Origin of the sequence: Cupriavidus sp. TMH.W2, from assembly GCF_050847365.1 — a bacterium.
GTDB lineage: Bacteria > Pseudomonadota > Gammaproteobacteria > Burkholderiales > Burkholderiaceae > Cupriavidus.
On record NZ_CP193793.1, the window covers coordinates 453,122 to 564,367 of the forward strand.

Annotated in this window: 103 protein-coding genes and 1 pseudogene (2 of these 104 only partly in view); 50 read left to right on the forward strand and 54 right to left on the reverse strand. The window is 65.2% G+C overall.

The features are described from left to right. Positions 1-117: the 3' end of a TlpA disulfide reductase family protein gene (locus tag ACREYQ_RS19645; protein ID WP_432261854.1), read on the forward strand. The gene continues 423 nt to the left of window position 1, outside the view; 117 of the gene's 540 nt are visible here — the last part of the coding sequence; its start codon lies beyond the left edge, outside the window; it ends in the stop codon at positions 115-117. A 158-nt stretch (positions 118-275) separates the two neighbouring features. Here ACREYQ_RS19645 and ACREYQ_RS19650 read toward each other — a convergent pair whose 3' ends face one another. The 6 genes from ACREYQ_RS19650 to ACREYQ_RS19675 all read right to left on the reverse strand — a co-directional run bounded on the left by ACREYQ_RS19650 (position 276) and on the right by ACREYQ_RS19675 (position 6,329). Beyond that, the gene (locus ACREYQ_RS19650; protein WP_432261855.1) at positions 276-1,271 is read right to left on the reverse strand and encodes a Bug family tripartite tricarboxylate transporter substrate binding protein; all 996 of its coding nucleotides are present in this window, start codon (positions 1,269-1,271) and stop codon (positions 276-278) included. A gap of 34 nt (positions 1,272-1,305) precedes the next feature. Continuing rightward, positions 1,306-2,742 (reverse strand): MmgE/PrpD family protein, encoded by a 1,437-nt coding sequence (locus ACREYQ_RS19655; RefSeq protein ID WP_432261856.1) that lies wholly within the window; start codon positions 2,740-2,742, stop codon positions 1,306-1,308. A 35-nt stretch (positions 2,743-2,777) separates the two neighbouring features. After that, positions 2,778-3,260, reverse strand: coding sequence for a YbhB/YbcL family Raf kinase inhibitor-like protein (locus ACREYQ_RS19660; protein WP_432261857.1), 483 nt, complete (start codon positions 3,258-3,260; stop codon positions 2,778-2,780). A gap of 158 nt (positions 3,261-3,418) precedes the next feature. Further along, on the reverse strand, positions 3,419-4,045 hold the full coding sequence (gene leuD / locus ACREYQ_RS19665; protein ID WP_432261858.1) for a 3-isopropylmalate dehydratase small subunit: 627 nt from the start codon (positions 4,043-4,045) through the stop codon (positions 3,419-3,421). Positions 4,046-4,047: 2 nt separating this feature from the next. After that, the gene (gene leuC / locus ACREYQ_RS19670; protein WP_432262604.1) at positions 4,048-5,448 is read right to left on the reverse strand and encodes a 3-isopropylmalate dehydratase large subunit; all 1,401 of its coding nucleotides are present in this window, start codon (positions 5,446-5,448) and stop codon (positions 4,048-4,050) included. Further along, positions 5,448-6,329, reverse strand: coding sequence for an isocitrate lyase/PEP mutase family protein (locus ACREYQ_RS19675; RefSeq protein WP_432261859.1), 882 nt, complete (start codon positions 6,327-6,329; stop codon positions 5,448-5,450). The genes leuC and ACREYQ_RS19675 overlap by 1 nt, the downstream gene beginning before the upstream one ends. A 158-nt stretch (positions 6,330-6,487) precedes the next feature. Between ACREYQ_RS19675 and ACREYQ_RS19680 the strand changes: the two genes are divergently transcribed. Beyond that, positions 6,488-7,330, forward strand: coding sequence for a GntR family transcriptional regulator (locus tag ACREYQ_RS19680; RefSeq protein ID WP_432261860.1), 843 nt, complete (start codon positions 6,488-6,490; stop codon positions 7,328-7,330). Between the two features lie 126 nt (positions 7,331-7,456). Here the strand turns inward: ACREYQ_RS19680 and ACREYQ_RS19685 are convergent, their stop codons facing one another. From ACREYQ_RS19685 to ACREYQ_RS19710, 6 genes are all read right to left on the reverse strand, one after another. Then, the gene (locus ACREYQ_RS19685) at positions 7,457-8,779 is read right to left on the reverse strand and encodes an MFS transporter (protein WP_432261861.1); all 1,323 of its coding nucleotides are present in this window, start codon (positions 8,777-8,779) and stop codon (positions 7,457-7,459) included. Between the two features lie 155 nt (positions 8,780-8,934). Next, on the reverse strand, positions 8,935-12,501 hold the full coding sequence (locus ACREYQ_RS19690; RefSeq protein WP_432261862.1) for an indolepyruvate ferredoxin oxidoreductase family protein: 3,567 nt from the start codon (positions 12,499-12,501) through the stop codon (positions 8,935-8,937). 91 nt (positions 12,502-12,592) lie between these two features. Continuing rightward, positions 12,593-13,627: an Ldh family oxidoreductase gene (locus tag ACREYQ_RS19695; RefSeq protein WP_432261863.1), complete on the reverse strand. Its 1,035-nt coding sequence runs from the start codon at positions 13,625-13,627 to the stop codon at positions 12,593-12,595. Next, on the reverse strand, positions 13,624-14,328 hold the full coding sequence (locus tag ACREYQ_RS19700; RefSeq protein WP_432261864.1) for a GntR family transcriptional regulator: 705 nt from the start codon (positions 14,326-14,328) through the stop codon (positions 13,624-13,626). The genes ACREYQ_RS19695 and ACREYQ_RS19700 overlap by 4 nt, the downstream gene beginning before the upstream one ends. A 6-nt stretch (positions 14,329-14,334) precedes the next feature. Continuing rightward, positions 14,335-15,489, reverse strand: coding sequence for a UxaA family hydrolase (locus ACREYQ_RS19705; RefSeq protein WP_432261865.1), 1,155 nt, complete (start codon positions 15,487-15,489; stop codon positions 14,335-14,337). Positions 15,490-15,494: 5 nt separating this feature from the next. Continuing rightward, positions 15,495-15,785 (reverse strand): UxaA family hydrolase, encoded by a 291-nt coding sequence (locus ACREYQ_RS19710; protein WP_432261866.1) that lies wholly within the window; start codon positions 15,783-15,785, stop codon positions 15,495-15,497. Between the two features lie 217 nt (positions 15,786-16,002). Between ACREYQ_RS19710 and ACREYQ_RS19715 the strand changes: the two genes are divergently transcribed. The 7 genes from ACREYQ_RS19715 to ACREYQ_RS19745 all read left to right on the forward strand — a co-directional run bounded on the left by ACREYQ_RS19715 (position 16,003) and on the right by ACREYQ_RS19745 (position 21,742). Then, positions 16,003-16,464 (forward strand): hypothetical protein, encoded by a 462-nt coding sequence (locus ACREYQ_RS19715; RefSeq protein ID WP_432262605.1) that lies wholly within the window; start codon positions 16,003-16,005, stop codon positions 16,462-16,464. Next, the gene (locus ACREYQ_RS19720) at positions 16,454-16,819 is read left to right on the forward strand and encodes a hypothetical protein (RefSeq protein WP_432261867.1); all 366 of its coding nucleotides are present in this window, start codon (positions 16,454-16,456) and stop codon (positions 16,817-16,819) included. The genes ACREYQ_RS19715 and ACREYQ_RS19720 overlap by 11 nt, the downstream gene beginning before the upstream one ends. A gap of 61 nt (positions 16,820-16,880) precedes the next feature. After that, entirely contained in the window at positions 16,881-17,852 is a 972-nt protein-coding gene (locus ACREYQ_RS19725) for a zinc-binding dehydrogenase (RefSeq protein WP_432261868.1), read from the forward strand. Between the two features lie 34 nt (positions 17,853-17,886). After that, positions 17,887-18,681, forward strand: a complete 795-nt coding sequence (locus ACREYQ_RS19730) for a TauD/TfdA dioxygenase family protein (RefSeq protein ID WP_432262606.1) — start codon at positions 17,887-17,889, stop codon at positions 18,679-18,681. A gap of 103 nt (positions 18,682-18,784) precedes the next feature. After that, entirely contained in the window at positions 18,785-19,903 is a 1,119-nt protein-coding gene (locus ACREYQ_RS19735; protein WP_432261869.1) for a Re/Si-specific NAD(P)(+) transhydrogenase subunit alpha, read from the forward strand. 22 nt (positions 19,904-19,925) lie between these two features. Continuing rightward, entirely contained in the window at positions 19,926-20,273 is a 348-nt protein-coding gene (locus ACREYQ_RS19740; RefSeq protein WP_432261870.1) for an NAD(P) transhydrogenase subunit alpha, read from the forward strand. Continuing rightward, positions 20,273-21,742, forward strand: a complete 1,470-nt coding sequence (locus tag ACREYQ_RS19745) for an NAD(P)(+) transhydrogenase (Re/Si-specific) subunit beta (RefSeq protein WP_432261871.1) — start codon at positions 20,273-20,275, stop codon at positions 21,740-21,742. Before ACREYQ_RS19740 ends, ACREYQ_RS19745 begins: the two co-directional genes overlap by 1 nt. 186 nt (positions 21,743-21,928) lie before the next feature. Here ACREYQ_RS19745 and ACREYQ_RS19750 read toward each other — a convergent pair whose 3' ends face one another. The 3 genes from ACREYQ_RS19750 to ACREYQ_RS19760 all read right to left on the reverse strand — a co-directional run bounded on the left by ACREYQ_RS19750 (position 21,929) and on the right by ACREYQ_RS19760 (position 27,088). Continuing rightward, positions 21,929-22,651, reverse strand: a complete 723-nt coding sequence (locus ACREYQ_RS19750) for an MgtC/SapB family protein (protein WP_432261872.1) — start codon at positions 22,649-22,651, stop codon at positions 21,929-21,931. Between the two features lie 120 nt (positions 22,652-22,771). Then, a complete protein-coding gene (mgtA, locus tag ACREYQ_RS19755) occupies positions 22,772-25,534 on the reverse strand; it encodes a magnesium-translocating P-type ATPase (RefSeq protein ID WP_432261873.1) in 2,763 nt (920 codons plus the stop codon). A gap of 114 nt (positions 25,535-25,648) precedes the next feature. Then, complete coding sequence (locus ACREYQ_RS19760; RefSeq protein WP_432261874.1) at positions 25,649-27,088, reverse strand: carbohydrate porin; 1,440 nt, start codon at positions 27,086-27,088, stop codon at positions 25,649-25,651. Between the two features lie 1,409 nt (positions 27,089-28,497). On the opposite strand from ACREYQ_RS19760, the gene ACREYQ_RS19765 reads away from it, so the two are divergent. After that, complete coding sequence (locus tag ACREYQ_RS19765; protein WP_432261875.1) at positions 28,498-28,695, forward strand: hypothetical protein; 198 nt, start codon at positions 28,498-28,500, stop codon at positions 28,693-28,695. A 268-nt stretch (positions 28,696-28,963) separates the two neighbouring features. After that, entirely contained in the window at positions 28,964-30,274 is a 1,311-nt protein-coding gene (locus tag ACREYQ_RS19770; protein WP_432261876.1) for an MFS transporter, read from the forward strand. A 32-nt stretch (positions 30,275-30,306) separates the two neighbouring features. Here ACREYQ_RS19770 and ACREYQ_RS19775 read toward each other — a convergent pair whose 3' ends face one another. From ACREYQ_RS19775 to ACREYQ_RS19785, 3 genes are all read right to left on the reverse strand, one after another. Then, on the reverse strand, positions 30,307-30,885 hold the full coding sequence (locus tag ACREYQ_RS19775) for a DNA-binding response regulator (RefSeq protein WP_432261877.1): 579 nt from the start codon (positions 30,883-30,885) through the stop codon (positions 30,307-30,309). A 290-nt stretch (positions 30,886-31,175) separates the two neighbouring features. Further along, positions 31,176-31,952 carry a 4'-phosphopantetheinyl transferase family protein gene (locus tag ACREYQ_RS19780; RefSeq protein ID WP_432261878.1) on the reverse strand — a complete coding sequence of 259 codons (777 nt, stop codon included), beginning with the start codon at positions 31,950-31,952 and terminating at the stop codon, positions 31,176-31,178. Between the two features lie 54 nt (positions 31,953-32,006). Further along, positions 32,007-35,099, reverse strand: coding sequence for an acetoacetate--CoA ligase (locus tag ACREYQ_RS19785; RefSeq protein ID WP_432262607.1), 3,093 nt, complete (start codon positions 35,097-35,099; stop codon positions 32,007-32,009). Positions 35,100-35,356: 257 nt separating this feature from the next. Between ACREYQ_RS19785 and ACREYQ_RS19790 the strand changes: the two genes are divergently transcribed. From ACREYQ_RS19790 to ACREYQ_RS19810, 5 genes are all read left to right on the forward strand, one after another. Further along, positions 35,357-36,319 carry an alpha/beta hydrolase gene (locus ACREYQ_RS19790; protein ID WP_432261879.1) on the forward strand — a complete coding sequence of 321 codons (963 nt, stop codon included), beginning with the start codon at positions 35,357-35,359 and terminating at the stop codon, positions 36,317-36,319. Positions 36,320-37,426: 1,107 nt separating this feature from the next. Then, a complete protein-coding gene (locus ACREYQ_RS19795; RefSeq protein ID WP_432261880.1) occupies positions 37,427-38,980 on the forward strand; it encodes a sialidase family protein in 1,554 nt (517 codons plus the stop codon). Between the two features lie 296 nt (positions 38,981-39,276). Beyond that, positions 39,277-40,842, forward strand: coding sequence for an alpha/beta hydrolase family protein (locus ACREYQ_RS19800; RefSeq protein WP_432262608.1), 1,566 nt, complete (start codon positions 39,277-39,279; stop codon positions 40,840-40,842). 57 nt (positions 40,843-40,899) lie between these two features. Next, positions 40,900-41,892, forward strand: coding sequence for an MBL fold metallo-hydrolase (locus ACREYQ_RS19805; RefSeq protein WP_432261881.1), 993 nt, complete (start codon positions 40,900-40,902; stop codon positions 41,890-41,892). 442 nt (positions 41,893-42,334) lie between these two features. Further along, complete coding sequence (locus tag ACREYQ_RS19810; RefSeq protein WP_432261882.1) at positions 42,335-42,724, forward strand: cupin domain-containing protein; 390 nt, start codon at positions 42,335-42,337, stop codon at positions 42,722-42,724. A 38-nt stretch (positions 42,725-42,762) separates the two neighbouring features. Here ACREYQ_RS19810 and ACREYQ_RS19815 read toward each other — a convergent pair whose 3' ends face one another. After that, positions 42,763-43,881, reverse strand: a complete 1,119-nt coding sequence (locus ACREYQ_RS19815; RefSeq protein WP_432261883.1) for a helix-turn-helix transcriptional regulator — start codon at positions 43,879-43,881, stop codon at positions 42,763-42,765. Between the two features lie 204 nt (positions 43,882-44,085). Continuing rightward, the gene (locus ACREYQ_RS19820; protein WP_432261884.1) at positions 44,086-45,027 is read right to left on the reverse strand and encodes a helix-turn-helix transcriptional regulator; all 942 of its coding nucleotides are present in this window, start codon (positions 45,025-45,027) and stop codon (positions 44,086-44,088) included. A gap of 237 nt (positions 45,028-45,264) precedes the next feature. Here ACREYQ_RS19820 and ACREYQ_RS19825 point away from each other — a divergent pair, with 237 nt between their 5' ends. After that, positions 45,265-45,555 carry an excalibur calcium-binding domain-containing protein gene (locus ACREYQ_RS19825; RefSeq protein WP_432261885.1) on the forward strand — a complete coding sequence of 97 codons (291 nt, stop codon included), beginning with the start codon at positions 45,265-45,267 and terminating at the stop codon, positions 45,553-45,555. 83 nt (positions 45,556-45,638) lie between these two features. Here ACREYQ_RS19825 and ACREYQ_RS19830 read toward each other — a convergent pair whose 3' ends face one another. Next, complete coding sequence (locus ACREYQ_RS19830; RefSeq protein WP_432261886.1) at positions 45,639-46,607, reverse strand: bifunctional helix-turn-helix transcriptional regulator/GNAT family N-acetyltransferase; 969 nt, start codon at positions 46,605-46,607, stop codon at positions 45,639-45,641. Positions 46,608-46,918: 311 nt separating this feature from the next. Between ACREYQ_RS19830 and ACREYQ_RS19835 the strand changes: the two genes are divergently transcribed. From ACREYQ_RS19835 to ACREYQ_RS19850, 4 genes are all read left to right on the forward strand, one after another. Beyond that, entirely contained in the window at positions 46,919-47,902 is a 984-nt protein-coding gene (locus ACREYQ_RS19835; protein ID WP_432261887.1) for a 2-keto-3-deoxygluconate permease, read from the forward strand. Next, positions 47,899-49,155 carry a D-threonate kinase gene (gene dtnK / locus ACREYQ_RS19840; RefSeq protein WP_432261888.1) on the forward strand — a complete coding sequence of 419 codons (1,257 nt, stop codon included), beginning with the start codon at positions 47,899-47,901 and terminating at the stop codon, positions 49,153-49,155. Before ACREYQ_RS19835 ends, dtnK begins: the two co-directional genes overlap by 4 nt. A gap of 37 nt (positions 49,156-49,192) precedes the next feature. Continuing rightward, positions 49,193-50,194, forward strand: a complete 1,002-nt coding sequence (gene pdxA, locus ACREYQ_RS19845) for a 4-hydroxythreonine-4-phosphate dehydrogenase PdxA (RefSeq protein WP_432261889.1) — start codon at positions 49,193-49,195, stop codon at positions 50,192-50,194. A 79-nt stretch (positions 50,195-50,273) separates the two neighbouring features. Then, the gene (locus ACREYQ_RS19850) at positions 50,274-51,053 is read left to right on the forward strand and encodes a DeoR/GlpR family DNA-binding transcription regulator (RefSeq protein WP_432261890.1); all 780 of its coding nucleotides are present in this window, start codon (positions 50,274-50,276) and stop codon (positions 51,051-51,053) included. Between the two features lie 221 nt (positions 51,054-51,274). On the opposite strand, the pseudogene ACREYQ_RS19855 reads toward ACREYQ_RS19850, so the two are convergent. From ACREYQ_RS19855 to msrB, 7 genes and pseudogenes are all read right to left on the reverse strand, one after another. Beyond that, a pseudogene (locus ACREYQ_RS19855) lies at positions 51,275-51,790 on the reverse strand (cytochrome b/b6 domain-containing protein); the annotation flags it as partial. Positions 51,791-51,815: 25 nt separating this feature from the next. After that, complete coding sequence (locus ACREYQ_RS19860; protein ID WP_432261891.1) at positions 51,816-52,082, reverse strand: PepSY domain-containing protein; 267 nt, start codon at positions 52,080-52,082, stop codon at positions 51,816-51,818. A 68-nt stretch (positions 52,083-52,150) separates the two neighbouring features. Further along, positions 52,151-52,417, reverse strand: a complete 267-nt coding sequence (locus ACREYQ_RS19865) for a BBE domain-containing protein (protein ID WP_432261892.1) — start codon at positions 52,415-52,417, stop codon at positions 52,151-52,153. Beyond that, on the reverse strand, positions 52,308-53,006 hold the full coding sequence (locus ACREYQ_RS19870; RefSeq protein WP_432261893.1) for a hydrolase: 699 nt from the start codon (positions 53,004-53,006) through the stop codon (positions 52,308-52,310). Before ACREYQ_RS19870 ends, ACREYQ_RS19865 begins: the two co-directional genes overlap by 110 nt. 204 nt (positions 53,007-53,210) lie before the next feature. Continuing rightward, positions 53,211-54,011 carry a peptide-methionine (S)-S-oxide reductase MsrA gene (msrA, locus tag ACREYQ_RS19875; protein WP_432261894.1) on the reverse strand — a complete coding sequence of 267 codons (801 nt, stop codon included), beginning with the start codon at positions 54,009-54,011 and terminating at the stop codon, positions 53,211-53,213. A 26-nt stretch (positions 54,012-54,037) separates the two neighbouring features. Further along, positions 54,038-55,873, reverse strand: coding sequence for a cytochrome c biogenesis protein DipZ (locus tag ACREYQ_RS19880; protein ID WP_432261895.1), 1,836 nt, complete (start codon positions 55,871-55,873; stop codon positions 54,038-54,040). 27 nt (positions 55,874-55,900) lie between these two features. Continuing rightward, the gene (gene msrB / locus ACREYQ_RS19885; RefSeq protein WP_432261896.1) at positions 55,901-56,431 is read right to left on the reverse strand and encodes a peptide-methionine (R)-S-oxide reductase MsrB; all 531 of its coding nucleotides are present in this window, start codon (positions 56,429-56,431) and stop codon (positions 55,901-55,903) included. A 140-nt stretch (positions 56,432-56,571) separates the two neighbouring features. Between msrB and ACREYQ_RS19890 the strand changes: the two genes are divergently transcribed. Further along, on the forward strand, positions 56,572-57,315 hold the full coding sequence (locus ACREYQ_RS19890; RefSeq protein WP_432261897.1) for a response regulator transcription factor: 744 nt from the start codon (positions 56,572-56,574) through the stop codon (positions 57,313-57,315). Continuing rightward, positions 57,312-58,790 carry a HAMP domain-containing sensor histidine kinase gene (locus ACREYQ_RS19895; protein ID WP_432261898.1) on the forward strand — a complete coding sequence of 493 codons (1,479 nt, stop codon included), beginning with the start codon at positions 57,312-57,314 and terminating at the stop codon, positions 58,788-58,790. Before ACREYQ_RS19890 ends, ACREYQ_RS19895 begins: the two co-directional genes overlap by 4 nt. A gap of 118 nt (positions 58,791-58,908) precedes the next feature. Here ACREYQ_RS19895 and ACREYQ_RS19900 read toward each other — a convergent pair whose 3' ends face one another. The 4 genes from ACREYQ_RS19900 to nthA all read right to left on the reverse strand — a co-directional run bounded on the left by ACREYQ_RS19900 (position 58,909) and on the right by nthA (position 61,381). Further along, a complete protein-coding gene (locus ACREYQ_RS19900) occupies positions 58,909-59,487 on the reverse strand; it encodes an NnrU family protein (protein WP_432261899.1) in 579 nt (192 codons plus the stop codon). Between the two features lie 223 nt (positions 59,488-59,710). Next, positions 59,711-60,109 (reverse strand): nitrile hydratase accessory protein, encoded by a 399-nt coding sequence (locus tag ACREYQ_RS19905; RefSeq protein ID WP_432261900.1) that lies wholly within the window; start codon positions 60,107-60,109, stop codon positions 59,711-59,713. Between the two features lies 1 nt (position 60,110). After that, positions 60,111-60,767, reverse strand: coding sequence for a nitrile hydratase subunit beta (nthB, locus tag ACREYQ_RS19910; RefSeq protein ID WP_432261901.1), 657 nt, complete (start codon positions 60,765-60,767; stop codon positions 60,111-60,113). Further along, positions 60,764-61,381 (reverse strand): nitrile hydratase subunit alpha, encoded by a 618-nt coding sequence (gene nthA / locus ACREYQ_RS19915; RefSeq protein ID WP_432261902.1) that lies wholly within the window; start codon positions 61,379-61,381, stop codon positions 60,764-60,766. The genes nthB and nthA overlap by 4 nt, the downstream gene beginning before the upstream one ends. Before the next feature lie 277 nt (positions 61,382-61,658). Between nthA and ACREYQ_RS19920 the strand changes: the two genes are divergently transcribed. The 3 genes from ACREYQ_RS19920 to ACREYQ_RS19930 all read left to right on the forward strand — a co-directional run bounded on the left by ACREYQ_RS19920 (position 61,659) and on the right by ACREYQ_RS19930 (position 64,116). Beyond that, positions 61,659-62,255, forward strand: coding sequence for a TetR/AcrR family transcriptional regulator (locus ACREYQ_RS19920; RefSeq protein ID WP_432261903.1), 597 nt, complete (start codon positions 61,659-61,661; stop codon positions 62,253-62,255). Between the two features lie 30 nt (positions 62,256-62,285). Then, positions 62,286-63,605, forward strand: a complete 1,320-nt coding sequence (locus ACREYQ_RS19925) for a nucleotide disphospho-sugar-binding domain-containing protein (RefSeq protein ID WP_432261904.1) — start codon at positions 62,286-62,288, stop codon at positions 63,603-63,605. 160 nt (positions 63,606-63,765) lie between these two features. Then, positions 63,766-64,116, forward strand: a complete 351-nt coding sequence (locus ACREYQ_RS19930) for a hypothetical protein (protein WP_432261905.1) — start codon at positions 63,766-63,768, stop codon at positions 64,114-64,116. 346 nt (positions 64,117-64,462) lie between these two features. Here the strand turns inward: ACREYQ_RS19930 and ACREYQ_RS19935 are convergent, their stop codons facing one another. Next, positions 64,463-65,473, reverse strand: a complete 1,011-nt coding sequence (locus tag ACREYQ_RS19935) for a CAP domain-containing protein (RefSeq protein ID WP_432261906.1) — start codon at positions 65,471-65,473, stop codon at positions 64,463-64,465. Positions 65,474-65,667: 194 nt separating this feature from the next. Continuing rightward, complete coding sequence (locus tag ACREYQ_RS19940; RefSeq protein ID WP_432261907.1) at positions 65,668-66,408, reverse strand: Crp/Fnr family transcriptional regulator; 741 nt, start codon at positions 66,406-66,408, stop codon at positions 65,668-65,670. A 47-nt stretch (positions 66,409-66,455) separates the two neighbouring features. Between ACREYQ_RS19940 and ACREYQ_RS19945 the strand changes: the two genes are divergently transcribed. The 5 genes from ACREYQ_RS19945 (at position 66,456) to ACREYQ_RS19965 (ending at position 73,077) form a co-directional block, all read left to right on the forward strand. Next, a complete protein-coding gene (locus tag ACREYQ_RS19945) occupies positions 66,456-66,983 on the forward strand; it encodes a thiamine pyrophosphate-binding protein (RefSeq protein WP_432261908.1) in 528 nt (175 codons plus the stop codon). An 11-nt stretch (positions 66,984-66,994) separates the two neighbouring features. Continuing rightward, positions 66,995-67,588, forward strand: a complete 594-nt coding sequence (locus tag ACREYQ_RS19950) for a thiamine pyrophosphate-dependent enzyme (protein WP_432261909.1) — start codon at positions 66,995-66,997, stop codon at positions 67,586-67,588. Between the two features lie 12 nt (positions 67,589-67,600). Further along, positions 67,601-69,232 carry a GMC family oxidoreductase gene (locus ACREYQ_RS19955; RefSeq protein WP_432261910.1) on the forward strand — a complete coding sequence of 544 codons (1,632 nt, stop codon included), beginning with the start codon at positions 67,601-67,603 and terminating at the stop codon, positions 69,230-69,232. A gap of 120 nt (positions 69,233-69,352) precedes the next feature. Continuing rightward, positions 69,353-70,663 (forward strand): MFS transporter, encoded by a 1,311-nt coding sequence (locus ACREYQ_RS19960; RefSeq protein ID WP_432261911.1) that lies wholly within the window; start codon positions 69,353-69,355, stop codon positions 70,661-70,663. 599 nt (positions 70,664-71,262) lie between these two features. After that, complete coding sequence (locus tag ACREYQ_RS19965) at positions 71,263-73,077, forward strand: methyl-accepting chemotaxis protein (RefSeq protein WP_432261912.1); 1,815 nt, start codon at positions 71,263-71,265, stop codon at positions 73,075-73,077. A gap of 38 nt (positions 73,078-73,115) precedes the next feature. Here the strand turns inward: ACREYQ_RS19965 and mdcH are convergent, their stop codons facing one another. Genes mdcH through mdcA form a run of 7 tightly spaced genes read right to left on the reverse strand, consistent with a single transcriptional unit; the run spans position 73,116 to position 79,204 of the window. Then, positions 73,116-74,033, reverse strand: coding sequence for a malonate decarboxylase subunit epsilon (gene mdcH / locus ACREYQ_RS19970; protein WP_432261913.1), 918 nt, complete (start codon positions 74,031-74,033; stop codon positions 73,116-73,118). Continuing rightward, positions 74,018-74,662, reverse strand: coding sequence for a malonate decarboxylase holo-ACP synthase (locus tag ACREYQ_RS19975; RefSeq protein ID WP_432261914.1), 645 nt, complete (start codon positions 74,660-74,662; stop codon positions 74,018-74,020). The genes mdcH and ACREYQ_RS19975 overlap by 16 nt, the downstream gene beginning before the upstream one ends. 4 nt (positions 74,663-74,666) lie before the next feature. After that, positions 74,667-75,488: a biotin-independent malonate decarboxylase subunit gamma gene (mdcE, locus tag ACREYQ_RS19980; protein WP_432261915.1), complete on the reverse strand. Its 822-nt coding sequence runs from the start codon at positions 75,486-75,488 to the stop codon at positions 74,667-74,669. After that, complete coding sequence (locus ACREYQ_RS19985) at positions 75,485-76,333, reverse strand: biotin-independent malonate decarboxylase subunit beta (RefSeq protein ID WP_432261916.1); 849 nt, start codon at positions 76,331-76,333, stop codon at positions 75,485-75,487. The genes mdcE and ACREYQ_RS19985 overlap by 4 nt, the downstream gene beginning before the upstream one ends. Next, positions 76,330-76,650: a malonate decarboxylase subunit delta gene (locus ACREYQ_RS19990; protein ID WP_432262609.1), complete on the reverse strand. Its 321-nt coding sequence runs from the start codon at positions 76,648-76,650 to the stop codon at positions 76,330-76,332. The genes ACREYQ_RS19985 and ACREYQ_RS19990 overlap by 4 nt, the downstream gene beginning before the upstream one ends. Then, entirely contained in the window at positions 76,650-77,546 is an 897-nt protein-coding gene (locus tag ACREYQ_RS19995; protein WP_432261917.1) for a triphosphoribosyl-dephospho-CoA synthase, read from the reverse strand. Before ACREYQ_RS19995 ends, ACREYQ_RS19990 begins: the two co-directional genes overlap by 1 nt. Beyond that, a complete protein-coding gene (gene mdcA, locus ACREYQ_RS20000) occupies positions 77,546-79,204 on the reverse strand; it encodes a malonate decarboxylase subunit alpha (RefSeq protein WP_432261918.1) in 1,659 nt (552 codons plus the stop codon). The genes ACREYQ_RS19995 and mdcA overlap by 1 nt, the downstream gene beginning before the upstream one ends. 281 nt (positions 79,205-79,485) lie before the next feature. Here mdcA and madL point away from each other — a divergent pair, with 281 nt between their 5' ends. Both madL and madM read left to right on the forward strand, forming a co-directional pair. Beyond that, positions 79,486-79,911: a malonate transporter subunit MadL gene (gene madL / locus ACREYQ_RS20005; RefSeq protein WP_432261919.1), complete on the forward strand. Its 426-nt coding sequence runs from the start codon at positions 79,486-79,488 to the stop codon at positions 79,909-79,911. Positions 79,912-79,921: 10 nt separating this feature from the next. Next, complete coding sequence (gene madM / locus ACREYQ_RS20010) at positions 79,922-80,698, forward strand: malonate transporter subunit MadM (protein WP_432261920.1); 777 nt, start codon at positions 79,922-79,924, stop codon at positions 80,696-80,698. Positions 80,699-80,861: 163 nt separating this feature from the next. Here the strand turns inward: madM and ACREYQ_RS20015 are convergent, their stop codons facing one another. The 3 genes from ACREYQ_RS20015 to ACREYQ_RS20025 all read right to left on the reverse strand — a co-directional run bounded on the left by ACREYQ_RS20015 (position 80,862) and on the right by ACREYQ_RS20025 (position 83,742). Further along, entirely contained in the window at positions 80,862-81,788 is a 927-nt protein-coding gene (locus tag ACREYQ_RS20015) for a LysR family transcriptional regulator (protein ID WP_432261921.1), read from the reverse strand. Positions 81,789-81,920: 132 nt separating this feature from the next. Continuing rightward, a complete protein-coding gene (locus ACREYQ_RS20020) occupies positions 81,921-82,589 on the reverse strand; it encodes a DUF2076 domain-containing protein (RefSeq protein WP_432261922.1) in 669 nt (222 codons plus the stop codon). 289 nt (positions 82,590-82,878) lie between these two features. Further along, positions 82,879-83,742, reverse strand: a complete 864-nt coding sequence (locus tag ACREYQ_RS20025; RefSeq protein ID WP_432261923.1) for a LysR family transcriptional regulator — start codon at positions 83,740-83,742, stop codon at positions 82,879-82,881. A 197-nt stretch (positions 83,743-83,939) separates the two neighbouring features. Between ACREYQ_RS20025 and ACREYQ_RS20030 the strand changes: the two genes are divergently transcribed. Both ACREYQ_RS20030 and ACREYQ_RS20035 read left to right on the forward strand, forming a co-directional pair. After that, positions 83,940-85,424, forward strand: coding sequence for an amidase (locus ACREYQ_RS20030; protein WP_432261924.1), 1,485 nt, complete (start codon positions 83,940-83,942; stop codon positions 85,422-85,424). 18 nt (positions 85,425-85,442) lie between these two features. Continuing rightward, complete coding sequence (locus tag ACREYQ_RS20035) at positions 85,443-86,912, forward strand: short-chain fatty acid transporter (RefSeq protein WP_432261925.1); 1,470 nt, start codon at positions 85,443-85,445, stop codon at positions 86,910-86,912. Positions 86,913-87,051: 139 nt separating this feature from the next. Here ACREYQ_RS20035 and ACREYQ_RS20040 read toward each other — a convergent pair whose 3' ends face one another. Together ACREYQ_RS20040 and ACREYQ_RS20045 are read right to left on the reverse strand one after the other, a co-directional pair. Continuing rightward, on the reverse strand, positions 87,052-88,158 hold the full coding sequence (locus tag ACREYQ_RS20040; RefSeq protein ID WP_432261926.1) for a porin: 1,107 nt from the start codon (positions 88,156-88,158) through the stop codon (positions 87,052-87,054). A 212-nt stretch (positions 88,159-88,370) separates the two neighbouring features. Then, positions 88,371-89,009: an MFS transporter gene (locus ACREYQ_RS20045; protein WP_432261927.1), complete on the reverse strand. Its 639-nt coding sequence runs from the start codon at positions 89,007-89,009 to the stop codon at positions 88,371-88,373. 467 nt (positions 89,010-89,476) lie between these two features. On the opposite strand from ACREYQ_RS20045, the gene ACREYQ_RS20050 reads away from it, so the two are divergent. After that, entirely contained in the window at positions 89,477-89,686 is a 210-nt protein-coding gene (locus ACREYQ_RS20050; protein ID WP_432262610.1) for a DUF6988 family protein, read from the forward strand. Between the two features lie 188 nt (positions 89,687-89,874). Here the strand turns inward: ACREYQ_RS20050 and ACREYQ_RS20055 are convergent, their stop codons facing one another. The 5 genes from ACREYQ_RS20055 to ACREYQ_RS20075 all read right to left on the reverse strand — a co-directional run bounded on the left by ACREYQ_RS20055 (position 89,875) and on the right by ACREYQ_RS20075 (position 94,538). Then, positions 89,875-90,096 carry a hypothetical protein gene (locus ACREYQ_RS20055; RefSeq protein ID WP_432261928.1) on the reverse strand — a complete coding sequence of 74 codons (222 nt, stop codon included), beginning with the start codon at positions 90,094-90,096 and terminating at the stop codon, positions 89,875-89,877. A gap of 316 nt (positions 90,097-90,412) precedes the next feature. After that, a complete protein-coding gene (locus ACREYQ_RS20060) occupies positions 90,413-90,910 on the reverse strand; it encodes a hypothetical protein (protein ID WP_432261929.1) in 498 nt (165 codons plus the stop codon). Between the two features lie 450 nt (positions 90,911-91,360). Then, a complete protein-coding gene (locus ACREYQ_RS20065) occupies positions 91,361-92,539 on the reverse strand; it encodes an acyl-CoA dehydrogenase family protein (protein WP_432261930.1) in 1,179 nt (392 codons plus the stop codon). A 47-nt stretch (positions 92,540-92,586) separates the two neighbouring features. Next, complete coding sequence (locus ACREYQ_RS20070; protein ID WP_432261931.1) at positions 92,587-93,588, reverse strand: Bug family tripartite tricarboxylate transporter substrate binding protein; 1,002 nt, start codon at positions 93,586-93,588, stop codon at positions 92,587-92,589. Positions 93,589-93,692: 104 nt separating this feature from the next. Continuing rightward, positions 93,693-94,538 carry an IclR family transcriptional regulator gene (locus ACREYQ_RS20075; RefSeq protein ID WP_432261932.1) on the reverse strand — a complete coding sequence of 282 codons (846 nt, stop codon included), beginning with the start codon at positions 94,536-94,538 and terminating at the stop codon, positions 93,693-93,695. Between the two features lie 128 nt (positions 94,539-94,666). On the opposite strand from ACREYQ_RS20075, the gene ACREYQ_RS20080 reads away from it, so the two are divergent. Then, on the forward strand, positions 94,667-95,902 hold the full coding sequence (locus ACREYQ_RS20080) for a CaiB/BaiF CoA transferase family protein (protein ID WP_432261933.1): 1,236 nt from the start codon (positions 94,667-94,669) through the stop codon (positions 95,900-95,902). A gap of 13 nt (positions 95,903-95,915) precedes the next feature. Here the strand turns inward: ACREYQ_RS20080 and ACREYQ_RS20085 are convergent, their stop codons facing one another. After that, a complete protein-coding gene (locus tag ACREYQ_RS20085; RefSeq protein ID WP_432261934.1) occupies positions 95,916-96,836 on the reverse strand; it encodes a LysR family transcriptional regulator in 921 nt (306 codons plus the stop codon). Between the two features lie 186 nt (positions 96,837-97,022). Between ACREYQ_RS20085 and ACREYQ_RS20090 the strand changes: the two genes are divergently transcribed. After that, positions 97,023-98,369 carry a DUF3100 domain-containing protein gene (locus ACREYQ_RS20090; RefSeq protein ID WP_432261935.1) on the forward strand — a complete coding sequence of 449 codons (1,347 nt, stop codon included), beginning with the start codon at positions 97,023-97,025 and terminating at the stop codon, positions 98,367-98,369. Positions 98,370-98,394: 25 nt separating this feature from the next. Continuing rightward, positions 98,395-99,567, forward strand: coding sequence for a M20 aminoacylase family protein (locus ACREYQ_RS20095; protein ID WP_432261936.1), 1,173 nt, complete (start codon positions 98,395-98,397; stop codon positions 99,565-99,567). 10 nt (positions 99,568-99,577) lie between these two features. Here ACREYQ_RS20095 and ACREYQ_RS20100 read toward each other — a convergent pair whose 3' ends face one another. Next, the gene (locus ACREYQ_RS20100) at positions 99,578-100,159 is read right to left on the reverse strand and encodes a hypothetical protein (protein WP_432261937.1); all 582 of its coding nucleotides are present in this window, start codon (positions 100,157-100,159) and stop codon (positions 99,578-99,580) included. 101 nt (positions 100,160-100,260) lie between these two features. On the opposite strand from ACREYQ_RS20100, the gene ACREYQ_RS20105 reads away from it, so the two are divergent. After that, positions 100,261-100,803, forward strand: coding sequence for a MarR family winged helix-turn-helix transcriptional regulator (locus ACREYQ_RS20105; protein ID WP_039009266.1), 543 nt, complete (start codon positions 100,261-100,263; stop codon positions 100,801-100,803). Here ACREYQ_RS20105 and ACREYQ_RS20110 read toward each other — a convergent pair. Next, positions 100,800-102,020, reverse strand: a complete 1,221-nt coding sequence (locus tag ACREYQ_RS20110) for an IscS subfamily cysteine desulfurase (RefSeq protein ID WP_432261938.1) — start codon at positions 102,018-102,020, stop codon at positions 100,800-100,802. The two genes, ACREYQ_RS20105 and ACREYQ_RS20110, sit on opposite strands and share 4 nt — an antisense overlap. 369 nt (positions 102,021-102,389) lie before the next feature. Here ACREYQ_RS20110 and ACREYQ_RS20115 point away from each other — a divergent pair, with 369 nt between their 5' ends. From ACREYQ_RS20115 to ACREYQ_RS20160, 10 genes are all read left to right on the forward strand, one after another. Beyond that, positions 102,390-102,923, forward strand: coding sequence for a flavin reductase family protein (locus ACREYQ_RS20115; RefSeq protein ID WP_432261939.1), 534 nt, complete (start codon positions 102,390-102,392; stop codon positions 102,921-102,923). 36 nt (positions 102,924-102,959) lie between these two features. After that, the gene (locus ACREYQ_RS20120) at positions 102,960-104,444 is read left to right on the forward strand and encodes a 4-hydroxyphenylacetate 3-hydroxylase family protein (RefSeq protein WP_432261940.1); all 1,485 of its coding nucleotides are present in this window, start codon (positions 102,960-102,962) and stop codon (positions 104,442-104,444) included. Between the two features lie 45 nt (positions 104,445-104,489). Beyond that, positions 104,490-104,870 (forward strand): cupin domain-containing protein, encoded by a 381-nt coding sequence (locus ACREYQ_RS20125; protein WP_115213343.1) that lies wholly within the window; start codon positions 104,490-104,492, stop codon positions 104,868-104,870. 2 nt (positions 104,871-104,872) lie between these two features. Further along, a complete protein-coding gene (locus ACREYQ_RS20130) occupies positions 104,873-106,216 on the forward strand; it encodes an amidase (protein WP_432261941.1) in 1,344 nt (447 codons plus the stop codon). Between the two features lie 47 nt (positions 106,217-106,263). Next, entirely contained in the window at positions 106,264-107,502 is a 1,239-nt protein-coding gene (locus ACREYQ_RS20135) for an ABC transporter substrate-binding protein (protein WP_432261942.1), read from the forward strand. 69 nt (positions 107,503-107,571) lie between these two features. Beyond that, complete coding sequence (locus ACREYQ_RS20140) at positions 107,572-108,261, forward strand: DUF2848 domain-containing protein (RefSeq protein ID WP_432261943.1); 690 nt, start codon at positions 107,572-107,574, stop codon at positions 108,259-108,261. A 49-nt stretch (positions 108,262-108,310) separates the two neighbouring features. Continuing rightward, positions 108,311-109,084, forward strand: coding sequence for an ABC transporter ATP-binding protein (locus ACREYQ_RS20145; protein ID WP_432261944.1), 774 nt, complete (start codon positions 108,311-108,313; stop codon positions 109,082-109,084). 17 nt (positions 109,085-109,101) lie between these two features. Further along, the gene (locus ACREYQ_RS20150) at positions 109,102-109,827 is read left to right on the forward strand and encodes an ABC transporter ATP-binding protein (RefSeq protein WP_432261945.1); all 726 of its coding nucleotides are present in this window, start codon (positions 109,102-109,104) and stop codon (positions 109,825-109,827) included. A gap of 9 nt (positions 109,828-109,836) precedes the next feature. Beyond that, the gene (locus ACREYQ_RS20155) at positions 109,837-110,721 is read left to right on the forward strand and encodes a branched-chain amino acid ABC transporter permease (RefSeq protein WP_432261946.1); all 885 of its coding nucleotides are present in this window, start codon (positions 109,837-109,839) and stop codon (positions 110,719-110,721) included. Further along, positions 110,721-111,246 carry the 5' portion of a branched-chain amino acid ABC transporter permease gene (locus ACREYQ_RS20160; RefSeq protein WP_432261947.1) on the forward strand. 491 nt of this gene lie beyond the right edge of the window, so the window shows 526 of its 1,017 coding nt (coding positions 1-526); the start codon lies at positions 110,721-110,723; the stop codon falls past the right edge of the window. The genes ACREYQ_RS20155 and ACREYQ_RS20160 overlap by 1 nt, the downstream gene beginning before the upstream one ends.

Here is a 111,246-nt window from a genome sequence, read left to right on the forward strand (position 1 = left end):
GTGAACTTCACCATCGATCGCGCGGGGATGCTTGCCGAAAACGGCTGGGACGATGCCAGTCCGGCGTGGACAGCGCAGAGGCTGGAGCAGGTCGTCACGCCCTTGCTCAAGCGGTAGTTGGAGATCCTCACTCGAATAGCCCGGACATCCGCGAGCCGCAACAGCCACAGCCAGCGCTCCAGGATGTGCTGCGGCCTCTGCCTGGAAGCTGATGCGCTGCCGAAGTCGGCTCCGAGGTGCCGTCAGGACGGGCGCCGGCCCGCCGGTAACCGCCCCTAGTCGAGGGTCATGTGCGAATCACGAACGATCTTGCCGAGGCGATTCTTCTCGGTCTCGATAAACCGCGTGAAATCTGCCCGGGTTCCGGTTTCCGGGCGATAGCCATATTTCTCCAACTGTGCCCGGAGGTCGCTATCGCCCTGGAACGCCGCAAGCATCGCCTGGGCGACGCGATCCATGATCGGTGCAGGCGTTCCCTTCGGGGCGTAGATCCCGCCCCAGTGCAGCATACGAATGGCGGGAAACCCCTGCTCGGCGGACGTGGGGGCATCCGGAATGGCCAGAGCGCGTTGGTCGTCCGTTACGGCAATCGGCTTCAGCTTTCCGCTGCGTACGAAGCCCACAACGCCGACGGGCGACTCCGAGGCAAGATCGATCTGACCCCCGATCACGGCGTTCAGTGCTTCCGCGCCGCTCTTGTAGTGAATCAACGTCACCGGTATGCCGAGCGCGGATTCGACCATTTCCGCGACGAAATGCCCGGTGCTTCCAGGGCCGGCCGTGCCGAACGTGATGCCGCCCTTCGCCTTGCCATAGGCTTGCAGGGACTTCAGATCCCTGAACGGTACGACCGATCCGGCAACCATGACAGACGGCGCGGAGTTGGTACTGACAACCGGTATCAGATCCCCTTCTGCGTAGGGCATCCTGACCCGCAGCAGCCCGTTGGCAACGGCCCCGTTGCCCGCAACCAGCAGGGTGTAGCCGTCCGGCGGGCTCTTTGCGACATACGCCGAACCGATGACGCCGCCTGCCCCTGGCTTGTTGTCGACAATCACGGTCTGACCGAGCTGCTTTCCAAGCGCGTGCGCGATGAATCTCGTGGTGATGTCACCCGGGCCTCCGGCGGAGAACGGCAACACAAGGCGCATCGGCTTATCGGGCCATTGGGATTGTGCGGCAATCAAATGCCCTGGCAGCAGGGCTGTCGACGCCAACGCAAGCATCCCCAGCCCGGCCAGAACTTTTCTTCGAACCGGTCTACAAATCATCTCTGTCTCCGATAGTTCTTTTGGTAGTCGGCCCTTATGCGAACGGGCTCTTGACCGGCGGCGCCAGCAGGGCCAGCAGGTCGCGCACGTCATCGAGCGTTTCAAGATTGCGCACCATGTACTCGATTGACGCTTGCCGTTCGGGCTCGATCAGGTCATGCGTCAATGCACGATATTTCTCGGCAACCTCATCGTTGGTTTGCGGACTCTCGACGGCACGAGACATCTGGCGATTGACTTCGATCCGTTCGCCGTCCGTGAAGGTGACCACGAGCCGTACGCGCCCGCGGCCGCGCTGGCCACCTGCGTCGAACGACGGCTCGTGCCTGACATCGATACGCGGCAGGAGCGCCCACACGTCGTCGCTGTCGATGCGGGAGGGCGAGAACTGAGGAACAAGCGCGGCGCGGTCCAGCACCGCGACGGCGAGGGCGTAGCCGATATTCATTTGCGCGCCGATTGGCGTCAGCGGCCGCTCGGGTACCCACCAGCCATGGTGATAGACGGCATGGGTAACGTCAGCTTCGATACGGCTGATCTCCTCGGCACGAAGCCTCCGCCTGGCGTCGACATCGAACAACGCGTCCAGCGGTGCATGAATGCCGCCCATGGCTGCATATGGCTTGATCACGATCCGCTCAACCTCCCAGCGCTCGCCGAGTGCGTCGGTGATCTGGCTGGCATCGGGGTCATGCCCTTCTCCGAAGGTCGAAAGGAAGCCGCCGTACTCCCGCTCGAAGACCCGTTTGATGCCGGTGTAGCCGCCGGCGGCCAGGATCGCCGCATACATGCCGTTGCGCGCTGAGAAGCCGTGGTGCATCCGCTTGCACATGGCTTCGTACTGGGCGGCCATCAGACCTGCGGACTGCGTACCCGCCAGTCCCAGCGCATCCTCAAACCGCGCTGCGTCGAGGCCTAACAGCTTGCCCACGGCGGCGGCAGCCGCGTGCGTGCCGAAGACTGAACCGGAGTGCCAGCCTCGGGACAGCATCTGGCCACCATGCAACGCCATTCCCACGCGCGGCCCGACTTCGTAGCCGGCCATCGCGGCCTCAAGGAACTGCCGGCCACTGATACGTTGCTCGCCCTCGGCGGCAGCCCAGAGCGCGGGCAGGACGAGCGAGGCACTGTGCAGGGGCCCGAGCGGGTGGTAGTCGTCCAGCTCAAAGCCCTGGATGAAGGTGCCATTGAGCAGGGCCGCGCCAGGGGCACTGGTCTTTGCCCCCCAGCCAACGATCGTGCGATCGCCGTTGCCTTCGGTCTTCGTGACGATCTCTACCGCCGTCTGTGACCAGGGCAGTTGTGCGCCGACAATCGCGCAGCCAATGCCGTCAAGCGTCAGCGCCTTGGCCCGCTCACGCGCGGCTGCTGGCGCGTGCTCAAGGCGCAAGCCTGCAAGCCAGGAAGCCAGCTTGCCAGTGGGGCCATCGGGATCGGTGGGAGGAAGAATTTTGCCGATTGCATCAGACATGATTGATGAGTGCCGGGGTTGAGACTGAATCAGGTTTATAGGGCCGACTGTGCGGATTGCTTACGGGCCTCGGCAGGCGGATTGATCGCGCGGCCGCGCCAGTCGCGCTGGAATACGCCGATGAGACACCCTGTTGCTATGGCGTTACCATCCAGCCAACGGAGCAACCGGTCGTTGTCCGCTGCTGGCGGCGCTGCGTTCAGTGCGAACAACTGGAACACATAGCGATGCGGACCATGCCCGGGAAGTGGCCGGGGCCCGTCGTACTGCGCGTTTCCTAGTCCGTTCACGCCGAGCGTGACGCCAGCCGGGCAGGTTGCCGGCGTCAGGCATCCCTCCGGCAGTCGCCGGATGGCAGCCGCGCCCCAGCACAGGGCATGAACGATGGGCCGCGCCAGCGGCACGTCCGGATCCTCGACCAGCAGCAGCCAGTGGGTCGCCGCGGGCGGCACGTCTTCCCATATCAGTGCAGGGGATCGGTTCTCGCCCACCCCTGCTCCCGCAGCTGAGCGCGGCATGACCTCACCGTTGGCATATCCCGGGCTGCGCAACGCGATTGTCGCGGGCAGCGCTGCCAGCGCCGGCCTCCTGCTGGCCAGCGTCTGCTCACCGGCACGCCGTCCGCGCATTAGCAGGCCCGCCCAGCGGAGCACCCAGGGGTGCTTCGTCCACGCTCTCATGACACCGCCTCGCCGGACGCAGGCCACGCCCACGGCCGGCGTGCGCGGTCTTCCGCTTGCCATGCCCTGATCAAGGCGTCGTCCTGCAGTGTCAGTCCGATGTCGTCCAGCCCGTTCAGCAAGCCTTCACGCCGCAGCGGATCGATGGTGAACCGGATCGCTGACCCATCGGGGGCGGTCAGTGTTGTGGTGGTGAGGTCCACTCGTACCGGCGCCCCTTGCTCACACTGCACCGCCAGTGCCTCGATCGCGGCCGCTGGCAACACAATTGGCAGAAGCCCGTTCTGGAAGCAATTGTTGTAGAAGATGTCGCCATAGCTCGGGGCGATGACGCAACGCACGCCCATGCCCATCAGGGCAGCCACTGCACCCTCGCGCGATGATCCGCAGCCAAAATTGCTTCCCGCAAGAAGCACCGGCGCCTGACGGAACATCGGCCGGTTCAGGATGCAAGCCGGCTCTTCGCCGCCGTCCGGCCGCAAGCGCAAAGCCTCCATGGCGTACTTCCCGAGTTCGTCGCGCGACAGGCTGGTGAGGCGCTCGATCCGGATGATGATGTCGGTGTCGACATTGGCGCGCATCAATGGGGCGGCCGCGCCCACTACTACGGTAAATGGTTGCATGGCTATTTCAGGCTCCGCACGTCAGTGATTCGACCAGTCACGGCCGCTGCTGCAGCCATGGCTGGACTGGCAAGATGCGTACGGGCGCCTGGCCCCTGTCGCCCGACGAAGTTTCTGTTCGAGGTCGACACGGAACGCCCTCCCGACGGAACTTGCTCGCCATTGGCAGCCACGCACATGCTGCAGCCTGGCTCCCGCCAGACGAAGCCTGCCGCTTCGAAGACCTCGTGCAATCCTTCGGCCTCGGCGGCACGCTTGACGTTCTCGGAGCCTGGCACAACCCAGGCTGTCACGCCCGGGGCCACACGTCTTCCCCTCGCAACCGCGGCCGCGTCCCGCAGGTCGGACAGGCGTGAATTGGCGCAGGAGCCTATGAAGACCCAGTCAACCGGTGTGCCGACGATAGGCGCGTGCGGCTGGAGCCCCATGTAGTCGAGCGCTGAAGCGATCTCGTCGCGCCTGGCGGGGTCCGATATGTCAGCCAGGCTCGGCGTCATCCCGTCAATACGAATCGCGTGCTCCGGGCTCGTTCCCCACGTGATCGTGGGCACCACGGCGCAGGCATCGATCCATTCTTCCCTGTCGAATGTCGCATCCTCGTCCGTCGCAAGGGTGCGCCAGTAGGCGGCGGCTTGCTCAAACGAGGCGCCGGTCGGCGCGTAGGTGCGCCCGCGCACCCAGTCGACGGTCTTCTGGTCCGGCGCCACCATGCCAAAACGCGCGCCAAGCTCCACGGTGAGATTGCAGAGCGTCAGCCGGCCTTCCACATCGAGCTTGCGGATCGCCGTTCCATCGAACTCGATCGCGTACCCGACACCGGCTGCGGCTCCGAGTTGACCGATGATATGCAGGATCAGATCCTTGGCCGTCACGCCGGGGGGCAGTTCGCCTTCGCAATGGATGCGCATGCGCTTTGGTTTCTGCTGGCGCAACGTCTGCGTCACAAGGGCATGGGTGCTCTCGGACGATCCGACACCGAAGGCCATCGCTCCGAGGCCGCCGTTGGTGCAGGTATGGCTGTCACCACAGATCACCGTCAGCCCCGGCAACACGATCGCCAGTTCGGGCCCCATGACGTGAACAATGCCCTGGCCTGCCTGGCCAAGATCGAACATCCTGATGCCAGCTGCCTGCGACGCTTTTCGCAACACTTCCCACAGCCTTCCGCCTGGCGCATAGGTGTTGCCGTCGCGGCCCGGCTGGCTGGATACCGCATGATCGGGTGTGGAGAACACCAGTGCAGGGTCGTGGAGCGATAGCCCGCGAGATGCCACCTCCATCAGAGCCGGCGGACCGGACAAGTCGTGCAGCAGGTGGCGATCGATATGCAGCAGTGCCCAGCCATCGCCAAGTTCGCGCACCACGTGCGCGTCCCATAGCTTGTCGAAGAGGGTGCGCGGCATCATTTGCTCTCGGGATGCGTGGCGCGTGCACCCGCGTTAAAGCGCTGGCGCAGGTTGTCCCATTCATCGGCGCCGAAGCGGCGAAAGCTCTGGGCAACGCTGGCCGACACGGCCGGCGCAGTGTGCGTGGCCGCCAGCGCTGCAAGCGCGGCATCGCCAGCTTCGATGGTGGCCTTGAGCAAGAGCCCTGGCAGGATCGCCAGCTTGTAGCCCATCTGCTCTGCCTCGCGCAGATCGAAAACAGGTGTGCGGCCCCCAGGAACAACGTTAAGCAGGCAGGGGCCACCAACAACCCTGGGGACAAGGGCGGCTTCCTCAATGGTCTGGGTCGCTTCCACGAACGCCACGTCCGCACCCGCTTCGAGCGCCGCATTTGCTCGCCAGATGGCTTCATCGATACCAAGCATCGCACGCGCATCCGTACGGGCGATGATGACGAACCCGGGGGTCCGCCGGGCTTCGACCGCTGCACGGATCCTGGAGACAAACGCCTCCCGCGAGATGACTTCCTTGCCGTCAAGGTGGCCGCAACGCTTGGGCGCCACCTGATCTTCGATATGGATCGCGGCCACCCCCCGCGACTCGTACTCGCGCACGGTGCGGGTCACATTCAGCTCGTCGCCGTAGCCGGTATCGGCATCCGCGATCAGCGGGATCGCGATGGCCCTGGCCATGATCGCAGCGTTGTCGACCATTTCAGTCATGGTCAGCAAGCCGAAATCCGGGAACCCCCTCGCGGCCGCAGTGCCGGCACCGGTCATGTAGCAGGCCGGGAACCCAGCCTGTTCTATCAGTCGTACCCCAATTGCATCGTAGGCGCCAGGGGCAATAATCATGCCGGGCGCGTTCAGGCGCTGGCGTAGAGCTTGTACGGGGGTCATCCGTGAGTCCTGTGAAAGGGTATCTCGGCTGCGTCCGATCCGGCGTGGTCGGCACAGTGTTTATGTGTTTATATTCTAGATACAACTAGATTCGGCGGTCAATGGATTTCTTTGAATGCGGTGACTTTGCCCGCGCCCCTGTGCTATGTCCGTGTGCTATGCTCATCACGCTCCTGGATCATCACGTTATGCCGCGCTCGTCTCCTGTCACCCCACCTCGCGCCCGCGTCCCTGGCACTGCGCTCAATCGACAACTCTTCATCGTTTTACGCGACGAGATCACACGCGGTGTGTATGCCGAGTCGGGGGCATTGCCAAAGGAAGAGACGCTGTGCGAGCGCTTTGGCGTCTCGCGTATCACCGTGCGGCGTGCGCTTGCGGACCTGGCTGCACTGGGCCTGGTAGAACGCCGACATGGGCTGGGTACGTTCGTCAAAGCGAGCACCCTTGCGAGCCGGAGCGGCCCGACGCTGAGTGTCATTGACGGATTGCGCCAGACTGCGCGCGAGACGGAAGTCGAAGTACTAAATGTCGAACGAGTCCCGGCGCCGCCAGATGTTGCCGCGGTACTGCAACTGGAGCCCGGAGAAGCAGCGGTGCATGCCCTGCGGCTGCGCAAGATGGAGGGTATGCCAGTGATGCTGACGGACGCCTGGGTACCCGCAGCGCTTGGCAAACGCGTATCCGCGGCGGCGCTGCGCAAGCACGCCTTGTTTGAAATCCTGATGGCCCAGGGAGTGAAATTCGGCCGCGTTGTGCAGGAGATAACCGCGCAACTTGCCGACCCAACCTATGCAGGCTGGCTGCAGACCGAAGTCGGAGCTCCGCTGCTGAAGCTTGTACGTCTGCTCCACGATCCGGAAGGGCACCCGATCCAGTATCTGACTGTCTATCTGAGTCCGGAGCGAAGCCGTATCCTCATGGACATTCCCGCCGATCGGATAAACACGTTGAGCGCCGGCCAGGTCGTTCACGATATTTTGACCAACGGTGATCTCTGAGGGGCGCCCGGGCTTCGCCACTACGTAGCCGCTCCATATCTCGTTCGCCGATGCCGGGCGTGATGTCGCTCACCTTGGCCGCCTCATGAAACACCCGCCCCACCTGCCTCAGCAACGGCGTTGCGCCTAGGACAGCTTGCGGCCGAGCGTCTCCGGCACCATGGTCAACCCGAGCAGCGAGACCAGACCGCAGCCGATCAGGTAGAACGCCGGCGCATTGGGATTGCCCGTCAGGTGGATCAGCACAGTCGAGAACAGCTGGGCAAAGCCGCCGAATATCGCGATGGCCACATAGTAGGTCACGGACATGCCGGTGGCCCGCAGGCGCTGTGGCAGTACCTCGCTCACCAGCACCAGCGTGGCGGGTGAAGTCATTGCCATGGGTATGGCCAGGCAACCAACCACCACCAACAGGCAAGTCAGTGACGGAAAGGCATTGAGCAGGAAAAAGGCCGGATAGGCCATCAGCAGCAGCACCACACGCGACCACCACACCATGGTGCGGCGCCCGACGCGGTCGCACATCCAGCCCGCGACCGGACCGAACACCACCATCATGGCGGCGGCCACGAAGCCGGCCCAGACGGCGTCGCCGCGCGGGATATGCAGCTGGAAGGTGGCGTAGTTCGGCAGGTAGTAGGCGATCAGGTGCACGGCCGCGGCGAGGCCCGTCATCAGGAGCACGCTGGCTAACAGCTCACGCCAGTGCTGGCGCATCAGCTGCCATCCGCCGGCAGCCGCCTTCTTGCGCGGCGGCGGCACCAGCGTTTCCTCGAGGCGCCGGCGGATCAGCTGGCCGATGGGGATCACCAGGATGCCGAGCAGGAAGGCGGCGCGCCAGCCCCAATGCTCGAGGGCATCGGCGCTGAGCGTATGGCTGAGCGCAAGCGCCACCAGCGCGGCGAAGACGGCGGCAATGCCCTGGCTGGCCGTCTGCCAGCTGGTGTAGAAGCCACGCGAGCGTTCGTCCGCATACTCCAGCAGCATGGCGCTGGCAGAGCCCATTTCACCGCCGATGGCAAAGCCCTGGATCAGGCGTGCCAGGATCATCAGGACCGGGGCAATGTAGCCGATCTGCGCATGGGTCGGCGTTACCACGAGGATCAGGGCGCTGAACGCCATCAGCCACATCGACAGCAGCACCGCGGGCTTGCGGCCGCGGCGGTCGGCGTACGCGCCGATCACCAGTCCACCCAGGGGGCGCATCAGGTAGCCCGCGCCGAAGGTGCCGAAGGACAGCAGCAACTGGCCGAGCGGATTGCCAATGGGAAAGTAGAGGGGAATGATCAGGGTGGCGAAGAAGTTGTACACCCCCGAGTCATACAGCTCCAGGGCGCCGCCGATGGTGATGGCGGTGATGGCGGACACCCTGGACATGGCTCTGGGGTTGTCCTCGGCCGGAGTGGGCGTGGCTACTGGGGAAGCCATGGTGGTGGGATCGAGGGGCAAGGCTGTCTCCTGGTGCCGCGGCATGATGCCGCCGCGCGCTGTTGTTGGTCGGAAGCGCTGGCTGGCGTGGGGCGGCCCGGCTGGCTGGCTTAGCCAGGGCGGTGCTGCCTTAATCCAGCCGGAATCCGGTCTGCTTGATGGCTGCAGTCTCTGGTTTATGCCGCTTCAGTAGCCCTGCCTTGTCCCGGCACGACGTCCCCCTGCTGCCATTGCGCCATCAGCCGCTCCCAGCGCGTGCGGGCGGCCGCCAGGTTGCGCGCCTTGACGTGGCCGTAGCCGCGGATCTCCTGCGGCAGCCGGGCAATCTCCAGCGCCAGGTCGAGATTGTGCGCGGCAAGTGCCGGCAGCATGGCTTCCACGCTGCGCCGGTATGCACCGATCAGGGCCCGCTCCTCCTTGCGCTCCTGGGTGTAGCCGAAGGGATCGAATGCCGTGCCGCGCAGGCCCTTGAAACGGGCCAGTACGCCGAACGCAGTGCGCATCCACGGGCCATAGGTGCCCTTGACCAGTTCGCCGGCCTGGTTCTTCCGCGCAAACAGGGGCGGGGCCAGGTGATGGACCAGCCGGACCTTGCCTTCGAACATCGATGCGATCTGCTGGCGGAATGCGGCCCCGCTATGCAGGCGAGCCACCTCATATTCGTCTTTATAGGCCATCAGCCTGAACAGCGAGCGGGCCACGGCTTCGGTCAGGCGGGTCCCGCCGAGGACCGATTCCGCTGCCTTCACGCGACCGACAAAGGCCTCGTATTGCGCCGCGTAGGCCCGGTTCTGGTAACCGGTCAGGAACTCGGCATGCTTTGCCACCAGTTCCTCGACCGGCACCTTGCGCACGAACTGGATCACCTGCGAGCCAGCCGGCTGCGCGGGCAGCTTCGACATATCGTGCGCGCACAGCCGGCCCCATTCGAAGGCCGCCTTGTTGCTGTCGACCTGCACGCCGTTGAGCTCGATGGCGCGCATCAGGGCCGCATGCGACAGCGGCACCTTGCCTTTCTGCCAGGCATAGCCGAGCAGCAGCAGATTGGCGTAGATAGACTGGCCGAGCACCTGCTTCGCCACCTGTTCGGCGTCGAAGCTGGCGAGCTGGCCTTCGCCGACGGACTGCGCGATCCGCGCCACGGCCTCGCCGGTCTGCGGATCCCAGTCCGGGTTGCGGACAAAGGCCGCAGTCGGGGTGAGATGGCTGTTCAGCACCACATAGGTGAGCGCCGGCGACATCGCGGCCAGCGAGGCCTTGCTGGCCGCGACCACGGTATCGCAGGCGATCACCAGGTCGGCCATGGCCATGTCGACGCGGCTCGCATGCAGGGCGTCCGGGCTGGCGGCGATCTGGATATGGCTCCAGGTAGCCCCGCCCATCTGCGCCATGCCAGTCGCATCCTGGGTGATCACGCCCTTGCCTTCAAGGTGGGCGGCCATGCCCAGCACGCCGCCGATGGTGACAATGCCGGTGCCGCCGATGCCCGCCACCACGATGCGTTGCGGCTTGCCGGCGTCCGGCAGCCTGGGCATCGGAATGGCCGGCGGCGCGGCGCGGCCGCCCGTCGTGGGGGCGGGGGTCTTCAGCTTGCCGCCCTCGACCGTGACAAAGCTCGGGCAGAAGCCCTTGGTGCAGGAGAAGTCCTTGTTGCAGGTGTCCTGGTTGATCTTGCGCTTGCGCCCGAAGTCGGTTTCCACCGGCTGCACCGCCAGGCAGTTGCTCTGCACGGAGCAGTCGCCGCAGCCTTCGCACACCAGCTCGTTGATGACCACGCGCTTCGCCGGATCGACCATGGTGCCGCGCTTGCGCTCGCGGCGCTTCTTGGTGGCGCAGGCCTGGTCGTAGATGATCACGGTCACCCCGGACACTTCGCGCAGCTCGCGCTGCACGGTATCGAGCTCGTCGCGGTGGCGCACGGTGACCCCGGCGGCGAGATTGCCGGCGCCCTTGTACTTCCCGGGTTCGTCGGTCACCACCACGATCTGCCGCGCACCTTCGGCGGCCAGTTCGCGCGTCATTGCCGGGACGTCGAGCTGGCCGTCCACCGGCTGGCCGCCGGTCATGGCCACGGCGCTGTTGAACAGGATCTTGTAGGTCAGGTTGACGCCGGCATGGATCGACTGGCGCACCGCCAGCAGGCCGGAGTGGTTGTAGGTGCCGTCGCCCAGGTTGGCGAACATGTGGGTGCGCTTGCTGAAGGGGGCCTGGCCCATCCAGTGCACGCCTTCGCCGCCCATCTGCGACCATGAGGTGGTCGAGCGGTCCATCCACACCACCATGCCGTGGCAGCCGATGCCGGCGGTCGCGACCGAGCCTTCCGGCACGCGCGTGCTGGTGTTGTGCGGGCAGCCCGGGCAGAACCAGGGCAGGCGGTCGGTGGCGCGCGCATCGCCCTGGCTGGTGGCGCGTTCCCTGGCGTCGATCTCCCGCAGGCGCACATCCATGCGCGCCGCCACGTCGGCCGGCACGCCCAGCGCCTGGAGCCGCTGCGCGATGGCCTTGGCCACCAGCGCGGGCGACAGGTCGGCCTTGGCGCGCAGCAGCCAGTCCTCGGCGGGCTTGCGGTGACTCCATTCGCCGCCGGCGCCGTCGGCGTGGTGGTACTTGCCGAAGACGGCCGGGCGGGTATCGGGCGGGTAGTGGTACAGCTCGTCCTTGAGCTGCTGCTCGATCACGGGACGCTTTTCCTCGACCACCAGGATCTCGCGCAGCCCGCGCGCAAAGTCGCGCACGCTGTCGGGCTCCAGCGGCCATACCACGCTGACCTTGTGCAGCCGGATGCCGAGCGCGCGGCAGGTGGCGTCATCCAGCCCGAGGTCGAGCAGGGCCTGGCGCGTGTCGCTGTAGGCCTTGCCGCTGGCGATGATGCCGAAGCGGTCGCCGGATCCCTCGATCACGTTGCGGTTCAGGCGGTTGGCGCGCACGTAGGCGAGCGCGGCCGGCCACTTGAACTCCATCATGCGCGCTTCGGCCCCGAGCGGATCGTCGGGCCAGCGGATATGCAGGCCCCCGTCGGGCATGGCGAAGTCGTCCGGCAGCACGATCCGCACGCGATCCGAGTCGGTGATCACCGAAGCGCCCGATTCCACCACCTCCTGCACGGTCTTCATGCCGGCCCACAGCCCGCTGAAGCGGCTCATGGCCAGGGCATGCACGCCGAGGTCGAGGATGTCCTGCACGTTGGCCGGAAAGAACACCGGCAGCCCGCAAGCCATGAAGGTGTGGTCGCTCTGGTGGGCCAGCGTGCTGCTCTTGGAGACGTGGTCATCGCCGGCAAGCGCGATCACGCCGCCCAGTGGCGAGGTGCCCGCGAGGTTGGCATGCTTGAGCGCGTCGCCGCTGCGGTCGACGCCCGGGCCCTTGCCGTACCAGATGCCGAACACGCCGTCGTAGCGCCTGCTGGCGGCATCGAACTCCAGTTGCTGCGAGCCCCAGACCGCGGTGACGCCGAGTTCCTCATTGACGCCGGGTTTGAAGACCACGTGGTTCTCGGCAAGATGCTTCTTTGCCTGCCACAGTGCCTGGTCATAGCTGCCAAGCGGCGAGCCGCGGTAGCCGGAAATAAAGGCGGCGGTGTTGTGGCCGGCAGCGGCGTCGCGCCTGCGCTGCAGCAGCGGCAGGCGCACCAGCGCCTGCACACCGCTCATGTAGGCACGGCCGGAGTCCAGCGCGTACTTGTCGTCGATCGACACGGCTTGCAAGGCCTGCCGGGCCGCTTCGGGGAGTGTGGGAGCGTTCATCGTGGCGGTTTTCAGGCAAACAGGGTTGAACGGGGCCTGCCGGCGTGCGTCTGCACCCGGATCTCTGGCAATACTGGTGACGAAAGCGGCGCTAGCCGGGGAGGGGGATGCCGAGTTCCCGGCCTAGCGTATCCAGCGCCCGCACGACGGCGTCGGGCAGGGTGATGCCTTGCGTGCGGCCTTCGCGCTCGAGCGTATCGCCGCGGTGTCCCGGAAGCCGGGCGTTGGCGCCGCCGGCAGCAAGATAGTTGCCGGTCCACTGCGCCATGTATTCGGCGAACAGCTCCTTGCCGGCAAAGGCGTCCGGCTTGACCAGCCAGACAAAACCGCCCTGGCGGCCGACCGCGCCGCTGCCGGCGACGGTGTTGCGCGCGGGAGCGAGCGAGTCGGCGGTGGCGGCCATGGCGCCGGCCAGGCACTCCACCATCATGGCGATGCCAATGCCCTTGTGCCCGCCGGTGGGCAGCAGCGAGCCTTCCAGCGCGCGTTGCGCATCGGTGGTCGGGTGGCCGTCGGCGTCGAGCGCCCAGCCTTCGGGAATCGGCTTGCCTTCACGGGCGGCCAGCAGGATATGGCCGCGCGCGGCGACACTGCAGGCCACGTCGAAGACGATGGGCGCCGCGCCCGGCAGCGGGCAGCCGAAGGCGATGGGGTTGTGCCCGATGGCGGCGCGGGCAAAGCCTTCCATGCCGAGTACGGGTGGCGTGCGCTGGCCGACCATGCAGAAGGCGCCGGCCTCGGCGGCCAGCAACGCCGGGATGCCGAGCGCGCCGAGATGGCCGCACGATTGCACGGCAACCAGCACGGATGCGCTCGACCGCAGCGCCTCCAGCCCGAGCTGCACGGCGCGCGGGGCCGCGATCTGGCCCATGGCGCCGTCGGCATCCAGCACGATGCCGCCCGGGAAGGCCTTGTGCGACATCTCGGGGCGCGGGTTGAAATCGCCCGCACGCAGGCGTTCGACGTAGGACGGAACCCGCGTCAGGCCATGCGTCTTGTAGCCGCGCAGTTCGCTGCGCACCAGCGCGGCGGCGGCTTCGGTCGCCTGGTCCGGCGCCACGCCGCACGACTCGAACACGGCGGCGGCCCAGCGCGCGAGCTGGTCGGTGTTCCAGCGGTTACTCATGTCGATTTCTCCCGCACGATCATCAGGCGCTCCGCGAACGGGGCGGCATAGACCGACTGGTAGTAGAGCGGCTGGTCGCGCAGCGTGTAGCCACGCAACTCCATGATGAATGCCGGCGCTTCGGGATCCAGGCCAAGTTCCTGCGCGGCCGCGGCCGGGGCCTGGCCGAAGCGGATCCACTGGTCCACGCGCAACGTCGGCAGCGACAGGCGCTGGCCGATCAGCTCGCGCAGGTTCTTCTCCAGCGCATCACGGTCCAGCCCGCCGAGCTGCGCGAAGTCTTCCTCGCGCAGCCAGAACTCGCTGTACAGGTCGAAGCGGCCGCCGACGCTGATCACGCGCTCGATGCGGACATAGCCTTCACCGGCAAGGAACTCCGACCACGGTCCCTTGCGCTTGATCCGCTTCACCGAGCGCGCGTGGACGTAGGATGGCAGCTCGTTGCCCTGTTCGTCGCGGAAACGCAGATAGCGGACGTCGGCCGGCGCCACGCGTGTCCCGGAGACAAAGGTGCCCCGTCCCTGTTCGCGTGTGATCAGTCCGGAGTGCGTGAGCCGTGCCAATGCCTTCTGGACCGTGCCGACGCTGACCCCATGGAAGCTGGCGAGCTCGCCTTCGGAGGGCAGACGGTCGCCCTCGCGCAGTGCGCCGGATTCAATGGAGCGGATGATCGCGTCGGAGACGCTGCTAAGTTTGGTCATGGTTGTTCAGAGGCTCAGTGCGAATCGACTGACCGCGGTCTCCCGGATATCGAGCACCTCGCTGGTCAGCCGCGTGCCGGATGCGACGTCCATCGCATAGCCAAACAGCTGCTCGCCGAGGTCGGAGATCTTGTCCCCGTTCTGCAGGACTCCGCTGACGTCGAAGTCAATGTTGTCGGCCATGGTGTGCAGGGTATTGACGTTGCCACACACCTTGACGGTCGGTGCCACCATGCTGCCGATCGGATTGCCCACCCCCGTGCCGAAAAAGGTGAGCTGGCATCCGCCGGCAGCCAGCGCAGTGAGATTTTCCACTGCCGCGGCCGGCGCGTCCATGAAATGCAGCCCCTTCTTCTGCGGCGCCTCGCCGTAGCGCAATACGCCCACCAGCGGGCTGGTGCCGGCCTTGGCCATGGCGCCCAGCGCCTTTTCCTCGACCGTGGTCAGGCCGCCGCGCTTGTTGTCGGGCGAAGGCTGGTCATCGCGCATGTCGACGCCGCGCGAGATCGCCAGGTTTTCCATATTGCGCACCGCCGTGACGAAGGCCTCGCGCACCCGGCCATCGACCGCGCGCTCGGCGAACAGGTGCTCGGCGCCGATGAATTCCGAGGTCTCGGAAATGATCACGGTGCCGCCGCCGGCGACCACCATGTCCGCCATGCGGCCGATCACCGGGTTGCAGCTGAGCCCGGAGGTGGTGTCCGAACCGCCGCACTCGACGCCGATCACCAGCGACGACACCGGGCACGGCACGCGGCGCGCCTTCGACGCGGCCAGCGACAGCCGGCTGGCCTTGCGCGTGCCTTCGGCAATGCACGCGACCGTGCCGTCGGGCTGCAGGTGCACGCGTTCGACCGGCTTGCCGGTGGCGCGGATGCGGCGTGCGACCTCTTCCGTCGACGATTCTTCCAGGCCTACCAGCAGCACCGCGGCGATATTGGGATTGCGGCCCAGGCCGGCCAGCGACTCGAACGCGAAATCCAGGTCGGCGCCGAACTGTCCGCGCACGAACAGCGTCGTGACCGGAATGCAGCCGCCCACGGTGCGGGCAATGGTGCGGGTGACCGGATTGCAGTTGTCCATCACGGAAACCACCGCGACCCAGTTGCGTACACCGACCGCGCCGTTCTCGCGCGGGTATCCGAGGAAGGTTGTTGTCATCTGCATTACCCCTTTTTCAGGTCGCCGCGGGCACGCGCCGACTCGATGTTGTGAACGTGCATGTGTTCGCCGGCCCGGACCGCACGGCTGGCGCGGCCGATGACCTGGCCGTACTTCAGGATGGTTTCTCCCTCGATCGTGTCGGCGATGCAGATCTTGTGGCCGAACGGCACGTCTTGCAGCAGCACCAGGCGGCCTTGTCGCTCGCCTTCCAGCGCGCAGGCGTCGCCAGCCTGGCCGGCGTCCAGCAGGGTGGCCACGTTGTCGGCCGGGTTCAGTACGATGGCTCGGGGCATTGGCAAACTCCTGTATAGGTATTGGGATCCAATGTAGAGAGTCGGCCGCCATATAGTCAAGGATAAATGGGTTGACTCAGCGAAAACCACTACTCATGCGGTGGAAGTCCTATATAGAAGTTTATTGACATCGGCCCGGCCGCTGTCTATCGTCATGACAACGGCGATGTTGTCCGCGCCGGAGCATCGACGCAGTGAATCAACGGAGAAGGCAGACATGAACGTCATGTCACACAAGGAAAAAATCACGAAGCTGCAGGCCCTGCGCGCACGCCTGGATCCGCTCGAGGATTTCGGCCTGTGGTTCTGGGCAGGCATGACCGCCGGCACCCATGCCGTCAATGCAGCACTGCACATGGCGGGCGTCACGCTTGATGACGACCGGTTCCCGACGCAGCCAGGCGTCTACCTGGTGCCGCAGCCCGATGGCGGCCTGAGGCCGGCGTTCCGGCCGCTGGGCGACGTATTGCATGTGGGCCGCCCGAAAGTGGAGGGGCCGGTGCCTGCCGATATCGCCGAGATGATGGAAGCGATGGAGCACATCGAGCATTACCGCGATCCCTGCCTGCGCGAGGGGCTGGCACCAACGGCCGAGATTGCGCGGGGGTGCGACGCCGCGCTGCGTCGCTGCCTGGACTTGCTGGAAGCCCGCCTGGAGGGAGACCGGCATGGACATTGAACAGCACATGGCGATGGCGCGCAGCATCGAGGCCTCGGTGCGCAAGTGCACCGGGGCTGACTATGAGATGACCATCGAAGGCGCGATGCTGGCAGGCACGCACTGGCTGAACGCGCTGCTGCACAAGCACGGCGCGACGTCGCCGCAGGCTGACGTGTTCCACACCTACCTGCTGACGGTCAATGAATTCCGGCGGCTGGCGGTGGCGGCGGAGCAGCCACTGCACGCGCTGGCCGCCATCGAGGACACGCGGGCGCCATTTGTACGCGGCAACCATCCGGGTGGGGAAGCTGCCGCCGAACGGGCGCTGGAGCTGCTGTCGCTGATCCGTGCGACGGCGCTGGGCAGCGCGTAGACCAGGTATTTGCAACAGACACGGCAAGAGACACGTCGAGAGACAGGAAAAGGAGACAGCAGTGAAGGCAGTCCGCGTAGTGCCGGGCCCCGAGGGCGGCAAGGTCGAAGTGCAGGATATTCCCGTGCCGGCGGCGGCAGCGGGGCAGGTGCTGGTGAGGGTGCGCGCTGCCGGCCTGAACCGTGGCGAGATCAACCAGGCCGCCGAACTGCGCTCGGGCAACACGATCACCACCGGCGTCGAATTTGCCGGCGAGATCGCGGAAGTCGGCGAGGGCGTAAGCGGCTGGCGCAAGGGCGACCGCGTGATGGGCCATGGCCGCGGCTGCCAGGCCGAGTACGTGGTGGCCGACCCGATGGCGCTGATCCCGGTGCCGGACGGCCTGTCGTGGATCGATGCCGCGGCGTTCCCCAATGTCTTTATCACCGCGCATGACGCACTGGTCACCAACGGCCGGCTGGCGGCGGGCGAGTCGGTGCTGGTCAATGGCGCTTCGGGCGGCGTGGCGATGGCGGCGATCCAGATCGCCTCGCTGATGGGCGCCCGGCCCGTGATCGCGTCGTCGCGCTCGGCGGCCAAGCTGGACAAGGTCAGCCAGTTCGGCGTGGATGTCGGCATCGACGCCTCGCGGGACGACCAGGTCGAGGCGGTCATGCGTGCCACCGACAACAAGGGTGTCGACATCATCATCGATACCGTCGGCGGCCCGGTGTTCGAGGCCAATATGAAAAGCCTGGCAATCAAGGGCCGCCTGGTGAACATCGCGCGGCTGGGTTCGGCGACCGCCCAGATCGACCTGGCGCAGCTCTGGCTCAAGCGCCTGCAGCTCATCGGCGTGACCTTCCGCACCCGCACGGAACAGGAGCGGCTGGAGTGCATCCAGGCCTGCGCGCGCGACATGCTGCCGTTCCTGCGCGCGGGTCGCGTGCGCCTGCCGATCGACCGGACCTTTGCCATGACCGACATCGGCGCCGCGCATGCGTACATGAAGCAAGACCAGCACGTCGGCAAGATCGTGTTGCTGGTCGACTGAATGCATGGATAAGGCATAGAAAAGAGGAGACATGATGACAATCCAGATCAAGCCGCTGACCGGCTCCGTGGCTGCAGCCGTGACCGGTGTCGACCTGAACCAGCCGCTCGACGACGCCAGCTTCGAGATCCTGCACCGGGCCTTCCTGGCGCATGGCGTGCTGGTGTTCCGCGGCCAGCATCTGCAGCCGGCCGCGCAGGTTGCGTTTGCCCGGCGCTGGGGCAAGCCGGTGCAGGGCAACCCGCTGCTCAAAGGCCTGACCGAGTTCCCGGAACTGGCGCAGGTCACCAGGATCCCCAAGGAAACCGCCTCGACCGAGGCCTGGCATTCGGACTCGATCTATACCGAGGTGCCACCGAAGATCTCAATCCTCTCGGCGGTCACCGTCCCCATCGGCGGCGACACCATGTGGTGCAACCAGTACGTCTCTTACGACCGCCTGTCGCCGGCGATGCAGCGCATGATCGAGGGGCTGCGGGCGCGTTTCTCGGGCGCGCGGCTGGCCAGGATGACCGGTTCGGACAAGGTGCCGACGGCCGTGCATCCGATCGTGCGCACTCACCCTGAGACCGGACGCAAGGCGCTTTATGTCGGCCACCCCGACACCGCACAGTGCATCGAAGGCATGACCGAAGCTGAGAGCCGCCCGCTGCTCGACTTCCTGTATGCGCACTCGGTGTCGCCGGACAACGTCTACCGCCATATGTGGCAGGAGGGCGATGTGGTGATGTGGGATAACCGCTGCACCATGCACTACGCCGTGCACGATTACGGCAATGCCCAGCGGGTACTGAACCGCGTCACGCTGGAAGGGGAAGTACCCCGCTGAGTGGTACCGCCACTACCGGTGCCCCTTGCCGTTGATCCGGCATGGGGCGCCCGGCACCAAGGATGCCCGTCCGGATTGCGCACGGGACCAAACGGAGATTGCAATGCAGATAGGGATCCCGACTGAGACGCGGGCGGGGGAGGCGCGCGTCGCCGCAACGCCGGAGACCGTGAAGAAATACGTGGCCCAAGGCCACCAGGTCATATTGCAGAGTGGCGCCGGCCTGCGTGCCAGCCAGACCGACAGCGCTTATGAGGCCGCGGGCGCGCGCATCGGCGGCGCTGCCGAGGCACTGGGCGCGCAACTGGTGCTGAAGGTGCGCGCACCGGACGCCGCCGAACTCGCGCAGATGAAGCCAGGCACCGTACTGGTCGGCATGCTCAATCCCTTCGATGCCGAGAACAACGCGCGCATGTCCGCCGCGAACATCACCGCCTTCGCGCTCGAAGCCGCGCCGCGCACCACGCGCGCGCAGAGCATGGACGTGCTGTCGTCGCAGGCCAACATCGCCGGCTACAAGGCCGTGCTGGTGGCCGCGCACCACTACCAGCGCTTCATGCCGATGCTGATGACCGCCGCCGGCACCGTCAAGGCCGCGCGCGTGCTGATCCTGGGCGCGGGCGTGGCAGGCCTGCAGGCCATCGCCACGGCCAAGCGGCTGGGCGCGGTGATCGAGGCCTCCGACGTGCGCCCCGCGGTCAAGGAGCAGATCGAATCGCTGGGCGGCAAGTTCCTCGACGTGCCGTTCCTCACCGACGAAGAGCGCGAGATCGCCCAGGGCGTGGGCGGCTATGCCCGCCCGATGCCGCCGGACTGGATGAAGCGCCAGGCCGAGCTGGTGCACCAGCGCGCGACCCAGGCCGACATCGTCATCACGACCGCGCTGATCCCGGGCCGCAAGGCGCCGGTGCTGCTGCAGGAAGCGACCGTGGCGCAGATGAAGCCGGGCTCGGTGGTGGTGGACCTGGCCGCCGCGCAGGGCGGCAACTGCCCGCTGACGGTGGCCGACGAAGTGGTCGAGCGCCACGGCGTCGTGCTGGTCGGACACACCAACCTCGCCAGCATGGTCGCCGCGGATGCCTCGGCGCTGTATGCGCGCAACGTGCTGGATTTCCTCAAGCTGCTGATCGACAAGGACGGCAAGCTCGCGATCAACACCGACGACGACATCGTCGCGGCCTGCCTGATGACGCGGCGCGAAGAACTGGCGTTGGCAAGCTGAACCGGCAATCAAGGAGATATCGATGGAAATGGTTAGCCACACGGTGATCAACCTGATCATCTTCGTCCTGGCGATCTACGTGGGCTACCACGTGGTCTGGACGGTCACCCCCGCGCTGCATACGCCGCTGATGGCAGTGACCAATGCGATCTCGGCCATCATCATCGTCGGCGCCATGCTCGCCGCGGGCCTGACCGAAGGCGGCGTCGGGCGCGTGATGGGCACGCTGGCGGTGGCGCTGGCCGCGGTCAATGTGTTCGGCGGCTTCCTGGTCACGCAGCGCATGCTGGAAATGTTCAGGAAGAAGGCGCCCAAGGCGCAGCCCGAAGCCAAGGGGCAGCCCGGCGGCAAACTGGCGGAGGTGGCGTAATGAACGGCCTGTCCATGAATATGGTGACGCTGTCCTACCTGGGCGCGTCGGTGTGCTTTATCCAGGCGCTCAAGGGGCTGTCACACCCGACTACGGCGCGGCGCGGCAACACCTTCGGCATGGCCGGCATGTTGGTGGCGGCGCTCACCACGGTGGCGCTGATCTTCAAGCTGAAGAGCGAACTGCTTTCCGGCGGGGCGAACTCCTCCGCGCCGGGCACCGGCGTGGCGCTGATCCTGGCCGCACTGGTGGTGGGTGGCGGCATCGGCGCCTACGTCGCAAAGAAGGTGCAGATGACCAAGATGCCCGAGCTGGTCGCGGCAATGCACTCGCTGATCGGTCTCGCGGCGGTGTTCATCGCGGTGGCGGCCGTGGCGGAGCCCGCTGCCTTTGGCATCACGGCTGCCGGTTCGCACGACCTTCCGCCGGGCAACCGCATCGAGCTCTTTATCGGCTGCTTTGTCGGCGCCATCACGTTCTCGGGCTCGGTGATCGCTTTCGGCAAACTGGCCGGGCGCTACAAGTTCCGCCTGTTCCAGGGCGCGCCGGTGGTGTTCGCCGGCCAGCACTGGCTGAACCTGCTGCTGGCGGTGGCGATGGTCGGCTTCGGTATCGCGTTCTTCCTGACGCAGGCGTGGATGCCGTTCCTGGTCATGCTGGCGATCGCCTTCGTGCTCGGCGTGCTGATCATCATCCCGATCGGCGGCGCCGACATGCCGGTGGTGGTGTCGATGCTGAACTCGTACTCGGGCTGGGCGGCGGCGGGCATCGGCTTCTCGCTGAACAACCCGATGCTGATCATCGCGGGCTCGCTGGTGGGTTCGTCCGGTGCCATCCTCTCGTACATCATGTGCCGCGCGATGAACCGCTCGTTCTTCAACGTGATCCTGGGCGGCTTCGGCAGCGACGCCGCGGCCGCGGCCGGGCCGGCAGGGCAGGCGCAGCGCAATGTGAAAGCGGGCTCGGCGGACGATGCCGCCTTCCTGATGGGCAATGCCGAGACCGTGATCATCGTCCCGGGCTACGGCCTGGCGGTGGCGCGCGCCCAACACGCACTCAAGGAACTGACCGAAGCGCTCACGGAAAAGGGCGTGACCGTGAAATACGCGATCCACCCGGTGGCGGGCCGCATGCCCGGCCATATGAACGTGCTGCTGGCCGAGGCCGAGGTGCCGTACGACCAGGTCTTCGAGATGGAAGACATCAACAGCGAGTTCGGCCAGGCGGACGTGGTGCTGGTGCTGGGCGCCAACGACGTGGTCAACCCGGCGGCCAAGACCGACCCCAAGTCGCCGATCGCCGGCATGCCGATCCTGGAGGCGTACAAGGCCAAGACCATCATCGTCAACAAGCGCTCGATGGCCGCCGGCTACGCCGGGCTGGACAACGAGCTGTTCTACCTGGACAAGACCATGATGGTGTTCGGCGACGCCAAGAAGGTGGTCGAAGACATGCTCAAGGCCGCCTGAGCCGCACCGTCCGCAGCACGCGGCCAGTTCGCTATAAGAACCTGCAATCGAGGGGGAGCGATCCAATGCAACCCGCCTGTGCCGTCCCCGCCGCCAATGGCGGTCCGGATTTGTCGGCGCACGATCCGGCATCAGCCGGCACTGCGGACGGCAACAGGCACTCATGCGTGCGGCCGGGCAGCTGACTTACTCCGTCGTGCTCGGGCTCCAGAAGGCCTGGCCGATGGCGTCGGATGCGGCCAGTTGCGCCACGATGGCGTCGAGCTGATCGCCATCGACGGACGTCGACATCAGCACCGCCTCGATTTCAACGTCCTGATCGCCGAAGGCATGGACGACCAGATCGCGGGTCGGATGCTTGCCCGCCTCCAGCGCATCCTCCAGCAGCCGCAACGCCTCCTTCTGGCGTAGCCGCGGTGCAATGACGTAGACGGTATTGGTGACTTCCACCGCGGGTGTGTCCATGGGCTGCTGGTTGATGCGGTTGACCAGCGGACGCAGCAACGTGTTCGACGCCAGCACAAACAGGCAGCCGAGCGCAGCCTCCAGGATCAGGTCTGCGCCGGCGCTGGCGCCTACCGCGGCCGAGCCCCACAGCGTGGCCGCGGTGTTGAGCCCCCGCACGTTGCCTTCTTCCCGCATGATCACACCGGCGCCGAGAAACCCGATCCCCGAAACCACGTAGGCCACCACGCGCACGGCGCCATCGTGGCCCGCCAGCCGGTTGGCCATGTCCACGAAGATGGCCGCGCCCACCGCCACCAGGACGTTGGTCCGCAGGCCAGCGGTGCGCTGCCGGTACTGCCGCTCGTAACCGATCACCGCACCGAGCACGAATGCCGTGGTCAGGCTGATGCCGGTATCGAGCAACGATTCGAGATTGATGTTCTGGATGGCTTCAAGAGTCATGGCTGATATCGGGCGGAGCCAGAACGGCCCTTCTACCCGCCAAGAATGTCACGATTGTGTCACGCCGCCGTCATGCGGCATGGCGGCGTGACCGAGGGTCGGTCCAGGCGAGGATGCGGCTTACTGCCAGCCGAAACGGCGGATGTAGACGCGCTTCATCGCCGTGGTCAGCAACGCATAGCCCAGCACGATGCCGACCATCCAGGGGAAGTACGTCAGCGGCAAGGCTTGCAGCTTGAAGTACCCGGCCAGCGCTCCCATCGGCAGGAACACCCCGATGGCCATGACCACGCCGGTCATCACCAGCAGCGGCGCAGCCGCGCGGCTTTCGACAAAGGGCAGCTTGGGGGTGCGGATCATATGCACGATCAGCGTCTGCGTCAGCAAGCCCACCACGAACCAGCCGGACTGGAACAAGGACTGCTTGCCCACGGTATCGGCGCCGAATGCGAACCACATGACCAGAAATGTGGTGATATCGAAGATCGAGCTGATCGGGCCGAAGAAGACCATGAAGCGCCCGATATCGCCGGGATTCCACTTGAGCGGCTTCGCCACCAGTTCATCGTCGACGCTGTCGAAGGGAATTGCGATCTGCGAGATGTCATACAGCAGGTTCTGCACCAGCAGTTGCAGCGGCAGCATCGGCAGGAACGGCAGGAAGGCGCTCGCCACCAGCACGGAGAAGACGTTGCCGAAGTTGGAGCTGGCCGTCATGCGGATGTACTTGAGCATGTTGCAGAAGGTGCGACGCCCTTCGATCACGCCTTGCTCCAGCACCATCAGGCTCTTTTCCAGCAGGATGATGTCGGCCGCTTCCTTGGCGATATCCACCGCACTGTCCACCGAAATGCCGATGTCGGCCGCGCGCAGCGCGGGGGCGTCGTTGATGCCGTCGCCCATGAAGCCGACAATGTGGCCGTTGGCGCGCAGGGCGTGCACCAGGCGCTCCTTGTGCAGCGGCGACAGGCGGGCGAACACGTTGTGCGTCTCGACCGCCTGCGCAAGCGCGGCGGCATCCATCTTCTCGACCTCCGGCCCCAGCAGCACGCCGTCGATCGGCAGCCCGACCTCCCGGCAGATCTTCGCGGTCACCAGTTCATTGTCCCCGGTGAGGACCTTGACCGTGACGCCGTGCGTCGCCAGCGCCTGCAAGGCGGGGGCGGTGGATTCCTTGGGCGGATCGAGAAAGGCGATGTAGCCGACCAGGGTCAGGTCGCGCTCGTCGGCCACGCCGTAGGTGGCCAGTCCCGGCGGCGTTTCCTTCATGGCCACGGCCACCACGCGCAGGCCCTCCTCATTGAGGTCGTGCGTCACCTGCCGCACCTGCGCCAGCAGCGCATCGTCGAGCGGCAACACCTCGCCCTTGACCTGCACGCGCGTGCAGACACTCAGGATTTCCTCGACGGCGCCCTTGCAGATCAGCTCGTTATGGTCGTCCCGTTCGGACACCACCACCGACATGCGGCGGCGCTGGAAGTCGAACGGGATCTCGTCCACCTTGCGGTAGTCCCGCACCGGCATCAGCTCTTTCTGCAGCTCGGCATGCTCCAGCACCGCGCGGTCCAGCAGGTTCTTGAGGCCGGTCTGGAAATAGCTGTTCAGGTAGGCATGCTTGAGCACGTCGTCGGAGCCATGGCCAAGCACATCGGTGTGGCGCTCCAGCACGATCTTGTCCTGCGTCAGCGTGCCAGTCTTGTCAGTGCACAGCACGTTCATGGCGCCGAAGTTCTGGATCGCGTCCAGCCGCTTGACGATGACCTTGCGCCGCGACAGCAGCACCGCGCCCTTGGCCAGTGTCGAGGTGACGATCATCGGCAGCATTTCCGGGGTCAGGCCCACCGCCACGGATAAGGCAAAGAGGAAGGCCTCCATCCAGTCGTGCTTGGTGAAGCCGTTGACCAGCAGTACGATCGGCACCATCACCAGGGCGAAGCGGATCAGCAGCCAGCTCACCTGGTTCACGCCGGCCTGAAACGCGGTGACCGCGGGCCCGGCGGCCGTCACCCGGGCCGCCAGCGTGCCGAAATACGTCCGGTTGCCGGTCTCCAGCACCACCGCGGTGGCTGCGCCCGACACCACGTTGGTGCCCATGAAGGCGATATTGGTGAGATCCAGCGGGCTTTCGGTATGGCCGCGCCGCTCGGCGAACTTCTCCACCGGCAGCGATTCACCGGTCATGGCCGCCTGGCTGACGAACAGATCCTTGGCGGAGAGGATGCGGCAATCGGCGGGGATCATGTCGCCGGCCGACAGCGCCACGATTTCGCCTGGCACCAGGTCGCGCAGCGGCACTTCCATCTTGGCCGGTGGCCTGGAGTGCAACTGCACATTGAAGTATTGGGCGCTGGTTTCCGAAACCGCGGCCGCCAGGTCGCGCCGCACCACGGTGGCAGTGGTGCTGACCATGGCCTTCAGGGCGTCGGCGGCCTGGTTCGAGCGGCGCTCCTGCACGAAGCGGATCAGGGTCGACAGGATTACCATCGTGCCGATGACGAGGGTAGCCTTGATGTCTTCCGTGAGGTAGGAAATCACGGCCAGAACCGTCAGCAGCAGATTGAACGGGTTCCGGTACGAATGCCACAGGTGCAGCCACGCCGGCAGCGGCTTTTCGTGATCGACCTCGTTGGGGCCAAAGCGTTTCAGGCGCTCTTCCGCCTCGGGGCTGGTCAGGCCGTCTTCATGCGAATGCAGCCGCACCAGCACGGCGGCCACGTCGTCCCTGGCCGCCCGCTTCAGGTCGTGCGTCAGGTGCTCCGGCATGGCCCGCGACGGGCCCGGCTCGCCCAGCGATTCGAACAGCGCCAGGCGGCGGAAATGGTGGGCGACCCGGCGCGAGCGCAGGAACCCGCCAAAAAAGGTCGTCAGGAATTGAAAGTTCATGACGGAATCTCCGAGATCGGTTCAGGTGTTGCCGCTGCGCACGAGTGTACGGCAGCGAGAGAATGCATTCATTGGGGCGCCTTGAAAGGCGGGGCAGGTTTTTCGTGCCGCGGCTTAGAATTCCGCGTGAAAACGTACGCCGTAGAACTTCACCGGTCCGCGATCGCGGTTGTAGCCTGGGTTCTGTATGTATTGGAAGTCGGGGCTGATCCACAGGTGCCTGACCGGCTGAAAGCTGTAAAACACTTCCAGGATGCGCTCCTGCCCGTAGTTCAGCGCGCCGTCGCCCAGGAAAGCACCGAGGCCGCCGGCGGCGAGATAATCCCGGTGCGCGCTGCCCAGCATATTGACCGCGACACCGACGCCCAGTGCATCCTGGGGGCGGCCCCAGCGCTGACCGCTCAGGATGCCACCGAGCGAAAAGCTCCGGCCGACCTCCGTGAAGGCATAGGTCTCGGTCTTGTCGTCCGCCCAGTCCGCGCGGACGAACAGGCCAAGATCCTCGCCAACCTTCTGTTCAAAGCTCAGGCCGACGCCGACCTTGGCGTGCTCGCGGCGTACATCGGCGACGTCCGGTGTGGTGCCATTGACGTTGCCAGACGCGATGGCATCGCGGAAGGCGCCCATCCTGGCCTTGTTGCGCCAGAACAGCAGCCGGGCCTTGCCCTCCTGCCCGGCCAGTTGATAACGCCTTTCCAGCTCGATCATGTCACCGTAGTGCTGCAGGAAGCGGGTGTCGAGCGCCAGGCCGTTCGATTCGATCGGCTGCAGGAACCGGCCGGCGCGCACTGCCCAGTCGTCGTAGTAGTACTCCAGCGCGATCCCCCAGTTGTAGCCGCGGGCGTCGGCCGGGTAGTCGAATGAGCCGTGCGTCATGAACGACCAGTTGAGGAATTGCGTGCGCGGATCGTGCGCGTATCCGACTGCGTTGAAGATGTCGAGCACCGGCACGTTACCTGCGGTCAGCACCACCCGGCGCTTGTCGACGGTGGTGGCGAACTGGTTGAAGTCCGCCTCCACCTGCTCCTCGCCACCGCCGAGGCCCCAGGTCTGGCGCAGGAAGGCGCGGGCGCGAAAAACGGTGGGATTGGGGCCCGATACTTTGGCCAGTTCGCCGTTGGACAGGCCGCCAAGGCCGTGCAGGCCGGAAAACGGAACGCCCTGGACCCCTTCCGGATTGAAATGGAACTCGGCGCCTTGCCACAGCCGCACCCCCAGGTCCAGCGTGGCCGTCCACGAATAGCTCTTGTCGCGCTGCGGGCCCAGGCTGTTGTCGCCCGAGTAGGCGGCGCCAAATGCCGGCTTGCGCTGCCAGACGTAGGTGGTCTGGCCGTGGATCGCGAAGCGGTCCGGTTCGCCCGCCAGGGCCTGGCCGGCATCAGCGGTTGGCGCGGTGGCGGGGAGATTGCTGCTGGCGTCCTGCGCACGTGCCGGCCCGAAGCCGAGGGTGAGGAACAGGGCAAGCAGCGATGCCAACGCGCGGCGCGACCCCAGCGTGCCCTTCAGGAGGGGCAGCATCGAAACAAAAAACGAAAAGCACGAAACGAACGTCATGGGACCTCCCTCGCGCGCTTCTATGGCGCGCGTAGGCACGGACGACCGGCGGTAAAGGGTCTGAGCGCGGACGAAAGCCGTCCACCGCTACCCTCGCGGCGCAGGTCGCAAACAAAAACCGGGAGATGGGCACGCGGAGAACCCGCGCGGATGCCACTACCCGCCGCTATCGGCTAGGCAGTGGCGAGACGTCGCCTTGACTGACTAGCCGTTCAGAGTTCGGCCCGGGGCCGATCAGAACAACTGTCCATGGGAAAAACCCGTAGTGATGACGGGGCGAAGCATAGCAAAAGGCCACAGCGTCGAGCAAATGATTTTCGCGGCGAACGGAGCCCGCGCGGCGCTTTTTTTCCACACCTCACGTCTTCCGGTGCGTCCCGCCGCGCAATCGCGCTAGGGGCCAGCCGTTTTTCCCTCCTGTTGCCCAGCTTCCGGGTGCGCCTGCCCCTGCTTGCGCTGCTCGGCCCGCTCTTTTCTCCGCTCACGCTTGCGGCCTTGATACGGTTCGGCGGGCCTGGGGCTTTGCGCGCGGGGTGCCTCGGCGTCGGAAGCAGCAGCGTTCACAGCGGCCGGCCAGATGAGTGTGGCGAGTGCCGCCAGGGCAAGGCCTCTTGAGAAAATGTGCATTTCAAGGACTCTCCCAAAGGAAGGCGCCTGCCGGGGTGAACTCCCGCCAGTCCGAGAATGGGGTCATGCCTGATGGGCTGCTGAAGCCTGCGCGGCTGCCATATCCGTTGCGTCCGACCCGCTTCGACGGGCTTGAGACGACGTTGGCTTGCTGTCGCGTTGGCGTCGGGGATATGTGCCGCCACGGGCGTATAAGGTTGCATTGGGATCGTCACTGCCTCGCAAACTCTGGACGACGCGGTCGGACCGGATTGCTGATCGGTCCGGCCCGATCGATGTAGCCTTCATGAGCCCGGCAACGCCGGCGGTGGCCAGCAACACGGCAAGGAGGGGATGGCGCAGATTCATGGTGCCTCCACAGGAAAGAGCGCAGCAACGCTGATGGCGCGCCGGGGCGAGGCCACGAGCGGCCCTTTCTCAATGCACATTAGCAGGTCCGCGCCAGGCTGGTGTAACGGAACGCCTGGCGCGCCGGCCACCAGGCGGAGGACAGCGGCAAACACTATATCGACCCAAGCGGATCAGAACGATCAGTCACCACTCCCTGCGCCGTTTCAGGTCTGAATCAATCCCTTTATTGAGCTATCCGCGATGCAGTCCGTCGTTTGGTCGGTACCTTTTCGGCTTCGGCTTGTACAGAATCCAGTTACGGCGCCAGGGCTCAGTCCAACCACACCCTGGAATTGCCAGGGGCGACCCAGGGTCGTGGCTGACCAGCGTACTCCCGGGTCGCCAGCGCATTGCGCGCGGTTCCTGAACGCTCACTTGTCTCGGAGCCTTCGATGCAACTTGTCATGAAATTCCTGCGCCGCGAAATCGACGCCGAACCGCGCGGCCCGAGCCAGGTTGCCCCGCGCCAGCAGGGGCAGATCACCCACGCCCTCGACGGCCGCTCGGTGCCCTTCGCGTTATTCCTCGGCGTGCTTTGCGCGGTGCCGGCTATATTGGTTGGCCTTCTGCTGATCGTGAGCCGAGTGTGAATCCACCGCCCGCACAGCATTGAATGTGCGGCATCGACTGGTTGATTCCACAGCCGGCTTCGGCCGGCAAGCGCCGGTCTCGGAACATCAAGTCCCGTTTTTTCGTCTACGCTAGCAGTAGCGTCTGCTTACAGGCGGCCGCCTGGGCGGTTCTCGGGGAGGCCGGCTGCCGCGCAACCCGCGGAACCCCTCGCGGGCAAGGACTTCATGCCATATCCGGTATTTTTGTCGCAGGTCGACATCCCAGTTTCGCCGTTAAGCCACGAAAATGCTGGCCGCTTCTGTTCGTAACGGTTCCGAGGGCAGTGACCGAACCCTGCTGTATTTCGGTTTGCTGACCCTGCTCATCGCTCTGGCAACGCCGGCCGGCTATCTGGTTGATATCCAGACGTCGTACATACTCAAGAACCAGTTGCATGCGACGGCGACGCAGATCTCGACATTCCGGCTGATCACGGGCATACCCGTCTACGTTGCGTTCGCTTTTGGCCTGGCGCGCGACCAATGGAACCCGCTGGGATTGCGCGATCGCGGCTTCTTCCTGATTTTCGCTCCGGCGACCGCGGTGGCAATCATCTGGATGGCGTTCTCGGGTTTCTCATACGCGGGACTGCTCATCGGGTTGCTGCTGGCAATGCTGTCGTCCCGGTTTATCGCCGCAGCCTATCAGGGGCTGATCGCCCTGGTGGGCCAGGAGAAGCTCATGTCAGGGCGCCTGAGCGCTCTGCTGAACGTGGTCGGTGCCGTCCCCGTCGTTGCGGGAGCGTTCGCCTCCGGATACATCTCCGATCATCTTGCCGCGAAGGAAGCTTTCCTCCTGGTGGCGGCGGCCGCTTTATCGATTGCCGTGCTGGCGCTCTGGAAGCCAGTTTCCGTCTTCGGCCACATCTACGAGAAGCCGCAAGCCAGGGGCGCGGATCTCATTGGGAATGTCAGGCGGCTGGTGAAGCATAAGGCCGTCTATCCGGCGGTTCTCATCTGCTTTCTGTGGAACTTTGCGCCAGGATCGGCCACTCCGCTGCAGTTCTACCTGACCGATGCGCTGCATGCATCGGATGCCGTTTATTCGTACTACAACGGAATCTTTGCCGCTGCGTTCATCCCGACATTCCTGCTCTATGGCTTCCTGTGCAAGAAAGTAGCGCTGAACAAGTTGCTGTGGTGGGGGACAATCATCGCGGTGCCGCAGATGATTCCGCTGGCATTCATTCACTCAGCCAATCTCGCGCTTGTCCTGGCGGTACCCATCGGGCTGATGGGCGGCGTAGCCACGGCAGCCTACTTCGATCTCGCGATGCGGGCCTGTCCGCCAGGCCTGCAAGGAACCCTGATGATGCTGGTGGATGGCGTTCTGGCGCTTTCGGCGCGTGCCGGCGATCTCCTCGGCTCATGGATCTATAACAGCAGCCCGACGCATGGCTTCACATACTGTGTGATCGCGACGACTGCGGTGTACGCACTGATCCTGCCATTAATCCCGCTGACGCCGAAAGCATTGATTGCTACCAGGGATGGCGAACCCAATCCGGAGGTCGAGGCCGAAGTGCTGGACCAGATCCGGGGAACTGAGCGCACATAGTCCCTCCTGACCTGGGCGCAAGCCTGCGCGGCTTACGCGAGCACGTGGAACGGGCGGCGGAAGGCTGCGGGCCCGGCGTGTTGCCCGGGCGGAGCTTCCGCAGGGAGCGGAAGCTCCAGCAGCGCGCACACGTCCCGTTCGACCGTTGAGAGCGATGCGGACCTGTGCAGGGAGCGGGCAAAGCGGCCGTCGAGGCCTGGCGGCAGGCGCTGCCACATATTTTCCGAGACCAGCAGCAGGCGCCTTGGCTTCAGCATCAGGCTGGCCAGGCGCAGCAGGTGCCAGCCGTCAGCAAGATCCGGCGGCATGCCGAACACGAGCAACGCCGGCGCCGGCAGGCTCGCATTGCGCGCCGCCAGGGCGCCCGGCTCCACCAGTTCCACCCGGCCAATGCCGGGAATTCTGCCGAGCAGGTGCATGACGCCGTGCCGGTAAACCGGCATGTCGTCGATCACCACGGCATGTGCCTCGCGGCTGCGCCCCAGAGCCTGCTCCCAGGCGGCCGTTCCACGGTTCGTCCAGTTCAACCTCGTTTCTCCCGGTTTGCCGGCGTTGGCTTCGTGGCCAGCGCCTCGCACCAGAACCAGCAAGGGGAATGCCAGCTCTGGCAAGGCCGTTTCGTGCCCTCGCGCGCAAGCGCGGGAGCCAGGCCTGCCGTGGGTTTCCGGGAGGTTGACGCAAACCTGCCGCGGCTTTGCAGGCGACTGGCGGCCGCGGGCAGGTGTTACGTGTAACGTAACGTGTTCCGCGACCGACCCGGGCCGGCAGTTTGGCGGCCATCGCGCAACCCGGCCTTTGGGATCGGGAAAGGTGATTCATGCCGCGCAATCGGACGACTATTCCGCAATCTGGACGCAATCTCTCCGGGTGCAACACTTGCGGGTTGCCCCGGTGACGCTCTTCACAGGTGTCTCGCCCGGTGGAGGGTGACGCGTGCGCCATCGCGCGACACGGCCAGCGCTGCGCGGACATCCGCCCCGAAGGCGAGGTCGAGACACGTCCAGCCGGAAATCGTCTTGCCACGATGCGAAGCACGCCAGCGGCCCGCGCCGAGCAGCAAATCGTCTTCCGTCGTATAGGCGCTCGGCTCGCCGGAGAGCCCCGTGCCGAGCGCCTTCAGCAGAGCTTCCTTTCGGGTCCAGATACTGAGCAGGGTCGCCGCCGCATCGGGTCGCATCCGGTCAAGCGCCGCCTCCTCGATCAGAGAGAATATCCCGCGTCCAAGGCCGCCAACGTCCAGGCCGTCAATCCGCCGCTCCACGTCCACGCCGATGCGGCAACTCCATGCGAAAGCGAGCAGCGTCATCCCGTCAGTGTGGGAAACGCTGAATGCAATCCTTGCCGCGCGCGGCCACTGCACGACCGGCTTGCCGAACGGCGTAACGCTAAAGCGCAGGGATTCGGGTTTGCAGGTCAGATAGCAGCCGATCAGCCAGCGCAGCAGGCTCCGCCGGGCAATGAAGTCATTGCGGTGCCATTCGTGGAGGTAGGCTTGGGCACGCTGCCGCTCATCCGGGGAAAGCGTGTGGGCGAGTGCCGAACATACGGGTTCGACCAGAGCGTCATTCAGTACCCACACATGCACGGCGCTTTGCGGCAACGAGAGGCGGTTCGGTTCAGGCAGAACCAGCGACGCGGCATGTCCTGCGTTCCGTGTGGTGACAAAGTCGGGCTGCATGCCGTTCGATCTCCGCTCACGCTGTGCGGTGCCTCATGAATCATGACCGTCGCGTCACGCGTTTGCCAACCTCTCGTCCAGTAGCGCCGCGACGGCCTGCAAGTTCGGTTCGAGTAGCATATCGATATGGCTGCTGGGCACTTCGGCAATCATCAGGCCGCCGCGCGAAACACGCTGCCACAGCGATATCGGATCGCCGCGATGCTCCTGCCGAATTGCCGCGCGCACATAGACAATCGGGCCCGCGTGATACGGTCGCGGCCGATAGGCCGTCATGGCCAGTCCCATTGTTTCCCGCACGCGCCGAAGCGCGGGCGGCAATGATTCGGTGAAGGCGTCAGGCCGGCGCGTCATGCGCCCGAAGCTTATCCCCACGCGGCCAGCCGTCTTCCCAAGCATGTCCGCCTGGTAAGCAAGAAGCTGCGACGCCGGCAGCGCGCGCAGCTTGCGCCACTGCCATCCCGAATAGCTGCAGCAATACCGCATCCAGGCACGCCAAGGCAGGAAATGCTCGCACACATAGGTATCGAGCAGGCACAGGAATTCGATGCGCTCGCCGGCGCGCGTCAGCTGTTGCGCCATCTCGAACGCAACCAGTCCGCCGAACGAGTAGCCGGCCAGCGCGTACGGTCCGCGCGGCTGCACGGCGCGCATCTGTTCGATGTAGCTGGCCGCCATATCCTCGACGCGCAGCTGTGTCGGCTGCTCGCCGTCAAGGCCTTGTGCCTGCAGGCCATAGACCGGGCGGGGACTGCGCAGCGCGTAGACCATGCCCCAACATTCCATCACCGAGCCGCTCGCGCCATGCACAATGAACAGCGGCTTCCCGGTGCCGGCGCGCACGGGCACGAGGATCGGCGACGGCGGCGGTGCGGCATCGTCTATCGCCGCGGCTAGGCGCGCGATCGTCGGCGCGATCAGCAGCGTCGCGAGTGGAATCGCGCGCCCGGTCGACCGATGCACGTCGGCGAGCAACCGCGCTGCCAGCAGCGAGTGCCCACCCAGCTCGAAGAAGTTGTCGTCGCGACCGATCGGCGCGAAGTCGAACAGCTTCTCCCATAGCCCCTGCAAATGACGTTCCAGTTGTTCGCGCGATTCGCCGGCGGATGGCAATTCGCGCACCGCCAGGTTCAGTGCCGGATGGTTGCGGATCGAGTCGATGCAGCCGGGATTGCGTAACGCCGCGGCATTGCCGACCGGCAGGCCGTTGACCGCATTGCGCGCGGCCGCTTCGGACAGCTTGCCGTTATGCGTGACCGGCAACGCATCGACGGCGATGATCCGGTCTGGCACGTGCGTTGGCGACGCGCGACGCGCGAGCTCGCGGCGCACCCGGGCGGCCAGCGCGCCAGTCAGTGCGACGCCATCCTGCAAGACCAGCAGCAGAACGATGCGCTGGTCGTACCTTTGCGCGTGCGTGCTGCCGGGCGGCGCGGCGCGTGAGCGCTGCTCGACCACCAGCGCTTCGCGAATGTCCGGGATATCGCGCAGCACGCGATAGATTTCGCCGGGACCAATGTTGACGCCGCGCACATTGAGCACGCCATCGGAACGGCCATGCAGCCGCGCAGTGCCTTGCGGCGAGAACTCGATGCGATCGCCGTGCGTCCAGACACCTGCGTTGCTGCTGAAATAGGCAGCGTGAAACGCCTTGCCGTCGGTGTCGCCAAAGAAGCCGAGCGGACGTGATGGAAACGGGTTGGCGCAGACCAGTTCGCCGATTCCGCTGGTGCGGGCACCCTGTTCCCACGCCTGGACATCGAGCGCAAGGCTCTTGCATTGGGCTTCTCCCGCATAGACCGGCAGGTTCGGGTTCCCCAACACAAAGCAGCCGAGAATGTCCGTGCCGCCAGAGATCGACTGCAGGGGCAGCGGCTTCACGTGATCGCGCACCCATTCGAACTGCGCGTCGAACAGCACCGCACCGGTCGACATCATCGCGCGTAGTGCGCCGAGATCGAACTGCTGCCCTGGCACCAGGCCCGCGTCCTCGCACATCTTCAGGTAAGCGGGACTGGTGCCGAACACGGTGACGCGCTCGTCGGCAACCAGGCGCCACAACGCATCGACCGTCGAGACCGGGCCGTCATAGGTCACGATCTCGACCCCGGACGCGAGCGCCGACAACTGCCAGTTCCACATCATCCACGCACAGGTGGTGTGAAAGTACAAGCGATCGCCGGGGCGCAGGTCGCAGTGCAGCCGATGCTCCTTCAGATGCTCGAGCAGGCTGCCGCCGGCCCCGTGGACGATGCACTTCGGCTTGCCGGTAGTGCCCGACGAGAACATGATGAAGAGCGGATGGTTGAACGGGAGATGCCGCCAAACGAAGCTCCCGGCATCGCCACTGTCTATCAGCTCGCCAAGCGCATAGACCCGCTGCCCGACGGTGTCCGGCAAGGTCCCGTCGTCGAGGCGGACGACGCCCTGCAGCGACGGCAATGCAGCAACCAGAGCGGCGACGTTATCCGCCAGCGCCACGCCATTGTCGAACGCCCGCTGCGCGGTGTGTGCGAACAGCAGCCGCGGCGCCAGCGGCACGAAGCGATCGAGGATCGTCTCGACGCTCATCTCGGCCGCGGCAGTTGCGAGCGTCGCGCCGAGCGCGGTGACGGCCAGCGCGGCAACGACCGCATCCGCGTCGTTGCGCATCACGCCCACCACGTGGTCGCCTTCACGCAGCCCCAAGGCCGCAAGCGCATGTGCGAGACGCGCTACCCGATTGCGCAGTTCGCCGCGGGTCAGGCGCACACGGCGGCCATCCGCGTAACAGGCGGTCAGCGCGGGTGTGTCGGGCGCCGCTACCGCCAGGCCAAGCAGGTTGTCCGCGTAGTTCAGCCGGACCTGCGGGAAGAAGCATGCATGCTCGCATTCGTTGCCGACGCAGACCGGCGCGGTGCTGCCGGACCATGCGAGCCCCCGCGACCACTGCAAAAAGCATTGCCAGAACGTCCGGTACTCCCGCACCGAGAAATCGTGCAGCGCAGCGTAGTTTTGGAAGGATTGGCCGGTGTATGCCTGCAGGGCCGCGGTGAATGCGGTCATTTGCGACGCAGCGGCGCGCTCGGGCGTGCTGCTGTCGATGGGAACGCGTCCCATGGTCACGCTTGGGCAGAACGACGCGTCAAACAGGGAAAAACGATCCATCCGATCCTCCACGCAGACCGGTACGCCCGCCCGAAGCAGCGGCGCGTTCTGATGCACCAGACTAGTGGCCCGTCATTTTTTGCTCTGTGCGAAATCGCACGAATTATTACAAGACTGTCAGCAACCCAGACAGCTGGCGTAGACAGGGTTGGGGCTTCTGGTGTTCCGCTTTTCCTGTTGTCTGCTCCTGCCAGTCCGGTATCCTTGCTCTGCAGCAGTCGTGCACAGTCTGGCGAGGCCGCCAGGGAAGGGCGCAAATGACGACCTATGCTCAACAAGCCAACTGGCGGGAGATTCAGCGTTTCCTCCCTATCCAGTACCAGTTGACTCAGGAAGAAGAGCCGCAAGAAGAATGGTGGGCATGGCGGCAGCATCGCATCCACCTTGATTGCTATCGCAATGCAGCAGCGCCGTTGAAGGTCATTCTCATCCATGGCCTGGGAACCAACGGCCGGCAGATGTCAACGATTGCCGGTGCGCCACTTGCGCGTTACGGTGTTGAAGCCATTGCCATCGACATGCCGGAGTACGGTCTGACGGAGGTCGGCCCCGGCAAGCTGATCCGGTACGACGACTGGGTTCAGGCTGGCAGCGACCTGGTTGATGCGGAGTCGGCGAAGGACGACCGTCCCATCGTGCTTTACGGCTTCAGCGCGGGAGGCCTGGAGTCCTACCACATTGCCGCGAAGAACCGGAAGGTGAAAGGCATCGTGGGGATGACGTTCTTCGATCCGCGTGTTCAGCAGGTGCGGGACGAGACTGCGATCAACTGGTTCATGAGCCGCGTGGGAAGTGGGTTTGCGAAACTGGCCGCGCGCACGCCGTTCGGTGGTATTCGGCTCCCCATCGCGGGAATCAGCAAGATGCAGGCGCTGGTCAACGACAAGGCGGCATTGAAGGTCTGCCTGGCTGACAAGACCTCAGCCGGCAAGTGGGTGACGATGGGGTTCATGGCCAGCTACATCAACTATGTGCCGGCGGCGGAGCCCGAGGATTTCGATGTCTGCCCTATCCTGCTGACGCAGCCGGAGCAGGACCACTGGACGCCCTTGCATCTGAGCGAACTGTTTCTCGGGCGGATTCGACATGTACCCGTGCAAATCGTGATGCTGCAAAACGCGGGACACTATCCGCTGGAGCAACCTGGATTGAACCAGATGGTCAGCGCGATTCATGAGTTTTGCCTTCGTGTTGTTGCCAATGCGCATGTTCGCGTATAGCAACCACCTGCTTTTTGCGTCCACTCGAAGTGATGATGCAGGATATGGCGGCAGGAAACGCAGGTAAGTGGAAAATTTCAAGTTTAAATATCATTTAAACTGATATGCATAACTCTTGTCGCATGTGTGCAACCGACTGCTCGACAAAGCAAATGGCTCTTCGCATTTCACAGTGCACGGCCCCCATTACGGGGTAATCGGGATGGCGGATTTTCCGGGCGTTTCCATCACGACGGAAAGCAAGACATCCTTTCGCTGAGTTCTCTTTCTTGCCTTGTTCCATACTAACGGGTACCAAGGTTGAAACAGACCGGCGAGTTCGCGGTGCGGCGGCGTGCGCACAGCGCCTGCGCCATCGCCATCTCGAATCGGCAAAACCATTGCTGCATCAGGTGGATACGCAGCATCGCTTCGACAGGGAATGGCCGACGGCCCATTGGGTTCGGCGGCGCGTGCGGCACAGTCAGGGCGCTAAATTCAAGCCAGGGAAGCGCAATGAGCGCATGCAATAAAATGACCCTGGCCTGGGCGTGAGGAGTCGGTCACGCGCAAACGCGTATTACTCGACGAGACCGCTCCATTCCTGGCTGCTGCCATCTCGAGAATGAAACATTTTTCGACACCGGTGCCACGCTCGCCGCATCTATATCGTTAAATCTATCCATCGACGGGTTCAGTAACGGTCGTATTTTTTTCTGGATGTTTTTCTTTTCTTTACTATGCTGACAGGCGTGCAGTGATGATGCATTGCACGCGGAATCATGAAGCAGGATCTAGATACGGTATCAGATGCTCGGCTCATGAATTATTCCGATCATGAACGTATATAGATACGAAACAACAATAACAATTTTTCTATTCCATTTCTGGTTACTAATTCAGATTTCTAGCCTTTTTCTTTGCCGAGAGCAGAGCATGGCTACATTTTTTCTGAGCCAGTCTGGCCTGTATTTATTCTCCGCTTTGGAAGCCTGGGTAATCGCTGCGTGACGATGCGCATGCTTGTCACGTGATATTTGAGGAGAGCTGACACCAGCTGTGCGTTGACGCTTCCATCGTATGAATCCGACTGAACAACAGTGTCCAGACGGAAGAGGAGTTTTAGATATGTCCAGAATCTTAAAATTTCTGGTGCCGGCATTCTTCGTCCTGTCAGCAGCCCACGCCGGTGCACAAGAAAAATTGCCAGACTCGGTGGCAGAGAAACTTGAAGCGCTAAGTGGATTGCCTTCGAATCTTGCCGCGCTGCAGCTTGGAATCACTAACATACAGGGTAAGCCTACAGACCCGAGCCCTTCCGGTCCTCCGGGCAATGCACAGTCGCCCAAGCTGAGAGATGTTGCCATCGCAGATACGGCTGCCAATGAGAACGAGACTAACGTGGTTGCCAACCCGGTAGACAAAAAATATCTGGTGGCTTCCTCGCATCGGTATCCGACCTTCCCGATACGGTGCGTCGCCTATGCTAGTTCGGATGGCGGAAAGAGCTGGAGCGCGGGTGTTCCCATGCAACAACTGAGTCCAAGCCATGATTGCTCGGACCCGGTGCTCGCCTATGCTCCGGACGGCAGCCGGGTTTATATGGCGTACATGGATATCTTCGGGGGGACCTGGGATATTCTGGTGAGCCACTCCGACGACAACGGCGTTACCTGGAGCGCACCGGTGATTGCCTTGCAAGGCAATCCAGCGGCGTTTATCTATGATAAACCCTGGATTGCAACGCACTCGTTTGACGCCAGCCAGAGTGCGCTCGTGTACGTTACCGCGACCCGGTTCAGCGTAGTGTCCAGCCCAGACCACATCGCATTTTCGCGCTCCACGGATGGTGGCCTCACCTTCAACAGTGCCTCGCCAACACTGTTCGACAGTGCGAGCGCTCCAGTCGTGGTACAAGGGTCACACCCAGCAGCCGGCCCGGGCTCCGATGTGGTGGTCGCCTGGTACAACTCGGGTGCCGACGGCTGGCTGAACGGCGGGTTTCAGATTAAGGTGGCACATTCTTCTGATAATGGCGCCACCTTTGATCCGCCGGTTATCGCAGCTGCCGAATCATGTTGTGAACTACCGTTCTGGCTGGGGCCTTCGGCGTTCTATCATAGATGGTGGGGCGGGATGTTCCCCGCTGCCGCAATTGACGGGAAAGGCGGCGCCCACATCGCGTACGCGTTTACGCCTGTGAATCAAAACACCGCCGCAGGCCGCAGTTCCACGGAGTCCGGGGACATCCGATATATCACCAGCTCGAGTGCACCCTACACGGTTTGGTCCGCACCTCTGACGGTGAATGATGACGGGTTGTTAAGAGCTCAAGGGTTTCCCGCCATTGCTGCCAGGGAGGATGGCACCGTATGGCTCAGTTGGGAAGACCATCGGCTGTCGCCCGCTGTGGCGACCGCATTCCCCAACTCGTCGAATCTCTTCTATGACAACTTCGTGGCGAGGAAGGCGCCGGGACAAAACACATTCTTCACCAATTTGCGCGCGTCGGATAGGTCTTCGCTCAGTCAAAAAACCTTTATCGGTGACTACACCGGCATCGCGGTGAATGCAACTACCACCTACGCCGTTTGGACTGACCGCCGAAATAGGACCAACATCCTGGACAGTAACAACGACGTCTTTGGCAGCCGTGTCATCGCGGGGGGCGGCACCCCTTGACTGGACAGCCGCTGTATGGCGACTCCTCGAGGGGGGTTCCCCTCGAGGACAGATCTGGTACTGGAGGTGCCTGCTGCTTCAATGCAGTGAGGCACCCCACCGAAGTAGGGGGTGATCAACTCTACCTGACCCCTATAACTAAACATCAAACAAAAGCAAGGCCCAGGCGCGGGCTAGCCAACATTGCTGGCTGGCTGGAAAGGGGAAACCCGCGCGCCGCACCTTGAGCTGTTCCTGGCTGTTCCCGGACCTGCTACTAGGAACAAGTCGATTTGATCGGGATGAAAGGGGGGACGATGCGTGTGACCGGGCGGAAGGGGCTTATTGGCGTTTTGGTCTATTGCGCGCTGACTACTGCCGCCTTCACGCAATCCACGTCCGCAGGCCGCGGCCAGCTACTGAATCAGGCAACCACGCTGCGCATCAGCGCGGGCGCGTTGGCGAACCTGCTGGCTTCAAGCGATACGGGCCGGCAGCTTATGCAGGTCGCCGGAACCCCGGCTTGCGACCTGGAGGTGGTCTACTTCCGTTATGGCACGATTGGTGGCGCCAACGAGAACACCAACGCCAGCGGCGCCTTGATGATTCCTGGCGGCGGCCCGGCCTGTAGCGGGCCGCGCCCGACCATGCTGTATGCGCACGGGACCGCCACATACCGCAATTTCAATATTGCCGATCTGACGCAGACGGACAAGAACAATGGCGACGGTGCCGCAGAGGGCCTTGCCATTGCAGCCATGTATGCGGCGCAGGGTTATATCGTGGTGGCGAGCAACTACGCGGGATATTCCGGCTCCGGTCTTGCTTATCACCCGTACCTGAATGCGGCGCAGCAGTCGGCTGACATGATCGACTCGCTCACGGCAGGGCGGGTTGCCATGGGGGGAACGGACGCAGGAAAACTGACTTGGGAGAATGGCAAGCTCTTTGTGACTGGCTATTCGCAGGGCGGCTACGTTGCCATGGCCACGCAACGCGCGCTGCAAGCGACGGGCGTTAACGTGACGGCTGCCTCGATGGGGTCCGGCCCCTACGCGCTGGGAGCCATGGGCGATGCACTGGTTGCGGGCGAGGTGGATATCGGCTCGACCGTGTTCACGACGCTGGTCGCGACGAGCTACCAGCATGCCTACGGCAATGTCTACGGGAGTCCAGGCGACCTCTATGAGCCGGCCTACGTGCCAGGCATCGAACAGTTGCTGCCGAGCGTGACGTCGATTGACGTACTGATCGGAAAGGGAGAACTTCCCGCTACCGCGCTCTTCAGTCTTACCCCTCCCGCCCCGCAGTTTGCGTCACTGACGCCGCCAGCCTCGCCGCCGCTTATGCCGGCGGAGCTGACGCCGGTATTTGCCCTTGGGTTCGGCGATGGCAACCTCGTGCGCAATGCGTATCGCCTCAGCATGCTGCAAGATGAACTGGTGAGCCCGGACGGCGCGTTCCCGAATACAACGGCCGCAATGGCGCCGGCGTCCAATCCGGCTAGCCCCCTGCGTCAGGCATTCAAGCGAAACGACATGCGCAGCTGGACGCCCAGCTCCCCGGTCCAGCTCTGCGGCGGGTCTGCGGACCCCGCTGTCTTCTTCTTCAACGCGACCATCCAGCAGGCGTACTGGAAAAACGCCAAAGTGCCGGCAAAGCTGACCACGGTGCTGGATGTCGATGCCTCCGTCACCGGAGCTAATGATCCTTATGCCGCCATCAAGCATGGCTTTGCCGACGCCAAGGCAGCGCTGGCCGCGCAGGCGGTTGCCGGAGGTGCCACGGATGGCGGCGCCTCCGCGGTCATCGAGGCTTACCACAGTGAACTGGTGGCGCCGTTTTGCATGGCGGCAGCGCGCACGTTCTTCGGGAGTTTCTGAGCATCTCAAGCTTGCCGGGCGGCTTGGCCGCCGCCAGGCCGACGAGGGGGCCGAGCCATGAATCACGTTCGCCGAATCGCCTTATATGCCGTCGCGGCCGCATTCATGCTTGCCGGATATCCGGATCTGGCCGTGGCAGAAGATGCCGCAAGCCCGGGCGTGTTCCGTGTCACGCTGCTTGGGACAGGGGCGCCAGATCCCTCGGCGGATCGGTTTGGCGCCAGCACGCAGATCGAGGCAGGGAACCAGAAGATACTCATCGATGCCGGGCGCGGCGCCACGATACGTCTCGCACAGCTACACATACCGCTTGGAAAGATCGACGTCCTCTTCCTGACCCATTACCACTCCGATCACACCGTCGGCGTCCCCGACCTTTGGCTTACTGGATGGCTTCCGCCGCCCTTCGGACAACGCAGTACTCCGTTTCATGTGATCGGACCGAGCGGTGCAGCCGATCTGATGATGAACCTGGAGCGCGCGTATGCCGCTGACATCAAGATGCGGATGGCCGACCAGAAGCTTTCCCGTGAGGGGCTCGATGTCAAGGTCGAGGAATTCACGACGGACGGCATCGTGTATGAGAAAAGTGGGCTTCGCGTGACTGCCTTTGAGGTCAATCACGGCGAGGCAGTCAAGCCCGCGTTCGGCTATCGCATCGACTATGCGGGCCACGCCGTCCTGATCTCGGGCGATACGCGGCTCAACGAGAATGTGGTGAAGTATGGTGCCGGGACCGACCTGCTGGTGCATGAGGTCTTTGCCGTGAAGCCAGACATGATGAAGAGCCCGGCAATGCAAGCCATCGCCGCGCATCATGTCACGCCCCAGGAAGCAGGCAGGGTATTCACCCGTGCGCATCCCAGGCTTGCTGTGTACACGCATCTTTCTCTGATCGGCACGCCGACCATCCCGAGTTTGATGCCCGATGAAATCGTGTCGCAAACACGTGAAAGCTACAACGGTCCCTTCGCAGTCGGGGAAGACCTCATGGCCTTCGAGATTGGCGCGGAAGGCGTGGCCATTTATCGACGCGGGCCCCACTATTGAGCCTTACCTATTGAGCTTTCCCTAATTCGCGACAGTGCAAAAACAACCACAGTCATTCCCGCGCAGGCGGGAATCCAGCGTCTTTGAAGTCACTGGGTTCCCGCCTGCGCGGGAACGACAAGCAAGAAGCGTTGTCGTGAATTTCGGAAACATCAATAATTGGCGGCAACATGAAAATAACCACCGTCGTTCCCGCGCAGGCGGGAAGCCAGGGTCTTCACGTCCCTTCGGGGATAAAGCCACTGGGTCCCCGCCTGTGTGGGGACGACGGTTAGCAAAGGCTGTCGTGAATTTTGGAAGCTTCAATAGTTGTGAAGCAGTATTGGCACTGGCTCAGGCCTGTCCGCGTAGCGGGCATTCGCCTGCCCGGCGGCATGAGCGCAGGCAGGATCAGATGCGGCAATCATCTCAAGAAAGTCAGCAATAGTTTTGAGGAGAAGTCATGCACTACAAGTATTTGGCCATATTGGGCGCCCTGGCGCTGGCGGCAGGTGGCGCCGCGGCGCAGAATTCCGGCCTGACGCGAACCGTGGTCAACCGGGCCGATGTATCCGTGCCAGGTCGCGAAGCCGTAGTCGCGCGCGTGGAGGTTGCGCCAGGCGCCTATGCGGGGCGGCATACGCATCCCGGGGACGAGATCAGCTACGTCATGGAGGGCGAGGTGCAACTCCTGGTCGATGGCCAGGCGCCGCGCGCGATCAAGGCCGGTGAGTCGTTCGTGGTGCCGGCCGGCGTGGTGCATGACGCCCACAACGGCGGCAGCACGGCGACGCGGGTGCTGGGGGTGTACGTCGTCGAGAAGGGCAAGCCGCTGGCTTCCCCGGCGCCGTGAGGGTTGCGCCGGTTCGTGCCAGCCGGCAGCGGAAATAATCAGTCAGGCCCCACGCACGCGCCAAGTTCGCTCAGCAGGTGAGCGAGCCTGGCCTGGGTGCCGGTGGCGGTCTTGTTGAAGACCGCCTTGAGCTGGCTGCGGGCAGTTTCGTGGCGGATGCCGAGGCGCGCGCAGGCTTCGGGCAGCCCGATGCCCGCAGTGAGCAGGGTCGCGAGCCGGATCTCGGATGCGGTCAGGCCATACAGTTGGCGCAGCACGCCCGCCAGCATGACCGGAGCAGCGCCGGCCTCGCGGATTGCGACCAGCGCGGCGGGGCGCTGCCATTGCCTGGCCAGGCGATGGGCCGGCGGCAGCGGCAGCACGATGACGCTTGCGCTGTGCCCGCTGCCGTTGCGGGCATGCGCGGCCTGGGCCGGCATGGCCCCGTCAGGACTGCAGACCGCAGCCAGCAACTCGCGGAACGGCCGGCTCAGGCACCAGCCGTCCTGGCACGCCCGGCCTCCGGGCTCGCCTTGTTTGCCCGGCAACAGCCGGCTCACCCAGCGTTCGCCACGGGCATTGCTGAGCAGCACCTTGCTGTCAGGCGCGACGACGATCAGGCCAAAGGGGAGTCGCTCCAGCACTTGCGCAGACAACTCGCCGAGCAGGGTGACGTCCAGCGTGCGCTCGCGCAGGCTCAGTGCCTGTCGCAGATGCGGCATCGCCCAGCCCAGCCGGCGCGCGTCGTCAGCGTTGTAGGGTTGTTGTCCGAGAGGCTTTTGCAGCGAGAAAAAGATTTCGCGGTGTGGTTTGCGCTCGACCAGGCAGCCCATGACGGAACTCAGCCTGAAGCCGTGCATGAACTCGCGGTAGAAGGGCAGCCGGCTCATATTCGCCTGACCGAGATCGCGCGAATCGACATACCACTCCCCCACTGCCATTTGCCGTGTGTAAATCCGCGACGGATCCTCGGCCTGGTAGTGGTCGTTGTAGGCGTCGACCAGTTCCTGGTTCAGGTCATGGATCTCGCTGACCCGGAACCGCTGGCTGGGCGCGTCGAACTCGACCAGCGAGGCGTGCATGCTTTCGCTGGCATCACGCAACAGGGCCAGGCTGGACTGCCAGGCGGTTTCGTCAAGGATGCCCTCGTACAGGCCTCGTATGGTCTGATGCATCATGTCTTCTTTCATTGCGCTTCCCCCCGAACGTCTCTGCCGCACACCTGCCGGGCGCTTGCCCCGTGCGGCCTGATTGCCCGCATTGCCCTGTTTTGCTTATCCCCCATTCAGGGGAATGGAAAGACAATAGGGGATCCGCCACGCCCGCACTTGCGGTTTCTTGCGAATAATTCTGGGGGACGGGCTTGTGCGCCGGCTGTCAGGTCAGGCTTGCCTGGCCTGCAAATGAGCGTTGCCGCGGAAATCGCTTGGCGATGTCCCGCTGAACTTGCGGAAGGCAGCGAAGAATTGGGTGTAGGAATCGAACCCGCTTGCGAGTGCCACGTCGGACAGGGGCATATCGGGGTGGCGGCGTATCAGTTTCCGCGCATATTCGACGCGGCATCTCAGCACATATTGCCAAAGGCTGACCTGGCGCGTCTTGCGGAACATCCGGCACAGGTGGAAGGGGCTGATATGGACTGCGGCGGCGATTGCGTCGATGGTGAGCGGCTGGGACAGGTGGGCAAGGATGAAATCGTCCAGCCGCGCCAGAACGTGCCTGGACAAAAGGCCCCGCTGCCGGGCCGCCAGGGCGCTTGCGTCCTGCTTCCCGCCGCCATAGAGCAGGGCCACGCGCAGGCTGATGGCCAGCAGCAAGGATTGGTCGAGCAGGCTGCCGCCCACGCTGCCACCCTGGACATGGGCGTCCAGCGCCAGCACCAGCTGCACCAGGCCGTTGTCGGCACCGCCGGCGAAGTCCGAGTGCAGATCAGGCACGTTGCGATCGTGCGTCTGTTCATGAGCCAGGACAACGGCATCGGGCCGCACCGAAAAATAGATGGCATCCAGCGGGGCTGACCAGGTGCTGGAAAGTGCATCGCCGGCGGCGCGAAAATAGACCTGGTTTGGTGCCATCGCCCCGTCCAGGCGCTGTCCGTTGACGTGCCAGCGGATCGCGACGGGATCCCTGCCGATCGGGATGGCCAGGCAGTGGACGGGCATGACCGTGGTGTCCAGGGCGCCGGCGGGCAGCAGGTGGCGCTCCAGTACAAAGCCGTCCCAGTGAGAGGCCGCGCTGCCATAGCGCGGCGCGGTAGGAATAGCCGGCACGGTGCCGCCGGCCGTCGTTGCCAGCAACTGGGTGCGTGGAGGAGCGTGGCCCATGGTTGGCGCGAGTCAACCCGCTCCCGGGATCGCGGGCAAGGCAAGATATCCGGTATTTTTCATATTCTTATGCCGTCAGCTTTTCGCGCCTGCCTCCCTGGCAGGCCGTGCGCCATGTGTGTGGTGAGTATACCTAGATTGTGGTCGCTTTAGCCCTTCGGGCAGAGCGCCAGGCCCTCAACGACGCTGTTGTGGCATCCTTCGATTTGCAAAAGAAAAAGAAGGGCAGGGGTCAACATGTACAAGACTTTGCTGGTAGTCGCGGCCGCTGCGGCCGCCTTCACCTATTACAAGACTCACGCGCCTTTGGTAAATCCGGTTGCCCAGGCCGAGCCGCAGCAGATCGGGGTTTCAGCAGTGGCAGCAGCGGCGGAACCAGGATTCCGCTGCGAGGGCAAACAGCACTGCAGCCAGATGGCTTCCTGTGCGGAAGCACGCTTCTATCTGAAGAACTGCCCGGGGGTAAAGATGGATGGGGACGGCGACGGTATTCCATGTGAGACGCCGCCTCTCCAATGCATGTTCTGACGCCCTGATCGGTAGGCCACGCCCTGCTGTCCACTCCTGCGCTGCAACCTTCCTCACGAAGACGTGGGCGGGTTAGTCCGAACTCAAGCCAGGCAACGCCTGAACCGTTGCTCGATGACCTTGCTTCCCCATTGCGCCCCCTCTGATTCATCCGCCAATTGAAAACCAAAAGACTCGTACAGATGGCGTGCTGCATCCAGTCCCTTGAACGTCCAGAGGTATGTCTCGCTATATCGGTCGTCGACAAATTTCATTGCGCGTGACATCAGTCGCCGTCCGACACCGGAACCACGCAATGAGTCATCCACAATGAACCAACGCAAATGGGCGATGCCCGTTTCATCATCTCCGTCGATGGCGAGAGAGGCGAGCGACCGGCCATTTTCGACGTAGAGCCACAGCGCCTTGCCATCGGCTGGCAGCTTGCCGGCAAACTCTGCAAGCTCCGTCGCCACCTTCTTTTCGAAGAACGCGCCGAAGCCCCAGTGCTCCGAATAGAACCGCGCGTGCAAGCTTGCGACGTCACCAATGCAGCCGGGTTGGTAGCCCTCCAGAACTCGGGTGGCCACGGTATCTCCGGGGGCTGTCTTGACGGCGTTGTCTTGCGTGAGCGCATCGGCGTATAGCGCGAGAGAACGAACCAGGGCTTGCTGGTCAGCAGGAACCATCCGTCGCAGCGCGTCGGACACCTGATCCGTTGCGAAGCGGTCGATTTTTTTTCGAAGTTTCTGTCCTGCCTCGGTCAGGTACAGCTCGGACGAACGGGCATCTTCGTTTGCGATCTTGCGCTCCACGAGTCCGCCAGCTTCCAGCCTTGCGACCTGCCTGCTCGTGTTCGATTTGTCCAGGCGCAGGATGTTGGCCAAATCCTTTGCGCTGATCCCTGGCCTGGCCCCGATTTCGAGGATCGCGTGAACAGCCGACGGCGCCAGGTCACTATCGGCCAGGGTGGCTCGCATGAAACCAAGTTCGCGAACAAGTCTTCGAGAGAATTCGCGAAGTTCGAGAATCGTCGCTTCCCGAGATTTGGCTGGAATATCGATAAGGTCCACGGACTGGCTCACAAAAGTTGCGCATCGCAACCAATTTAGTTGTGAGACGCAACTAAATCAAGTCCGGATTTGCTGGAATGTCGACCCGCGGGTACCCAGCTTGCCGCCCGGGGAGCCCGCGGGCGATCGAGCCACGCAGCGAAGTAGATTTCACAGTATTTTTTGCCTGGAATGCTGATCTTTTCAATCAGAAAAATGATCGAACTGGTCAAACTCAATCCGCTGCACTACACTTCGGATGAATTTGATCGATTCGATCAAATGCTTGCTCGAAACTTACAAGGCCGCACCCTCAGCGGCAGGAGACAACCATGCAGATTTCCATCAAACGCGCCATCGAGCGCGTCCCCGGCGGCATGATGATCGTGCCGCTGCTGATCGGTTCGCTCGTTGCCACGTTTGCGCCGGATGGGCCGAAGTTCTTTGGGTCGTTTACCGGCGCGCTCTTTACCGGTGCCTTGCCCATCCTCGCGGTGTTCTATGTCTGCATGGGCGCAAGCATCAACATCAAAGCCACGCCTTACATTCTCAAGAAGGGCGGCGTGTTGTTCGGCACCAAGGTTGGCACGGCCATGGTGCTGGGCGTGATCATGGGGCACTTTCTGGGCGAGGCGCCGATCAGCGCCGGCATGTTTGCCGGCTTGTCGACGCTTGCCGTGGTGGCCGCGATGAACGACACCAACGGCGGCCTGTACATGGCGCTGATGGGCCAGTACGGCAAGCCTGCAGACGTGGGCGCCTACAGCATCATGTCGCTGGAGTCCGGCCCGTTCCTGACGATGGTGACGCTGGGCGTGGCGGGTCTGTCCGCGTTCCCGTGGCCGACGATGGTCGGCAGCATCCTTCCGCTTATGCTTGGGATGTTGCTGGGCAACCTGGATCGGGAGATGCGCGATTTCCTGGGTAAAGCCGTGCCGGTCATGATCCCCTTTTTCGCGCTGGCGCTGGGCGCTGGCCTGGACCTCCACAAGGTATGGCAGGCGGGCATGCTGGGCCTGGGCCTTGGAGTTGCCGTGGTGGCCGTCACCGGCTGCGCGCTGTACTTCGCGGACCGCCTCACCGGCGGCACGGGCGTGGCAGGTGTCGCGGCCGCCAGCACCGCCGGCAATGCCGCCGCCGTGCCGACGCTGGTAGCCGCGGCTAATCCGGTCTACGCGGAATCGGCCAGGAGCGCCACGATCCTGGTGGCCGCCTGCGTGGTGGTCACCGCCGTACTGACGCCATTGGTGACCGCCTGGGTCGCCCGTCGCGTGGCGGGCAAGGGGGCCGAGGCGCCGGTGAGGACTGCCGCATGAGCTGGCTGATCATCGCCGACGACCTGTCTGGCGCTGCCGACTGCGCGATCGGCTTTGCCATGTCTGGCGCCCGGACCGTCGTCACGCTGGAGGCGGCATCTGCGGGCGCGGACCCATGGCAGGCCGATGTGATGGCTTGCGACGTCGACAGCCGCCGCTTGGTGCCGCAAATGGCGGCAACGCGCAATCTCGAAGCCTGGCATCGCGGCCAGGGCGCCAGCCGGCGGCTGTACAAGAAGATCGATTCCACGTTGCGAGGCAACTGGGCTGCCGAAACCGCGGCGCTGGCGCCGCTGGCCGGCCTTGCCATCGTCGCGCCGGCCTTCCCGGCCACTCGCCGCACCACGCTTGGTGGTTGCATGATCGTGAACGGCCAGCCGCTCGAAGACTCCGACATCTGGCGCCTGGAAGGACTTGCCGGACGCGCCGACATTGTCGCGCTGCTGGCCGCGCAGGGGTTGCGGGCGACGCTGTTGCCACTGGCCGCGGTGCGCGCGGGCGACGCGGCTCTGCGGCTAACCATCGCCGGACTGGCGCGTGAAGGCGCGCAGGCCGTCGTCTGCGATGCGCAGACGGAGCAAGACCTGGCTGCGCTGGCCGCGGCAACGGTGCAACTCGGTGTCCCCGCATTCTGGGTTGGCTCGGGCGGCCTGGCTCGTGCGCTGGCTGCGCAGTGCCCGCTTGACGGCGATGCGCCGTGGCCGCTGCCTGCCAATAAAGCCCCTGATGCGGGCCCGGTCCTGACGCTGGTCGGCAGCCTCTCAGGCATCTCCGGGCGACAGGCCGCTTGCCTGCGCGAACGCACCGGGATGCAGTCGCTGGTGGTTCCGCCGCGGATCTTGCGTGAAGGCGCCGGCCACGCCGACTGGGATGCCGCGCGGCAATCGATTGCCGAATGCCTGCGGGCAGGCCGCGACCTGCTGGTCAGCATCGGGCGCGACGACGCGTTTGACGCAGGCGAAGGGCCGCGCCTGAGCGCCGCGCTGGCGCAATTGTCCCTGCCCGGCTTCCAGCATGCGCGCGGCCTGATCGCCACTGGCGGCGAGACGGCCCGGGCCATGCTCGCCGCGGCCGGCATCGGCGCCCTGATGCTGCGGCGCGAAGCCGAGCCCGGTGTGCCATTGTCCGATACGCCCGCGCTGCCCGGCGTACCCGCGCGCCGCGTGGCGACCAAGGCCGGCGCGTTCGGCACTGAGGCCGCCCTCTGGCTGGCGTGGCAGGCCATGACTGAATTCCGCGCGCCGTCCGCGTGACCGCGCGCGCCGCCCCACCCCGACAAGAGACAGACAAATGAGCGACTACCTTCCCGTCATCGGCATTACCATGGGTGATGCCACGGGCATCGGCCCCGAAGTCATCGTCAAGAGCCTCGCGCATGACAGCGTGTTTGCGCAGTGCCGTCCGCTTGTCATCGGCGACGCGCGCCGGCTGGGACTGGCCGTCCGGCTCGTCGGCTCGCCGCTCAAGGTGCGCGCGATCCAGGCCCCGGAGGAAGCGCGCTTCCAGCCCGGCACCATCGACTGCATCGACCTGGGCCTGATCCCGGATGACTTGCCCTTCGGCAAGCTGTCTGCCGTCGCCGGCGATGCCGCCTTCCGCTACATCGAGCGCGCGGTCGCGCTGACCCGCGAGGAGAAGATCGATGCGATCTGCACCGCGCCGCTGAACAAGGAAGCCCTGCATGCGGGCGGCCACAAGTTCCCCGGCCACACGGAGATGCTGGCGCACCTGACCGGCACCCCGGAAGTGTCGATGATGCTGGTGGCGCCGAAGCTGCGCGTGATCCATGTCACCACGCATATCGGCCTGCTCGACGCCATCCGCAGGATCGAGCCGGGCCTGGTCCAGCGCACCATCGAGCGCGGCTACATGACGCTGCAGCGCGCCGGCATTGTGTCGCCGCGCATCGGTGTTTGCGGCATCAACCCGCATGCCGGTGAGAACGGCCTGTTCGGCCACGGCGAGGAGGAGGAAAAGATTATCCCGGCGGTCGAAGCCTTGCGCGCGCGCGGGTGGGACGTGGAGGGGCCGCTGCCCGCCGATACGCTGTTCTATCGCGCAGGCCGCGGTGATTTCGATCTGGTGGTGGCGATGTACCACGACCAGGGCCACGGGCCGGTCAAGGTGCTCGGCCTCGAGGCCGGCGTCAACATCACGGTGGGCCTGCCAGTCATCCGCACGTCAGTGGATCACGGCACCGCCTTTGACATCGCCGGCAAGGGGATCGCCGACGAACGCAGCCTGCTGGAAGCGCTGCGCCAGGGCGCCGAGCTGGCCACGCGCCGCGCCTGAGCCATTGGCGCGCGCCCGGGCTGCCGGCTCCTGTAAGATCGGGGGTCGTTGAGGATTCCCGATACTGATTTCGCCTGCCATGAAAGCCGCCGACCGCCGCCGCGCCATTCTCGAACTCGTGCTCTCGGGCGAGGTCGCCAATGTCGAACAGTTGACCGGCAGCCTCGGGGTTTCCGTGGCCACGGTGCGCCGCGATCTGACCGCGCTGGCTCGCGAGGGTCGCATTGTGCGGACCTACGGCGGCGCCGCCGCACTGATGCAGGTGGGTGGCCACGAGCCCGAGGCTTCGATCGAGGAACGCAAGTCGCTGCAGCGTGAGCAGAAGGAATCCATTGCCCGCCTGGCGGCGAGCTTCGTGCAGGACGGCGACGCCGTGCTGCTCGACAGCGGCACCACGGCTGCTGCGCTGGCCCGGCAACTTGGGGCGCGCGAGGACCTCCATGTCTACACCACCAACCTGCTGGCCGTCACCGCGCTCACCGGCCTGCCCGGCATTCGCGTGACGCTGATCGGCGGCGACGTGCGCCCCTCCAGCATGGGCACCTTCGGTCCGTTGGCCCAGGTAACGCTGTCGCGCATCAGCGTCGACAAGGCCTTCCTTGGCGCGGACGGCGTAGTCGCAGGCGTGGGGCTGTGCGAAGCCAGCGCAGAGCAGGCCTACCTGAAGGAATGCATTATCCGCCAGGCGGCCGATCTCTTTGTGCTGGCCGACGCGACGAAGCTGGGCCGGGCACAGCAGCAGCACTGGACGCCGCTCGACCGCGCATGGACGTTGATTACCGATGCGGCAGCCACGGCCGAGCAGCTGGAACCGTTCCAGGCATTGAAGCAGGTGCGTGTGGCGGTCGCCCCCGACTAAAGCTCATGCCCTCTTAGTCAACCGCTGCACCTGTGTCCCGAACGATCCTCCCCGGTCGCGTGGTTTCGCTGCGGATCAGTGCGCCAGAACTGACATGCCCGATTCCGCTACGGCCGGCGGCCCGGCGACACAGAAGGAGAGTCGGCGATCACGGTCGGGTCCGACGGGCTGGTGGATTCACCCTCCCCGGCGGATGGATTGCCTTGATCCGGCGCCGCCGGTTTCCTTCCGGTCACCATGGACAGGATCAGGTTTTCCTTGTGCAGCCGGCTCATCAGAATCGCGGCGGCAACATGCACGCTCACCAGCGCCAGCAGCGCGTCGGCGAGGACGCCATGGAGGTCCTTGGGCCAGTCTTCGCCCCAGAACAGATCCAGTCTCGACATCCAGCCGGTGGCGGCAAGTGAAAGGATGAGGATCCACAGCACGAGCATCATCAGCGCGCCAAGTGGATTATGGCCAAGGTAGCGGGGCGGATGCCCGGCAACGGCGGCCCTGACATACGCAACAACGCTGCTGCTGCCGGGAAGCCATTCGCGGAAGTTCCCGGCGCCGCTGCCCACCATGCCCCAGGCCACGCGGACCAGCACCAGGCACGCGGCCGTGTAGCCAAGGTTGCGGTGCAGCGGGCCGCCGGAATCCTCGTACAGGTCCCACAGCACCAGTGCCGCCACGCCCCAGTGCGTGATGCGGACGATGGGGTCCCAGACCTGGACAGACTGGCGCGAAGGCTTCATGACGCGGCGGCGGGGAGGTGCGGCATTACTTCTGGATTTCCGCCTTGACTATGTCCAGTGTCTTGGTATCGAAGTAGATTTCCGCCTTTTTCCCCTCCTTGGTCGTGCCGTAGATCTCGTAGCAATTCCCGTCGGTCTTGAACTTCTTGATGTTGTAGCCCTGCGCTTCAATCCTGGCGCGGGCGTCGCTTTCCTTCATCCATTCGCTCTTGGGGTGCGCGGGACATTTCGCGCTGGCCAGCGCGGAACCGGACACCAGGGCCATTGCCATCAGCACGCCAATTCTAAGCATGAACGTCTCCGTATCGTGGGAGACATCAGCATAGTGCACCCGATAATGATTCGCAATCAGCGGCAGCACTAGTTCTTTGAAGCCACCGGACGGGGCCGAACATTTTGGTTCAGACGAAAGAAGTTGTCTGGGTCGTATTTGTTCTTGATATCGACCAGCCTCTGGTAGTTCTCCCCATAGGCGGCCCGTACCCTGTCATCTCCCTCCTCGCCCAGCGGCAATGTATCAGCGCTCGATGACCGGCGCGTGCACGGGAGCCAGCGATTCGTGCGTGGTTGCCGTGCGTTGCGCGGCCTTGTGGACCATGGTATAGGCATAGTCGATCCCCATGCCATAGGCGCCCGAGTGCTCCTTGGCCACGGCCATCACCTCGTCGTACGTTTCGCGGTTCTTCCAGTCGCGTTGCCATTCCAGCATGACCTGTTGCCAGGTCACGGGCACCACGCCTGCCTGGACCATGCGCTGCATGGCGTAGTCATGCGCTTCCCTGGTCGTGCCGCCCGAGGCGTCGGCCACCATATAGATCTCGTAGTTGCCTTCGAGCATCGCGCTCAGCGCGAACGTGGTGTTGCAGACCTCGGTCCAGAGGCCGGCGACGATCACCTTCTTGCGGCCGTTGGCGGCCAGCGCGTCGCGCACCTTCTGGTCGTCCCACGAATTCATCGAGCTGCGTTCGAGCGTCTGCTTGCCCGGGAACACGTCAAGCAGTTCGGGGTAGGTATAGCCCGAAAACGAGTCAGACTCGACCGTGGTGATGGTGGTCGGGATGTCGAAGATCTTGGCCGCCTTGGCCAGGCCGACTACGTTGTTCTTCATGGTCTGGCGGTCCATCGACTGCACGCCGAAGGCCATCTGCGGCTGGTGGTCGATGATGATGAGCTGGCTGTTGCGCGGGGTCAGGACTTCAAGCTTGGCGTTCGACATGGTGTTCTCCAGTGGAAATAGATTCAATTATTTTGAGTCTCTGTCTGGCGGTGCTGTTTTCGCTTTGTTGCGATGTAGCGCCGTCCATGTGCAGAACTATAGCGAGGGATAGTGCACGAGCAGCCAATTCGGATTGTAGATATTATTCAAAAAATTTGATGAAATTGTGGTTGTGCGAGGCCGCCCGGCCCGCGTACGCGAACATCAAGCACCAGGCAGCATGGTGGATCCGGGAACGTGCAGGCCAGGGGATCGCCGGCCGATTCGGGCTAGCTCGCCCCCCTTCGTGACAAGCACAGCATCCTTCCGATAGACCTCCGGGAACATCGCCTTCAGGTTGGCGATCTTCGGCAGGTCATTGATGACGATGTACGGATGGGTGGGATTCTTGACCAGGAAGTCCTGGTGATAGTCCTCGGCGGCATAGAAGCCCTTGTAGGCCTCTATGCGGGTCACGATGGGCACCCGATATGACCTGGCGCCGTCGAGCTGGGCGATATACGCCTGGGCAATGGACCGCTGCTCCGGCGTCAGCGGGAAGATCGCCGAGCGATACTGGGTGCCGTGGTCGGGACCCTGGTAGTTCAGTTGCGTAGGATCGTGCGCGACCGAAAAGAAGATCTGCAGCAGCTTGCCGTAGCTGATCTGCGCGGGGTCGTAGCGGATCTCGACCGATTCGGCGTGACCGGTCGAGCCGGTGCCCACCCGTTCATATTGCGCGGTGCTCGCCGCGCCGCCGGCGTAGCCGGATGTCACGCGCGTCACGCCGCGCACATGCTCGAACACGCCTTGCACGCCCCAGAAGCAGCCGCCCGCGAAGACCGCGGTCTGGCTGCGGCTGGCGCCCGGCCTTTCGTCGACGCTTGCGGCGGGGAGCTTCACTGCGGCTTCGGCGGATAGCACTGGCCTGGCGACGCCGGCAACCAGTGCCGCCAGCAGCGCCAGGCCCGCAAGCCTGGCGGTGGTGGGGCGGGTCCAGCGTTGCAGCATTGCGATGACTTTCATGGTTGGCCTCTCTGGAAGTGTTTGATTCAGCCGAATGTAAAGGCATAGGCCTGTACGCCGGCATCGAGGAATTCGATAGTGAAGGTCCGGTCGCGGATGTCGCTGCCCTGGCGGACCAGTTGATAGAGGCGTTGCGCCGTCACCATGCCGCTGCCATCGGCAGCCACGTCGGTGCCGTGCGAAGTGCCCGGGGCCTTGCCGTCGATCGCCACACGAAAACGCACTGGCTTGCCATCCGGCGACGGGCCGAGCACGAGGTGCAGGTCGCGCGCGTGGAAGCGATAAACGATGCGGCCACCCGCGCGCTCCAGGGTTGCCTCTTCCTCGCCGACTTTCCAGTTGCCGGCCAGGCCCCATTGATTGAGTGCAAGCTCGGCGGGCGCGCTGTATTCCTTCGGCTGATCCTGCCTGGCACCGCCGGCGGAAACGAAGTTCTCCGCGCGCGCATAGCCGACATAGGTCTCCGGTGAGCGCATGGCGTCCTTGTCGGCGGCCATTTCCACACCCTGTGCCGTTGTCATTTGACGGATGGCATTGGCATCCGGATTGGCCTCGGGCATCGCCACCTTGGCCACCGCCGGGTGCCCGGCTTCCGCCAGCAACTGGCGGATCACGGCCTCCGACTTTTCGTACTCGCCTTCGCCGAAGTGATGGAAACGCACGCGTCCCTGCGCGTCGATGAAATAGTGTGCCGGCCAGTAGTTGTTGCCGAACGCGCGCCAGATCGCGTAGTTGTTGTCGATCGCGACCGGATAGGTCACGCCGAGGTCGCGCACCGCCTTGCGGACGTTGTCGATATTGCGCTCGAAGGCGAATTCGGGCGCATGCACGCCGACCACGACCAGGCCCTGGTCACGATACTTCTCGGCCCAGGCCTTCACATAGGGCAGGGTGCGCAGGCAGTTGACGCACGAGTAGGTCCAGAAATCGACCAGTACGACCTTGCCACGCAGCGCTTCGGCACTGAGCGGCGGCGAGTTGAGCCATTGCACCGCGCCGTCGAGGCCTGGGAAGCGGCCTTCCACCGGCAGGGCGGCCGGGTGGTCCGCGGCGCGCAGCATCATCGAGCCATCTTGTGCGGGCTTTCCGGACATGGTGGTCGGTTCCGCCTGCATGGCGATAGTGCCGCCTTCGCCCCTGGGCGAGAGCTGGTCGACCAGCCGCTGTTCGAGGCCGCCCGTGGCCACCGTCGAGATCCGCGTCAGCACGCCGGTATCCAGGCCCAGCGCAATCGCGCCGACGCCGGCCAGCATCGCCGCGCCGATGCCGCGCCGTATCCATTCGCCGGCACCGAGCGAGCGCTTCATGGCGGCAAACACGCGCCCCCCGACCAGCAGGGCGATGGCCAGCGAGGTTGCCGCACCGGCTGCATACGCCAGCAGCAGCAGGGTGGTGCCGAAGCTCGCGCCCTGCAGCGCCGCGCCGGTCAGCACAAGGCCCAGGATCGGGCCGGCGCACGGGGCCCACAGCAAGCCCGTGGCGATGCCAAGCAGGAAGGACGAGGCGGGGCGGCTGGTGCGGCCGTCGGTCTGGGCGAAATTCGACAGGCGGCTGCCGGCATCGACCAGCGGGCGTGTCAGCCGCTCGGCCAGCCCCGGCAGCAGCAGTGTCAGGCCGAACACGGCCAGCAGCGCGATTGCCAGCCAGCGTCCGTACTGGTTGGCCTGGGCGACCCAGCTGCCGCCCACGGCGGCCAGCGTGGCCACGCCGGCAAAGGTAACGCCCATCCCGGCCAGCAGCGGCAGGCCACTGCGCACGAAGGGCTGGTCGGCGCGCGCGAAGACAAAGGGCAGGACTGGCAGGATGCAGGGGCTCAGGATCGTGAGCGCCCCGCCAAGGTAGGAAAGAATCAGGAGCAGCATGGCGATGGGTCCGTGCAGTGGGTCGGATCAGGCAGAAGCCGGGCGGAAGGTCATGGCCACGCCGTTCATGCAGTAGCGCAGGCCGGTCGGCTTGGGGCCATCGTCGAACACATGGCCCAGGTGGCCGCCGCAGCGGTGGCAATGCACAGCCCTGCGCACCATGCCGAAGGAGCGGTCGTCCGTGGTGCCCACGGCATTGGCCAGGGGCGCCCAGAAGCTTGGCCAGCCGGTGCCGCTGTCGAACTTGGTGGCCGACGAGAACAGCGCGAGCTGGCAGCCCGCGCACGAAAAGATGCCCTTGCGATGCTCGTCGTTAAGCGGGCTGCTGAAGGGCCGTTCCGTGCCTTCCTGGCGCAACACGGCATACTGGCTCGGGCTGAGCCTCCTGCGCCATTCGGCGTCGGTCAGCGTAAATTCGAAGGTTTCGGGTGGCTTCGCCGTGGCTTTGCCGTCTTCGCCGGCCAGGGACGCGGCGTTCAGCAGCCGCCAGCCACCCACGGCGGCCAGCGCCGCGGTCAGCGTGCCGCCGGATAACAGGAAGCGTCTCGTGATGCGCATGGTGAACCCCAGACTGGAAGTGATATCCGGATGGTAGGCGCCTGCCGGTATCCGAGTCCTCGCCAAACCTTAAACAATTCGTGATAACTGCGCTGGCAGATTTCTGCACAATAGAGCCAACTCCGAGCCACCACTGCGCCATGGACCGCCCCAAACGCATCCTTCTCGTCGAGGACGACGTCGGCATTGCCAACGTCCTCGCCATCCATCTGCGCGATGAGCGCTACGAGGTCGTCCATAGTGCGGACGGCGCGGAAGGACTGCGGCTGCTGGAGCAGGGCGGTTGGGATGCCCTGGTGCTGGATCTGATGCTGCCGGGCGTGGACGGCCTGGAGATCTGCCGCCGCGCGCGCGCCATGACGCGCTACACGCCCATCATCATCACCAGTGCGCGTTCCAGCGAGGTCCATCGCGTGCTCGGGCTCGAACTCGGTGCCGACGACTACCTTGCCAAGCCGTTTTCGATGCTGGAACTGGTGGCGCGGGTCAAGGCGCTGCTGCGCCGCGCCGACGCGATGGCGCGCGACGTGCGGGCCGATGTCGGCAGCCTCGAACTGGCAGGCCTGAGCGTCGACCCACTCGCCCGCGAGGCCGTGGTCGATGGCAGGCGGCTCGACCTCACCCCGCGCGAGTTCGACCTGCTGTACTTCTTTGCGCGCAATCCCGGCAAGGTGTTCTCGCGCATGGACCTGCTCAACGCGGTCTGGGGCTACCAGCACGAAGGCTACGAGCACACCGTCAACACCCATATCAACCGGCTGCGCACCAAGATCGAGGCCGATCCCGCCCAGCCGAGGCGCATCCTGACAGTCTGGCGCCGCGGCTATCGCTTCGTCGCCGATCCTCACGCCGGCGAGGCTGCCGACACCGGAGCGGCATCGTGAACCTTTCCCTGACCCAGAAGCTGGCGGCCGTCTTCGCGGCCTTGTTGCTGGCCTGCTGCGGCGCCTCGGCGTGGCTGCAGGTGCGTGCCAATGCGATGCACGAGAAAGAGGTGGTCCAGGATATCTCGCGTGGACTGGCCGCCTACGTCGCGCGCACGGCATTGCGCGAAGACCAGAGCGCGCTCGAACCGGTGGCGCTGCGCAGGCTGTTTGGCGAGTTGATGGTGGTCAATCCAAGTGTCGAGGTCTATTTGCTCGATGACCAGGGGCGTATCCACGGCCATGACGCGCCGGCCGGCCATCTGGTGCGGGACCGCGTCGACCTGGCACCCGTGAAGCAGTTGATTGGCGGTGGCGCATTGCCGATCCTCGGCGACGATCCGCGCAGCGCGTCGGCGCGCAAGGTGTTCAGTGCCGCGCCATTGCAGCAGGGGGGCTACATCTATGTGGTGCTGCAGGGCGAGGCGCATGACAAGCTGGCCGCGCAGGCGTCGCGCAATGCAGTGATGCGGACGACGTTGTGGTCGATGGCGCTGGTGGCTGCGCTCGGCCTGGCTGCCGGACTTGCCGCGTTCGCCCTGATCACACGCCCGTTAAAGCGCCTGACGCTGCGGATCAGCCAGTTCGACTCGGGCGATGGGCACGTGGACCGCGCCGAACGTCCGCCGGAGTCTACGTCACGCGACGAGATTGCCGCGCTGGATGCCGCCTTCTCCCAGATGTCCGGCCGCATCGACGCGCAGTGGCGCGCGCTCGCGCAGCAGGACCAGGAGCGGCGCGACATGGTTGCCAATATTTCGCACGACCTGCGTACGCCGCTGACCTCACTGCACGGCTATCTGGAAACGCTGTCGCTGAAGGCCGACGTGCTCAGCAGAGAGGATCGCCAGCGCTATCTGGACATTGCCCTGGCCCAGAGCGCTAAAGTCGGCAGACTGGCACAGTCGCTGTTTGAACTTGCGCGCCTCGAACACGGCATGGTGCAGGCGGCGCCGGAGGACTTTTCAATGGTGGACCTGGCCCAGGACGTGCTCGAGAAGTTCGCCTTGCCGGCCGAGGCCAAGCAGCTTCAGTTGCGCGCCGGGGTGCCGCCGGCCTTGCCCGCTGTCAGGGCCGATCTCGGGATGATCGAGCGCGTGCTGACCAATCTGCTCGACAACGCCATCCGCCATACCCCGGCCGGCGGCACCGTGGAGGTGGACCTGGCCGCTCAGGACGGAAAAGTGGCAGTCACGGTCAGCGATACCGGCCCTGGCATACCGCCTGCCTTGCGCGAGTCGATCTTCCAGCGTCCGTTCCCGTCGGGTAGCGCCCATCGTGGCGGGGGCCTCGGACTCCTGATCGTGCAGCGCATGCTGCAACTCAACGGCAGCCAGGTGCGACTGGTCGACAGCCCGGTGGGAACCACGCTTTGCTTCGTCCTGCCGGCCGCATCCCAAGGGTCTGGGCTTGCGCTTCGTGCCGTTAACCTGTGAGTCATTACCCATGCGCGGGCAGCCGACCGCGGAACAGGCAGTAGTCGCGACCGCGAACCGGTCTGGACTCTGCAGGCGCATTTGCCACTGTTTCTCAAGGCGCGCTAATGCGCGCCGCTTAATGAAACGGTCTGACGCCAGTCAGCCAGCCGTGCAACAGGAGAGCGAAAAGCGCCCAGGCGGCAAGTCCGGCGACCAGCGCGATGATGTCGCCCCGCAGCATTCCGGCACTGGCACCCGCCGTCGCCGCCTCGCCACGGCCCAGCGCCGACACGAAATCCGCGGCCGCCCAGATTAGAAAAGCACCGAAGAGCACCAGATCCGCCAGCACGCCGTTAGCCAGCAGGTGTGCGATGGCCCAAACCAGCACGCCGGCAACCATGGGATGGCGCACTACCGTGCGGATGCGACTGGGCGGCGCGTACGCCGCCGCCACCAGGACAAAGGCCAGCGCCGTCAGCAGGCCCGCCGCGTGAGGCGCCCACGCCGGCGGCGTCCATAATTCCACGGGCTGCGCCCGCGCCAGCCCGTAGCCGTAAATGACCAGCACCAGACCGACAAGCGAAGCCAGCGCGTAAAGGCCCTTCCAGCGCCGCTCCCCGCGGCGGGCGATCTGTGCCTCGCGCCATGGCGCCGCAACGATACGGACCGAGTGCACGCCCAGGAAAATCAGCAATCCCAACAACAATACGGTCATCCTGATGCCTCCGATGTTGCCTTCCTCGTGGATGAGCCAATACCCTGGCCCTAGCTCTTGTGTACGACTTCGAACGAGTATCCGTCCGGATCGAATACATCAGCCGCGTAGTATCCCGGATGGTATTCAAGCCGTGTGCGAGGCGGGATGTTCTCCCGTGCACGGTGGCAGATGGCGAGTTGTTAATGCGCTTGCTATTCCTCGTCCGGGCAGCCTGGCGCGATCATGAATCCTCGTTTCCTGTGAAATCGCCATGCGACAGCTCGACAGGTGTGCCGTGAGGCGTGCGATGCGCGGCGTGGTGCCAGGCTTCGCGGTAGCGCGCCTGCGTCTCTGTGCTCGCGACGCCTTTACTTGCCATCAGGTGCTCGAGCGTGGCAAGCCAGTGCAGGTAGTAGGTCTCGCCGGTATCTGGGTCGCCGGCAAGCTGCGCGCGCCTGATCTCTTCTGCCAGCGTTGCTGCCCATTCGCGCCAGGTGTAGAGGCCCTGCTGGTGCAAGACCAGGGCCAGAGCAAAAGCCTGTGCCTCCCACGGCTCGCGGAACACCGGGCCTTCCTGGTCATGGGGAACGCCCGGTACGGCCTCGGCAGCATCACGCGCTGCGGCTGGATCGACCTTCATTTCACGCTGATTCGAGGTAGGGCTCAAATGCCTCGATCGAAACGGTGAGCGTGGCGTCGGTGTCCGCTCCCCAGAGTTCGCGGCCTTCGAAGACGACTGTGTAGAGCCACTGTGGGTCTTCTCCCGCGCCTGTCACGACGGAGTCCGGAAAGACATGGCAACCCCGGATCGCCTCGATCGTTCCTTCACGGCCGCGTGCGTATCGTGGCAAGCGCGTGTGCGTGGGCGGGTTGATGTTCTTCGTGCGCACTCGCTCGCCCGGTTTAAACCTGGCCGGCTTCTTCGGCGGGCGAGCGAAAGAGCCTCGAGTGAATGCGTGTTCGATGTCGTTTGTCGTCATGACCCGTTCGACGGGCTTGCCCGGATGCAGGGCATGCCCTGCGGCGATTTCATCGGCGCCGATCAGCCCTCGTTCGACGGCGTTGCGCTCGATTCCCAATGCCCATCTTTCGTAGTAGGACACCGAGAGGTACACCTCGGCAGGCAGCCGCTCCTGCGCGTCGCGAGACATGTCGATGTTCCAGGCGCGTGTGAAACGCATGGCCCGCTGCATCGCCAGCACGCGCTCCTCCCACCGCGCGTGGAACGGGGGTTCGTCAGCCTCGGGCTGGACCGCGCCGAAGCCGTGCATGCCCCCCATGTCATGAACTCCGTTCATGGCGATGTCTCCTCGGGACGCCGGGGCAAGCCGGTGCCGATCATGCAGTCACGGGTGACGAGCCGCGCCAGGCGCTCCTCGGGCCAGCCTTCGGTGCCGGCGGGGCGGGGTGGTACCACAAGGAAGCGGGTCTCCGCGGTCGAGTCCCAGACTCGGATCTGCGCGTTTTCTGGCAGGACGACGCCGAAGTCGGCCAGCACGCCGCGAGGATCTGACAAGGCACGCGAGCGATAAGCGGCCGACCTGTACCAGACCGGTGGCAGCCCAAGCACGTCCCATGGGTAGCACGAGCACAGCGTGCAGACGACCATGTTGTGATGCCCGGGCGTGTTCTCCACCGCGACCAGATGATCGCCCACATGACTGACGACACCGAGCGCTGCGATCGCCTTTGTCGCGTCTGTCAGCAGTGCCGCCTTGAACTCGGGATCAACCCACGCCCGGGCGATTACTCTAGCCCCGATGTGAGGGCCGATCTTGGTCTGGTATCGCTCGACGATAAGGTCGAGGACGGCACGGTCGACGTACCCCTTCTCGGTCAGAATTGTCTCGAGCGCGCGCACGCGCAGCTGGATTGGCGACAGCTCGGAGTGGTTGTGCTCGTCGGGACTCATAGATGTACTCGGACCAGAGCGACAAGTGCAGTGTAGGCTAACCGGTTCGGGATCGCGAGCCTTGAACTTCCTTCTGTCCCGAAGCCCGCTTCATTCTTCGGGGTCAAGCGCGCGGCGAGTTCTGTTGAAGTGAGGCTATTGCCTCCTCACCGGTCCCCAGATTTCGAGCGTGCCCGTACCGGCCATCGGATTTTACGCCGGGCTGAAAGCATCAATTGGTGATTGACATTCACCAATTTGGCGTTACGCTATGTAATATGAAATTAGAGGCGACACCATGTCACCGCGAGTCTATCGCCAGTCGGCGCGCGCCAATGCGGTTCAGGATACCGAGCGGCAGATCGTCGACGCCTTGATCGCGCTCCTCGAAGAGCGCTGGTTCGACGAGTTCACTCTCGATGACATCGCCGCCGCTGCCGGCACCACCCGTCAAACCGTGATACGGCGTTTCGGCAGCAAGGCCGGCGTGCTCAGCGCCATGGCGGCCCAGATGGATGTCTCGATCCGGGCTCAACGCTGGAGCACGCCCGCAGAAAGCGTGGCCGACATCGTCGCGCTCCTGACGGACGATTATGAACGTACCGGCGACATCCTCGTGCGGACGCTCGGGCAGGAGGCGCGCATTCCCGAATTCGCCGCCGTCCTCGATCGCGGACGCAAAGGTCATCGCGAGTGGATCGAGGATATGTTCAGGGCCTGGCTCGACAAGCTCGACGGCCAATCCCGCGCGGATCGGTTCGCGCAGTTGCTAGCCCAGACCGATGTCTGGACTTGGCATCTGCTGCGCCGGGCCCAAGAGCATTCGGCGGCGGAGACGCGCCGGCTCATGACGCAGGCGATTGAGCGCCTGCTGCGTGAGGACGGGACGAACTGATCCGGTCTCCATGGAGAAAGGAGCACGGCTATGGCAAAGGCGACAGATGCGGGGCCGTATCTGCACATCCTGGCGGTCGGCTGGGAAGGCGGCGGCAATGTGCCGCCGACGCTCGCGGCCGTGCGTGCCCTCACCGACCGGGGCCACGACGTGCGCCTTATCGCCGACGACACGATGAGAGCCGAGGCGATCGAAGCGGGGGCTCGATTCCTGCCATGGAAGCGCGCCCCGAACCGTCCAGATCGCTCATCCGAAAGCTGTTTCGTGCGTGATTGGGAAATCGCCGATCCCTTAGCCGGCTTCCAAAGATGGTGCGAACGGATCTTCGTCGGACCCGCGCAATCCTACGCCGAGGACATTCTCGAGGCATTGGCAACGGAGCCGTGCGATATCGTTCTTGGCTCAGATCTGCTATTCGGCAGCATGCTCGCGGGCGAAATTGCGAAGGTTCCGACGGCACTGCTCGCAACCAACATCTCGCTCTGGCCTCTCCCCGGACATCCGCCGTTCGGACCGGGCTTTCAGCCTGCCCGGTCCGCGGCGGACAGAGCGAGAGACGCCGAGGTTTCGGCAATGGTCGAGCAAGTATGGGACGGCTTCCTGCCTTGCCTCAACGCCGCCCGTGCTCATTTCGGAGTCGCGCCGCTGGCCCATGTCCACGAACAGCCCTTGAGCGCCGGCCGCCATCTCCTTGCCACCAGCAGCAGCTTCGATTTTCCAACCGAGCGCCTGCCGGGCCACGTGCGCTATGTGGGGCCACTTCTGGAAATGCCGAGTTGGGCCCACGAACGCTGGGCGAGCCAGCCAGCGCACGAAATGCGGCCACTCGTGCTCGTATCGTTCAGCACCACCAATCAGGGGCAGGCCGATGTGCTCCAGAGAGTGATATCCGGTTTGGCTGGGGAGCCGGTCGAGGTGGTCGTCACCCTCGGCAAAGCGCTTGAGGGACTTCGCCTTCAGTCGTCGGCGAATGTCACAATTCTTGCCAATGCAGCGCATGACGACATCCTGCCCAACGCCCGCGCCGTCGTCACCCACGGCGGACATGGCACGATCATGCGATCGCTACGTCACGGCGTCCCCCTCGTCATTCTTCCGATGGGGCGTGATCAGAACGACAACGCCGCGCGTGTGGACTATCACGGTGCGGGCCTGCGCCTCGACCCTTCGGCACCTCCGCACATGCTCGGCGAGGCCGTACGGCGCGTCATTTCCGAGCCGGGCTTCGCCGAGCGGGCGTTGGCACTTGGGCGTGCTATTGCCGAGGAAGGCCCAGGGCCAGCGCGGCTCGTGGCAGAAATTGAGGACTTCGTACTGAAGTCTTCCCAAAAGGCCTTTTCCACCGCGTGATCGGCACGCGCAGATCGAGGCAAGAACATCGACCGGCACCACGTCAACTTCCTCCCGGCCCTGCCCGACGTCGTTGTCTCCGCACCGGCGAACGGAGGAGCCTTATGCCAATTCGGCCGTAAACAAGGATTCAGATCATCATTTGAACGAAGCGACAACCATGAAGCGCCTTCGGACAGCATTCTCCGCCGTCCTCCTTTCCGTCGCGACCGGCAGCGCACTCGGCGCGGGGGAGCTTCCTGTCGCCTCCTCCCTGCCTAAGAACGTCGTCCAGATTTCACCTGTTATTCCCGGCATGGGTGAGCATTGGGCCGATCCCAAGGATCTACCGCTCGGACCGATCTATGGTGTCTCCGAGGGGCGCGTGATCTTTCTTGAGTTCATGATCGATCGCGCCACCCTGGCGAAAGGCAAAACCCTTCACCGAACTTGCCTCCAAGGCCGGGATCAAGTTTCCGTCCGTCGATCACATGGACATCGATTGGGAGCCGAAGGGACATCACGGCTTTGAGGTGCCGCACTACGATATCCCTCTCTATTTCGTGCCGCATGCGATGCATATGGCGATCAAACCCTGATTTTGCCTGGCTGCGCGGCGGCTCGTTGCAAGGAAATCGAAGGATGACGAACACCTCTGCAAGCGAAAACGGAATGGTCCCAAGGCATTGACAAACGCTGCCCTGAAGGACAACCACGACCTTCGGGCGGTTAGGGCATGTCGCTGGGCTGGCCGCCAACCCGCGCGGACATCCTGGAAAATATCGCGTTCGGATCGTATGCCGCCTGAGTTCGTTCCGGCCGCGCCGGGGGGCAACGTTTGATGCAATCGCGGCCTCCCTGGATGCGGACGATGCCGATCAGTACGCCGTAAAGCGCCAGGACTTGTTGATCGCCACACCATTTCGTGCGCCGGCGAAAGTCGCCGTGTATGTGCCGGCAGCGATGGGCTGCGTGGGGAGCAGAAATACCACGCCTCGATACAGGCTCGCGTCTTCGATAGCAGAAGCAACCGAACCGGCCTTGGATTCGGCAGGCACCAGGATGCGAGCGGGCACGGAGCTGCCGCCGGGTCCCGTCAGGATGAAGTGCGAGACCGTCAGCACGTCAGATGGCTTTTCAACGTTGACGCGGAACATGATCGGGGTACCGGCTCTGTCCAGATCCGGCGCCGGGTTAGGGATCTCGTCCCCGGGAATGAACAAGCCGAGGACGTTGGCATTGGCGGCCGGATAGTGGGCGCCAGTGCCGGGAGGCAGCTGTTGGCCGCCCCATTGGGCGAGGCCATAGCCGCCGGCTCCGGCTGCGGTCATCACACCAAAGTTCGCCACGCAGTAGTTGTCATGCATGGCCAGGCCGATGGTTTCCTGGTTGCTGGTAATCCCTTGCAGGTGGTAAACCGAGTTCACCATGGCAGCAAGGCAGCGGGCAATCTCGCCGCTATAAGCATTCTGCCCAACCCATTGCCGATGCGAACCGCCGACAGCAAGCACTTGCTGGTACGGATCGACGCTCGTGAAACCAGGATTCCCCGGGATCTCCGTATGGCTCATCACCGCATTGAACTTCATATACTCAAGGTGGTTTTCCGCCGCAGCGTCCAGGGCGGCGTCTTGCCGCAATGCGCCTACACCCATGGCAACGCGCAGGGAGTTGAGCGCATTGAAGAACTCGAGGCGCGGGTCGATCCTGGCGTAGGTAGACCTGGGCGCGATCGCGGTGGGACCAGAAGAAGACGGATCCTTCCTGATGGTCGGTGTGCGTGGCGTGATCGAGGCGAGCGTTGGAGGGGTGGCACCAGCGTTACCAATGCTGGCGCAGACCGCGACGAGGGCAGACGTCGCGGCCACTGCGAAAAGGCACTTTTTCACGTTTTCCGGTTATTTCAGGTCTGTACGAGCGGAGCCAGCGATCTGCGGCTGACCCTGGCAATTCCGCTTCCGGAGGCTTAACGCGATATTGTGAGGATTGGTGGACAGGACCTTGGCCCGAGTCTGAAAGATGGCGCTGATAGCGCCGCAGCCTGCTTGTCACAGGCCGCACCTCTTGTTTGACGTTACGCGCCTTACATCTCCACTGCGATCGCGTTCAGCCCGGCCACGTCAAGAATCAGCAAATGCGAATAGGTGATGCGAATCATCCCCTCGCGTTCCAGCTGCTTGAGCTCCCGATTCACGATGGGTCGGGATCGGCCAACCATGTCGGCGAACTCGTCCTGCGACAGCTTCAGTGAGATCGCCACCCCATCGGTGCGTGGCATGCCGTATGGATCGACGAGATGGAGCAGCGTGCGCGCGCAACGGGCGCGGAGCGTCGACAGGGAACTCTCGGCGAGGTTCAGGTACGTGAGGCGCGCGCGCAGACAAAGCAGCCGCATGAAGGCCAGCGCCAGTTCCGGCTCACTGGCCAGGGTCTTCCGGACCAGTGCCTTGCTCAGCAGCAGGACGACAGTGTCCGCATGCGCCACGGCATCGTGGATTGCGCCTTGCTCATCCAGCACCGGGATCAGGTTCATCAACTGCCCGGGCTCCAGGTAGCGCACCACGTGCCGCTTGCCGGCCGACGTCGTGGCGCTGACCTCCAGCACGCCATCGACGATCAGGCAGAGATGCTCCACCGGCTCTGCGCGCCGGGTCATGATTTCCCCACGCTTGAGCAAGCGCACCTGTCCTTCTGCCAGCAGGGTCTCCAGTGTTTCCGGCTTGCAGGTGCTGAACCAGGCCGTCCGCTTGAGTACAGCGGACGCCAGGGAACGGTGGGAGGGCCGGGTGGATTCTGTCATTTTCTTTACAGATTTGCGGGACACGTCTTCTTAGAATCGCCGGCACATCAACGGAAAGCCAGGAGACAGCAATGGCCGACGATCATAGCATCGGCGCTTCAGCCTATCTTGCTGCATTGCAGCGGGCGGGTGTCAGTCACTTTGTCACGGTGCCGGATTTCGTCCAGCTGGCACTGCATCAGGCCGTGGAGCGCGGCGAAGGCGGCGTGGAGCTGGTCCGCACCTGCAACGAAGATCAGGCCGTCTGCGTCGCAGCGGGCCTGACGGTTGCCGGGAAGCGGCCGCTCGTGGTGATCCAGAACCAGGGCCTCTACGCGTGCGTCAATACCATCCGCGCCGTGGCGCTCGATGCGCGCATTCCTACCGTCTTCCTGATCGGCCAGTTCGGTCGCGAAGCCGAGAACTTCAGCCAGCCGAGCACGCAGTCGCGCCGGCGCGTGGTGAACCTGCTGGAGCCGCTGCTCGACACGCTCGATGTGCCGCACTGGCAACTGGAGAAGGCCTCCGACCTGGAAGCCGTGCCCGCGGCCTATGACGCCGCGCTGACCCGCCGGGGCGCGGCGGCGCTGATCGTCGGACGCCCCGTGGCGTGCAACTGAGGGAGAGCATCATGAGAATTGTGGAAGCCTGCAAGGCGATCGCCCAGGCGCGCGGCGAGCGCGTGATCGTGGCAACGATGGGGGCGATGTTCGCCTTCGATGCACTTGGCGTGACGGAATGCCGGCTGAGCTCGGTGCCGCTCATGGGCGGCGCTGCGAGCCTCGGCCTTGGTCTGGCGCTGGCGCGGCCCGACCACGGCGTGATCGTCGTCGATGGCGACGCGAGCCTGCTGATGCAGCTCGGCGGCCTGGTCACCGTCGCCGACGGCCGTGCATCGAATCTGATCCATTTTGTCGTGCAGAACGGTGCTCAGTTCACGGGCGGGTCCAACCTGCCGGTGCCGGGCGGCCGTGACGTGGACTTCTGCGCCGTGGCGCTGGCCGCCGGCTATGCGAGCGCGCACAGCTTCGACAGCGCCCCCGCGCTTGGCCAGGCATTGCCTGCGCTGCTCGATGCCCGGGGTCCGGTGTTCGTCGCGCTGAAGGTCGAGCCGGAGGCCCCGCAGTTCGGCCCCGGGAAGCCGCAACCGGAAATTCCGGACCGGCAGTTTCAGCGCATGGGCGCCGAGGCGGAACAACTCGGCGTCTGGTACGCCGCGCATTGAAGGGGACATGCCGTGAATTCCCAAACCGCAGATACATACGACTACATCGTGGTGGGCGCTGGCTCATCCGGCGCAACGCTGGCAACTCGCCTTGCCGAGCGCGGCAAGGGCAGGGTGCTCTTGCTGGAAGCCGGCGCCCCGCGCGACAAGGACTTCTGGGTCACCGTGCCGCTGGGCGTCGCCAAGCTGCTGCTCAATCCCGACTACGTCTGGCCCTTCCAGACCGAGGCCCAGCCCCAGCTCGCCGGGCAGAAGATTTACTGGCCGCGTGGCCGCCTGCCCGGCGGCTCGAGTTCGGTCAACGGCATGATCTTCGTGCGTGGCGAGCCCGCCGAGTTCGATCACTGGGCCGCGCTCGGCAACCAGGGTTGGGACTACGCATCGCTGCTGCCGTATTTCATGCGCCTGGAAAGGACCGAGTGCGGCCAGGACGAAGTGCGAGGCCGCAGCGGACCGATCAGCGTGTCGCCGGTGTCAGAAGTCCATCCGAATCCGCTCAGCGATGCGTTCGTGCAAGCCTGCCAGCAGGCCGGCATTCCGGCGGCCAGCGACTACAACGGCGGCGTTTATGAGGGCGTTAGCTACCTGCAACTGTCCACTGGCGGTGGCAGGCGCTGCAGTACGGCGGTTGGCTACCTGCGCGGCAGGCCGCAGGCCAATCTCGTGCTGGCAACCGAGGCGCTCGGCACGCGCGTGCTGTTCGATGGCCAGCGCGCCGTTGGCGTGGAATACGAGCAAGGGGGCATTCGGCGCCGCGCGATGGCGGCGTGCGAGGTCATCCTCAGCGCGGGCCCGATCAAATCGCCACAACTGCTCGAACTCTCAGGCATCGGCGACGGGGCACGTCTGCAGGCACTCGGCATCCCTGTGCTTCAGCACCTGCCCGGTGTTGGGGAGAACCTTATCGACCATTTGCAGTCGCGCATCACCTTTGCATGCACCAGGCCGGTCACGCTCAACGAGATCGTGCGCAGCCCGATCCGGAAAGGCTGGATGGGCATGCGTTACCTGATGACCCGGCGCGGCATCATGGCTACGCCGTCGGCCACCGTCCACGCGCTGGCGCGAACGCCCGGGCTGCCCGGGCGCCCGGCGGTCAAGATTCAGCTTCACCACCTGACCGGTGCGGATCGCTACGCCGGAAGGGGCTTCGGCCTCGATCCGTTCCCCGGATTCGCGGTAGGCTTCTTCCAGTTGCGACCGGATTCGCGCGGTCACCTGCATATCCGCAGCACCGACCCGCATGAAGCGCCCGTGATTGAGCCGCGCTATCTCGATACCGAGAGCGACCGGCACGCGATGCTGGAAGCGCTGCGCCTCTCGCGCAACGTCGCGCAGCAGCGAGGGCTGTCCGGCTACGTGGCGCGCGAAACCCGGCCAGGCGCGGACGTGCGGGATGACGCCGGCCTGCTGGAATACATCAAGACGTCGGGGCAGACGTCGTGGCACCCGATCGGGACCTGCAATATGGGCAGTGATCCGATGGCCGTGGTGGACAGCCAGCTACGTGTGCATGGCATGGCCGGCTTGCGCGTGGTGGACTCTTCCATCATGCCGACCATGTGCTCGTCGAACACCAACGCCGCGTCGATCATGATCGGAGAGAAGGCGGCCGACATGATCCTCGGTGCCGCGCGCGGCTGAGCGGAACTGACACCGCGCAGGCATACCCCACCTCTACGCCATGCGATCTGGGGCGTACTCGGCGATGACAGGCCGCGCCAAGACGGCCACGGCATCCCAACACAATATCTCGGAGGCAACATGAGCCCTATCTACGAGCCCGCCAAAGCGTGGCGAATGGCGGTCCTGCTGTTCCTGTTCATGGTGGTGAATTTCCTGGACAAGATCGTCATCGGCCTGCTGGCCGTGCCGATGATGGAGTCACTGCACTTGACACCATCGCAGTTCGGGTTGGTGGCAAGCAGCTTCTTCTGGCTGTTTGCGATCGCCGGCGTGGCGGGCGGTTTCATGGCCAACCGGGTCGCCACCACCACGATGCTGCTGGTGATGGCGCTGACATGGTCGGTGTTTCAGATTCCCCTGGCAATGTCCTCGAGCCTGGCGGTGCTCATACTGTCGCGGGTGCTGCTTGGTATTGCGGAAGGTCCGGCGTTTCCGATCGCCGTGCACGCCGCCTACAAATGGTTCCCCGACGACAGGCGCAATGTGCCGGTCGCGTTTTTCTCGCAGGGCGGTAGCGTCGGCCTGCTGATCGCGGGCATCGTGATTCCGCAGATCACGCAGCATTGGGGCTGGCGGGCGAACTTCTATGTGCTTTCCGCCGTCGGCCTGATCTGGGCCCTGCTGTGGATGGCGCTTGGCCGCGAGGGGCGTATCGATGCAAGGCATTCCGGGGTGACCACCATCGGAACCGATGACCGGCTGCCCTATGCGAGGCTGCTCTCGGATCCCACCGTGCTTGCCTGCTTCCTTCTGCATTTCGTTGCCTACTGGGCGCTCGCGCTGACGCTGACGTGGCTGCCAGCCTATCTGGAGCGCGGGCTCGGCTATTCTGGCATCCAGGCCGGCCGTCTCTATGCGGTCATCGTCGCGATCAGCATGCCGACGGTGATTGGCTGCTGCTGGCTCGCCCAACGGATGCTGAAGCGCGGCGCGACTTCGCGTGCAGCCCGCGGCATCTTCTCCGCAGCGACGCTGCTGCTTGCAGGGGGAGCGTTCATTGCCGTGTGGGCGACGGATCTTGCGCCGATCTGGCGCGTGGCACTGATCGGTGTGGCCGTGGGCGTTTCCCCGACGATCTACTCGCTGGGTCCGGCCATGCTGGCGGAAGTGACCCCGGGCGCGCAGCGTGGCGCCATCCTCGCCATCGACAATTCCATCGCTTCCGTCGCTGGCGTGTTGGCACCATTGGTATCCGCATTCTTCATTGAAGGGATTGGCGGCGCGAAGGGCTACCAGGCGGGCTTTGCCTTTTGTGGCGCCATCATGGTTGTCGGCGGGGTGCTCGGCGGGTTGATGATCAATCCCGAGAAGTCGCGGCGCACCGTGTCGCGCTATCTCGCGGCACGCACGGCGAGCGAGGCGAGCGGTCCGCAGTCCGTGGCGGGATAAGCAGGGATGGTGCCGGGAGCCGACGTCATTGAAGCACCGTTCAAGCGGCGGAGACCGGTTCAGCCGGAATGGCAGGGACCATCACCGTTGCCGAGAGCCAGGGGCATCTTGTCGTGTAATCGGCGACTTGCCGCCTGACACCGACGTGCCCGCACTGGCTGCCTTCTACAGCGCCGTGACCCGCGGCATGGCTGTCCAGGCATGAGACGGAGGTGGCCCGCAAAAGCTGAAGGCGATCGCAGACGTCGCCATGCAAGCATGGCCATCCCGCGGTCTCGGTGCACGTACCCCCGGAAAGTAGGGTAAACAATGCTTGGATCAGACCGTTTACCGACTCAGAGGGAGCGCGCAGGGCTTTCATCCTGGTACCTGGCAGTATCCCCCTGCCTGGATGTTGCATAACCCCTTGCTGTATGAAATTATGTTTATATTCAAGTGATTATGATTAACGTAATTATTAATTACGTTGCCCGACGAGATTGTCAGCCATAGCTGGCCCTCAGCAAGATCCTCCTGACAGAGATCGTTGAGCCTGCCGCTTCATGCTCCATCCATCACCAAAGCCCCGAACACTGTTCATTTGAGACATCCTCTCTCGTATGCTCCGATCCATTCGCTCAAGGATTCAGGTCATTTCCACCGGCATCGTTGTGACCGCACTGGCGCTGACCGCCGGTACGACGTATGTCATCGTCCGTCACAGCAATCTCGAAACGATTCAGCAGAACCTCGATGCCATCGCGACCGGGCATGCACTTGCTCTCGACGAGTGGGTGGCAGCAAAAGCCACGATGGTGGCTGCCGCTGCCGACCAGATTGCGCCTGGCGACCCGCAGGGAATCGTCCGCCAACTGCAAAGAGCCGGCGCATTTCCGGTTACCACGGCAGGGTGGAAGGACAGGTCCTTTGTCGCCAGCAAGGAGCACATGCCGGAAGGCTTTGATCCGACCGCCCGCCCCTGGTACAAGGAAACCGTGGCGGCAGCCCGGCAAATTGTCACCGCGCCCTACGCCGATGCTGCAAGCGGCAAGCCCTTTGTATCGTTTGCCGCGCCAATCATGCGCAATGGCGCGTTGGAGGGCGTGGTATCCGCAGTCGTGTCCCTGGAGGGGGTTCGCGACGTCGTTGCCGCCGTGCATCCGACACCGGCAAGCCTGGGATTTGTGGTTGGCAAGGATGGCAATATCCTGGCACACCCCCAGGAGAAGTACCTGCGGAAACCTGCGATCGAGCTGTCGTCGGCTTTGACGCCGGCAACGCTGGCCGCACTGGCGGGGGAGACGAAGCCGCTTGAGGTGGAACTGGATGGCGCCGCAAAGCTGCTGCGTGCCAAGCCTGTTCACGGCACCGACTGGCAGCTGGTAGTGGCGCTCGACAAGGCCGAAGCCACCGCGGCCCTGAACGACGTGATCAAGGCATCGGCCATCGCCATCGTGCTGCTGGCAGCCGCCGCAGCGGCGCTGAGCGGCGTGCTTACCGCGCAAGCCTTCCGCCGGCTTTCCGGCGTGCGTGACGCGATGCATGAGATCGGATCCGGCGACGGAGATCTGACTCAGCGCCTGCCGGCCATCGGCAGTGACGAAGTGACGCAGATTGCGACGTCCTTCAATACTTTTGTCGAGAAGCTTGGCGGGGTGTTGTTGCGGATTCGCCATGGCAGCGAGTCCATCAAGATTGCGACCAGGGATATCGAGGCCGGTAATCATGACCTGTCGCGCCGCACCGAAATGGCGGCCGGCAATCTGGAGGAGACTGCTGCCGCGCTGTCGGAATTGACCGGCTCGGTGAGCCGGTCGGCCGAAGCGACGGTACAGGCCACGCGCCTTGCAACGTCCGCCAGTGAGGCAGCAACGAGGGGTGGCAGGGTGGTTGCCGATGTGGTGACGACGATGGACGACATCGCGCAGTCTTCCGCAAGGATTGTGGAGATCATTGGCGTCATCGATGGCATCGCCTTTCAGACCAATATCCTCGCACTCAATGCAGCAGTTGAAGCGGCGCGAGCCGGCGAGCATGGGAAGGGCTTCGCGGTGGTGGCGAGCGAAGTGCGTAGCCTGGCCCATCGATGTGCCACCGCGGCCAGGGAGATCAAGGCGCTGATCGAGACTTCTGAAGTCAGCGTCAAGTCTGGGGCTGAACGGGTTCAGGTAGCGGGTGAGGCCATGACCGAAATCGTTGACGGAATTCGTCGAGTCACTTCGATCATCGCGGAAATCAGCACGTCCATGGGCGAGCAAGCCACCGGCATCACTCAAATCAATCAGGCCGTTGAGGAAATGGGGCAGGCAACGCAGCAGAACGCCGCGATGGTGGAGCAGGCTGCTGCGGCTTCCTCACTCCTGAACGAGCAGGCCTACACATTGGCGGAAGCCGTTGCTGAGTTCAAGCTTGGTGCAGAGGCGAGGGGCATGTAACCAACCACCATCGCGACCGCCCCCGGTCAGAGAGCCATTCAAGGCTCCCGCAAGGTCAGAAGCCGCACGCTTTCAGGTCTCGTTTGTTCGAGTGCCACGGCGTCAGGAAGCAGCGGGACGCACAGCCGGGTCAGGACGTTGCCCGGTGGCATCTCCACAGCGAGCCGTATGTCGCAGGCTCGCGCCAGCAGCATGGTCTCGTGCCAGCGCACCGGCAGCGCCATGTTGCGGGCCAGATCCTCCGCGATGCGCGACGGCTCCCTCAGTTCCCTGGCCGCGCTGGCGCTGAAGTAGCGCAGCAAAGGACGCCGCACACTGACGCCTGCGAAGGCCCGCGCGAGAGCCTCGGCCGGGTCATTGAGCAGGGCGCAATGCGAGGGGACGGAAATCGCTACCCGCCTGGCTTCCCGCGCGCCGGCCGCCTTCGACAGCTCGGCAACGCGAGCCATCGCGGCGTCTGCACCGGCGATCACGAACTGCATCTCGGCATTGTGGTTGGCGAGATAAACCGGCGACGCGGGGCCGTGGACGGCCCCAACAATGGCCTCCAGCGGGCCGCGTTCGAGGCCGAGGATTGCCGTCATGCCATATCCGCCGGGATAGGCGTCTTCCATGAGCTTGCCGCGCAGGGCGACCAGCCGCACTGCCTCGCCAAACGGCAACACGCCGGCCACTACCGCTGCCGCGTAGGCGCCGATGGACAGCCCGGCCACGGCGTCGGCGCGCGCGCCGTCATCGAGCAGGCAGCGCGCGCTCGCGACGCCGGCGGTCAACAGGCACAACTGCACTGCCACGGTCGAAGCCAGGCGCGGCGCATCATCGAGCGACAGAACGTCGTAGCCCAGGACTTCGCTCGCTTCGGCCAGTGTCCGCGCGACGGCCGGATGCCCCGGCAATGCATGCAGCATGCCGGGGCGTTGCGCGCCCTGTCCCGGAAACGTCAGCAGCACGCCCATGGCGATTGCCAGGGATCGGCGCACAGGACCGGCCCTGCGTCCGTCTTGAGCAGTACGCGGCCTCCGGTGCGCAGCCGCTCGCGCAATGCGAACGCGCCGTAGGGGGTCGCGACCTGTATATCGAGCCGGGCTTCCTCGCCCGCTTCCAGCACGGTGCCGAGTGCCTGCGCCTCGGCCTGCGCCATGGGCCGGGCTGATACCAGCAACAGATCGATGTCGCTGTCGGCATGGAGCACATCGATGCCGCAAGCCAGGGCGAAGCCAACGGCGCCGGTTACGCCCCACGGACAACTCAGTGCATCGAGCCGGGGTGCCAGCCGCGCCAGCGTACGGAGCGCCGGGATTTCCGCGCGGCGCGGATGCAGGCGCCAGCGCGCCTGGCTGGCAATGTCCATGGGCGTGACGATCTTCGCGCACTGTGCGGCAGGAAGCCAGGCGGCATGGCGCTGCGGCCGGAGCGTGCCGCGCAGCCCGATGGGGATGCGGCCATCGGGCGCGCGATCGCGGCGCACGACCACTGGGGCCCGCGCCAGCCATGCGGCGCTGGCCCAGTCCGGCAGCGCGGCCTGCGCGGCGAACACCTCGGGGTCGCTCAGCCAGATCAGGTCATGTGGCTGGGGTGCGCGCATGGCATCAGCCCCGCCATTGGCGGGCAAGCACTTCCCGCGCACGGCGCGTGGCACCGCGGTTCTCGCCGTGCAGGCGGCCACGCAGGTCGCGGTGTGGGTCATCCTCGATATCGGCCAGCGCATCCGCGAGTGCGGCCCTTACGATGCCGAGATCGGCGGCATCCGGTGCCGACGGATTCGATACCCGCACGGTGCGCCAGAGCAGGCCGAGCGTCGCGTAGGCGCCGATGTCGTAGGCCATCGGCGGCACGGTTGCGGCGAAGGCCTCAAGATCTTCCACACTGCGCATCGTGATGCGGGCGGCGGCGTCCTTGCCCATGGCGTGGACTTGCACACCAGCGTCGTCCAGCGCCACGATCCGGTTTGCCTGATAGCCATGGGCGAGGAACGCGCCGGACATTGCCTTGCCGACCAGCAGCGCGATGACCGGGTGTCCTTCCAGACGTGCCGTGGCATAGGCCCCCGCCGCGCCGGCCAGCGCCTGGTGGATGCCGAATGCTTCTTCACGGCGGCCATAAGCCTGGCTGGGGGTGTCGACGATAGCGACGATCGCGCGCTTGACCGATGCGCCACGGTCAGCCGCGACGGCTTCCTGCACGGCGCGGGCCAGCGACCAGCCCTCCAGCAGGCCGACCTCGCCGTGGCGCGCGCGTGGGAACGGACTGGCGGCGTCGGGAACGACCGCGATCAGCCGGGCGCGGCGGCCGTCGGTTTCGACGTCGGTCACCTGGACCGAGGGCGGATAGCCAGGCAGCCGCAGCGCAGTGCCGCCAAGGCCGGCGAGCCAGGCTTCGCCCCGGCCGGGCGTCTTTACTTCATCATTCATTGCTGGTCTCCGGCGTAGAGTCGGCGGACGGTGGCAGGGTCCGCCTGGGTGGCGGGATCATAGGCAGCGAGGCGCCGCAGGTAGTCTTCGTGCCGGTCGCTGCGATGCACCGCTGCCGGCGGCTGCGCGATGAGCCCGGCTACCGTGGCGCGGATCGCGGCGCTGTCATCGTCGACGAAGCGGTCCGTCAGCCCGGTGATAAACCGTTGCTCGCCGCCGGTAAAGCTCCAGATGGCGGGGCGGTCGCGTGAATCGTACTCGGCAATGCCGGCCTCCTGCTCGATCACCGCCGGCCCGTTCAGGCCCAGCCGGGCCTCGCGCGTCACCACGAGCGCGCTGCACAGGCCCGCGGCGATCGACATGCCGCCGAAGCAGCCCACCTGCCCGGCGATCACACCGATCACGGGCTGGTAGCGGCGCAGGTCAACAATCGCCGTGTGGATCTCCGCAATCGCCGCCAGCCCGAGATTGGCTTCCTGCAGCCGCACGCCACCTGTCTCGAACAGGATGACGGCGCGCACCGGGATGCCTTGCCGGTTGTCTTCGGCCGCCAGCTCCAGCGCGCCGGCGATCTTCGCGCCGCCGACCTCGCCCAGGCTGCCGCCCTGGAACGCCCCCTCGATGGCGAGCACCACGGCGGGGTGCCCGTCGATGGTGCCTTTGGCCACGATGACGCCGTCGTCGCCCTGGGGCACCACGCCCTGGCGTTCGAGCCAGGGCGACGTCAGGCCGTCGAACGGCCCGGCCAGCTCGCGGAAGGTACCGGTGTCCAGCAGCGCCTTCGCGCGCGCACGCGCGCCCAGTTCGACAAAGCTCTCGCGAGCCAGCAGCGCGGCGCGGTTCATGCGTCCTCCTTGCCATCCACGGCATCGTCCAGGGCTTCGAAGGCCTCGGCCAGCCGCATGCCGACCACCCCCGGGGTCGCGCCGAAGTCGTGGATGCGGATGCGCATCGCGGCGCGCGGCTCGGCGCTGAACACGCGGTTGAGCTGCGCATCCCAGACCCGCCCGTAGCCGTCTATCGACGTCGTCACATGGATCGTGGTCCTGCCGGGCTCGCCGGGTTCGATCATGACTTCCAGGTCGCCGGAGCCCACCACGCCCACCAGCACCTGCCGGCGGGCCGGTGCGCCGGCCTCATATTCAAAACGGAGCTGTTCCATCATTGCTCTCCTTGCTGATCGTGATGGGCGGCAGGCAGCCGGTCGAGGAATAAGGTTGCGGCCAGCAGGTCTGCCGCCCCGCCGGGCGAAGCGTTGCGCGCCTGCATCGCTGCCTCCAGTTCGCGCAGCCGGCGGCGGCCAGGCAGCGTGCCAACGCCGCCGGCCCCGAGCACCGCCGCTGCGCCAGTCTGCATACCGGCCAGTCCTTCGCGGCCCGCCCGCACCAGCACACAGGTATCGTCAAGCCGCGCCATGATGGCGAGCAGGGCGTTGACCCTTGCACTGGATTCAGCATCGCCGCGGGCCCGGCTCGCTTGCAGCGCCGGCAGGCCGACACCGACGACATGCGGGAAGCCAGCCTCGGCCTGCGCCCGCGCACCGCCCACGCCGTACGCGCTGCACGCCAGTTCGCCCTTGTTGCCGGTATGGGCGGGACGATGCCGGTCCGGCAGCCGCGCGATGGCGCCGGCCGCCGATGCGACGCTGGCGGCATCGACCGCCTGGCCCAGCCACCCGGCCGCACCCGCCAGCAATCCGAGACACCAGATTGCGCCCCGGTGCGTATTGACGCCACCGGTGGCGCGCAGCATGGATGCTTCGGCCTCGCGCCCGAGCGCGCCCAGGCGCTCGCGCAAGCCATGGTCGATGTGCGCGGCACGCTGGCCGGCCAGCGCCATGGCTGCGAAGGCCCCGCGCAGGCTGCGCGCGGAATGGATCATCAGGCCGAGCGACATGTCTTTGTGCGCGCCGCTGCCGCGTGCATCGACAAGGCCTGGCTTGGGTGTCAGCAGGGCTTCCTCGACCAGCACGTCCACGGCCAGGTCCCCGATGGCATGGGCAGTGGCCGGTACGACCTGTGCGGCCGCTGCCCGTGCAAGGTTTGCAGGGATCGCCATTACCAGCTCCTGAAGCGTGCCGGCGGCGCATACAGCCCGCCGGACCACTCGACCAGATCGGCCATGCTCTTCGCCGCCAGCAGCGAGCGCGTGGCATCGGCGCGATGCACGCCGAGATCCTCGGGCAGCGCAATCAGGCCGTCGCTGCGCATCCGCCGCGTGGTCGCGGGGTCGTGGCGCATGCCGATCGGCGTGACGCCGGCCACCGCCGCGATCATCGCGCGGCGTTCCTCCAGCGAGCGCGCCTTGTAGAGGTAGGCAATGCCTTCCTCGGTCAGCACGTGGGTCACGTCGTCGCCGTAGATCATGACCGGCGCGAGCGGCATGCCGCTGTCCCTGGCGACCTGCACCGCGTCCATCGATTCAACGAAGGTGGGCTTGCCTCCCGCCTGGAAGGTCTCCACCATCTGCACCACCAGCTTGCGGCCGCGCGCGAGCGGGTCGTCGGTCTCGATCAGGTCCAGCCACGCCGGTGTGGCGTGGCGCCTGCCGCCCGGGTTGTGACCCATGTTCGGGGCTCCGCCGAAGCCGGACAGGCGCCCGCGCGTGACGGTGGAAGAATGGCCGTCACCGTCGATCTGCAGGGTCGAACCGATGAACAGGTCCACCGCGTACTGTCCCGCAAGCTGGCAGAAGGCGCGGTTGGAGCGCATGGCGCCATCGGCTCCCGTAAAGAAGATGTCGGGACGGGCCGCGACATAGTCCTCCATGCCGAGTTCGCTGCCAAAGCTGTGTACGCTTTCGACCCAGCCGGATTCGATGGCGGGAATCAGCGTCGGGTGCGGGTTCAGCGTCCAGTACTTGCAGATCTTGCCCTTCAGGCCAAGTGATTCGCCGTAGGTCGGCAGGATCAGCTCGATCGCCGCGGTGTTGAAGCCGATCCCGTGGTTCAGCGATTGCACCTGGTGGCGCTCGTAGATGCCACGGATGGCCATCATCGCCATCAGGATATGAACGGGTTTGATCAGGCGCGGATCACGCGTGAACAGCGGTTCGCAGAAGAAGGGCTTGTCCGACTGCACCACATAATCGATCCATGAGCCGGGGATGTCGACTCGGGGCAGGCCGGCCGCGTCGTCGACGATCTCGTTGACTTGCGCGATCACGATACCGTCGCGGAAGGCGGCGGCCTCGACCAGCGCCGGCGTGTCTTCGGTGCTGGCGCCGGTATAGAGATTGCCGTCGCGATCGGCCTTGTAGCCGGCAACCAGCACGATCTGCGGTGTCAGGTCCACATACAGCCGTGCATAAAGTTCGATGTAGGTGTGGATCGCGCCCACCTCCAGCTGCCCGTCCTCCAGGAACTGTGAGATCCGCACGCTCTGCGTGCCGGCGTAAGCGAAGTCCAGCTTGCGGGCGATGCCGCGCTCGAACAGATCCAGGTGCTCCACGCGGCTCACGCTGGGGATGATCATGTGCAGATCGTGAACGCGGGCAGGGTCGGCGTCGGCCAGTGCGCGGGACAGGAAATCGGCCTGCTTCTGGTTGTTGCCCTCGAGCACCACGCGGTCGCCGGGCGCGGTGATGGTTTCGAGAAAGGGCACGATGTCTGCCGTCGGGATCACCTTCCCAGCGGCGATCCTGGCGCCGAGGGCCTGGCGGCGCCGTTTTTCGGCGCGACGGGTGTCCCACTGTCGTTCCGGCATGGGCTTGGGCATTGCATCTCCGGTGTGCTGCGATCGATGCAGGAAAGATAGGGCCGCAGGCACAGCCGAACAATGAACCCCGATGTCGGATCGTTACGCCAAGGGTAAATGATCGTCCGCCCACGATTAGCCTGAGCGTAACGATCTCCCGGTGCGGTTGATTGATGCGGGCGCAGGGCTTTCCTAGAGTCTGCACATGCCGTGCATGGGTCAGGCATGGACATCAACAAAACACGCAGGCTGCCCGCATCGCCCCGGGGCCGGATGCCGTCAGCCGCACAGGAGACACATCGATGATCATCTATGGAACTGCATTACTGGCGCTCTGCCATCTGATCGGCTTGTTCCTCGGGGACTTGCTCGGCGCCGCAATTGGCGTCAAGGCCAATGTCGGGGGAGTGGGCATCGCCATGCTGCTGCTGATTACCATCCGGCTCTATCTGCACGACCATGACCTGCTGCCCAAGGACACCGAAGCTGGCGTCGGCTTCTGGGGCGCGATGTACATTCCCGTCGTGGTGGCGATGGCGGCACAGCAGAACGTTGTGGCGGCCTTGCGCGGCGGGCCCGTTGCACTGCTGTCCGCCGTGCTGGCGGTGCTGGCGTGCGCCTGCTGCATCGCTGTGCTGAGTCGCACCGGTGAGCATGAACCGCTGCCGCCATTGCCTGCCGACGGGCAGGGTGGCTCTGGCACCGCCCGCGTATCGGCCGCGCGCTGAGGAGACGGACATGACAAACTCACTGGCGCATATGCTTCAGGAAGTGCTGCTGCACAACGGCCTGGTCACCGCCTTCGCCACCGTCGGCATCGTGATGTGGATGTCGTCGCAGCTGTCGCGGCGGCTGACCGCCGGGCGCGTGCATGCCTCCGCCATTGCCATCCTGATCGGCCTCGGGCTGGCTTACTACGGCGGCGTGGTCACCGGCAAGGAAAAGGGGCTGGCTGACTTCGCGCTCTTCTCAGGTGTTGGCCTGATGGGGGGGGCCATGCTGCGTGACTTCGCCATCGTGGCGACGGCCTTCGAGGTTCAGGTCAGGGAAGCGCGCAAGGCGGGGATGGTCGGCGCTGTGTCGCTGCTGCTCGGCACCGTGATTCCCTTTGCCGTCGGGGCGATCGTCGCGCGCGCCTTCGGCTACAGCGACGCCGTCAGCATGACCACCATCGGCGCGGGTGCCGTGACCTATATCGTCGGCCCGGTGACCGGCGCGGCGCTGGGCGCCAGTTCCGACGTGATCGCCCTGTCTATTGCGACGGGCCTGGTCAAGGCGATCATCGTGATGGTTGGCACACCGTTTGCGGCCGGCTTTCTTGGCCTGAACAATCCGCGGGCCGCAATGGTATTCGGCGGCCTGGCGGGCACGGTGAGCGGAGTCTCGGCGGGGCTGGCCGCAACTGATCGGCGGCTCGTGCCCTATGGGGCCCTGGTGGCTACGTTCCACACCGGCCTGGGTTGCCTGTTGGGGCCATCCGTCCTGTACCTGGCCACCAAGGCGCTGGTTCAATGAACTATTGAGCTTTCCTTAATGCGCGACAGCGAAAAAACAACCACAGTCATTCCCGCGCAGGCGGGAATCCAGCGTCTTTGAAGTCACTGGGTTCCCGCCTGCGCGGGAACGACAAGCAAGAAGCATTGTCGTGAATTTCGGAAACATCAATAGTCGGCTGAGTTCAGCAGCCCTTGCCGCCGGCGGCGGGGGTCAGCATGCGGCAGACGGCGGCAAGCGCGAGCAGGTTGGGATCGCGCTCGCGCCGCCGCAGGAAACTGAGCCCGATGGTCTGCTTCAAGCCGTACTCGGGCGTCAACGGGATGAAGGCCACATTGCTGGCGAACACGTCGCGCACCCGGCCCGGAAGCAGCGAGTAGCCGATGCCGCCGCCGACGAGGTTCATCAGCGAGAAGATATCGCCCACCTTCATCACCACGTTGGGCGTGAAATCGGCAATCCGGAATGCCTCCGCGAAACCGCTGGATGTCACGAAGCCGTCGCCGAGCGAGACAAACGGCTCGTCCCGGCACAGGCGCAGGTCCACAGCGTCCAGGCGGGCGTAGTGCGAATGCTCTGGCGCGGCAAAGAAGATGTCGTCCTCGAACATCGGTATCGACTCGATGTCCGCGCTGGGCTCCGGCAATCCCATCAGCGTCGCATCGATGGTGCCTTGCCGCAGCTTGTCCAGCAGATCCGCGTTGGAGCCCAGCACAAGCTCGGTCTGCAGGCTCGGCCGTCGCACCTTGATGCCGATGACTACCTGCGGCACGGTTCGGATGGTCAGCGAGTAGAGCGAGCCGATCTTGAGCTGATCCGCCGAATAGCCCGCCGCCTCGCGGGTCATGCGGATGCCGTCGGACATGGTCTTCAGCACCTCGCGCGCAACGTCGGCCAGCACCTGCGCCGCTTCGGTCGGCAGCAGGTTGCGGCCTTCATGCCGGAACAGCGCGCAACGCAGACCTTCCTCCAGGGAGTGAAGGGCCCGGTGCACGCTGACCGTGCTGACATCCAGCGCCTCGGCCGCTTTCGCAAGGTTGCCCGTGTCCATGAAGGCCAGGAGCGCCTCCAGTTTCCGGAACGTGATGTCTTCGCTGATGCGGTCTGGCATGGCGTGGCAGGGAGATGTTCAGGCAGGGATCATCGCACGACGCGCGGTCGGCTGTCATGATGGCGGGGAGCGGGCGCCCCCGCCATCATGACATCTGCTTCGCCCGCGTGCCAGGCGGGCGGCGCGATGACGCTAGCTCAAGGTCGAATCGTCGTCCAGGAAGCCGTCGTCGCTCAGGCCTGCATCGAGATTGCCGTTATCCGAATCCCAATTGCGCGCAGCGACCGATGCCTGGTCATCGTTCCCGTAGTAGTTGTTGACGATGTTCGTTTCCGTTCCTGGCGAGTTCATGCCGGACTGCCCCAGGAACCCGTTCTTGCTGCTGTGGCCGAACAGGTTCTCGATACCCTGGAACAGGAAGGCACCGCCGGCTACGCCGGCGGCCGTCGTGGCGATAGTGCCCAGCGTGCTGCCGAACCCGCCGCTCAGGAAGCCCGGCCTGGGCGACTGCGGCGGGGCGGGCTGCAGCGCGGGGGACGCGCTCTGAGCGGGCGCAGGCACGGGCGCCGGGGCAGCAGGGTTCGCACTGGCGCCCCACGCATACTGCTGGTCGATAAAGCTGCGCGAGCCGTTGGCCTGCGCAGCCTGCAACTGGCCCTGCAATGCCGCGATCTGCGCCTTTGCCGTCGACAAGGCATGATCGAGCAGCATGGCTCGCTGGACCAGCAAATAGGCGGCGTCCGGCTGTATCGCGACCGCCTGGGCGATGAGTGCCTCCGCCTGCGGGTCCTTCGCGCCGGCGCGGGTCTGGGTCAACTGAGTCAGGAAGACTTCGAGTGCTTGCGTATCCTGCGGGGTCATGGCGTCTCTATCCCGGTTGTTGGTACGCCGTCACTCTATGAGAAAAGACTTAAGGGAGACTTAAAGGCAGGGACATCTGCGCGCGGCAAGCGGCTTTTGGCCGCAGCCCGCGCTCCGGAATGTGCAGCGGTCTTTGCCTGGAAGCGTCTATCGGCAAAGCACGCGATAGGTCGACTGCACCAGGCCGGACGGAAGGTGCCGGCTCGATTCGAGCGCTTAACTGGCGTGAAGTTGCGGTCCCGGCCGAAAATCGAGTCATTCCGGCAGTCAAGCGCCCGCCTGGCCGCCCTCAGCGCGCGCCTGGCGCCAGTTCCCACAATTCCCGCAGCGCTTCACGCACCGCGCAGATAGCCGGCTCGTTTTCGCGCTCTTCGGGGTAGAGAAACGCCAGGTGGGTTGTGGCGCGGTAGTCGCCTACGAACACTAGCTCACCGGCAGCTTGCGCGGCCGAGGCCAGATCCTCGCGCAACAGGCCGATGCCAACGCCCGCAACCACCAGTTCGCGGATCATCAGTTCATGGTCCGCCAGCACCGTTTCGACCGGGGTGATGCCGGTCTGCGTCAGGATCTCGGTCAACAGTTCCTGGTGCGCGCTGCGCGGGGTCATACGCAGCCATGGCACCTGTGCCAGCTGCGCCGGCGTGGCCGAGGCCACGCGCGACTTCCATCCCGATGGCGCCACCAACCGGAAGGTCAGCGGCTTCAAGGCGAGCATGCTGGTTCCCTTGGGCGCCGAACGCGCGACCATGATCGCGGCATCGATTTCCGATGCCTGCAATGCTGTCAGCAACCACGGCGTGCGACCGACATGCAGGTCGATCCGCAGCGCGGGACATTGCCGTACCAGGAGATTGAGCAGCGGGCCGACGCGAAGCATGCCGGGGTCGAGCATGACCACACCGATGCGCAGGTCGCCCTCGATATGCCCGTGCAGCGCCTTGGCGGCATGGACGAAATCGCCGAATGCCTCGAGCGCCTTTTCAGCGCGGGCCAGAAGTTCTTGCCCGCATTGGGTGAGCGCCACGGACGACTTGGTCCGCGTGAACAGCTGCAGGCCAAGTTCCTCCTCAAGCTGTCGCAATTGCCCGCTGACCGCGGGCTGCGTGACGTGCAGCGCCTCTGCCGCCCTGGTGACATTGCCGAAGCGGGCCACCGTGATAAAGGTGCGAAGTTGCCTGATGTCCATTACCTGGTCCGGTTGCGCATGGGCGCGGCAAAGCCCGGCTTATGGATGTCATCAGGAGATGTGATTTCCGCCCGCCGGAGGCCCCCATTATTCTGCAATCGCGCCGGCGCTACAAGCACGCTTGCCGGCGCGGCGGGACCAATGAATACAAACAGGAGACAGGCATGACCAGCAACCTCAGCCTCGCTGATACCCGAGATTCCCGGAGTGATGAGCTCTGCCAAATGAGTGCCACAGAAGCGGTCCGGCTTCTCAGGAGGCGCGAGCTGTCGCCACTGGACCTGGTGGACGCGGCCATCGGTCGCATCGAAGGAGTGGACCCGGCCATCAACGCCTTGCCGATCCGCTGCTTCGACGCGGCCCGTGCCGCAGCGCGGGATTTTCCCAGGCCGGATGCGGCAACGCTGAACGCGCCAGGCTGGCTCGCCGGGTTGCCGATCGCCGTCAAGGATTACAACGACTTGTCGGGCGCGCCAACGACCTACGGCTCGCCGATCTATGTCGACAACGTCGCGGCCCGCTCCGATCTCACCGTTGCCAACCTCGAACAGCACGGCGCCATTCCCATCGCCAAATCGAATGTGCCAGAGTTTGCCGGCGCCAATACCTTCAACACCGTCTTTGGCGCGACGCGTAATCCCTGGAACACGGAGCTGTCCGCGGGTGGCTCCTCGGGCGGCTCGGCCGCCGCCCTGGCAGGGGGCATGGTGTGGCTGGCGACAGGCAACGACCTTGGCGGCAGCCTGCGGATTCCCGCCAGCTTCTGCGGGATTGTCGGCATGCGGCCCAGCGTTGGGCGGGTCCCGCGGCCGGCATCGGTGATGCCTTACGACGCGCTGTGGGTGGAGGGCCCGATGGCGCGCAGTGTGGCAGACGTCGCGCTGATGCTCGACGCCCAGGCGCATTTCGACATGCGCGATCCGCTGTCCTGGGTCGCACCGCAAGTGCCATTTGTCGAGGCCATTCGCGCGCCGCACGTCCCGGTCCGGGTCGGGTTCTCGGCGAACCTGGGCCTTGGCAAGGTCGAGGCCGAGGTTGCCGCGCTGTGCCGGAGCGCGGCATTGCGCTTTGCCGATGCCGGTTCGCATGTTGACGAGGCGCACCCGGATTTCACCGGTGCATTCGAGGCCTTCCAGACCTTGCGGGCTAACCTGGTGGCGGCCGTGCGCGGTCCGCTGCTCGCACCGCATCGTGCACGCATTTGCGACGAGATCATCTGGAACATCGAGAAAGGCCTGGACCAGACCGGCGCGGACGTGGCGCGTGCCGAACGGCTTCGCGGCGAACTGTTCCTGCGTGTCGCCGCGTTCTTCGAGCAGTACGACGTGCTCGCCTGCCCGACCGTGGCCGTGACACCGTTCCCGGTGGCACAACGCTTCCCCACGGAGATCGACGGAGAGGCATTGACGTCATACATCGACTGGATGTATCTGACCTTCGTGCTGACGCTGACGGGCTGCCCGGTGATCTCGATCCCGGTTGGCCGGACCGCCGACGGACGCCCGGTGGGGCTGCAACTGATGGGCCGGCCGCGTGGCGATGCGGGCTTGCTTGGCGCCGCCCATCTGCTCGAGCAGCTTCTGGGAGGCGTAGCCGGCGTGCCGCGCGTCGCGCACCTTGCAGATAATTGTCTCGGCGTCCGTACCTAGGCAGAAGGAGATGCAGCCATGTCAGTACAGAAAAAGATTGCTGCGGCGCCAGACCTGCCGCAGAGCACAGCCACGGTAGCCGGCACGCCGGCGCTGGAACGCCTGGCCTTGCGGGTGACCGCGTGGTGCGAGAAGTGGTATCCAGATGCCTACGTGTTCGTCGCCTTGACAGTATTGGCCGTGGCGGGGGGCGCATTGGCCGTCGGCGCCTCGCCGGCCGCGGTCTCGCTGGCGTTTGGAAACGGTTTCTGGAGCCTGATTCCGTTCACCATGCAGATGGCCATGGTAGCCGTCACCGGCTATATCATCGCCAGTTCGCCGCCAATGGCGCGGCTGGTCGACCGTGCCGCGCAGGTGCCGCGCAACGGCCGCACCGCGGTGGCTTATGTCGCATTCGTCAGTGTGGTGGCGTCACTGTTGCATTGGGCCATCAGCCTGATCTTTGCCGGGCTGCTGGCCAAGGCACTGGCGCGTCGCACCGAACTGCGCATGGATTACCGCGCGGCCGGGGCTGCCGCATACCTGGGCATTGGCGCAACATGGGCCATGGGACTGAGCTCGTCCGCGGCGCAATTGCAGGCCAACCCCGCCAGCATTCCGGCCAGCCTGCTGAAGGTCACCGGGGTCATCCCGTTCAGCCAGACGATCTTCTTGTGGCAGAGCCTCGTGGTCACCGCAGTGCTGCTGGCGGTGTCGACGCTGGTTGCCTACTGGACCGCTCCGGCACCGGCGCGCGCCAAGACGGCCGCCGAGCTGGGTGTCGTGATCGGAGCGGAGAAGGGGTCTGCTCCGGCGCGGGCACAGCGACCGGGCGAGTGGCTTGAGCACAGCCCCGTGCTGACACTGGTGCTGGTCGCATTGGGTGCGGGCTGGATATGGCATGAACTGGCGACCAAGCCATTGCTGGTGGCCATCTCAGGCCTGAATACCTACAACCTGATATTCCTGTTGGCTGGCATGTTGCTGCACTGGCGGCCACGCAGCTTCCTGGATGCCGCCGCGCGCGCGGTGCCGGCGACCACCGGCGTACTGATCCAGTTCCCGCTGTACGGCGCCATTGCCAGCATGCTGACTGCGGCACAGGGCCCTGACGGCGCCTCGCTGTCTCACCACCTGTCAACGCTGTTTGTCAGCATATCGTCAAGTGGCAGCTATCCGCTGATGATGGGGATCTACTCGGGAGTCCTCGGGTTTCTTGTGCCGTCTGGCGGTGGCAAGTGGATCATCGAGGCCCCCTATGTGATGCAGGCCGCCAACGACCTGCAGGTTCACCTGGGATGGGCCGTGCAGATCTACAACGCTGCCGAAGCGCTGCCCAACCTCATCAATCCCTTCTGGATGCTGCCGCTGCTCGGCATCCTCGGATTGAAGGCACGCGACCTGGTCGGATTCACGTTCACGCAGTTCCTGACCCACACGCCTGTCGTGCTTGTATTGCTGTGGGCACTGGCCAGGACCTTGCCGTACTCCCCGCCAGTCTTGCCTTGATGCATTGAGGTCGCTGGCGCTGTGACCGGGCAGTGGCTGCGGATTCAACCGGTCGAGCCCGCACTTCTGATCGGTCACGCAGATCGGCGATGAAAAAAGCCCGGCAAAAGCCGGGCTGATTGCGTAACCTTGCGACCGCTCAGAACTTGTGGCGAATGCCAAGTACGGCGCCGAACTGATTCTTGCCCGGTACCACCTGCTCATTCGACGATGCGCCAAGCACATCGTTGAATCCGTTCACGCCAAGCGCGGAGCGCGAATTGCGATTCAGCGCGTACGACATCGTTGCGTACAGATCGGTACGCTTTGACAAGGTATAGTCGGCGGTAGCAACGAATTGCCACGGGTTGCCGACGTGAGCGTAACGAAGATTCTGGTAGTACGCCGCGCCGGTCAGCGAGACGGATGGTGTCAGTTGATAGCCCAGACCAGCCCAGGCGAGGTTGGAATAGGTATTCGCGGCACCTGCCGTGCCTGGCAGAGAAGCACCATTGTAAGAGCGCGCATAACGGTAGCCGGCGTAGAGTTTGGCCGGGCCAAACGCATACGTGCCGGCCAACGCCGCGCGACGGATCAACTGGTTGCTTGTCAGCGCGGTGGCGGACGACTGGTTGGTCTGGTCGTACACGGCACCGACCGAGAATGGGCCGGCGGCGTAGGCGGCCATCAGCGCGTACTCGCGGCCATTTGTGAAATTGCCGGGTACTTCATTGTTGTTGTAGTTGAAGCTGTACAGGCCGGTGACAGTCAGGCCACCGAACGTGCCCGTATACCTGGCCGAATTGTCCGCGCGCTGGCTAAGCATGAACGGGTCCTGCGCGCCGATCGCGTAGCGACCTGCGTTACCCATCGGGTCGAATGCGCCGGCAAAATCCCAGAATGGCGTTGCGTGGCGGCCCAGGGTCAATTGACCCCACTGGTTCTGCAAGCCCACGAACGCGGCGCGACCGAACAGTCGATTGCCCTGGGCCATCTTCCCGTCGTCAACAGTGAAGCCACTCTCCAGCGTGAAGATGCCCTTCAGTCCGCCGCCCAGATCTTCTACGCCGCGAATGCCCCAACGGGAGCCCGACTGGCTACCCGATTGCAGAGCCAACAGACTGGAACTGGCTTTGGCGGCATTCGGGACGCTACTCAGGTACTCGACACCGGCGTCAACGACTCCGTAAAGCGTCACGTTTGACTGGGCATACGTCCCGGCCGACGCAAGCAGTCCGGCGGAAATGACGAATAGTTTGAGCCTCATGTTTTCCTTGTTTGAAAGTTTCTAAAAATGAGCGAATGGAGGCTATTGGCCCGGTGCGGCGTTTGCTGGCCATTGCGCAGCCTCCTCTACGCAATGGACATGGCCGACCGGTATCTGCGGAATTCCAGACGCAACCAGTCCGGCAGTCGGGTTAGCGACTGCCTCGGTATTCATGTGGGAATGACGGGGTTCCGTTATCCGCGGCTGTGCCGTCAGACCGGGATCTTCTTCTCGTAGTCGATGCTGGTGGACGCGAGCAGCAGGCCTACACCGCAGACGGCAAAGAACATCAGTTCCAGGAAATAGGAGCCGGTGGCCTGGACGATCAGGCCGACGATGATCGGCACGCTGATGCCGGCGATGTTGCCGCCGAGGTTCATCACGCCACCGAGGAAGCCCGCCTTGTTACGGGTGCCCAGCATCGATGGCACGGACCAGAACAGGCCGCACCAGCGCAGGAAGAAGAGCGTGGAGGACAGCAGCACCACAACCACCACGGGGTCGGTGACATAGGCCACAGAGAAGATCGACACCATGGCCACAACTGCGGCGATGCCGAACAGCGTGCGCATCACGACGTTGGGACGTCCCCCGGCCTCCTTCCACTTGTCGGCCAGCATGCTGCCCGGCACCGGCATGAATGCGTACGTCAAGAAGAATGAACTCAGGATCAGCCCCTGCATGGCGGGGCTGAGATCGAACTCCCTGGCGATCAGCGGCATGGCCACCGACAGCGAGGCGCGGTCGATGTAGTTGATCGCCACGAGGAGCAGCAGCATCAGGAAGATTTTCCATCGCACGCTGCTGCGCGAAACCGCGAGCGAGGCTGCGGTGGGGCTTGTCGATTGCATGACGGGTGTCTCCTTGTCCTTGAGTCCTTCGATTGAGGCGTTTTTTCTAAGGTGTCGAGCAACCGGCCGGAGTATAGGATACGTAATCTGTAATTACAACTGCAGTAAGTGCCTGATTATTATGTGTTGCATATCTGGTATTGGATAATTTGGGTGGAGTATGAGGCACGGCGCGAAGGCTGCGCGCTGGTGGTCGGGAACACGCATAACAGCAAGGCGCAGGCGTTCTGGCGCGACTTGATTGCCAGGGTTCGAATTCATCGCGACGACGTCGACAAGCCGGTTCGCTCGAAGCACGGCAACAAGTCGCGCATCCGTGAGCGCGTAGGGCACGTCTTCGGCGTGGTCAAGCGGCCGTGGGGCTTCGGCAAGGTGCGCCACCGCAGCCTGGCGAAGAACGCCACGCGCGTTGACGGCGTTGGCGCCGACCAACTCAAGGGCTGTCAGCGCCGATTGTCGAGTTCAACCTGCTCTCGCGCCACGCACTCGGCTCATTCGTACACAGTGGGATCCACCCTCTGCATCTGGCACGGCAAGGCTACCCCGTGGAGATTGCCGCGACAGTGGCGCAACACCAGCGGTCTTCCCCTTTTCCGCTGATTGTCGTTTACGCCGCTTTTACATCTTCCCGGCACCTATTGAAAACCGCAGCCGAAGCCGTAATGCCGTTCAGTTAAGGTATCAAACGCTACTGTCATTCCCGCGCAGGCGGGAATCCAGCGTCTTTCACGTCCCCTTTGGGGATGAAGTCACTGGGTTCCCGCCTGCGCGGGAACGACGGTGGTTAACTGAACGGCATTACAGCCGAAGCCGCGGTTAATTCACCCCGCCAGTGCGACAGCCCCGGCAGCATCAAGGCCCTCACTCACTCCCCCGGACAAAGCGCCCCCGCCGTCTGCTCCAGCTTCGCCTTAATCATCCCCACCAGGCACCGGATGCCATGGCAAGCCTCCGAACATTCGCTTTCCACTTCCAACAGCGCCATGACCCTGTTCAGTCCGGCACCGATGCAATCCAGCGATTCCCGACATTCTTCCGGAATGGCAGCTAAGACGGTTTGTGGTTTCGACGCGATTTGTTCCTGCATTGCGAGCTCCTATCAAAGTTGGATAACCCGCCTGGTACCTGCGTTTGGAGGGGGGCGGGCCCGACAGCGGGGGTAGCAATGCCGGCACACCAACGTAAGACCGACCAGCCTCGCGGCTGCCCCGCCCGGCCCGCCATTGAATGACGACGTGCGCGTGCGTGAGGATATGGGCGCGTGGACGACCATCAGTTAGTGTGGAACAGGTTGCTACACCCGATCACCGTTGTTGCGGTGATGGCTCTAGTGTTCCCATCTCTGTCGTCTGTGACGATCAGACGATTCGCAATCCTCCGGCGCTTCGTTGTCAGGAGGTTGCCTAGCGAATCCTGTCGAACCCACCAGCAGCCCAGCGCTCCGCGCTGTCGCGCGTCAGCCGGAAGTCAGGCCGCACCTTCACAGTCGCCAGCACCCCGCCAAAGGGATCCTCGGCCGTGAGCGTGCCAAAGGGCTCGATTTCATCCGGCGTGATGACAAGCTTCACCGTCACAGTGCCGGCTTCCGCCTCGATACTGACCTGCTTGTTAAGCTGCGCGTGCAATTGCTGCTCGTGCCGCCGGATAACCTCCGAAGCCGTCTTGACCAGCGTCTGATGCGCAGTCGCATCCAGCGGCTTGGGATCAACCTTGTTCCGCCCCATGGTCCAGGGCCCGACCAACGCCGGTTCAGCGCTGCCGTCGCGGATCATCTCGACCGCCCAGCCGTCGCCATCCTCGTTCTTGATGACCCGGGCAGTCCAGCCCTTGTCGCGCCAGAGGCGGGGCTCGTGGATGGCTGTGGATTCGTGCTCGGGCAGGGCGTCGTCGGTGTGGTGCATCAATCTCGTGGTACGGGTGGGCGAACCCGCGAGGATACTATAGGGGCCGGCTGGCGGTGTTCCGCCGAGCGCGCTGGCGCCTCGGGGGGGGCGTATGCGTTAGGCCCGTGACGGTCGACAGTGCAGACCATGAAGCCGCCATTCTCCAGGTAGAAGAAGATGAAGGCGAACGGCAGGCCTGCGGTAATGGCAAAGAGCGCATAGCGCGTCAGCCAGCGCCGCCTGCATGGCTACCGGCATGTGGGGGGAGGGACAGCGGCAGTTCGAGGAGCCGCCTGTAGCGAGAGGTGGGGGAGGATGCCAAAGAGGTGGTAGTGGATGCTACCGACGTGCGGTCCCCACACGATGTTCAACGTGAGCTGGGCGCGTTGCCCTGACCCGGATTGCGGCTTCAACAACCTTCGCTCAAGGCGCCGCGCACGTGCGCACGGCGCCCGCCAGCGGCAGAACTCAAGCCGCGCCGCCGCCCTCCAACGCCGCCCCACGCGCCTCCATCGTCCTGCGCGCAATGTTGAGCTGGTGGATCTGCGTCGTCCCTTCATACAGCCTGAACAGCCGCACATCGCGATAGAAGCGCTCGGCCACGGTGCGCGCCATATAGCCGCTGCCACCAAATATCTGCACCGCGCGGTCGGCGACGCGGCCGGCCATTTCGGAGGCGAACAACTTGCACATCGACGCCTCCATGGTCACGTCTTCGCCGGTGTCGCGCTTGCGCGCGGTGTCGAGCACCAGCGCACGGGCGGCGTGCAGTTCGGTATTGCTGTCGGCAATCATCTGCTGCACCAGCTGGTAGTCCGCGATCGGCTTGCCGAACTGCCGGCGCTGCGCCGCGTAGCGGACCATCTCGTCCACCAGCCGGATGGCAGGCCCCACGCACAGTCCCGCCAGGTTGATGCGCTGCTTGTTCAACGCCTTCATCGCCGTCTTGAAGCCGACGTTGGGTTTGCCGCCGACGATGGCGCTGGCCGGCACGCGGCAGTCTTTCAGGTAGACATCGCCCACGGGCGAGCCGTGCTGTCCCATCTTGCGTTCCGGTTCGCTGGTGCTGAGGCCGGGCGTGCCGCGTTCGATCAGGAAGGCGCTGATGCCGTGGGCGCCCGGTGTGTCGGGATCGGTGCGGGCGAATACGGTGAACAGGTCGGCGATCGGGGCATTGGTGATGAAGCATTTGGCGCCGTTCAGCACGTAGTGATCGCCGTCTTGCCGTGCGGTGGTTTGCAGCGACGTCGCATCGGAGCCGGCTTCCGGCTCGGTCAGCGCAAAGCAGCCGGTCACCTTGCCGGAGGCCAGTTGCGGCAGGTAGCGCTGCCGCTGCGCCTCGGTGCCGTCGGCGACCAGCGATTCCGAGGCGATGCCGGTATTGCCGCCGAAGCGGGCACGGAACACGGTGGCGGCCTGGGAGACTTCGATGTTCACCTGCGCCAGTTCTTCGGTCGTCAGCCCTGCACCGCCATACGCTTCGGGGATGCTGTGACCGAACAGGCCGAGGTGGCGCATCAGCTCGACCACGGGCTCGGGTATCACGTCAGTGCGGTCGATCTCCGCTTCTAGCGGGATGCAGGTGTCCAGCACGAAGCGGCGGATATCGGCAAGCAGCGCTTGCTGGCGGGCGGAGTCGCGGATCATGGAGGGTTTCCGGTTGGTTGAATGAGCGAGAGCGTGGGCGTGGGCGGCTACTGTGCCGTGATGCCGGCGGTCTTCAGCACGCCGGTCCACTTTCTGGTTTCGGTGTCCAGGAAGCGGTCGAAGGCGGCGGTGGATTGCGGTGCCAGGTCCATGCCGAGTTCAGCCAGGTGGCGTGCGGTGGCGGCGTCCGACGTGGCCTGCGCGGCGGCCTCTGCCAGCTTGCGCACCACGGCGTCGGGCGTGCCCTGCGGCGCGACCAGGCCGAACCACGCGCCCACTTCATAGCCGGGCAGGTGCGCGGCCTCGGCCACGGTCGGCACGTCGGGCAGCGCCTGCGAGCGCTTTGCCGACGTCACCGCCAGCGCGCGAAGCTTGCCGCTCTGCACCTGCTGGCGGGCAATGGCCGAGGTCAGTGCCATCATCGAGACGCGCGCGCCCAGCAGGTCGCTCATGGCCTCGGGCTGGCCCTTGTAGGGCACGTGGGTGAGCTTCACATGCGTCATCTGCGCCAGCAGTTCCGCCGAGAGATGGTTCGACGTGCCGACACCCGCGCTGGCGTACGTCAGCGTGCCAGGCTGTCTGCGCGCCGCGTCGAGCAGCTCGGGCAGCGTGCGCAGCGGCGACGAGGCCGGCACCACGATCACGTTGGGCACCGCGCCGATCCCCGCCACGGCACGGAAGTCCTTGCTGCCGCTCTTGCCCTGGATCGACGGGTTGAGCAGCGGCCCGACCACATAGCTGGGGCTGACCGCCAGCAGCGTATAGCCATCGGCGGGCGCCCTGGCGACGAAGTCCGCGCCGATGGCGCCGCCGGCGCCGGTCTTGTTCTCGACGATGACCGGCTGCTTCAGCACCTTCGCCATGTTCTCGGCGGTGATGCGGCTGACGGAGTCGACCACGCCGCCGGCGGAGAACGGCACGATGATCCGTATCGGGCGGTCCGGGAAGCGCGCCGCATTGTCGGGGGCCGCAAATGCTGACGGCGGCATCAGCGCGGCGCAGGCCAGCATGCCGGCAGCGAGCCGGCGCAACGGTTGGATGGCATCCATCTTGTCTCCTTGGGTTGCCAGCGCCAGGGAGTTCCCGGGCGCGGGGTCGGTCTCATGCAGGCCTCTGGCGGGCCGCTTGTCGTTGCGCTGCTGCCCGGTATCGGCTACCGCGCGCAGCTCAGTTCGATCTGCCGCACTGCCTCGCGCAGCCTTGGCGCCACCTCGCGCTCCAGCATGTTGTCGCGGTTGCGCGAAGCGGCGATGGTGCAGTTCAGCGCGAATGCGTCTTCGTGCAGCGACTGGCGCAACGGGGCCGCGATCGCGTGGATCTCGGGCCGCCACTCGCCGCGGCTCAGGCAGTAGCCGTGCGCGCGGAAGTGCTTCTGGTCGTCCGCCCACATCTGGCGCTCAACGTTGAAGCGCTCCGGATCGTCCACGCGCAGCCGGTTCAGCAGCGCCGTGCGCTCGTCTGCGCTGCAGGCCAGCAAGACCGCACGGCCGATCGCGCTGGCCAGCAGCGGACGGCTGCTGCCGATGTCCGGCTGGTAGAGGTTGCCGGGATCCAGCCGGCAACTGTCCACGTACACCACCGACAGCCGCTCGCGCATGCCCAGGTTTACGGTGCAGCCGGTCTCGCGTGCAATCGCCTCCATGTAAGGCCGCGCCACCTGGCGGATCGCCAGCCCGGCCAGCATCGGGTAGGCCAGCGCCAGCACGCCTGCGCCCAGCCGGTACTTCTGGTTGCCGGGCACGCGGCTCAGGAAGCCGAGCAGCCCCAGTGTGTAGGTCAGCCGCGACACCGTGGCCTTGGGCAGGCCGGTGCGCGCCACGATGTCCTGGTTGCCCAGCACCGGGCTGGACGGCGTAAAGGCTCGCAGTACCTCCAACCCGCGCGCGAGGTTGGTGGCGAACTGGCGGTCGGTGGCCAGTGCGTCCTCGCTGGCCAGGCCTGGCAGGGGCAGGTGTTCCGGATTGCGATCCATGCTGTGCGGTGGTTGCTTGGGTTCCATGCTGGGATCGGGGAGTGGGGACGTCAACGTTGTAGCACGACAGTTCCGCACAGCGAAACCGTGCTTGCGTCAGGGGCGGGCCGTCTGCCACTTTGCTGGAGACGCCAATTGCCGCCGGAGACCCCGCCATGGAAGACAACATCGCACGTCCTGTACCGTCAGACGCACACTGCACCGGTCCGCTTGGCGGACTGCGCATCCTCGATATGGCCACCGTAGTGGCGGGCCCGTTCTCCGCCACGCTGTGTGGCGACATGGGCGCGGACGTGGTCAAGCTGGAGCTGCCCGACGGCAGCGATCCGCTGCGCGGCCTGGAGCCGGTCACTGCGGACCACGCGCTGTACTGGAAGGTGACCAACCGCGGCAAGCGCGGCATCTCGCTCGACGTGCGCACGCCGCGCGGGCGCGAGATCTTCCTGCGGTTGCTGCCTCAGTTCGATGTGCTGGTCGAGAACTTCCGCACTGGCACGCTGGCGCGCTGGGGGCTGGATCTCGACACCCTGCATGCGGCCAACCCGAAGCTGATCGTGCTGCGGCTGACCGGCTTCGGCCAGACCGGGCCCGATGCGGCGCGGCCGGGTTTTGCCCGCATCTTCGAAGCCAGGAGCGGCTTCACCAACCTGGCGGGCACGGCGCAAAGCGGGCCGATGCATATGAACTACCCGGTCGGCGACATGATTGCCGGCCTGTTCGGCGCCTTTGCGATTGCCACTGCGGTAGCCGAGCAACGCGCCAGGCCCGGGCAGCCGGGCCGCGAGATCGACCTGGCCGCCACCGAGGCGCTGTTCCGCCTGCTGGACCCGCTGGCCATCGAGTATGAGCAACTGGGCCATGTGCGCCAGCGCGCCGGCAACCGCACCACCTACGCGGCGCCGTCCAATATGTACTGCACCGCGGACGATGTCTGGGTCACGGTGGTGGCCTCGTCCGACGCCACCTTCCGCCGGCTGGCCGAGGCCATGGGCGCGCCGCAGCTGGCGCAGGCGCCGGAATACGCCACCAACGCCGGGCGCGTGCGCCATATCGAAGCGCTGGACGGCAGTATTGCCGAGTGGTTTGCCGCGCAGCCCTATGCCGCGGTGGCGGCACGGCTGGAGCAGTGCCAGGTGCCGTTCAGCAAGGTGTTCAGCATCGCCGATATCGTCGACGATCCGCAGATGGCCGCGCGCCAGGCCATCGTCCGGCTGCCCGATCCGGACCTGGGCTCGGTGCCGGCGCCATGCGTGGTGCCGCGCTTCTCGGGCTATGCGCCGCCGTCACCGCGCACCGGGCCGGATGTGGGCGAGCACAATGCCGAGGTCTACGGGCAGCTTGGGATCGGGGATGAGGAGCTGGCCCGCCTGCGTGCTGACGGCGTGGTCTAACGCACCGGGACGCTCACTCCCCCGTCATCAGCGCCGAGAAATCCGCCACGATCTGCCGCAGCAGCCGCGCCGCCGGCGGCGACAACACCCGGCCCTGGCGCGACACGGTCTGGATTTCCCCCTGGTAAAGCAGGGGGTTTTTCATCGGCAGCGACACTACGCGCGCCTCGTTCAGCTGGTTCCACAAGGCGAGGCGCGTGCACAGGACATAGCCAAGCCCGGCCGCCGCGAAGTGCCCCAGCGCATTGAATGACGAGGTGGTCAGCAGCGACTGCAGGCGCACGCCCTCGCTGATCTCGGCGGCTTCGATGTGCTGGCGCACGCCGAAGGTCCGGTGCAGGGTGGCGCCGGGGTAGGGCAGCAGGTCCTGCAAGTCCAGCGGCCGGCCCAGTTGTGCCAGCGGCTGCGAGGCCAGCACCTGGGTCTGGATCGGCATCGGATGGGCGTGGTGGCAGCGCAGCCGCGCGTCCTTGGGCGGCTGAAACACCAGCCCGATATGGGCGCTGCCATCGACAATGCGCTGCACGATCTCGTCAGTGCTGCCGACCGACAAGTCCACCGTGATGCCCGGGTGCGCCAGCATGAAGGTGCGCAGGCTATGGCGCATCAGCCATTCCACGAAGCCTTCGCCCGCGACGATGTCGATATGGCCGCGCGCCACCTTCTGGATGCTGTCGAGTTCGGCCAGCAACTGCTGCTTCTGGCTGTTCTGGTGGCGCACGTAGGCGGCCAGCAACTCGCCCGCCTCGGTGGCGACCACGCCGCGGCCGTGCCGCTCCAGCAGGCGCGTGCCGCAGTCTTTCTCCAGTATCGCGATGGCCCGGCTGACCGCCGAAGGGTCCATGTCCAGGACTTCGGCGGCGCCGCGGACCGAGCCGCTGTCGAGCACCTGCATGAAGTAGCGCACGCGCCGCGTGTCCAGTTTGTCGTCCATCGAAAGCACAGGTCACTCCGCTGAGCGTTGCATTGAATGCAACAAGTTTCCCATATCACGATCATTGATGAAACGCTCAGCGGCCGGAATACTGACGCGATCCTTCTGGTCAGCGGTCAGGACGAACCGGAATGCCGAAGGAGGCACATTGGTGCTGCATAAGCAGGCTACCCCCGGAGACACCTGATGACGAATCCCATTGCCCAGCCGGCGGTTGTGTCGGCCGATTCCCCGCTTGCCGCCGTCACCGGCAGCAGCAAGGTACGACTGGCCGTCGTCACGCTGGCCGTGGTGGCAATTGCCGAGACCATCGGTGCGGTGCAGTTCAGGCTGGGGCCCGGCAAGGTGGTGCTGATGCCGATGCTGTGGGCGCTGCTGATGGCCGCGGCGTGGGGCATCGCGGCCCGGAACGTGCCGCGCGCCGTGCGCATCGACGCGCCGCTGCAATCGCTGGCCACCGGGCTGCTCAATGCCGGGCTGCTGCTGTTCGTGGTGAAGCTCGGCCTGACCGTGGGCGGCGCGCTGCCGCAGCTCAAGGGCGCCGGCTGGGCGCTGCTGTTCCAGGAATTCGGGCATGCGCTCGGCACGCTGGCGCTGGGCCTGCCGCTGGCCTTGCTGCTGGGCATCAAGCGCGAGGCCGTTGGCGCGACCTTCTCGGTCGGGCGCGAGGGCAATATCGTCATCATCGGCGAGAAATACGGCATGGCGTCGCCGGAAGGCCGCGGCGTGCTGGCCGAGTACATCACCGGCACCGTGCTGGGCGCGCTCTTTATCGCGGTGCTGTCGGGGTTTGTCAGCAGCCTGGGGATCTTCGATCCGCGCTCGCTCGCCATGGGTGCCGGCGTGGGCTCGGGCAGCCTGATGGCGGCCGCCGTCGGCGCCATCGTCGCGCAGCACCCGGGGCAGGCTTCCCAGATCATGGCCATTGCCGCCGCGTCGAACCTGCTGACCTCGGTGGCCGGCTTCTACTTCACGCTGTTCCTGTCGCTGCCGCTGTGTTCGTGGCTGTACGGCAAGCTGGAGCCGGTGCTGGGCCGCTTCTCGCGCCGCGACCCCATGCGCGAGGTGCAGGACGTCAGGCTCGATGGCGCGCTGGCGCACGGCACCTCGGCGCGGGATGCCGCGCTTGGCTGGTTCCTGGTCGGCGCCGGGGTGCTGATCGGCAACAAGCTGTCGTACCACGTGCCGCTGTGGGAATCGCTCAAGGGCATCCTGGTGGCGATTGCCATCGTGGCGGCCTGCGACCTGCTCAAGCGCGTATTCCCGCGCGTGCCGCTGCTGCTGACGATGTCGGTGGTGGTCACGCTGATCGGCGTGCCGGGGATGCTGCCGTTCTCCGATGCCGTCATCGCCATGACGGAAAAACTCAACTTCATGACCTTCACCACGCCGGTGCTGGCGCTGGCGGGCTTCTCGGTGGCCAAGGACCTGCCGGTGTTCCGGTTGCTCGGCTGGCGCATCGTGGTGGTATCGCTGACGGCCACGGCCGGCACCTTCCTCGGCGCCACGCTGATTGCCGAGTTCTTCCATTGAATCTCACCAGCACCAGAGACCTGACATGTACCGCGACCCCGATATTGCCGACGACATCCGCCAGAACATGCTTGGCTGGCGCCGCGACATCCACGCCGTTCCGGAAACCGCTTTCGAAGAGCACCGCACCGCCGGCATCGTGGCCCAGGCGCTCGGTCTGATGGACATCGAAGTGCAGCGGGGGCTGGCGACCACGGGCGTGGTCGGCACGCTGCGCAACGGTGACGGCCCCAGCATTGCGCTGCGCGCGGACCTGGATGCGCTGAATATGCAGGAGCTGGGCAAGACCGCCCATGCGTCCACCTGCGCCGGCAAGATGCACGCCTGCGGCCACGACGGCCATACCGCCATGCTGCTGGGCGCGGCCGCGCACTTGTCGCGCAACCGCGATGCCTTCCGCGGCACGGTGCATTTCGTGTTCCAGCCCGCCGAGGAAAATGAAGGCGGCGGCCGCGTGATGGTGGAAGAGGGCCTGTTCGACCAGTTCCCGGCCGATGCCGTCTACGGCATGCACAACTTCCCCCAGCTGCCGCGCGGCAAGTTCGCCATCCGCGCCGGCACCATGACCGCGTTCCTGGACAACTTCGAGATCGTCATCACCGGCAAGGGCGCGCATGGCGCGCAGCCGCACCACGGCATCGATTCGGTGGTCGTGTCCGCGCACCTGATCACCGCGCTGCAGACCATTGCCAGCCGCCGCACCGATCCCACCGATCCGGTCGTGGTCAGCATCACCCAGATCCACGGCGGCGATACCTGGAATGTGCTGCCTGAATCGGTGGTGTTGCGCGGTACTATCCGCACGCTGAATCCCGCCGTGCGCGACCGCACGCAGACCGAGATGCTGCAGATCTGCGAAGGCGTGGGCACGACCCACGGCGCGCGGATCGCGATCGACTACCGCCCCGGCTACCCCGGCGTGGTCAACACGCCTGCCGAGACCGAGGCCGCCATTGCCGCCGCCGCGCAGCTGGTGGGCGCCGACAACGTGAAGACCGATATCAAGCCGGCCATGGGCTCGGAAGACTTCGCCTTCATGCTGGAAAAGCGCCCCGGCGCCTATATCGGCATCGGCGCCGGCGAAAGCGCCGAGGACCCGCCGCTGCACAATCCCTACTACGACTTCAACGACAAGATCCTGCCGCTGGGCGCGGCGTACTGGGTGGCGCTGGTCGCGCAGCAATTGCCGGCCGAGTGATCGGCGCCCGTCAGGCCATGCGGGCCGCCTGCGCGAACACGTTCAGGAACCCTTGTGCGGGCTGCGCGCTGGTGTGCGCTTCGATGGCCGCAGCCAGCACCGGCGCCGGCAGCCAGGGATAGGGCAACGCCGCCTGCAAGGCCGCCAGCGTGACCGCGCCGGGATCGGCGATCGTGTCCATGCGTTCGATATGGATATGCAGGCTGGCGATACGGTAGGTGCCGTCATCGCCGGCGGCAAAGCCCCAGCGGTAATAGCCCTTGCCGACGCGCAAGGCGCTGGCCGCCGTTTCCCGCATCACCACCAGCCAGGGGATCGTCATGGTGTTGCCGGCCAGCGCGGCGGCAACGTCGCCGATGTAGCAGGTCCGGCAGCGGTCGAACGTCTTCGCAAACTCGCTGACCAGTGTCGTGGCAATGGCATCCGCGCCTTCGGCCCTGGGCGGGAAGCTGATGGCGTCGGTATTGATCGAGAAGGTCAGCGACGCATCCGCGGCAAAGGCTTCGTGGATCAGCGCCGGGCGGTTGTTGTCCTTGGCCTCGACGTACTGGGCCAGCCGGGTTTGGGCGGTGGCAAGCGGGATCGTGTTCATGCTGGACTCGTGAGGGTGGTTTGAAGGGGGCGGGGTGTTGCAGGGAGTTTGATAGAATTTGGCACAAAGCTTGCATCAAAAGCTAAGTGGACATTCCGCCGATGGCAACGACTCCTGCAAACAAGAACCTGACCGTTACGCATCCGGCCTGCCTGGTCGACGGCTCGGACCGTGAGTTCCGGCACCTGGTGAATGGCCTGCTGCCGTTTGCCGCGCGCCTGCTGTCCGTGCGCGACGGGTTTGGCAGCCTGATCGGCCTGACCGGGGTCCAGTACTCGCTGATCCGCTCGATCCTGCACTTGTCGCAGCAAGGCGAGGTGACGGTCAACCAGCTCGCCGACCACCTGCACCTGAGCGGTCCCTTCATCACCATCGAGACCGGCAAGCTCAAGAAGCTGGGGCTGATCGACAAGAAGGCTCATCCCGACGACAAGCGCAAGATGCGGCTCACCATCACCGCCGCCGGGACCCGCCTGCTCAATGAACTGCTGCCGGTGCAGCAGCAGATCAACGACGTGCTGTTCGACGGCGTTTCCCGCACCGAATTCAAGGTGCTGTGCTCGGTGGTGGACCGGCTGGTCGCCAACGGCGACCGTGCCGCGCTGGATCTGGAGCACCTGCAGGCGCGCCGGCAAAAGGGCTAGTGCGCGGCCCACTGCACCGTGCCGACATCGATGCCGTCCTGGTGCATTTCCCATAGCGGGCTCAGCTCGCGCAGGCGGATCACCGTGTCGCTGACCTGGCGGATGACTTCATCCACTTCCGCCTCGGTGGTGTAGCGCCCCAGCGTGAAGCGGATCGAGCTATGCGCCAGCTCGTCGCTGCGGCCCAGCGCGCGCAGCACGAACGATGGCTCCAGCGAGGCAGAGGTGCAAGCTGACCCCGACGACACCGCCACGTCCTTGATGCCCATGATCAGCGACTCGCCTTCGACATAGTTGAAGCTGATGTTCAGGTTGTGCGGGATACGCTGGTCCAGGCTGCCATTCACGTAAACCTCGTCAAGTCCCGACAGCCCCGCCAGCAGCCGGTCGCGCAATGCGCCCACGCGGCGCGCTTCTTCCCCAAGTTCCAGCTTTGCCAGCCTGAAGGCCTCGCCCATGCCCACGATCTGGTGCGTCGGCAGGGTGCCTGAGCGCATGCCCCGCTCATGCCCGCCGCCGTGGATCTGCGCTTCGATGCGGATGCGCGGCTTGCGCCGCACATAGAGCGCGCCGATGCCCTTGGGGCCATAGACCTTGTGCGCGGTCACGGTGAGCAGGTCGATCTTCAGGGCTTGCAGGTCGATGGCGATCTTGCCGGCGGCCTGCACCGCATCGCAATGGAACACCACCCCCGCCGCACGGCAGAGCTCGCCGATCTGCGCGACCGGCTGGATCACCCCGATCTCATTGTTGACCATCATCACCGACACCAGGATGGTGTCCGGCCGCATGGCGGCGCGTAGTTCGTCAAGGTCGACCAGGCCATCGGTGCCGACGTCGAGATAGGTCACCTCGAAGCCCTGCCGCTCCAGCTCGCGGCAGGTATCGAGCACAGCCTTGTGTTCGGTCTTGACGGTGATGACGTGGTTGCCCTTGCCGCGATAGAAATGCGCCGCGCCCTTGATCGCCAGGTTGTTGCCCTCGGTCGCGCCGGAGGTCCAGATGATCTCGCGCGGGTCCGCATTCAGCAGTGCCGCCACATGCGCGCGCGCGGCCTCGACCGCGTCTTCCGCCTGCCAGCCGTAGTAGTGGCTGCGCGATGCGGGGTTACCGAACTGCTGGTGCAGGTAGGGAACCATCTTCTCGACGACCCGGGTATCGACCGGTGTCGTCGCGCTGTAGTCCATATAGATCGGCAGGGTCTTCGGCTCTTGCATGGCGCTCATTCCTGGAGGCGGATGGGGGGACGACCGTGGGCAAGGCGTACCCGCTGGTCAAGGAAAGTGGGGCCGAGTCTAGCACCGGGTGGCGGCCGTTCGCGGCAGCGCCATGCTGCCCGTAGGGTTGCTTGACGCGCGGACTACGGCAATTCCGGGCGCCGGGTGCTTCCTCCACGCTGACCGGAAACCCTTGTGCGGAAAGGGTTTCCGGACTTCATTGAGTCGCCTTGCGGGCTGTCTGTCTCCGCACTCTAGGGTTTCCACCAACTTGAATGGCGTTGTTTTATAGCATTCAATAAAACCTAAGTTACAAAGATAAATAAACAAAGTAACTGGTTTGGTGAGAACACTTGCGTAGGAGTCGTGATGGCTGAGTCATCTGTCGGTCAGGGCGTCAACGTGGACGCCGAAGCGCAACGCCGCTTCAGGAATGCGTTGGCGATGTTTGCAACAGGCGTCGCCGTGATTACCGCGCCGCGCGAAGAAGGGGTGCCGGTCGGCATCACGGTGGCGTCGTTCAACTCGGTATCGCTGGACCCGCCGCTGGTGCTGTTCTCGGTGGACCGCCGCTGCCTGAGCCTGGGCGACCTGCGCACCGCGCGGCGCTATGCGGTCAACGTGCTGGCCGAAGCGCAGCAGGATATCTCGAACCGCTTCGCTCGGGCCAATTCCGGCAAGTGGGAAGGCATCGATTTCACCAGGCGCGAAGAGGACAGCCATGTGCTGCTGCCCGATGCGCTGGCCACCTTTGAATGCGAACCCTATGCCCAGCACGACGGCGGCGACCACGTGATCTTTATCGGGCGGGTGCTCCGCCACCAGGCCCGCCAGGACGGCCGGCCCCTCATCTTCTTTGGCGGCAGGTACCGGGCACTGGAAGACAGCCCGGCCGCCGCCTGAATCCACAAGAACAGACAGTCAGCACAGGAGAACGACATGATCAAGACCGGTAACCAGCACATCGCCATGCTGCGCGATGGCCGCGAGGTGTACCTGGACGGCAAGCGGGTGACGGACGTCACCAGCCATCCGGCCTTTCGCAACTCGATCCGCAGCTACGCCAACCTCTATGACTTCCAGGCGCAGCCCGGCAATGTCGACAAGATGACTTTCCAGCCGGCGGGCACCGACCGGCGCGTCAGCCGGATCTGGGAGCTGCCGGCCAGCTACAACGAACTGGTCGAGCGCCGCCAGATGCTGGAAGCCTGGACCGAGCTGCACTACGGCTTCATGGGCCGCTCGCCCGATCACGTGGCTTCCTGCATCTCGGGCATGTACATGGGCATCGATGTCTTCGAGCAGGCCGACCCGGCACGTGCCGGCGCGCTGCGCGACTACTACCGCTATGCCCGCGACAACGACCTGTTCCTCACCTATGTGATCGTCAACCCGCAGGCCAACCAGTCCAGGTCCGCGCACGAGCAGGAAGACAAGTACCTGGCCGTGGGTATCGTCGACCAGGACGCCGAGGGCATCACCGTGCGCGGCGCCAAGATGCTGGCCACCAGCGGCATCATGGCCAACGAGGTCTTCTGCAGCTGCATCCAGCCGCTGCGCGAGGGCGACGAGATGTATGCGTTGTCCTTCGCGGTGCCGATGAACACCAGGGGGCTGAAGGTGATGTCGCGCAAGTCGTACGAAGCCAACGCCACCTCGGTGTTCGACAACCCGCTGGCGAGCCGCTTCGACGAGAACGACGCGGTGCTCTACTTCGACGACGTCAAGGTGCCATGGGAGCGCATCTTCGTCGCGGGCGACGTCGGCCTGTGCGCAAAGCAGTTCCACGCCACGCCGGCACACGTCTACCAGAACTACCAGTGCCAGGTGCGGCTGATGGTGAAGCTGCGCTTCCTGGTGGGCCTGGCGCATCGCATCACCGAGATCAACGGCACCAACAGCTTCCCGCAGGTCAGGGAAATGCTGGGCCAGCTGGCCGCCGAGGCGGGCATGGTCGAGGCCTGGGTCTACGGCATGGAGGCCAAGGGCCAGGTCGGCAAGCACGGCTACTTCGTGCCGGACCGCAGCATGCTGTACGGCTCGCAGGTGGTGACCCAGCAGCTCTACGGCAAGGTGCTGGCCACGCTGCGCGAGCTGGCCGGCGGCGGCATGATCATGCTGCCGTCGAGCATCGAGGATTTCGCCAATCCGTCGCTCGCCGGGATCATCGCCAGGACGCAGAAGTCGCCGGTGTGCAGCCCGGAAGAGCGCGTCAAGTTCTTCAAGCTCGCCTGGGACGCGGTCGGCTCCGAGTTTGCGTCGCGCCACAACCAGTACGAGATGTTCTACGCCGGCGCCACCTTCGTCACCAAGGGGCATGCCTACCGCACCTATGACTGGCAGAACGCATCCGGGCTGGTCGACAACATGCTCGGCAGCTATTCCCTCGAAAGCGAACTGGCCAAGCTGCCGCAGGCGGCCTGAGTTCCCGCACCTTCCCCAATACCCGCATCGACTACGGAGATCGACATGGCAATCACCAAGCTTCACGATGAGTTCCACACCCTGGACCTGGAGTCCGGCTGGGAGGTCCCCCACGGCTATCCCTCGGGTATCCAGCAGAAGATCCTGTCCGGCTCGCTGGACGAGGGCGGCCGCAGCGGCAGCCGTACGCGCCTGCTGCGCTTCCAGCCCGGCGTGTTCACCACCTCGCCCTTCGTGCACGAGTACTGGGAAGAGGTCTACCTGCTCAGCGGCGACCTGACCGTGGGCAACGACGCCAATGGCAAGGGCGGCGAAGCCTTCGTCCCCAACACCTACGCCTGCCGCCCGCCCGGCGCCTTCCACGGCCCGTTCAAGTCCAACGGCGGCTGCATGCTGCTGGAGATCCACTACTACGACCCGGCCTGATCATGGAAGCGACCATCGCATCCGCACAGCGCCAGCTTGCCGCGGGCAGCGCCAACGCGCAGTCCCTGCTGGCGGCGTGCGTCGAACGTATCTGCAACCCCGGCGGCGAGGGCGCGCGCGTGTTCCCGCATGGCGTCAGCATGGCCGCGCGCAAGCAGGCCCAGGCCTGCGACATGCTGCGCGAGCAGGGCGTGGCCGGCCCGCTGGCGGGCGTGCCGGTGTCCGTCAAGGACCTGTTCGACGTGCAGGGCGACGTGACCCGCGCTGGCGCCCGGGTGCTGCCTGAGCGTGCCGCCAGTGCCGACGCGCCGGCCATTGCGCGCTTGCGTGCGGCCGGGGCGGTGTTTGTCGGGCGCACCAATATGACCGAGTTCGCCTACTCGGGCGTCGGCATCAACCCGCACTACGGCACGCCGCGCAATCCCTACGACCGGCAAGCCGGCCGCATTCCTGGTGGTTCGTCGTCAGGCGCTGCGGTCTCGGTGACGGACGGCATGGCGCTGGCCGCGATCGGCTCCGACACCGGCGGCTCGTGCCGGATCCCGGCGGCGTTGTGCGGCATCGCGGGCTTCAAGCCCACGGCGCGCCGCGTGCCGCTGCAGGGCACGGTGCCGCTGTCGCCCAGCTATGACTCGGTGGGCTGCCTGGCCAATACCGTGGCGTGCTGCGCCGCCATCGATGCCGTGATGGCGGGTGAGGCGCCGCCCGCCGGGCCGGTGCCGCTGGCCGGGCTGCGCCTGGCGGTGCCCGCCGGCCTGGTGCTGGAAGGCATGTCGGACGAGGTGGCCGAGGTCTTCAGCCGCACGCTGCGCCGGCTGTCGGCGGCGGGCGCGCTGCTGCAGGACGCGAGCTTCGACAGCTGGGACCAGCTGGCCGGCATCGGCGCCAACGGCGGCCTGGTCGCCGCGGAAGCCAGTGCCTGGCACGGCAACCTGCTGGCTGAGCAGTCCGATCGCTATGACCCGCGCGTGCTGTCGCGCATCCGGCTGGCAGAAGGGCAGCGCGCCGCCGACTACCTGCGCATGGTGCAGCGCCGGAGCGAGCTGTGCCGGCAGGCCGACGCCGAGCTGGCGGGCTTTGACGCCGTGGTCCTGCCCACCGTGCCGGTCGTGGCGCCGCGCATCGCCGACCTGGACGACGACGAAGCCTTCTTCAGCACCAACCGGCTGCTGCTGCGCAACCCGGCCATCGCCAACATGCTCGACCTGTGCGCGCTGTCGGTGCCGTGCCATCGCCCGGGCGACGCGCCGGTGGGACTGATGCTGTTCGGGCGCCACTTGTCCGACCGCCGGCTGCTGGCCGTCGGCATGGGCATCGAGGCGGCATTGCGGCACGAACGGGGCTGAGCACGCGCAGCAGTACAGAAGTACCCATAACTACAGTGGAGACAACAATGCCTGATATCCGTACCGGCGCCGCCGTACTGGCCTGCGCCACCCTGTTCGCGGCGACGGCCGCCGCGGCCGACCCGGCCCCCATCCCGGCCTCCATCAGCGACGGCGTGGTCAAGATCGGTGTGCTGACCGATATGTCGTCGATCTTCTCCGACATCGGCGGCAAGGGCTCGGTGGTGGCCGCGCAGATGGCGGTGGACGACTTTGGCGGCAAGGTGCTGGGCGCCCCCATCCAGGTGGTCAGCGCCGACCACCAGAACAAGACCGACGTCGCCGCCACGCTGGCACGCGGCTGGTTCGACAACCAGAAGGTCGACGTGATCCAGGATGCGCTGCCGTCCTCGGTCGCACTGGCGGTGTCCAACCTGGGCAAGCTCAAGCACAAGATCGTCATCGCCAGCGGGGCCGGCACCACGCGCCTGAGCAATGAAGACTGCTCGCCCTACACCATCCAGTATTCGTACGACACGTACGCCTTCGCCGCCAACACGGTCAAGGCGCTGGCCCGGCGCGGCGACAACAGCTGGTACTTCCTGACGGTCGACTACGCTCTGGGCGCATCGCTGGAGAAGGACGGTACCGAGGCCCTGTCCAGTGTCGGCGGCACCCTGAAGGGCAAGGCAAAGCATCCGATCAACTCCGCCGACCTGTCGTCCTACCTGCTGCAGGGGCAGTCCTCGGGCGCGAAGGTGATCGGGCTGGCCAATGCCGGTGCCGACACGGTCAATGCAATCAAGACCGCCGCGGACTTCGGCATGAACACCGCGGGCAAGCAGAAGCTGGCCGGGCTGCACATGTTCATCAGCGATATCCACAGCCTGGGACTGCAGGCCGCCCAGGGCATGACGCTGACGACATCGTTCTACTGGGACCGCGACGACGCCACGCGCGCCTGGTCGCAACGCTTCTTCGAGAAGACCGGGCGCATGCCGACCCTGGTGCATGCCGGCGTGTACTCGTCGACCACGCATTACCTGAAGGCGATCCAGGCCGCGCGCACCGACGACAGCGATGCCGTGCTGGCCCGCATGCGCGCGACCCCGGTCAATGACTTCTTCGCCAGGAACGGCACGATCCGCGCCGACGGGCTGATGGTGCACGACATGTACCTGGTGGAAGTGAAGCGGCCGCAGGAGTCCAGGCGCCCGTGGGACTACTACAAGATCAAGAGCGTGATTCCCGCGAGCGAAGCGTTCCGCCCGCTCAGCGCAAGCACTTGCCCGCTGGTCAGGAAGTAAGCCCACATCCCTCACGGAGGCCGGCATGCCAGCCGGCACTCGCCCCCCCATTGCAGAGAGCAACCGATCATGAAGACCCTTACCTTTGAACTCGACAGCAGCCAGGGCAAATCGCAGCGCACCGTCACCATCCACCAGCTCATCGTGGCGGGCTGGACCGGCCGCGATGTCGAAGCCATGGAAGCCCATATCCGTGAACTGGAAGAACTGGGCGTGAAGCGCCCGCCCTATACGCCGGTGTTCTACCGCGTCGCCGCGCAACGCCTGGGCCCGGCCCCGGAAATCCAGGTCAGCGGCGAGGCCAGCAGCGGCGAAGCCGAGTTCCTGCTGGTCAGGGACGGCGATGAAATCCTGGTGGGCATTGCCTCGGACCATACCGACCGCGAAGCCGAGACCTACGGCATCACCGTGTCCAAGCAGATGTGCGAGAAGCCCTGTGCTTCGGCCTTGTGGCGCCTTGCCGAGGTGGAAGGTCACTGGGATCAGCTGGTGCTGCGCTCCTACGCCACCATCGACGGCGAACGCGTGCTGTATCAGCAGGGCCCGGTGACCGCCATGCGCTCCCCGGCGGACCTGCTGGAGCGCTTCAGCGGCCATGGCGGCGACTTTGGGGAAGGCTCGGCGATGCTGTGCGGCACGCTGCCCGCGATCGGCGGCATCCGCCCGGCCGAGCGCTTCGAGATCGAGCTGGAAGACCCGGTGCTGGGGCGCACGCTGCGCCACGCCTACGCGGTCGCGGCCCTGCCCGTCGCGGGCTGAGCATGCGGCGCCATCCCAACCGAACAGGCAGCGCCACGGAGTCACGGCCATGCACCACGACCTGATACTTGAGACCCGCAACCTCGGCAAGGCCTTCCGTGGCTTTACCGCGGTGAGCGGCGTCAACCTGCGGGTGCGCCGCGGGTCGATCCATGCCTTGATCGGCCCCAACGGCGCCGGCAAGACGACCTGCTTCAACCTGCTCACCAAGTTCCTGGAGCCGACCACCGGCACCATCCTGTTCAACGGCATCGACATCACCCGCGACAAGCCCGCGCAGATCGCGCGGCGCGGCGTGATCCGCTCGTTCCAGATCTCGGCGGTGTTCCCGCACATGACGGTGATGGAGAACGTGCGCATCGGGCTGCAGCGGCAACTGGGCACGGCGTACCAGTTCTGGCGCAGCGAGCGCTCGCTCGAGGTGCTCAACGACCGCGCCATGGAACTGCTCGATCAGGTCGGCCTGACCGAGTTCGCGCACACGCTGACGGTGAACCTGCCGTACGGGCGCAAGCGCGCGCTGGAGATTGCCACCACGCTGGCGATGGAGCCCGAGCTGATGCTGCTCGACGAACCCACCCAGGGCATGGGCCACGAGGACGTCGACCGCGTCACGCAGCTGATCAGGAAGGTCTCGGCGGGCCGCACCATCCTGATGGTGGAGCACAACATGAGCGTGGTGTCGTCGATTGCGGACAAGATCACGGTGCTGCAGCGTGGTGCAATCCTGGCCGAAGGCCCGTATGCGGAAGTGTCCAAGGACCCGCGCGTGATGGAGGCCTACATGGGTACCGCCGACGCGGAACTGCAGGGCGCGCACTGAACCGGGAGACCAATGAGATGACGACATCCAACACTCCCGCACTGGAAATCAAGGACCTGCACGCCTGGTACGGCGAATCGCACATCCTGCACGGCGTGGACCTGACCGTGAACCGCGGCGAAGTGGTCACGCTGCTGGGCCGCAACGGCGCCGGGCGCACCACCACGCTGCGCGCGATCATGGGCCTGACGGGCGCGCGCAAGGGCTCGATCAAGGTCAATGGCCAGGAGACCATCAGCCTGCCCACGCACAAGATTGCGCACTACGGCATCGGCTATTGCCCCGAAGAGCGGGCCATCTTCTCCAGCCTCTCATGCGAAGAGAACCTGATGCTGCCGCCGGTGCTCAAGGGCGCCGACACCAGCAAGGGCATGAGCGAGGCCGACATCTACGAGATGTTCCCCAACCTGAAGGAGCGCCGCCAGAGCCAGGGCACGCGCCTGTCGGGCGGCGAGCAGCAGATGCTGGCGGTCGGGCGCATCCTGCGCACCGGCGCCAACCTGCTGCTGCTCGATGAAATCTCGGAAGGATTGGCACCGGTGATCGTGCAGGCGCTTGCGCGCATGATCCTGATGCTCAAACAGAAGGGGTACACGGTGGTGATGGTGGAGCAGAACTTCCGCTTTGCCGCGCCGCTGGCGGACCGCTTCTACGTGATGGAGCACGGCAGCATCGTCGAACGCTTCGCGGCCAGCGAGCTGCAGGCCAGGATGCCGGTGCTGCATGAGTTGCTGGGCGTATGAGGAGCACCCATGACCCTGTTTGAAATCCCGTTCCCGGCGCTGCTGTCGCAGTTGCTGCTGGGGCTAGTCAACGGCGCCTTCTACGCCATGCTGAGCCTGGGCCTGGCGGTCATCTTCGGGCTGCTGAACGTCATCAACTTTGCGCACGGCGCGCTCTTCATGCTGGGCGCGGTGCTGGCCTGGGCCGGCATGGCCTATGCGGGGCTCAGCTACTGGGGGATGCTGCTGCTGTCGCCGCTGGTGGTGGCCGCGCTGGGTGTGGGGATCGAGAAGACCATGCTGCGCTGGATCTACAAGCTCGACCCTATCTACGGCCTGCTGCTGACGCTCGGCATCACGCTGGTGGTCGAAGGCATCTTCCGCTCGGTCTATGGCGTGTCCGGGCTGCCTTATTCCCCGCCCGAAGCGCTGCAGGGCGCTTCCGATCTCGGCTTCATGCGCTTGCCCAATTACCGCGTGTGGGTGGTTGGGGCATCGCTGGCGGTCTGCCTGTCGACCTGGTACGTGATCGAGAAGACCAGGCTGGGCGCCTACCTGCGCGCCGGCACCGAGAACCCCAAGGTGGTCGAGGCCTTCGGCGTCAATGTGCCGCTGATGGTGACGCTGACCTACGGCTTCGGCGTGGCCCTGGCCGCGTTTGCCGGGGTGCTGGCGGCGCCCGTCATGCAGGTATCGCCGCTGATGGGGCAGAACCTGATCATCGTCGTGTTCGCGGTGGTGGTGATCGGCGGCATGGGCTCGATCATGGGAGCGATCCTGACCGGCCTGGGGCTGGGCGTGATCGAAGGGCTGACCAAGGTGTTGTACCCGGAAGCATCGTCCACCGTGGTCTTCGTCATCATGGTGGTGGTGCTGTGGTTACGCCCGGCAGGGCTGTTCGGAAAGGAGAAGTGATGAGCGGACAATCTATCGCCGCAATCGGCGTGCGGCGGCAGCAGGTGGCGGGGCGCCTGCCAGGGCAGGTGGTGTATGGCGTGGTGCTGGCGTGCCTGCTGGCCGCGCCGCTGGCCGGGGCGTATCCGGTGTTCGTGCTCAAGGTGCTGTGCTTCGCGCTGTTTGCGTGCGCCTTCAACCTGCTGATCGGCTATACCGGGCTGCTCTCGTTCGGCCATGCGGCCTTCTTCGGCGGTGCCGGCTACGCGGCCGGCCATGCGATGAAGGTCTGGGGCGTGACACCCGAGATCGGCCTGGTCCTGGGCACCGGCACGGGCGCGCTGATCGGCTACGTGGTGGGCTCGCTGGCCATCCGCCGCCAGGGCATCTACTTCTCGATGATCACGCTGGCGCTGGCGCAGATGCTGTTCTTCATCTGCCTGCAGGCGCCCTTTACCGGCGGCGAGGACGGCCTGCAGGGCATTCCGCGCGGCAAGCTCTTTGGCGTGCTGCCGCTGTCGGACGACCTGACACTGTACTACGTGG

What these genes read in the sequence shown, in the direction of transcription:
- ACREYQ_RS19650 (WP_432261855.1), bottom strand. Translation starts at nt 1,271, where the DNA reads ATGATTTGTAGACCGGTTCGAAGAAAAGTTCTGGCCGGGCTGGGGATG.
- ACREYQ_RS19655 (WP_432261856.1), bottom strand. Translation starts at nt 2,742, where the DNA reads ATGTCTGATGCAATCGGCAAAATTCTTCCTCCCACCGATCCCGATGGC.
- ACREYQ_RS19660 (WP_432261857.1), bottom strand. Translation starts at nt 3,260, where the DNA reads ATGCCGCGCTCAGCTGCGGGAGCAGGGGTGGGCGAGAACCGATCCCCT.
- leuD (WP_432261858.1), bottom strand. Translation starts at nt 4,045, where the DNA reads ATGCAACCATTTACCGTAGTAGTGGGCGCGGCCGCCCCATTGATGCGC.
- leuC (WP_432262604.1), bottom strand. Translation starts at nt 5,448, where the DNA reads ATGCCGCGCACCCTCTTCGACAAGCTATGGGACGCGCACGTGGTGCGC.
- ACREYQ_RS19675 (WP_432261859.1), bottom strand. Translation starts at nt 6,329, where the DNA reads ATGACCCCCGTACAAGCTCTACGCCAGCGCCTGAACGCGCCCGGCATG.
- ACREYQ_RS19680 (WP_432261860.1), top strand. Translation starts at nt 6,488, where the DNA reads ATGCTCATCACGCTCCTGGATCATCACGTTATGCCGCGCTCGTCTCCT.
- ACREYQ_RS19690 (WP_432261862.1), bottom strand. Translation starts at nt 12,501, where the DNA reads ATGAACGCTCCCACACTCCCCGAAGCGGCCCGGCAGGCCTTGCAAGCC.
- ACREYQ_RS19695 (WP_432261863.1), bottom strand. Translation starts at nt 13,627, where the DNA reads ATGAGTAACCGCTGGAACACCGACCAGCTCGCGCGCTGGGCCGCCGCC.
- ACREYQ_RS19700 (WP_432261864.1), bottom strand. Translation starts at nt 14,328, where the DNA reads ATGACCAAACTTAGCAGCGTCTCCGACGCGATCATCCGCTCCATTGAA.
- ACREYQ_RS19705 (WP_432261865.1), bottom strand. Translation starts at nt 15,489, where the DNA reads ATGACAACAACCTTCCTCGGATACCCGCGCGAGAACGGCGCGGTCGGT.
- ACREYQ_RS19710 (WP_432261866.1), bottom strand. Translation starts at nt 15,785, where the DNA reads ATGCCCCGAGCCATCGTACTGAACCCGGCCGACAACGTGGCCACCCTG.
- ACREYQ_RS19715 (WP_432262605.1), top strand. Translation starts at nt 16,003, where the DNA reads ATGAACGTCATGTCACACAAGGAAAAAATCACGAAGCTGCAGGCCCTG.
- ACREYQ_RS19720 (WP_432261867.1), top strand. Translation starts at nt 16,454, where the DNA reads ATGGACATTGAACAGCACATGGCGATGGCGCGCAGCATCGAGGCCTCG.
- ACREYQ_RS19730 (WP_432262606.1), top strand. Translation starts at nt 17,887, where the DNA reads ATGACAATCCAGATCAAGCCGCTGACCGGCTCCGTGGCTGCAGCCGTG.
- ACREYQ_RS19735 (WP_432261869.1), top strand. Translation starts at nt 18,785, where the DNA reads ATGCAGATAGGGATCCCGACTGAGACGCGGGCGGGGGAGGCGCGCGTC.
- ACREYQ_RS19740 (WP_432261870.1), top strand. Translation starts at nt 19,926, where the DNA reads ATGGAAATGGTTAGCCACACGGTGATCAACCTGATCATCTTCGTCCTG.
- ACREYQ_RS19745 (WP_432261871.1), top strand. Translation starts at nt 20,273, where the DNA reads ATGAACGGCCTGTCCATGAATATGGTGACGCTGTCCTACCTGGGCGCG.
- ACREYQ_RS19750 (WP_432261872.1), bottom strand. Translation starts at nt 22,651, where the DNA reads ATGACTCTTGAAGCCATCCAGAACATCAATCTCGAATCGTTGCTCGAT.
- mgtA (WP_432261873.1), bottom strand. Translation starts at nt 25,534, where the DNA reads ATGAACTTTCAATTCCTGACGACCTTTTTTGGCGGGTTCCTGCGCTCG.
- ACREYQ_RS19760 (WP_432261874.1), bottom strand. Translation starts at nt 27,088, where the DNA reads ATGACGTTCGTTTCGTGCTTTTCGTTTTTTGTTTCGATGCTGCCCCTC.
- ACREYQ_RS19765 (WP_432261875.1), top strand. Translation starts at nt 28,498, where the DNA reads ATGCAACTTGTCATGAAATTCCTGCGCCGCGAAATCGACGCCGAACCG.
- ACREYQ_RS19770 (WP_432261876.1), top strand. Translation starts at nt 28,964, where the DNA reads ATGCTGGCCGCTTCTGTTCGTAACGGTTCCGAGGGCAGTGACCGAACC.
- ACREYQ_RS19780 (WP_432261878.1), bottom strand. Translation starts at nt 31,952, where the DNA reads ATGCAGCCCGACTTTGTCACCACACGGAACGCAGGACATGCCGCGTCG.
- ACREYQ_RS19785 (WP_432262607.1), bottom strand. Translation starts at nt 35,099, where the DNA reads ATGGATCGTTTTTCCCTGTTTGACGCGTCGTTCTGCCCAAGCGTGACC.
- ACREYQ_RS19790 (WP_432261879.1), top strand. Translation starts at nt 35,357, where the DNA reads ATGACGACCTATGCTCAACAAGCCAACTGGCGGGAGATTCAGCGTTTC.
- ACREYQ_RS19795 (WP_432261880.1), top strand. Translation starts at nt 37,427, where the DNA reads ATGTCCAGAATCTTAAAATTTCTGGTGCCGGCATTCTTCGTCCTGTCA.
- ACREYQ_RS19800 (WP_432262608.1), top strand. Translation starts at nt 39,277, where the DNA reads ATGCGTGTGACCGGGCGGAAGGGGCTTATTGGCGTTTTGGTCTATTGC.
- ACREYQ_RS19805 (WP_432261881.1), top strand. Translation starts at nt 40,900, where the DNA reads ATGAATCACGTTCGCCGAATCGCCTTATATGCCGTCGCGGCCGCATTC.
- ACREYQ_RS19810 (WP_432261882.1), top strand. Translation starts at nt 42,335, where the DNA reads ATGCACTACAAGTATTTGGCCATATTGGGCGCCCTGGCGCTGGCGGCA.
- ACREYQ_RS19815 (WP_432261883.1), bottom strand. Translation starts at nt 43,881, where the DNA reads ATGATGCATCAGACCATACGAGGCCTGTACGAGGGCATCCTTGACGAA.
- ACREYQ_RS19820 (WP_432261884.1), bottom strand. Translation starts at nt 45,027, where the DNA reads ATGGGCCACGCTCCTCCACGCACCCAGTTGCTGGCAACGACGGCCGGC.
- ACREYQ_RS19825 (WP_432261885.1), top strand. Translation starts at nt 45,265, where the DNA reads ATGTACAAGACTTTGCTGGTAGTCGCGGCCGCTGCGGCCGCCTTCACC.
- ACREYQ_RS19835 (WP_432261887.1), top strand. Translation starts at nt 46,919, where the DNA reads ATGCAGATTTCCATCAAACGCGCCATCGAGCGCGTCCCCGGCGGCATG.
- dtnK (WP_432261888.1), top strand. Translation starts at nt 47,899, where the DNA reads ATGAGCTGGCTGATCATCGCCGACGACCTGTCTGGCGCTGCCGACTGC.
- pdxA (WP_432261889.1), top strand. Translation starts at nt 49,193, where the DNA reads ATGAGCGACTACCTTCCCGTCATCGGCATTACCATGGGTGATGCCACG.
- ACREYQ_RS19850 (WP_432261890.1), top strand. Translation starts at nt 50,274, where the DNA reads ATGAAAGCCGCCGACCGCCGCCGCGCCATTCTCGAACTCGTGCTCTCG.
- ACREYQ_RS19860 (WP_432261891.1), bottom strand. Translation starts at nt 52,082, where the DNA reads ATGCTTAGAATTGGCGTGCTGATGGCAATGGCCCTGGTGTCCGGTTCC.
- ACREYQ_RS19865 (WP_432261892.1), bottom strand. Translation starts at nt 52,417, where the DNA reads ATGGCATGGGGATCGACTATGCCTATACCATGGTCCACAAGGCCGCGC.
- ACREYQ_RS19870 (WP_432261893.1), bottom strand. Translation starts at nt 53,006, where the DNA reads ATGTCGAACGCCAAGCTTGAAGTCCTGACCCCGCGCAACAGCCAGCTC.
- msrA (WP_432261894.1), bottom strand. Translation starts at nt 54,011, where the DNA reads ATGAAAGTCATCGCAATGCTGCAACGCTGGACCCGCCCCACCACCGCC.
- ACREYQ_RS19880 (WP_432261895.1), bottom strand. Translation starts at nt 55,873, where the DNA reads ATGCTGCTCCTGATTCTTTCCTACCTTGGCGGGGCGCTCACGATCCTG.
- msrB (WP_432261896.1), bottom strand. Translation starts at nt 56,431, where the DNA reads ATGCGCATCACGAGACGCTTCCTGTTATCCGGCGGCACGCTGACCGCG.
- ACREYQ_RS19890 (WP_432261897.1), top strand. Translation starts at nt 56,572, where the DNA reads ATGGACCGCCCCAAACGCATCCTTCTCGTCGAGGACGACGTCGGCATT.
- ACREYQ_RS19900 (WP_432261899.1), bottom strand. Translation starts at nt 59,487, where the DNA reads ATGACCGTATTGTTGTTGGGATTGCTGATTTTCCTGGGCGTGCACTCG.
- ACREYQ_RS19905 (WP_432261900.1), bottom strand. Translation starts at nt 60,109, where the DNA reads ATGAAGGTCGATCCAGCCGCAGCGCGTGATGCTGCCGAGGCCGTACCG.
- nthB (WP_432261901.1), bottom strand. Translation starts at nt 60,767, where the DNA reads ATGAACGGAGTTCATGACATGGGGGGCATGCACGGCTTCGGCGCGGTC.
- nthA (WP_432261902.1), bottom strand. Translation starts at nt 61,381, where the DNA reads ATGAGTCCCGACGAGCACAACCACTCCGAGCTGTCGCCAATCCAGCTG.
- ACREYQ_RS19920 (WP_432261903.1), top strand. Translation starts at nt 61,659, where the DNA reads ATGTCACCGCGAGTCTATCGCCAGTCGGCGCGCGCCAATGCGGTTCAG.
- ACREYQ_RS19925 (WP_432261904.1), top strand. Translation starts at nt 62,286, where the DNA reads ATGGCAAAGGCGACAGATGCGGGGCCGTATCTGCACATCCTGGCGGTC.
- ACREYQ_RS19930 (WP_432261905.1), top strand. Translation starts at nt 63,766, where the DNA reads ATGAAGCGCCTTCGGACAGCATTCTCCGCCGTCCTCCTTTCCGTCGCG.
- ACREYQ_RS19945 (WP_432261908.1), top strand. Translation starts at nt 66,456, where the DNA reads ATGGCCGACGATCATAGCATCGGCGCTTCAGCCTATCTTGCTGCATTG.
- ACREYQ_RS19950 (WP_432261909.1), top strand. Translation starts at nt 66,995, where the DNA reads ATGAGAATTGTGGAAGCCTGCAAGGCGATCGCCCAGGCGCGCGGCGAG.
- ACREYQ_RS19960 (WP_432261911.1), top strand. Translation starts at nt 69,353, where the DNA reads ATGAGCCCTATCTACGAGCCCGCCAAAGCGTGGCGAATGGCGGTCCTG.
- ACREYQ_RS19965 (WP_432261912.1), top strand. Translation starts at nt 71,263, where the DNA reads ATGCTCCGATCCATTCGCTCAAGGATTCAGGTCATTTCCACCGGCATC.
- mdcH (WP_432261913.1), bottom strand. Translation starts at nt 74,033, where the DNA reads ATGGGCGTGCTGCTGACGTTTCCGGGACAGGGCGCGCAACGCCCCGGC.
- ACREYQ_RS19975 (WP_432261914.1), bottom strand. Translation starts at nt 74,662, where the DNA reads ATGCGCGCACCCCAGCCACATGACCTGATCTGGCTGAGCGACCCCGAG.
- mdcE (WP_432261915.1), bottom strand. Translation starts at nt 75,488, where the DNA reads ATGAATGATGAAGTAAAGACGCCCGGCCGGGGCGAAGCCTGGCTCGCC.
- ACREYQ_RS19985 (WP_432261916.1), bottom strand. Translation starts at nt 76,333, where the DNA reads ATGAACCGCGCCGCGCTGCTGGCTCGCGAGAGCTTTGTCGAACTGGGC.
- ACREYQ_RS19990 (WP_432262609.1), bottom strand. Translation starts at nt 76,650, where the DNA reads ATGGAACAGCTCCGTTTTGAATATGAGGCCGGCGCACCGGCCCGCCGG.
- ACREYQ_RS19995 (WP_432261917.1), bottom strand. Translation starts at nt 77,546, where the DNA reads ATGGCGATCCCTGCAAACCTTGCACGGGCAGCGGCCGCACAGGTCGTA.
- mdcA (WP_432261918.1), bottom strand. Translation starts at nt 79,204, where the DNA reads ATGCCCAAGCCCATGCCGGAACGACAGTGGGACACCCGTCGCGCCGAA.
- madL (WP_432261919.1), top strand. Translation starts at nt 79,486, where the DNA reads ATGATCATCTATGGAACTGCATTACTGGCGCTCTGCCATCTGATCGGC.
- madM (WP_432261920.1), top strand. Translation starts at nt 79,922, where the DNA reads ATGACAAACTCACTGGCGCATATGCTTCAGGAAGTGCTGCTGCACAAC.
- ACREYQ_RS20015 (WP_432261921.1), bottom strand. Translation starts at nt 81,788, where the DNA reads ATGCCAGACCGCATCAGCGAAGACATCACGTTCCGGAAACTGGAGGCG.
- ACREYQ_RS20020 (WP_432261922.1), bottom strand. Translation starts at nt 82,589, where the DNA reads ATGACCCCGCAGGATACGCAAGCACTCGAAGTCTTCCTGACTCAGTTG.
- ACREYQ_RS20030 (WP_432261924.1), top strand. Translation starts at nt 83,940, where the DNA reads ATGACCAGCAACCTCAGCCTCGCTGATACCCGAGATTCCCGGAGTGAT.
- ACREYQ_RS20035 (WP_432261925.1), top strand. Translation starts at nt 85,443, where the DNA reads ATGTCAGTACAGAAAAAGATTGCTGCGGCGCCAGACCTGCCGCAGAGC.
- ACREYQ_RS20040 (WP_432261926.1), bottom strand. Translation starts at nt 88,158, where the DNA reads ATGAGGCTCAAACTATTCGTCATTTCCGCCGGACTGCTTGCGTCGGCC.
- ACREYQ_RS20045 (WP_432261927.1), bottom strand. Translation starts at nt 89,009, where the DNA reads ATGCAATCGACAAGCCCCACCGCAGCCTCGCTCGCGGTTTCGCGCAGC.
- ACREYQ_RS20055 (WP_432261928.1), bottom strand. Translation starts at nt 90,096, where the DNA reads ATGCAGGAACAAATCGCGTCGAAACCACAAACCGTCTTAGCTGCCATT.
- ACREYQ_RS20060 (WP_432261929.1), bottom strand. Translation starts at nt 90,910, where the DNA reads ATGCACCACACCGACGACGCCCTGCCCGAGCACGAATCCACAGCCATC.
- ACREYQ_RS20065 (WP_432261930.1), bottom strand. Translation starts at nt 92,539, where the DNA reads ATGATCCGCGACTCCGCCCGCCAGCAAGCGCTGCTTGCCGATATCCGC.
- ACREYQ_RS20070 (WP_432261931.1), bottom strand. Translation starts at nt 93,588, where the DNA reads ATGGATGCCATCCAACCGTTGCGCCGGCTCGCTGCCGGCATGCTGGCC.
- ACREYQ_RS20075 (WP_432261932.1), bottom strand. Translation starts at nt 94,538, where the DNA reads ATGGAACCCAAGCAACCACCGCACAGCATGGATCGCAATCCGGAACAC.
- ACREYQ_RS20080 (WP_432261933.1), top strand. Translation starts at nt 94,667, where the DNA reads ATGGAAGACAACATCGCACGTCCTGTACCGTCAGACGCACACTGCACC.
- ACREYQ_RS20085 (WP_432261934.1), bottom strand. Translation starts at nt 96,836, where the DNA reads ATGGACGACAAACTGGACACGCGGCGCGTGCGCTACTTCATGCAGGTG.
- ACREYQ_RS20090 (WP_432261935.1), top strand. Translation starts at nt 97,023, where the DNA reads ATGACGAATCCCATTGCCCAGCCGGCGGTTGTGTCGGCCGATTCCCCG.
- ACREYQ_RS20095 (WP_432261936.1), top strand. Translation starts at nt 98,395, where the DNA reads ATGTACCGCGACCCCGATATTGCCGACGACATCCGCCAGAACATGCTT.
- ACREYQ_RS20100 (WP_432261937.1), bottom strand. Translation starts at nt 100,159, where the DNA reads ATGAACACGATCCCGCTTGCCACCGCCCAAACCCGGCTGGCCCAGTAC.
- ACREYQ_RS20105 (WP_039009266.1), top strand. Translation starts at nt 100,261, where the DNA reads ATGGCAACGACTCCTGCAAACAAGAACCTGACCGTTACGCATCCGGCC.
- ACREYQ_RS20110 (WP_432261938.1), bottom strand. Translation starts at nt 102,020, where the DNA reads ATGCAAGAGCCGAAGACCCTGCCGATCTATATGGACTACAGCGCGACG.
- ACREYQ_RS20115 (WP_432261939.1), top strand. Translation starts at nt 102,390, where the DNA reads ATGGCTGAGTCATCTGTCGGTCAGGGCGTCAACGTGGACGCCGAAGCG.
- ACREYQ_RS20120 (WP_432261940.1), top strand. Translation starts at nt 102,960, where the DNA reads ATGATCAAGACCGGTAACCAGCACATCGCCATGCTGCGCGATGGCCGC.
- ACREYQ_RS20125 (WP_115213343.1), top strand. Translation starts at nt 104,490, where the DNA reads ATGGCAATCACCAAGCTTCACGATGAGTTCCACACCCTGGACCTGGAG.
- ACREYQ_RS20130 (WP_432261941.1), top strand. Translation starts at nt 104,873, where the DNA reads ATGGAAGCGACCATCGCATCCGCACAGCGCCAGCTTGCCGCGGGCAGC.
- ACREYQ_RS20135 (WP_432261942.1), top strand. Translation starts at nt 106,264, where the DNA reads ATGCCTGATATCCGTACCGGCGCCGCCGTACTGGCCTGCGCCACCCTG.
- ACREYQ_RS20140 (WP_432261943.1), top strand. Translation starts at nt 107,572, where the DNA reads ATGAAGACCCTTACCTTTGAACTCGACAGCAGCCAGGGCAAATCGCAG.
- ACREYQ_RS20145 (WP_432261944.1), top strand. Translation starts at nt 108,311, where the DNA reads ATGCACCACGACCTGATACTTGAGACCCGCAACCTCGGCAAGGCCTTC.
- ACREYQ_RS20150 (WP_432261945.1), top strand. Translation starts at nt 109,102, where the DNA reads ATGACGACATCCAACACTCCCGCACTGGAAATCAAGGACCTGCACGCC.
- ACREYQ_RS20155 (WP_432261946.1), top strand. Translation starts at nt 109,837, where the DNA reads ATGACCCTGTTTGAAATCCCGTTCCCGGCGCTGCTGTCGCAGTTGCTG.